Genomic DNA, 115,343 nt, shown 5'->3' with positions numbered 1-115,343 from the left:
CAGCGCAGAGCCCGCGGGGTTGCGTGCGAGGATAGAGGCATTGTCACCGATGGTGTTTTCGGCGGCGAAGGCGCGGCCTAGGCCAGATGCGCTGGTTTCCTGCAGGTAGAAACCTGCTGCCATTGCGCCTTGGGAAACGGAGCCGATTGCTGCGGCCAGAACTGCGTGTCGCAGGTATTTCTTATTCATGAGAGCCCATCTCTAAGTCTGCTGATTACTGAAAACCATATGCAGCATTTGAATAAATGCTGTTACATGGAAGGAAGGCCGTTAGACTTATATAGATACCTTCCGATTTCATAGCAAATCCCTTACTGGAAAAGTTAGGCAATAGAAAACTGCCTGAGCAAGGGAAAGGAGTCACTTTATAATGAGAAAGGAGGCAAAAATCCATCAAATGAATAGATTTTTTTGCCTCGCGGGGAACTGGTTTTTTATTGGCCTGAGCTGACGTTTTTTCCATTAATGGATAGATTTGTCATGGTGATTTGGTATTTTTTACCATTTTCCTCTCTTTGAACAAGCTTCACTAACGCATAGTTCCACTGGGGGGCAATCCAGACTGTTGTCTCTCTTGCAGAGTCGGCATCCCGAACCCTGCGCACTTTAATTGTCTCGATTTCCCCCATCGGGGTATCCAGGGTTTCAGTGCCTTCTCGGGCAAAAGTGTATTTGCGAATCTTCTTGCCATCGGCAATTTCGTACTGGAGGTCTTCTTTGCCTGCGGCGACATCCATTGTCAGTTGCAACTGGTAGCTGACCTTATCGAGAATATGTGGAGGTACATCTTTCAAATCCCTTTCGGGATTGGAAACATTGAGTACCATGCCCTTGTCTGGTTCAAAATTGAGCACAGTGCCGCGATTACGGCCCAGTCCTTTGCGGCGATATTCGTAATGGTAGGGAGTTATGTGGCCGTTCTCACTGGTAAAGCGGGAGTACTCTTTGATGCTGGCAAATAGGGTGTTGGTGCTGAAATCCAGTCGCCAATTGCCCTGCTGGCCTGTGAGCTCGCGGGTGGCGGTGACGCTGATACCATTGAAGCGCGCAGTATAGGTCGCTTTAAAGGGTTCTAATTGGTTGGCCAGGGTTTGGCTGGTGAGTAGAAAAAGAAATAGAGAGGAAACTAAAAAACGCACGGCTGAGCCCCACTAATACTGAGTCTCCTTGAATATTAGCCGGCGGGACTGGCAAAGTACATTGAAGGACTTTTACCCCGCCAGCTAATAACAGGTCTCAGCTGTTTAGTTTGGCTCCGCTACGGGGTAGGAGTTCGCCATCCAACTGGGAGCGATCACCGTGCATATGCAACCTTTTCTCTGCGAACCAGGTAACTGCCATTGGGTATATTGCATGTTCCTGCACTTGAACCCGCTTGGCCAATGACTCTGTTGTATCCCCATCTTTTATAGGGACTACAGCCTGGATGATGGCTGGGCCCCCATCCAGTTCTTCGGTAACAAAGTGCACGGTAGCGCCGTGCTCGCAATCACCGGCATCCAGGGCGCGCTGGTGGGTGTGTAAGCCCTGGTACTTTGGCAGCAGGGAAGGATGAATATTGAGTAGGCGCCCGCTGTAGTGCTGTACAAACTCCGGTGTCAGGATGCGCATGAAACCGGCCAGGACTACCAGATCTGTTTGTTGGCTGTCGATCTCGGAAATCAGAGCACGGTCAAAATCCTCTCGGCTGGAGAACTCCCGATGATCAATCACTGAGCATGAGACGCCAGCTTCGGCGGCTCGAGTCAGGCCGTAGGCCCCAGATTTATTACTGATAACTGAGCAGATAGAAAAGGGCGCGTCGGTTTTTGCCGAGGCATCCAATAGCGCTTGCAGGTTACTGCCACTGCCGGAGATCAAAACGGTAACTTTGCATACACCCTGAGTCATTATAAGCCTGCCAGTTCAACAGCTTCCGAGCCCTCAACGGCATTTTCAATGCTGCCCACTACAAAGGCTTCCTCACCCAGTTGTTTGAGGGTTTCCAGAGCTTTATCAGCTTGATTAGCAGGTACACAAATTACCATGCCGACACCGCAGTTGAATGTGCGGTACATTTCGCGTGGGTCGATATTGCCTGCGCCCTGCAGCCAGCGAAATACCGCCGGCATTTCCCAGCTGCTAACGTCAACGCGCGCAAGGCACCCTTCAGGAAGAACACGGGGCAGGTTTTCCAGCAGGCCGCCGCCGGTGATATGGCTGAGGGCATTAACCTGGACACTCTTCATCAGCTGCAGCAGGTTCTTGACATAGATACGAGTGGGCGCCATTAAGGCTTTGGCCAGGGTTTCTCCGCCAACAGCCTCTTCCAAGTCGGCACTGCTGACTTCCAGTACTTTTCGGATCAGTGAGTAGCCATTGGAGTGAGGCCCACTGGAAGAGAGACCGATCAAAATATCGCCGCTTTTGACTTTGCTGCCGTCGATGATTTCTGATTTTTCCACCACTCCCGTACAGAATCCGGCCAAGTCGTAGTCGTCGCCCTCATACATGCCTGGCATCTCGGCGGTCTCGCCACCTACCAGTGCACAGCCGGCCAGCTCACAACCTTTACCAATTCCAGAGACTACCTCAGTGGCGATATCTACATTGAGTTTGCCGGTAGCGTAGTAATCGAGGAAGAACAGGGGCTCAGCGCCTGCGACGACAAGGTCGTTGACGCACATGGCAACCAGGTCAATGCCGATGCTGTCGTGGATACCCAAGTCCATTGCCAAGCGTAGTTTGGTTCCCACACCATCGGTGCCAGAAACTAATACGGGCTCTTTATAGCCAGAGGGCAATTGGCAAAGGGCGCCAAAACCGCCCAGGCCGCCCATTACTTCTGGCCGGGAGGTGCGTTTGGCTACATGTTTGATGCGCTCTACCAGGGCGTTACCCGCGTCGATATCGACTCCGGCATCTTTATAGGAGAGGGATGATTGAGTGGATTGCGGCTTGGAATCGCTCATGATTCTTCCTGCGGTGGGTATTCGAAGGGCGCGTATTCTAGCCGGGTCTTGCCTCAGTAGCCACGCCCTGGCGGCATCTCATTAGGTGATTATGGAATTTATCTCCATGTTGGCCTGTTGAAATACACGAATAGTGAGAACTCGGGGCTGAGAGAAGTCGCCGACGCTGATACAATAGCCCCAATTTTTATCCTAACCGTGGATTTTGGCGTCTTGCGCATCAATAACAATTTCGTGCAAGCTCACGGGGTGGAATGAGGTTTGGAGAGAAATCCTATGCACAAGCTGCTCCGGCAGGGATTGGTGTTGCAGTTACTGGCACTGCTTTTCGGTGCGCTAAGCCTGCCAGTCCAGGCTCGAGTTATCTCGGATCTATACGAAGTGGTTGAAGCCGTGCCCAGTCGTGGCGCTACAGACCGTGCGGCTGCGGGTAGCCGGGGACTCGAGCGGGTATTTGTGCGGGTTACAGGGGATGCCGCTATTGGCAGTAACCCCAATCTGCAATCGCTCCTGCCAAAGGCTCAACAGTTAGTACAGGGCTATCGCTACACTAGCGAGAACAATCAGCTTTATCTTCATCTCTCTTTTGACCCCCAGGCTGTCTCCAGGCAAGTTCACCAGCTGGGTTTACCTATGTGGCCAAATAACCGCCCAGGCACTTTGGTCTGGCTGGCCGTAGATACACTGCAAGATGGCCGCAGTGTCCTGCGTGAAGAAGATGCTCCAGAATTATTCTCTGTGCTTGACGCTATGGCCATAGAGCGGGGCGTTCCACTGGATTTCCCAGTGATGGATCTCAACGATCAGCGCAATATGCCTTTAGGGTCCCTCTGGGCTCAAGACGAGGCAGCTGCCGAACGTGCGGGTTTTCGCTACCGACCCGATGCTACTCTGATGGGGCGCCTATTGCAGGCTTCCGGCCGCCGCTGGCAGGCAGATTGGCTGCTGTTACACGGTGGGCGCAGCTATGCGTTCGACAGTAATGGTGGTTCTTTGGAAGAGGTGGCCTTACGAGGGGTTAACCAGATGGCTAACTTGTTAGCCCAGCGCTATGCGGTGCGCCCAGAAGGACAGGATGCTGAATCTGGAGCTGTGATTGTTGAACTGTCTGGTGTTGGTAGTTTTGCCGACTATACCGAAGCTTTGGCTTACCTGCAGGGGTTGGCTCAGGTGAGCAGTGCTCAGCTGCTCTCAGTGGAGAGCGATCGAGCGCGCTTGGCCTTGGTCACCTCTGTGGGGATGCGCAATTTACGTGATGCCCTAGCACTAAACCATAAATTGAGGGCACAGGGCCACGGGGACCCCATCGACCTGAGTGGAAACCGTGCCCCACTGGGCAGTGCTGACAATCCGTTGCGTTATCGCTGGGACTGAGATGAGTATTCCGCAGCAGTTGCCACTGGGCGTTTCCCTCCGGGACGATGCCACTTTCGATAACTTCTATCTGTCTGAGATGGACCCCAACCGTCAGGTTGTAGCCATGCTTCAGTCGTTTGCAAGTGGGCAGAACCCCGAGTCGGCAGTGTATATCTGGGGGGAGGCCGGTAGTGGTGTCAGCCATTTGTTACAGTCGGCCTGCCAAAGTGCCGAGGCCAATGGTCGTACGTTCCAATACCTGCCTATGGCTGAGCTGATGGCGATGGACCCTCTGGTGCTTTTGGATGGCCTTGAGCAGCTGGATCTGGTTTGTATTGATGACCTGCACCTTTTGGAGGGGCAGCCACAGTGGCAGACGGCGATGTTCCACCTATACAATCGGGTTAGGGATAGTGGCAGGCAGCTGTTGCTTGGGGCGCGTAAGTCCCCCCGGGGGATGGACATTGCCCTCGCGGACTTGCAGTCACGTCTTCAGTGGGCTCTGGTATTCCAGCTACAACCCATGAACGATAAGGATAAGGTAGCTGCACTGCGCAGGCGCAGCCGCTTGCGTGGTTTTGATTTGCCTGAGGATGTGGCCCAATACATATTACACCGCGCCCCTAGGGATACCCGGGCCTTATTTCTGTGCTTGGAGCAGTTGGATAGAGCTTCCCTGATGGCACAGCGCAAAATCACCATCCCCTTTGTGAAGCAAGTGCTGGATATCTAATTGGTTAGATGATTGACCGGCGCTACACTGCGCCGGTAGTTTATCTACAAAAATATTCTACTCCCGGATCTTTTCTCAGATCCATCAGATGCCCTTATTGGTCCTTTTTCTTTGATTTTCCCTCGCCCCACAATATCAAGTGGTGACGGCCTTGGGGCTCGTGCGTAAATTGCTGTCCCTGCTTACTTCCGAGGCTCACAGCCAGAGGAGATTGATATGCCAAATGTTCATAGAATCCTCTATGTGAGTCACGCTGCGGAAGATGAAAGTAGCGGCTTATTGCAGGCATTTGCAGTTGCTCGCAATAACCATGCGGATATTAAGGTTTTGTTAGTGTGCCCTGCAGTACCTGAAGGTTTTGAGGATTTTGGTGAGTTGTGTGAAAAGGCCATGCTGGAGCGGGTAAGGGGGAGATTGCTTCAGCCCAGGAGAGGATGAACCTGCCCAAGGATCAGATAAAACTGGAAATAGAATCTGACTGCGGTCCACGCCCCGCCGAACGGGTGATTCGTCGGGTTCTTACCGGGGGCTATGACTTGGTCATTAAGAATGTAGAAGGGCGCACCCAGCGTAAGGGTTTTAAAGCTATTGATATGGAATTATTACGTAAATGCCCTTGTCCGGTTTGGTTATGTCGGCCAATAGAGCGTACTCACACTGATATTCGGGTTGCAGTGGCAATAGACCCAGAGACCGATGCGGCTAGTACTTATGATCTGGCAATTCGCCTGTTGCGCTGGGCTAGGGTATTGGCGGATAGCTGCAGTGGCACCCTACATGTAATTTCCTGCTGGGACTATGACGTGGATGAGTATCTGCGCCGCCATTTTCCGCTCAGTGCTTCTGAAGAGGAATTGGATCAGGCTACCGAGGCTGCGCGATCCCAACATCGCTCGAAGCTGGATGTGCTGATCCGTGCATCGGGCATTGGTGGAGACATACAGGTCCATCACGTGATTGCCCATCCTGATAACTATATCCCGCTGCTAATCGATGAGGAAAAGCTTGATTTGTTGGTGATGGGAACGGTGGGGCGCGCAGGAATACCTGGATTTATTATGGGTAATACCGCAGAGAATATCTTACAAAAAGTTAGCTGCTCTCTCCTAGCGTTAAAGCCCAGTGATTTTGAATCCCCTATTAAAATTTAATTTTTGGATTCTTGGTTAAGGTGCAATTGATATATTAATTTCTTTTGTTTCAAGTTATTAGATTTTTTTCAGGGTCTTTTTTTCATCTTTCTTATATGTTGGGTGGCTTGGGGTTTTAGTTTCTTTTGATTGTTTTTTCTGAGTGAAAAATTCAAGAAGGTTATTGTCTAGAGACAGTATGGCCTGGTATTTCTGAATATTGCTTTTATTTAGCTGTTTAACTCTTATTGATGTTATCAATATTTACATATTGATTGCCAAATTACTTGTTCCTTGGTGCCAGTTGGGTTTTATTTAAGTCGGGGCTTTTCAAGTGGCTACTTACCTAAATTGATTTTTAGTTGGTGTTTTGTCGCTCAATTCTACTTATTCGTCGCACTAAAAAGCCAGAGCGGTTGTGCCAGACCTCATTATAGAGTGAGAATGGAGTCACAAGTTAGGAGGAGAAGATAATGATAAAAAGGATATCCAAATGGTTAGGCGGGATACTATTACTCGGGGTAGTAGCAGTATCGGTCTTTGCTGTCAATGCGATCTATTTTAAACCCTGGTCTATCAATGTGTATTTCGAGCGTGCTTTTATTAAGCTCGGCAGCACCAGTCCAGAGATTCTCTCCCAACTGCGGGTGTTGGAGCAATTTGGTATCGATGGGCACAATGCTCACCTGGATGATGTTTCTGAAGAAGAACAGCAACGCCAGATGCAAATGATTAAAGATGAGCTGGCAGTGCTGCAGGGGTATAACCGCGAGGAGCTAAACGGGCAGAAGGCAATTTCATACGATGTGTTTGCTCACTTTCTTGGCAATATGGTGGAGGGAGAGCGGTGGAAACATCATAATTATCCGCTTAACCAGATGTTTGGGGTACAAAATAGCTTGCCCGAATTTCTTGCCGAAGTACACCAGATCAATAATGTCAAAGAGGCAGAGTATTATCTCTCCCGGCTAAGCGAGGTTGATAGAAAGTTCTCCCAGGTGCTTGACGGGTTAAGAATCCGTGAACAGAAAAAAATTCTACCACCTCGCTTTGTTATCGATAGTGTATTGGAGGAGATGCAGGATTTTATTGCTGTTCCTGCTCATGAAAATATCCTCTTTACCTCTTTGCAAGAGCGCTTAGGGAAAATTGAAGGATTACCGGAGCAGGAGCGCACACGTATTCTGGGTAGGGGTGAGGCTTTGATTGATGCGGAAGTTTATCCTGCATATAAAAGCCTGATCGCTTATTACCGTGAGTTGCAACCACAGGTCTATGAAAATAATGGGGTTTGGGCATTACCGGATGGTGATGAATTTTACGCTTACCAAGTGCGCAGTCATACATCCACTGATTTGAAACCGGAGGATTTGCATCGTATTGGTCTTGAGGAGGTTGCTCGTATTGAAGGGGAGATGAGCCGAATTTTCGCCTCGGTAGGCCAGGATAGCGGCAGTATCAGTGAGCGTTTCGCGGGGATTAATAATGACCCCCAGTTCCTTTATGAGGATTCTGATCAGGGGCGTGAGCAGATCATAGCCGATTATCAAGCGATGATTGATGAGGTAAATACGGGCTTGGGAGATTACTTTGATATAAAGCCGGCGATGGGTGTTGAAGTTCGTCGTGTGCCTGAATTTAAGGAGCAGGGGGCTCCCGGCGCCTATTATAATCCCCCGGCTATGGATGGTTCTCGCCCCGGTGTATTTTATGCAAACTTGCGAGATGTTCATGAAACCAAGAAGTTTGGCATGCGCACCTTGGCCTATCATGAAGCTGTTCCCGGCCATCATTTTCAATTGGCGATAGCCCAGGAATTACAGGGGGTTCCCACTTTCCGAAAAATGGGTTTATTTACTGCCTATGCCGAAGGCTGGGCCCTCTATGCTGAGCAGGTAGCGAAGGAGGCTGGTTTCCAGGAAAACCCCTATGATGACCTGGGTCGACTGCAGGCGGAAATGTTTCGTGCTGTACGATTGGTTGTGGATACCGGCATGCATCACAAACGCTGGAGTCGTGAGGAAGCTATCGAGTATATGGTGGAAAAAACTGGTATGACAGAAACTGAGGTTACCACTGAAATTGAACGTTATCTTGTGATGCCGGGCCAAGCCCTGGCTTATAAAGCAGGGATGTTGAAAATCCTGGAGCTGCGTGAAAGGGCCCGTGAAAAATTGGGTGGCGACTTTGATATTCGACAGTTCCACAACGTGGTCTTAACTAATGGAGCCTTGCCATTGGCAGTGCTTGAGCAGCAGGTGGACAGCTGGATCACAATGAAAAAAGGGTAATGCTTTTTCGTACCCATAAAATAAAAAGGCCGCTCAATGAGCGGCCTTTTTATTGGGGTTACTTTTGTTATATGAAGCTAGCTATTCGCTTTCACTTGTGCGACCCATTCATTCACGAGCTCTTCCAGTACATCAAGTGGCACTGCACCATTGGCTAGAATAGTGTCGTGGAAGCCGCGAACATCAAACTTGTCACCAAGCTCTGCCTTGGATTTCTCGCGCAGCTCGACAATCTTGAGCATGCCAATTTTATAAGCGGTCGCCTGGCCGGGCATGACGATATAGCGTTCGATAGCCTTAACTACATCGCCTTTTGGGTTGGGGGTATTTTCCACCAAGTAGTCGATGGCTTGTTCGCGAGTCCATTTCTTGGCGTGGAGGCCAGTATCCACAACCAGGCGGCCTGCGCGCCACAACTCCATAGCTAGGCGACCAAAGTCAGAGTAGGGGTCTTCATAGAAACCCAGTTCCTTGGGAACCAGCTCTGAGTAGAGCCCCCAGCCCTCGGTATAGGCCGTGTAGCCACCGTATTTGCGGAATTTTGGAATATCCTGAAGCTCCTGGGCGATAGAGAGCTGCATATGATGGCCGGGGATACCCTCATGGTAAGCCAGTGCTTCCATTTGATAGGTGGGCATATCTGACATGTTGTAGAGGTTGGCGTAGTAAATGCCGGGACGGGACCCATCTGGAGCAGGGCGCTGATAGAAGGCTTTGCCGGCAGATTTTTCACGGAATGGCTCAACAGCTCTTACATCAAGTTCAGCTTTGGGCTTGGTAATAAACAGCTCATCCAAACGCCCTTTCATGGTGTCGATAATAGCGGTGGCTTTCTCCAGGTATTCCGCCTTACCTTCCTCTGTAGTGGGGTAGTAGAACTGCTTGTCGGTTCGCATGAATTCGAAGAATTCCTGCAAGTTACCCTCGAACTTTACTTTGCGCATGATCTCACGCATTTCGTCGTGGATACGTGCAACTTCTTTGAGACCTGTCTGATGGATTTCATCAGCAGTCATGTCGGTAGTGGTGTATACACCCAGTCGGAATTTGTAGAAATCCTCACCATCAGCCAGTTTCCAGGCGCCGTCGTCGGTGGTGGCTTTTTTCTCAAGCTCCTGCAAATAGCCGATCAGTTTTTCATAGGCGGGGCCCGTGCTCTCTTTCAGCGCGGTACTGGCTTTGTTGATGAGTGCTTGTTTCTGCTCTTTGCCAATATCCAGTTTTTCTACTTTGCCTTTAAAGTCAGCAAACAGAGGGCTGTCTTTATCACCGTTAAAAGGTGCACCATTGATCAGGTTTTGCGAATCACTGATCACGTAGGGGAATACGAATTTTGGTACAATAGTGCCGGCTTCAGCATTGGCTTTCAGTTTCTCTTCCAACTGGGAGAAGTACTTGGGCATTGCATTCAGGCGCGCGATATAAGCCTCAGCATCACTTACATCGTCAATGCGGTGCTGGCTAATAAGTAGGGAGGCCGCACTGGTGTGTGTGGCGTACATCTGGTTGACGGGATAGCTGTGGTTGCGCCACTTATAGCCCTCGATATCCTGTTCCAGGTTACGCTTGGCCAAGCGCAAGCTCAGTCGGGTGGCTTCGTCCAGGTTACTGGGGTCAATTTTGTTTAGTTCAGCCAGCTGACGCTTGTCAATTTCCAGGGTTTCTTTGGCGAATTCCGGGGAGAGGTCGTCCCACTTATCGTAGTCCTCTTTTTTGCCCAGGAATGTTTTGAATTCTGGGCTGCGGGAAAGATGCTCCTGGAAGAAGTCCTCGAACATCTGGTTAACCTGTTTGATGGCTTCCTGGCTTACCTCGGTAGTGGTGTCTTGTGAGGCTTTGCTTTCTGCTGCAGGAGCGGTCATATTCTGCTCCGCTGTGTTCGGTTTGCCGCGGTCACAGCCGCTGATAACAAGAGCACTTATGGCAGCTGCGATCAGGGTCGGTTTCAACTTCATGAGCATATTCCCAGTGTTCGGAGGTTCGTTGCTACTTTGTGCCACTCAAGTGGCATTCTCTAGGTTTTCGTTGCTATGGAATTTGCAGTTCCAAAGCGCACAGTAGAAGGTATTGTGCGCACTTGTGGTGCTTTTGGCCAGAGGCAGTTTCCCTCCACTTCGGTGTCACAGTTGCGCCCTGACCAAAAATAAAAAAGCGGGCACAGGGCCCGCTTTTTAGGTGAACTCGCGATTAAGCGAAATTCTGGTTTACAAATTCCCAGTTCACCAGATTCCAGAAGGCTTCCATGTACTTCGGACGCAGGTTGCGGTAGTCGATGTAGTAAGCGTGTTCCCACACATCGCAGGTCATCAGGGGAGTTACACCCTCTTCGGTCAGTGGAGTAGCTGCATTGGAGGTGTTCACGATTGCAACTGAGCCATCAGCCTTTTTCACCAGCCAAGTCCAGCCGGAGCCAAAATTGTTAACGGCACTGGTGGTAAACTCTTCTTTGAATTTTTCAAAGCTGCCGAAAGCGGCAGTGATAGCTTCAGCGATTGCGCCAGTGGCTTCGCCGCCGCCGTTGGGGCTCAGGCAGTTCCAGTAGAAAGTGTGGTTCCACACCTGGGCCGCGTTATTGAATACACCACCAGAGGAGGACTTGATGACTTCTTCCAGGGATTTGTCAGCATCAGCGGTGCCTTCCAGCAGGCCGTTCAGTTTATCTACGTAAGTTTTGTGGTGTTTGCCGTAGTGGTACTCCAAAGTTTCTTCGGAGATATGTGGGGCCAGGGCATTCATCGCGTAGGGGAGTTCGGGCAATTCGAAAGCCATGGTGTCTTCCTTCCTTTGTTTTCGGGTTATTGGTGAGAGCATTCTACACGCGCCGTATGCCAGAATTAAGCCGGCGCGATTGAATAGGGGAATTTGGGACGATTTCCTCGAACTCAAGGGGGGGTATATTGATGACAGTGTGCGACTGTCGTCTATTCTTACCAGTGGCCGCTTACTTTTTCGTCAATTTTTGGTATAACTGCCGCAGAATTCGACGAATCTGTCTCGGCTTTGATTGCCACATAGTATTCGATTTACCGGTACCTGGCTGGGCTGTTTTGAACCAGCCGGTACCGAATTCAGCAGATTTAGCTACCGGGTGTATTAATACATGCAACGCAGAGAGCCCACACTGGACGGCAGCGCCGCTATTGAACCAGCACTGGACCCACGGTCACAAAGAGAGAGTGAGACGGCGACTGAACCGCAGGTTATTGTTGAAGAGCGCCGCGGAGGTTTTTCCTTCCTCGGTATGTGTGCACTTGTCCTCGCTATGGGCGGGCTTGCCGCTTCAGGTTTTCTCTACCAGCAGTGGCAAGAGAGCCGTACTCAATTGGTTAATGCCGAAAACCGTATTGCCGATGCGGAGAGCCGGATTGCCGAGCTGGAGAAGCGTTTTAATCTCTCTGACGAGGAATCCACGGCATCTGTTGAGGTGCTAAATGCTAAAGCCAAAGAGAACTCCTCTGAGATTCGTAAACTCTGGGGTGTTGCTTACGATACTAACCGCAAGAGTATCACTGCGAATAAAGCAGCTGTTGCAGCCAATAAGAAGCAGGTTGCTGCACTCAATACCAAGCTGGGCAGCCTCGATGCCAGTGTGAAGAAGATTGCCGCTGTTGAAACTGCATTGTCGGAGCTGCGCAAGAGTAACACCGACAGCAAGCGCGAGATGACGGATAAAATTTCGCGTTTGGAACGACAACTAGCTTCTGTGCGCAGTGACCTGACTATGCGTGTCGGCGCTAACGAGGAAGCTGTGGAGTCTATCGACGCTTATCGACGCTCTGTTAATAAAGATCTGGTGCAATTGCGCGATGCAATTCGCTCCCTGCAGGCCAGCGAGCCAACTGCCTCATCTATGTAGGCATTGCGAGAAATAAAAAAGGGCGAACCCTATGTTCGCCCTTTTTTATTGCCCTGATAAATCAACAAGTCCCTTGCCAAATCAATAACCGGTCTATAACCCTACATTTCGTGTAGAATCGCCGGCCTTGAGACGTTAATCGGAGTTGGGTATGACCACTATCCGCCAGGATGATCTGATCGATAGCGTGGCTGACGCGCTGCAATTTATTTCTTACTACCACCCACAGGACTTCATTCGGGCCCTGAACAAGGCTTATGAGAAAGAGGTCAACCCGGCGGCCAAGGACGCCATGGCACAGATACTGATCAACTCACGTATGTGCGCCGAAGGCCATCGTCCCATTTGCCAGGACACGGGTATTGTGACCGTGAAGCTGAAAGTGGGCATGAATGTGCGCTGGGACGCTGAAATGGGTGTCACCGATATGGTGAACGAAGGTGTGCGTCGTGCCTATAAGAATGCCAGCAATGTGCTGCGAGCTTCTATTCTTGATGACCCTGATGGCGCGCGTAAAAACACTGGTGACAATACTCCAGCGGTTATCCACTACGAGATTGTACCCGGTGATACTGTCGAAGTTTACGTAGCGGCCAAGGGGGTGGCAGTGAAGCCAAGACCAAGTTTGCCATGCTGAATCCGTCTGACTCCGTAGTGGACTGGGTTTTGAAGATGGTGCCGCAGATGGGCGCTGGTTGGTGCCCGCCGGGCATGCTGGGTATCGGCATCGGTGGTACTGCTGAGAAAGCCATGTTACTGGCTAAGGAGTCACTCCTAGATCCTATCGATATTCAGGAGCTGCAAGAGCGCGGCGCCTCCAGCCGTGCTGAAGAGCTTCGTTTGGAGTTATATGATTCCGTAAACAAACTGGGTATTGGTGCTCAGGGGCTTGGCGGACTGACCACTGTCCTGGATGTAAAGATTAAGGATTATCCTACTCACGCAGCTAACAAGGCAGTGGCGATTATTCCCAATTGTGCCGCTACTCGTCATACGCACTTCACTCTGGATGGCTCTGGCCCCGCGTGCCAGACTCCGCCGAAGCTGGAAGACTGGCCGGAAATTACTCGTGAAGCTGGCAGCAACACTCGCCGTGTCAACCTGGATACCGTCACTGCAGAGGATGTGCAGAGCTGGCAGCCCGGTGAAACCTTGCTACTGAATGGCAAGATGCTTACTGGTCGCGACGCCGCTCACAAAAAAATGGTGGATATCCTAGCGAAAGGGGAGAAGCTGCCAGTGGACCTGACTGGCCGCTTTATCTATTACGTAGGGCCGGTAGATCCTGTGCGGGATGAAGTGGTTGGCCCCGCAGGCCCAACTACCGCGACCCGTATGGATAAGTTTACGCGCACTATGCTCGAAGAGACTGGCCTGCAAGGGATGATCGGTAAGGCAGAGCGTGGCCCAGTGGCAATTGAAGCGATTCGTGACAATAAAGCGGTATACCTGATGGCTGTGGGCGGCGCAGCGTACCTGGTAGCTCAAGCGATTAAAGCCTCCAAGGTAATTGCTTTTCCGGAGCTGGGTATGGAAGCCATCTACGAGTTTGAGGTGGAGGACATGCCAGTAACCGTAGCTGTCGATAGCCAAGGTGAGTCTGTGCATACCACTGGACCGTTGATCTGGAAGGCAAAAATTGAGGAGGGCGTCGTCTAAGGGCTGCCTCAATTTATACAAGCCGGGTCCGCGAGGTTCCCGGCTTTTTTTGTCTTCAAGCTTTTAGGGATTAAGTTTGGCGGGACTAGGTTGTCATCTCAGCTAGTCACTGTAAACAGGCATAGTAAAAGCCTAACCTAATGCCTCAATTAGATTCATCCTGGTGCAGCACACTCCAAAAGCCTCTACATACCCAGCTCTGGGTAAAGCTGCAAAATGGTTTCTCTTAACCAGCGATGGGCGGGGTTATTGGTTTGTGACTTATGCCAAATCAGCTGCAGGCTGACCTTGGGGAAGTCCATAGGCAGCTCAATTGTACGAACAGGTAGTGCTCGGTAATGAGAGAACTTCATCATCCTTGCGGGTACAACGGCAATTAAATCGGTGGTGGCGACTATATGAGGAAAGGAGGATAGGTGTGGGACACGCAGACAAATATTGCGCTGCAATTTATTCGGTCTGGCCAGCCTCTCCATCGGTGAGCCTACGGGGCTTCCCCTCAGCAATGATATTTGTGGTATTGATTGAAAATCCGCTTCAGAGATGGATTTTCCTACCTTCTCATTATGCTCTCCTGCGATCACCACCAATTCCTCTTCGGCAATAATCAGGCTGCTGTAATTGGGAGATTCTAATGGTAAATAATCGATAATTAAGTCGACTTCACCATTGCTTACCATTCTGGAAGTCATCTCTGATTCGTCAGGCAATATTGTGAGCCTTATCCCAGGTGCATACTCTCGTAGCCAGGCACTGAGTCCTGGAATCATAAGGGTTTCCACCACATCGGGTAGAACAATCGAGAAATCCCTTTCTGCCTCATGATGTTCAAAGTCGAGTTGCTGAAAGCTGGATCTCACTGCTCCAAGAGCGGTGTGAATGGAAGGGTGTAGTGACAGGGCACGCTCGGTAGGGCGTAGCCCTTTTGCGGTGCGGATAAAAAGGGCATCGTTATAGGTGGATCTCAAGCGCTTTAAAGCGGCACTTACTGCAGGTTGGCTCATGTGTAGCTTTACTGCAGCCCTAGTCAGGTTACGTTCGACCATCAGGGCATCAAATACAGGCAGTAAATTCAAGTCCATTGATCTGAGATGACTCGACATTATCAATCTCACAAATAATGCTGTTAATTATTATTTATTAGAATTCAATCATCCGCCTGATTATATTTCTGGTCAATCAAATTCTTAAATTTGCTAATGCAATTGATGAGAGGCACCCTTTACATCACTTCTAGAGAGATGTGATCAAACAGCCTGATTCTGATTGTTTATATAGTTTTACGGAATACCAACTCTAATAAAAAGGAGCAGATATGTCGATCAATCACGATGCGGCTACTTTCAGAGCCGGGTACCGGGCACGAGTGAAGAGCCGTTACAGCGGGTGGTTTCATCTATCGGGTATTCTGGCTATTGGCGTCGGAGTTTGTATTTACTGCATATTTCAGTTGGATATGTTAAAACCTTGGGAGTTATTAGTGATCCCCGTAGGGGTTGTTCTATATAACTTTTCTGAATACGCAAGTCATCGTTGGGCTGGTCATAAAAAAATTAGAATTGCAGGAGTTTTTTATCGCAGACATACTGGGGATCATCACAGTTTTTTCTCTCCGCCCCTGTTTTCAATTGATACTACCAGAGACTGGAGGATAGTACTTTTCCCTACTTACTTAACGGCAACTCTTGCTTTAGTGATAGCCCCGAGTTTAGGGTATTTTTTTCTATTTTCTTGTCGATGAATGCTGCTTACCTCTTGATTGTGACTATTGTAGTAAATCATTTGGGTTATGAATTGTTGCACTTGGGATACCACCAGCCTCTGGATCATTGGTTTCATCGAGTTCCCGTTCTGCGTGAGTTGGCTCAACTACATCGTATACATCATCAACGTAACTTGATGAATCAATGTAACTTTAATTTGACTATCCCCCTGTTTGATTTTTTGCTGGGTACTTTTCATTGGGAATCTATTGGGTATTGCCAGAAGAACGAGAGTTAGAGCTCTAAAACGTATTTGGTTCAAATAGATCCCGTCTCCTCCAGCTGGGTCAACATTAGCTCTCGAATTATCGGTACAGGTGCATTACCAAAGCTGAGAAATTCTTCGTGAAATTCTTTTAAATTAAATTTTTTCCCGAGTTTCTGCTTTATTTCATCACGCAGAGAAAGTATGTCAGTGTAACCCGCGAAGTAACTGGTTAACTGTACTTGGCTCAAGGTGGCTCGCCGCCATTTGCCCTCAGCTTCAGCCTGCTGTTGGAATGCGCCTTGAATCATCAGCTTAAGTGCATCGGCTTCATTAAGGCCTTTTACTTGAACTTCATAATCCAGGATTGTATTGGTGATAGTGCGCAGGTTCCACTTGTAATACATCAGCCACAATTCTGGAGAAAAGTTACCATATCCAGCTTCTAACATCATACGCTCAGCATAGACAGCCCACCCCTCGATCATGGCTCCATTACCTAGAATACTTTTTATAAGACTGGGGGATTGGTTGGCATAAACCAACTGAGTATAGTGTCCCGGGATGGCCTCGTGGATATTGAGGATCTGCAGGGTGTAGTTATTGTATTCTCGTAGCAGGCTGTCAGCTTGATTGTCGCTGAGCTGTGCCATAGGCATTACATTGTAATAGGTAATGGCATTCTTATTGTAAGGTCCAGGAGCATTGATGGAGGCAACAGCAAAACCTTGAAGGTAAGGTGGAGTGGTGCGTACAATCAGAGGTTTGTTTTTATCCAGTGTTAGCAAGTTATTCTTAGTTACAAAAGTGGCTAATTCTGGAATTTGTTGTTCAACCTTCTCCTTAAAAGTATATTTTGTGGCATGGTGTTCGGATAGTTTATCTAGTACCTTTTGGATCTTGAGTTGCTTATCTGAAGGTGGGGCTTCTTTAGGATAATATCTGGGCCAGAGTTTTTCTGATAGCTCTAGCATTTTATCTCGAACTAATATCTTTTCTTCCATTGCAAGCTCGTAAAGTTCGGCTGCACTTATACCAATCTGGATATCAAAATTGAATTTTTCCTCGTAGAGTTTTTCGCCAATACGAAAATCGCGGAATTTTCCAGTTTTTTCCAGTTTTTTTTGTAGTTTCTTCAGGAATGTAATATAGCCTTGGATAGCCTGGCGAGTTACTTCCAGGCGCTGTTGGAAAACTGCTTTTTCATCGTCGAACAATTGGCTGTTTACTGCTTTCTTTTCTGTCTCTTCACCGAATACTTCCATGGCCCCTTCATTTTGCTGGATAGCCAGTGCCAGTTGAGGGGCGGCGGGCCTGCGGATGTTATGCATAGCAGCTTGATAATATTCCGGTACCTTGCGCATACGAGTACTAAAAGTTCGTAAGCGTTGCTCTAAAGGTGCATACTCCGTATTCAATATAAGGGCAAAAGGATGAGAAACATTGTAATTGGAGGGGTCCCATTCAAAAGATTTGAAGGTGGTATATTCCCACTGTAAACGCAGAAGGAAGTTTAAGATCAATGCCAAGTCAGTACGTGCGTTGATGCTTAGCTGATCTATGTTCAGTGCATTAAACTTTTCTTCATAAGTCTCTGCAAAATCCAGCAAGTATTTCCGGTAGGCCTTATTGGGTACCTGTATCTGGGTGGCGACATCATAGTAGCCCTCACGAACAGCCCAGGACGGAAAAAGACGCCAGAGCCCATTAACGAACTGTTCACTCAATTGCTGGAAAGTCAGCTCTGTCTCAGCCCGCATTTCTGCGATAGTTTCGGACTCCGGGGGTAATACGGTTCTTATCCAGACTCTGTGGACCGCAGGCACTAGTTGAGAGGAATGACAGTAATATCAACATACACAAAAGGGCTTTCATAAGAGTCCTTGCTTCGCTGGGCTTCTAATACCTGGGGGCTGTTCAAAAATTAACACACTTGATGGCGTTGCTGCGGCTGGTCGGCACCAAATGTCTCCAACAGTGGCTTACCCCGCTGCTTTTAGCAGGCTGTATCATATTGGCGTGTTAAAACCGTATAAAATGCCTTTTTTGAGTGTGTGCTTGTTTCGTTGGGGAGCCCCGGTTAGAGTGGAGCCCACGCTAAATAGCCGATAATAAACAAGGTGTTGAGGACTCATTTATGACCGAACTCGCCCAACAACAATGTGAAGCCTGCCGAGCAGATGCGCCCCTGGTCAGTGATAACGAACTTCCTGGATTGCTGCGTCAGATCCCAGATTGGACCCCAATGACCCGAGAGGGCATCATGCAACTGGAGCGCGTGTTTAAGTTCCGTAACTTCAAGCAGGCTCTGGCGTTTACTAACCGTGTTGGTGCTATTGCGGAAGAGGTGGGGCACCACCCCGCGTTGCTTACCGAATGGGGTAAGGTTACTGTGACTTGGTGGAGTCATGAGGCTAAGGGCCTGCACAAGAATGACTTTATTATGGCTGCACGTACTGACCAGCAATTGGATGCTGAGTGATAGCACCTCTGGGGCCGCTCTGCGGCCTCTGTCCCTAAGTGCCCGGCCCTGACCCCAGGTTGGAAATGATCATCGAAGATACCTGCCAACTGGCTGCCCTCTCTGGAAGTCCCCGAGTAAGCCCGTAGATTTCAGACAATCAGTCAAAATAGCAGAGAAAGACTCTATCTGTAAGAACAGAAATTGTGTGCCCTGGATAAAAGGAGAGAGATTTTGTCTGAGTACACTTCCACAGTAGTCTGGCAGCGCGACAACCAGATTTTTACCGATAATCAATACAGTCGCGCTCATATCTGGCAATTTGATGGTGGCCTGTCCGTCCCGGCTTCCTCCTCCCCTCATGTGGTTCCCATTCCATATTCGGTTGCAGAGAATGTTGACCCGGAAGAAGCTTTTGTCGCTGCACTTTCCAGTTGCCATATGCTGTTCTTCCTGGCCATTGCTGCCAAGCGAGGTTTTGTGGTGGATGAGTATCGTGATGAAGCAGTTGGTCTAATGGATACGAATAAGGAGGGCAAATTGGCAATGACCAAGGTTACTCTGCGCCCCCTGGTGCGTTTTTTGGAAATAAGAAGCCCAGTAGGGAGCAGCTGGAAAAAATCCATCATCTTTCACATAAACAGTGTTTTATTGCCAATTCTGTTAACTCGGAAATAGTTACAGAAATTCGCGAGGATTAGCTGACACTATTAAGTGTTGTGATTTATTAAGGGGTATTTAATATATTATGTATACAGTGGTAGAGAACGTGGTTCCCGTTGAAGGCTTTCTTCGTTTGAGGGAAGTTGCTGGACTTACCCCGAGAACCAGAGCGGCTGCGGAAAAAGGCTTGCCCAACAGCCTGTATGGCATCCACATCAAAATAGGCTCACAGACTATTGCTATGGGGCGGGTAGTAGGGGATGGAGCCCTGAATTTTGAAATTGTTGATGTTGCTGTCGATCCAAAGTACCAGGGGCAAGGTTTAGGGCGCTTGGTGATGAGGCATATGATGTCTTATTTGGATCGGGAGGCCATGCCTTCAGCTTATATTACTCTTATGGCGGATGTACCGGAGCTATACGAGAAGTTTGGATTTAAGTTAAGCAGCCCTGAAAGTGAGGGGATGTACATGTTGAAGTAGATTTACATCAAAGTATGTAAAATCTTGGCTGTAATTAAGGCCATATGGAATATCGGACCGAGTGTTTGATATTAAATGGTGTTTTCGGGTTAACTTGTACATCTTATATTTCTTTCTGTTTATTTTTTACTGGCTTAAATACTTTCGTGATATCTCCAACCAATTGGGGGTTCTTTGGGTCGGCAGCCCGCTTTCCTGTGCCTTTTGAAAAATCAATTCCATGTAAATCTACCCAAACAATATTTGGATTTTTAACCCAGTTGAAATAGTAAATTCGGCGTTTTAAATCAATCACCGAAAGCCACCAAGTGGGGTAAGTAGCTGGTTCTTCAGGCCCCTCTTTCTGATTGGGGCGACTGTAAGGTGCGCCAAAAGGAACGGCCACAGTGCGAATAGCACTTAGGAGATAAGCGACTGCCTGAATATCATTGGCAGGTTTTGGTAGATTGTGTTGATAGTAAGATAATCTAACAAAACGGTCAGCGCCATCAATCCCTCCTGGAACAGATTTAAGTCCTCCAAAGCCTTGGTAAAAAGGCAGGTTTTGAAGCTGCCATCCATAAGGTGGGTCATTTGTCATAACCGAAAATTTCTTACCGTGATGTACAACTAATTTACCATCGATTATTTCGAAGATAGCTGAATCACCGCTTGGGTCCTCTATTGCCATATGTGCACCAAGTACTTCGCCACCAACTTTCACTGGCGATATGCGTATATTTTTCATCCCGATGACAGCATCTGCGACTGTAGCATGGTTATCGAGAATAAAACGCAGCCAGCGCATATAGGATACCCCTGGCGTATTATTTGGTTTGGCGTAGCCGGTTGCTCCAAGATATAGAATATGTGCCGTTAGACCTTTTTCGTTAATTCCGTCGGTAGCACCGTCATTATTTGAGAAGCCATATTGGCGGGCATAGGGAATAATACTTTGTACAACACTTCCATATTTTGAAGTCCATTTGGCGGGGTTATGGCCATCCTCACCAATCATCTTCATGCCTCGAGGATTTATATAAAGAATATCCTCAAAAGAATGTCCCCAATCCATTGATCTGGCGGCAAAAACACCTTGCTCGGTATTCCAGGCAACCCGGGAGCATGCATAGAGTTTGAATGGCCAAAAAAGTAGAAGCAGTGAGATAATCAGTAGCACTCTTCTTATAGTTACCTTGATCATTGCACGACTCGCCTTTTTGGCGTGGATGAAAGATAAGTAGTTTAGCTTCTTTCTTATGAGCTCTAATATGCACTGACTAACCTTGGCGGATATCTACTCCTAGTCTTTGTTTAGTTAGGCGAAGTACCGGGAGCGAGTGAGATTTTTATTTAATGAGGTTGGCTGGAAAAGTCTTGGCTGAATTGTCATTTAGTATAAATTAGTCGAAGTCAATGTTTTAAATGATAAGGGTATAGGTATTAGCATTAAAGAAATTTATCTTGCTAGTTTAAGATAGTAGTCTTTATGTTTTTTGTAGCTTTATTTATATTGGCGGGGGATATGGAACCTTATTTGATGTAGCCCCGAATAAACAAATACTCGATAATTTGGCTGGAATCTATGACAACATTAAAATGTCTAATGGGCAGTTTTTGGTGTAGGGGAAAAGGTTGCAGGCTTTCCTGACTCTACTGAGAGAGTGAAGACCTGGGCAAAACAGGACACATTATTGCCTTTTATGGTTGAGTCGCAGATCAGGGAAAATAGGGCCCTAATAGTTAACAAAAGTAATATTATCGATAAGTACGATGTAGTAATGGATAAGCGAATCGATTCCACCATGTTTATACTTTCGGCAGCAATGGCTGCCATGGAATTGGTTGTCCTTTCTGGGCTAGGTGAATCCTACTATCCTGATTAGAGTGATCAGATGCTTCATGGCAATTAAGGCGTTTTTTTAGAGTGAGGGATGAATGGGTGAGGGTCAATTATTTAATTGACCTACTTGCATTTTTTAGTGTAGGCGTTCATTCTAACGAAATTACACTAAATAAGCACAAAGTAATTACCTTGGAAGTTTTGAATGAGGAGCGGGAGTGCTGGGTACCTCCACTCACTTCCTATCGGAAAGGTGAATTGAAAAATATCCAGTTCTTTAGTTTCTTGATGTAGATTGAAATAGCTTCTTTCCTATTTTGCTGGCACGGTTAAACAAATGGTCTCTGATACTACTCCAATTATTCCTGGAATGATTCTTGTTGGAATTATAAGCCAGGAATGAGTAAGAGATAGCTCACCAAACAGGCTGGAGATTAACTATGTTGGATATCGAAATGGAGCGTGAGGTATTACTGAGATTAATGAAGATTGTCCGACTTCAGGATGGCAAGTCCTAGCAGGTTGTTTATTTGCAAGGTTTTAAGCTATCTATCATTTTTATTCATTCCCCAAAACTTTTAATGTTTACTCTGCGATTGTTCCCGGTATATGGTAGGACGATCAGGTTTTACTGAAGAAATGTACCGATTTTGTATGAAGTGAGCCACTTGATAAATACAAGTTATGTATAGCTACATCTCAATGAATCAGCATGTATTTCTCAAGGGAAATCATGTCTCAGAATTTATTGGTCTGTATGTTGATTCTGTGATATATGGTTTATAAGAAAAGTATTACATGATGTCCGTTATTGGTTTCTATAGCGAATTAAGACCTGTTTAAAGGTTATATGATTGATAGTCAGGCCAGGTTTTTTTGGTGATCAATATTGAGAGATATTTGAGAATGTTTGAAAGCGCTTTGTGAAAATTTTTTCCTAATGGGGGATGTTATCAATTTTTATTGTTATAGTCGGTTATGCAATAAGTGGTTCTGGGTTGATGTTGATCGGGTAATATAGTTCCTTAAGTTGAATGCTGAATACTCAGAAACTTACAAAGTGTTGAGTAGCTTGGCTGAAGCCTATATAGTCAAAGGAGATATGAAGTAGGCTTTAGGGTACTATGGAAAGCCCCGTCATTTAATTTTGAGAATTAGCCCGCAAGAATTGGAATAGCTGAAGCAAAGGTTGAGCAATTCTTGTTCCAAAAATTTCAAATGTAGAGTTATAAAAAATTTATAGTTTTAGCGGCCTGGTAGAGAATCTATTAAACTCTTCAGGCCGCTTTATTAAGTGTTGTGAAATTTAGTTAGCGTTGATGATTTTGTAGTGAGTCAATCATCTAGAATTAAATTATTTTCCGGATTGTAATAGCAAAAAGCGTGATCCAGGCTCTTGCGAAAGCAGTAGGGGTCTTTTGCTTCTGCTTCTCCCCACAATCCTAGATTGGAGTAGTATGCAAACTCTTGCTCAATCTCGAATTTATCCCCGCAATAGTAGGCATAATTCCAAGCGGCTCCTCTTGCGACCATTTCTTGATTGATGTTGTACCCATTTACAAACAGATAGCCAGTTTCTCTGCCGTACTGATCTCTCCCTGTAGATTGGAAATCCACAGAGCCAAATGACAATAAATAATTCAGGGTTTGAGTAGCCTCTGGGCCATACGTTTGCGTACTGGGATAGGTTTCTGGTGCATCAATACATTGAAGGCGTATCTCAACATATTCACCAGAAATATATCCGTGAACTGTGTCACCATCTATTATCCTGTAGTTAGTCAGTGGAGCTGCTTGCAATGAACTGGAGAATGCACACAACAAGATTAATCGTTTCATTGGAGTTATCCGGGCCGTTGTTTTATGTGCGCAGGATAGGGAGCATTTATTACGTGTTCATTTATAAATTGTGATAGTAATAAATAGTTTTTATTAAAGGAGGGAGTGTTTTTAGAGGAATATAGAGATATTCCTTAACTCTAAATGGTAAGTATCTAAGATCTATTTGGAAATTTTAATTTTTAAACGAAATTGTCAAGGCCCTCAAAATATGATGGCCCTGGCGTAAAGTAATATTAAACTTTTTTCAGTTCTCTTCGCTCATATTTCCCTATGTACTGCCCAAAGTAAGAATTCCCGGTTGCCATCGCCACCTTTAATTGGACTGTCAATGTATTCTTTGATCTCAAGTCCCAGTTCATCACATAAATGTGTGATTCTCTGGCGCACCTGTGGGTAGAGATTTGTATTGCGCACCAAGCCCCCTTTACCAATACCTTCGGGACCAACTTCAAATTGTGGTTTTACCAGGGTCAACAATTGGCCTTTTGGTTTTAAAAGAGGGGGTAGCTGCGGCAGTATTAATGTTTGGGAAATAAAGGATACGTCCATAACGATGGTATCAAACCCGTCGTCCCCATAGGGAGCTATCTGAGAGGCTTCCAGGTGGCGAGCATTAATACCCTCAAACAGGTGCATACGTGGGTCCACCAGGAGTTTCTCTGCCAACTGGCCCTGACCAACATCTATTCCTACGACAGATTTTGCGCCTTTCTGCAACAGACAGTCACTGAATCCGCCGGTGGAACAGCCGATATCCAAGGCGTGCCACCCCTTTGGGTTTAAGCCTGTGTGATCGAGAATGGCTGCCAGCTTTAATCCGGCACGGGAGACATACTGATCTTCCGGTAACGGTGTGACATTAAGGGAACAATCGTCACTGACTAATTGCCCGGCTTTGCGTGCTAGTTCCAGGGGGCCGCCTTCAGATAGCATGACCCTGCCGGTATCAACCAGCTTTTTGGCGTGAGTGCGGGAATTGGCGAGTTTTCTCTTTACGAGCAATTGGTCCAATCGGGTCATCTTCTGCAATGCAATCCTGTCAATATGGTTAAGAATACAGTGGCCATGCTAACCTCTGGCTCCCGTAGGTAGAAGTGCGGCCCTCGTTTTTGTAGGGCTAGTCTTTAGGTAGGAGGACGTCAGTCGATGGCAAAAAGCGTTTTGGATAAGTTCAAGATTCGTAAAGGAAAGGTATTTGAAGCGCCTTTAGAAGGGGCCTTTGGGCGCCTGGTGACACCTTTCGAAGAATTTATCCATCGACAAAGCAGCAGCGGCATTTTACTGATGCTTTCTGCGCTGGCTGCACTGATTATTGCCAACTCCCCCTGGAAGACGCGTACAAACACCTGCTGCATATGCCTATCAGCCTTAGTGCAGGGGAGTGGGAGTTTTCTCTTTCCCTTCATCACTGGATTAATGATGGCCTGATGGCAATCTTCTTTTTTCTGGTAGGCCTGGAATTGAAGCGCGAATTTATGGTGGGCGAGCTTTCCGACTTGCGCCAAGCGGTATTGCCGGTAATGGCAGCCATTGGTGGCATGGTGGTTCCGGCCCTGATCTACGGCGCCTTTAATTCTGGCGGTGAGGCAGAGCGTGGCTGGGGTATCCCTATGGCTACAGATATTGCCTTTGCAGTGGGGTGTATTGCGTTACTGGGTAACAGGGTGCCCCGGGCGGTAGTAACCTTCCTGGTGGCCCTGGCCATTGTGGATGACCTGGGTGCCATCCTGGTAATAGCAATCTGGTATACCGAACAGGTAAACCTGACTGCGCTGATTGCTTCGGGTTGCTTGGTGGTGATTATGTGGCTGTTAAAGGCTGCCGGTGTGCGCCGCTCCCCAGCTTATGTTTTTGTTGGGGTCTTGTTGTGGTATGAACTCTACCTGGCCGGTGTTCACGCAACCATTGCCGGCGTTATTACCGCTATGGCATTGCCTGCCAAACCTAAATATGACCCGGTGGCGTTCAGTACTTTTGTAAAAGATATTATTCGCAGCTTTGATCGCTGCTTCCGCCCGGGAGACAAGATTATTGCCAATGATGCTTTGCGTGCTCGAGTCATGGCTCTGGGTAATGGTGTGAACCTGGCACAGTCTCCCCTGCAGCGTATGGAAACCCGGTTGCATACCCCGGTGGGCTTCCTGGTAATCCCCATCTTTGCCCTGGCCAATGCGGGTATTCCGTTCGACAGCTTTACCAGCACTACTGCGGTGATTAACCCTGTTACTTTGGGGGTTATTGCCGGCTTGGTGATCGGTAAGTTGGTGGGTATCGTGGGTGCTACGTGGATTGGCTGGAAGTTGGGGTGGGGCAAGCTGCCTAAATCGGCGAACTTCCAACATATTGTTGGGGTGGCATTACTAGGCGGTATCGGCTTTACCATGTCGATATTTATTGCCGAGCTGGCGTTTAGCACCCAGGCGGATCTGTTGATTCAGGCCAAGGCGGGCATTCTGTTAGCCTCTGTGATCGCCGGTATCGCTGGTTTTCTGGTGTTGCGTAGTGCACCTGTGTCAGAAGAATTTGAAGGTGTGCACCTGGAGGTAGAAGACGAGGAGGGCCTCGGGGAGAGTGCAGCGGACGAGCACCCTGGAAAACATAGCTAAGTTCCTGTCGTCATTTTGATTGTGGGCCCCTGCCTTGTGGGGCTGCGGTTCCCACCAGAGACAATTCATCACACAATCAATATCGGTATTAAATGAGTCGAGCGAGAAATAATAATGATGCAAGCGATTAAAGCGGTGGGTCTGTTGCCGATGCTAGCTGTACCACTGTTTTTGGGTGCATGTGAAGGAAAAAAAGCCAGTGAGATCCATACGGCGATACCACCGAAGGTTATTGAGGCAAAACAGGCTATGGAAGAAGCGAAGGGCGATTTATCTATTGACGATGTGGCAAGGGCGTATGTTTCCCTGGTACTGGAGCTGGGTAATCATGACAAGAGCTATGTGGATGCTTTTTACGGCCCAGCCGAGTGGCGTGAGCAGGCACAGCAAAGTAGCGCGAGCACGGCAGAAATTGCCCAGCGTGGGGAGGCGCTACTTGAACGGTTACCGGTCGGTAGAGAAGCAGATGGTTCTATGGGTGGCCTTCGTCTTCACTACCTGAAAACCCAATTGGGGGCTTTGGTGGCCCACGCTAAGCGCCTTTCCGGTGAAAGCGAACGCAACTTCGCCCAGGAGGCCCGCGAGCTGTATGACACCCAGCCACCTAAGCAGGACTTTGCCAGGTTTGAGCCCCTGCTTACGGAGTTGGAAGAGTTGCTACCGGGTGACCAGCCACTGAGTGAACGGGTACAGGCATTTCGCAGTAATTTTGAGATTCCCGCAGACAAGCTTGAGGCGGTATTCGATGCGTCAATTAGAGAGTGTCGTCTGCGTACCAAGCAGTACATTCCGTTGCCGGACAATGAGAACTTTGTACTGGAGTATGTCAGCGACAAGCCCTGGAGCGGTTACAACTGGTACCAAGGGGGCTCCCACAGTTTAATCCAGGTGAATGGTGGTCTGCCGATCACTATTGATCGCGCTATAGATCTGGGGTGCCATGAGGGTTATCCCGGTCATCACACCTACAATGCGCTGCTGGAGCAGTCCCTGGTGAAAGAGCGCGGCTGGGTGGAATACAGTGTTTACCCTCTGTTCAGCCCTCAGTCTCTTATTGCCGAGGGCAGTGCTAACTATGGTATTGAGCTGGCCTTTCCTGGTGAGGAAAAGACCCGCTTTGAGATGGAAGTACTCTACCCCCTGGCCGGGCTGAATCCGCAGAATGCTATAAAGTACGATCGCGTTATGGCGCTAGTGGATAAGTTGAGCTTTGCCGGTAATGAGATCGCGCGCCAATATATTGATGGGGAAATCGAAGGCGATGATGTGCCGGCGCTATTCGAGAAGTACACCCTGATGAGCCCGGCCAAAGCCAAGCAAAGAAAGGACTTTGTGGATGCCTATGGCGCTTATGTCATTAATTATAACTGGGGGAAAAAGCTGGTGGCGGATTATGTAGAGCGCGGTACTGATAATACCGATGAGCGCTGGCACCGTTTTGCCAAACTGCTGTCCTCACCGCGCCTGCCATCTTCATTGGATTGGTAGGATTTTATTATGTTGAGAGTGGCGATGAGGAATTATCTGCTATCTCGCCCTGAGGCTATTGAGGATTTTCCCTTTGGTCCAGATGTGGCGGTATACAAGATCAAGGGGCGAATGTTTGCTACCCTCAGCCGTTACCGTGGAGTGGATGCCTCCAATCTGAAGTGTGATCCGGATGAGGCTCAGGCCTTGAGGGATATCTTCCCCGGTGTGCTGCCGGGGTACCACATGAACAAGAAGCACTGGAATACGGTGTTGCTGGATGGCACAGTGCCAGATTATGAGATTGAGCGGATGGCAGATCGATCCTATGGATTGGTAGTAAAAGGCCTGCGCAAGATAGAGCGGCAGTCCCTTGAATTGGCCTATGGCGCCGATATCCTATACCGCTAACAGTACAACAAACCAATACGCAGACGTGACTCAGGAGAGTTTGTGAACGAATTTATTGTCGATGTAACGGCAGAAAACGCCCAGCAAGTATTGATTGAAGAATCCATGAAGCGCCCGGTACTGGTGGATTTCTGGGCGGACTGGTGTGAACCCTGTAAGCAGTTAATGCCAGTATTGGAAAAACTGGCTAACGAGTACGCTGGTCAGTTCCTGCTGGCCAAAGTGAACGCGGATACCGAGCAGATGATTGCCGGCCAGCTGGGAGTACGCAGCCTGCCTACGGTGATGTTATTGAAAGATGGTCAACCGGTGGATGGCTTTGCGGGCGTGCAGCCGGAAGCCCAGATCCGCGAAATACTGGACAAATATCTGCCCAAGCCCTGGGATATAAAGTTGCAGCAGGCCCAAGCACTTATTGGTGAGGGTAAGGTGGATGAGGCTTTACCTCTGTTGCGCCAAGCTTACACTGAGTCCTCAGAGCGGGCAGATATTGCCAAGCAGCTGGCAGCAGTATTACTAGACCAGAATCGCGCCCAAGAAGCGGAAACTGTGCTGGGCAAAATCCTGCTTGCAGATCAAGATGCAGAGTACCAGCAATTGATGGCCCAGCTGGAATTGAAGCTGCAGGCCGCGGATACTCCGGAAATCCAGGCATTGCAGAAGGCGCTGGAACAGAATCCCCAGGACTATGACTCCGCCTACCAGTTGGCGGTACAGTACAGCCAGGCGAACCGTCACCAGGAAGCCCTGGAGCTATTACTGGATATACTTCGCAAGGATATGAACTTTGCCGATGGCGCAGCCAAGCAGGCATTCCTGGATATTGTAAAAAGCCTCGGTACTGGAGACCCTGTTGCCATCCAATACCAGCGCAAACTGATGACAATGATGTTTTAAATCATTATGAATTGATGCTGGGCTTTGCCGTACGAAAGAGGCCTTAAGGGCCTCTTTTTTATGCCCCACTATGAGCTGCTGCTATGTATAAGTTTTGTATTTATATTCCCGAATCCCATCTCGAAGAGGTGAAGCAGGCCCTTTTTGCTGCTGGTGCGGGGCGCATTGGTGATTACGATCATTGTTGCTGGCAAGTGCTGGGTACTGGCCAGTTCCGTCCATTACCAGGTAGCCAGCCATTTATTGGTGAATCCGGGGAGGTGGAGCAGGTATCAGAGTATCGCGTGGAAATGGTATGTGCGGATGAACATGTCGATGCCACACTGCAGGCACTTTATGGTGCCCACCCCTATGAAGAGCCCGCTTTTGACCTGTGGCGCCTGGATGATCGTTGCAATATAGCTATTAAGCAAAGGCAGGAGACAAGAGAGTTTCCCACCGCTTAGATTCTAGAGGTTGTCTAAGGCTTGTTGGCGCTGCAGGCTTTTCTCTTGCAACGCTTGCACTTCTTTAAGAAGTTGGGAAATCCGGCTATCGGCTCCAGCGCTCTCCTGCGGGGGAGTCGCTTGGGCATGCGGAGGCTCCTCATTGGCAGAGACCTGAGTGCCTGGTACTGTGTTGATGGGCTTTACCCGGTGGATACGTACTGAGGTATCCAGCCCCTCAGGCACTGAGTCAGAGAAGTGCCAGTTTCCCTCTCTATCCTGCCAAGTGAAGACTTCAGTGGCGGGTGTTTCACTTTGAACTGGGGATATCAATCCACTGGACTTCACAAAGCTTTCCAGTTGCTTTGCAGATTGCTGTGAAGTGGAAGTGACTGTGTGCAGTGCACGTTGCCCTTGGTAGCGCACATTGTCTATTGTCTTCTGGTCCGGCAACCAGTCACTGGGAGACATTATTGGTTTGCCCTCTGGGTCAGGCAGAATCATTGATAAACCTACGCCTACCAGGAGCAGGACCGCAAGCATATAGGCATATTTCATCGGAACATCCTTTTACAATCTGGTGAGGCTGTGTTTCTCCGAGGTCTTGGGGTAACAGCTAGCCTTCATTCGCCATATAAGTTTGATGTGGGTTTGCCGATTACAGTTTGAGTTTTCGTGAAATTACGCCGCGGTGCAGTTGGTATTGCCCCAGTTTGCTGTCCTCAAAGTAGTGCTCGAGAGTTTTGTGCATAATGGGAAAGGCAATTTCACGCCAGGGGATGTCCACTTCGCGAAATAATTCTACTTCCAGGGATTCCGGTCCAGGCCCAAAATTGGTATCTGTCAGCTCACCGCGGTACATCAGGTAGACCTGATTGATATGGGGGATGTCATAGACCGAGTAGAGGCCATCCACACGGATGTTGGCGCGAGCTTCTTCCCATGACTCCCGTAGGGCACCTTCTTCGCTACTCTCCCCGTTTTCCATAAAGCCTGCAGGTAAGGTCCAGAGACCCAGGCGCGGCTCAATAGCGCGTTTGCACAGCATCACCCGGTCTTCCAGGTATGGCAGCACACCGACGATAACGCGCGGGTTTATGTAGTGAATGGCGCCGCAGTTGCCGCAGAGGTGGCGGGGGCGATCATCACCTTTTGGAATGGAAAACGTGACGGCACTACTGCCGCATTGGCTGCAAAATTTCATGTCGTCAGTATACCTATGCAAGATTCCAGCGTCAGCTCCCAGAATTTTGACGCCTATAGTTGTTAATAGACGTTGATGTATTTAAGGCGGTGTCTTCTCTGCCATGGCGCGTTTTTTATTTTTTTGGCTGATCCTATTTGTCTTATACGCCTGTGGTGGCAAGGGCGATGAAGAAAAAACGCCGCCACCGCCTCCAGTTGAGGTGCTCGTGGTGCGAGAGCAGCCTGTTATTCCGCGCTTTGAATTTGTCGGTAGGGTAGAAGCCACTGACGAGTACAAAGTGCGCCCCCGGGTAGAGGGGTATATTCAAAGCCGCAACTTTAAAGAAGGCGATACCGTTCAGAAAGGCCAATTGCTTTTTGAAATCGACCCACGTCCTTTTATTGCAGAGTTGGATAATCAGAGCGCTAATTTGGAGCGCACTGAGGCCTCGTTACGGGTTGCCGAGCGTAATTTCCGCCGAGGTCGCACCCTCGTAGCAACCGGTGCTATCAGCCAAGTGCAGATGGATGAACTGATGGGCACGTACGAGGAGACAAAATCCCAGGTGGATGCGGATCGCGCCAAAGTCGAAAGCGCCAGACTGGATCTATCCTACACCAAAATTTATGCGCCACTCACAGGTCGTATCGGTCGCACGGAGTTTACCGAAGGCTCCCTGGTGGGCCCTAATTCTGACCCCCTAACGACCATCGTCAAGATGGATCCAATTTATGTACTTTTCGAGGTGCCTGAAGATCAACTTTATGCTGTTCAGGTGGATGCGGAGCGACGCCGGCGAGAAGGACTGCCCCCACCAGTTTGGATGTGCGTATAGAACTGCCGGATGGCAATTTTTACCCCTACAAAGGCAACATAGTTTTTATCGACAACCAAATAGACCCAAATACCGGATCTGTGGCAGTACGCGCCCTGTTTCCCAATCCAGGGCAGTTGCTGGTACAGGGTCAATTTGCCCGAGTTTCCATTTTGGTATTTACCGGCAGTGAGGCATTGAAGCCATTAGTGCCACAGTCATCTGTGCTGGAGGATATGCAGGGTCGCTATGTGTTTGTACTGGGTCGAAACAATATCGCGGAAAAACGCTATTTAACCCTGGGTCAACGCGAGGGGGAACTTTGGGCGGTGAATGATGGGCTGGTTGCCGGTGAGTCGATAATCGTCAATGGCCTGCAGCGGGTTCAGGCCGGAAAACCGGTAACACCGCAAAATACACCACGCAATCCCTATGATGCCGCAGCGAAGCCGGCGGAACCCACAGGAGAAGGTGGCTCACCAGCGCAGATGCAGTCAAAGGGTGCGAAGAAAGGAGAGCCTGGTAAAGGAGAGGATGAAAGTACGCTCCCGGGTTATGAGGGAGAGGCAGATGACTATAAGTAGTCCCGAAAGGGCGGGGGGCATCTAGCGGCTTTATGATCAGTGCCTTTTGTATCCGGCGGCCCCGTTTCGCTTTTGTAATATCCATACTGATCTCCCTTGCGGGGATTTTATCCCTGCCCTTATTACCAGTAGCCCAGTTCCCTGAAATTACTCCTGCGACTATTAATGTCACTACCAACTATGCAGGCGCCAGCGCGGAGGTGATGCGCGATAGTGTCGCTGTGCCAATTGAGTCACAGGTCAATGGGGTGGAAGGCATGGATTATATGTCTTCTACCAGTGGCAATGATGGCTCCTATAGCCTGACGGTCACTTTTAAATCCGGTTACGACGACGATATTGCTCAGGTAAATGTTCAGAATCGGGTAGAGCAGGCAATGCCTCAACTACCAGAGGATGTAAAACGGGATGGTGTAGTGGTTTCCAAGAAGAGTACTACGCTACTGCTTGTCGTTAATTTATTTTCGCCAGACCAGAAATTCGACGAGCTATTCCTGGCCAACTATGCGGAAATTTACCTAAAAGATGAGCTGGCCCGTGTTTCGGGAGTGAGCAGTGTTGTTATTTTTGGTTCGCGTAATTATGCCATGCGGTTGTGGTTGGACCCCAATCGTATGGCAGCACTGGATGTTACTGCCCAGGATGTAATCAGTGCGGTGCAGGCCCAGAACGTTCAGGTAGCGGCAGGGCAGATTGGCTCGCCACCTATCCGCAAGGATCAGCAATTTCAGTACAATATTCTGGTGCAGGGACGTCTGGTTAGCCCTCAGGAATTTGAAGATATTACTATCCGCGCCAAGCCCGATGGCGCCATGGTTAAGGTTAAGGATATAGCCAGGGTCGAACTTGGGAGTCAATCCTACTCGTCCTATGGTCAGTTGGATAACGAGCCTTCGGCAGTGATGGGGGTCTATCAATTACCTGATGCAAATGCCTTGGATGTGGCTGAGGGCATTAAAGAGAAGGTGGCGCAGCTCTCTCAACGTTTCCCTGAAGGGCTCACTGCAGAAGTTCTTTATGACACCACTCTCTTTGTGGAGGCCTCGATTAAGGAAGTGGTGCAGACACTGTTTATTGCCTTGATTTTGGTAATACTGGTGGTGTTCCTGTTTTTACAGGACTGGCGCTCCACTCTGATTCCCGCTATCGCCATCCCGGTATCTCTGGTCGGTACCTTCGCTCTGATGCTGGCATTTGGTATGACCATCAATACCATCACCCTGTTTGCGCTGATCCTGGCCATTGGTATTGTGGTGGACGATGCAATTATTGTGGTGGAAAACACCCAACGCCTGATGGGGGAGGGGTTGCCTCCCAAAGAAGCGGCACTGGAATCTATGCGAGAAGTTACCGGGCCGGTGATCGCTACCACCTTGGTGTTGTTTGCCGTATTTGTGCCGGTAATGTTGATGCCGGGTATTACCGGAAAAATGTATCAACAATTTGCCATTACTATTTCTATGGCGGTGGCTATTTCCTCATTAAATGCGCTTACGCTGAGCCCGGCACTGTGTGCCAGTATTCTTAAACCCGGTAAAGATGGAGAAGTTGCCGGAATTAAAGAGACCGGAGCATTTGGTTTCTTTAATAAACTGCTCCATCGCTCCACCAATTTCTATGTGGGCATGGTTAAGGCCTGTGTGAAAATTCCACTGATTGGTATCCTTTCTGTTATCGGGCTTTTTCTTTTTACCGCCTGGTTATTTACCAGTATTCCCACCGGATTTATTCCCGATGAGGACCAGGGCACTTTTATGTTGCATGTGCAGCTGCCGGATGGTTCATCCCTGGAGAGGACTGGACCAGTGGTTGATCAGGTCACGGATATTCTGTTGGAAGAGCCGGCCATGGCCCATGTGGTAGGGGTGCCGGGTTACAACCTGCTCACCAACAGTGCCTCCTCCAATACGGCCATGATGTTTGCGGTGCTGAAACCCTGGGACGAACGAACAAACGAAGAAGATCATCAGTTTGCCCTGATGGATCGCCTGCAGAAAAAACTGGCAGCGATACCCAATGCGCAGATTATGCCTTTCGCAATTCCGCCGTTACCGGGTATAGGTACCGTGGGTGGATTCGAATTTGTACTTGAGGATTTACAGGGGCGCAGTATTCTGGAACTCACCCAGGTTTTATTTGACCTGCTGGGTAACGCTAACCAGCGTCCAGAAATTGCTCAGGCCTTTACCAGCTTCCAGGCCAGCACTCCCCAACTGGAATTAAAACTGGACAAAGAAAAAGCCCATGTGCTCGGAGTGCCCCTGCCGGAAGTCTATTCCACTTTGCAGACATTTCTTGGTGGCTATTACATCAATGATTTCAATCTGTACGGCAAAGTATTCCGGGTGATTGCCCAAGCTGATGCGCAATTTCGCGATGAGGAAGAAAACCTGGCGGGCTTCTACGTGCGTGCCAATAGCGGTGGCCTGGTGCCGGTGACTTCAGTTGCCACTATCACCCCGATCGTCGCTCCGCAAACAATCACCCGCTATAACTTGTACAACAGTATCACTATCAACGGTGCCCCTTCGACCGGTTACTCCAGTGGACAGGCTATGGATGCAATGGAGGAGTTGGCCGAAAACCTGCCGGAGGGGTATGGCTATGAGTGGACAGGGATCAGTTTGCAGGAAATAACTTCGGGTAATCTGGCTCCAATCCTGTTCAGTCTGGCCATTGTGTTTGTATACCTGTTCTTGGTCGCCCAGTATGAAAGCTGGAGTATTCCGATCGCAGTGCTCTTGTGCGTGCCAATCGCTATATGCGGCGCCATGCTGGTGGTTTGGTTGGCTGGCTCTATCAACAACCTCTATACCCAGATTGGTTTGGTCTTACTTATTGGCATGGCGGCTAAAAGTGCCATCCTGATTGTGGAGTTTGCCTGTGTAGAACGGGATAAAGGGAAGTCGATTGCTGATGCGGCTCTCTCTGCCACGCGCCTGCGTTTCCGAGCGGTTCTGATGACGGCTATGTCATTTATCCTCGGAGTGATACCGTTACTGGTGGCCACTGGGGCCGGCGCTGTCAGCCGGGTTTCCCTGGGGTTGGTGGTGTTTGGTGGCATGTTGGCCGCCAGCTTGTTCGCCACCCTGCTGGTTCCGGTCTATTACGCTTTGGTGCAGACAGTGCGGGAGAAGCTAAAAGGCGGTTATACCCCGCAGACTGAACGAAGTGTTGCGGCGGAAAAGTAGGGATGTAGAGGTGTTCGAGCTTTATGCGACAAATGGATTATGTGGCAGATAGCTCGGTGTTAACGCCAGAAATGAGTATGATGAAAGTTAGGGAGTACCCAGGTCTTCTGGGGCAGGACAGTGATTTATGCTATCAACGATTGAAAAAAATATATTTCATCAGATTGAGGAGCTTGAGGCTGGAGTTCCAATAGGGCCGGATCTGTCCGGTCACGCGGCGGTTCTGGTTGCCCTGACCGATGAGCCTGACCCACAGGTAATTCTTACCAAACGCTCCGCCAATTTGTCCACCCATTCCGGAGAGGTCTCCCTGCCTGGGGGCGTTGGGATGCCACCGACCCGTCGTTGCAATATACCGCTTTGCGCGAGGCAGAGGAGGAAGTTGCCCTGCCGATGAATGCGGTGCGTATGCTCGGTCCCCTGTGGCCGCGTAGAACCAGGTGGCAGGTAAATGTAACCCCATGGGTGGGAGTAATCTCCCCTGATATCGAACTTTCCCCTAATCCGGGCGAGCTGGATGCCGTGTTCCGTGTTCCCCTTTCTTTTTTATGGCTGATCCCCGTATCCGTACCGATAGAGTGACCATTGATGATCAAGCTATTTATTTGCCGGCTTATCAATACGAGAGTTATGAAATCTGGGGTTTTACTGCTGGGGTGCTTACGGAATTTCTGGTAAGAATACTGGGGGTATCAATTGGGCGTCGCGATGATGTGCCATTGCGTGCATTAAATTAGTCCTGGTTGGTGGGAATAATTTTATAATTTATTTTGGCCTGTTTTATTACTGTGTTGGGAGTTTAGCCCGGTATCAGCTCATCCTGGTTGTTCCATGCATCCAACAACAAATTTATCTGATCGCAGGGTATCCGGATCAGTAATGATAATTGGAAAAATAGGATCTTCCGGCAGGACAACTTCCCTCCCTCGCCGACATTGAAAAAGCCAGTGACCTGCTACCTTGACTAATTGATTCCGGTATTCGGCGGCTACGGCAACAGGATAACCGGATCGAGTCGCTACGATAAACATGGTAGTTGCTTTGCCCGAGGCAGATTGCCCATCTTCTGAACTTTGATGTCAGGGGGAGTATGTAATATGCCGCCCCCCACCTTGTTGCGTATCACTGTGTGGCATTTCAGTTTTTTTCTTCCCGGGGGCATAGGATTGCCGTGTTTGAAGCGACCTTCAGGCGTAAACACTGATGCTTAGCCATGTGTATCATAGCTACCTATTGTTAATGTGTGGCGAGCAAGTCGATCACTCATTGCGAACTTATCTTTGAATAATTGAAGATCATTTATTTTTATAATCGGACGCCTAAAAAATGGACACCAATGAAAATAACCTGTGTGTCTAATTTTACTGGGATTAACTTTTATAAAGGACATAGTACAAATCAAGGAATAGCGTCGGCCTCCAAGCCAAATTGATAGAGTTCGTTTCCGAAGGAATTTTTCCGTTCACCTTTTCTTCATTTTTTTTGCACCTGATGCTCTAACCAGCTAAATGACTATCAATAACAAAGCTGTTATCTACCCGCCTGAAAGCCTGAGAATTACAGGGTTTTCTGATCAGGACGCCAACAGAATTACTGGCCGGGTACTGTTAGCCATAGTCAACAGTAGAATGCTGTGCCAATGAGGGGCAAGGATTGGCCGAGTAATACCCGGGACTCGAAAAACGCGTCTTTATGAGCTCTGAGCTGGAATATGCTGTCTCAATATTCTCTATATTGGTGAGCAGTTGTTCCAAATTGGTTTATTCTTGCCTATTGCCAGCAATGAGACAGCTTAAGGATAAGCGAATCATGCGTAAGGATTTTCTAAAAGAAAAGAAAAAAACCCGTTTATACAAAAAAGTATCAATACTGGAATTTGGCCGATAGAGGAGCGTTGGTCGCGCTGGAAGCAACATCTGGAGGAAATATTACCTTACAACTGTGAGCTAATTCTCAAGCCCCATCACTGTCAGGAGTATGAGGGGGAATTCTCTGGCACCATAAACACCCTTACTGGAGACTCTTTTGCCCGCGCAATCTTCTCTGGAAACTCTTTTCATCGCAACAATCATCATCTTAGTGATGGCTACGCAGATTACACCGTGGTGTATATACTGTCTGGTCGTGGTGCCATACAGCGTGGTAATCACTTTATTCCAATGAATTCTGGTGGGATTTATCTGGTGGACTTGGGGCAGACTATTATCCATGACTTGATACAGCAAAGTCATGTACTGCTATGTCGTATCCCTAGAAAAAAAATCGAAAAATTTCGAAAGGGCCCTGGTGATAATCAGCCTCTAGAGATTGATAGCAATAGTGGCCCAGGCCTATTACTCAGAAACTATCTTTTGCTCTTGCCAAGAGCCAGACAGCAAAGTTCTTTTGTCTCTCCTGAGACACTATTTAACCCGGTAGCGGAGTTGGCTATTGCCTGTATAGAGGAGAGCCGCGGAAAGGCGGCGGCTGAAGTGGAAACACCGCAACGCTTGAATGTGGTATTTCGCCAGACTTGTCAGCTTATCCAGAAGTACTGTTGTGATGTAGATCTTTCAGCCCAGCAGCTGGCCATATCCTTGAATATTTCCCCTTCCTATCTACACCGTGCCTTGCGTTATCACAATACATCCTACAATAGCTTATTGCGTCGTGCCAGGGTGGAGTCTGCCTCAGCACAACTGGTGGGCTCTGGGCGCAATGCAAGTATGTTGCAGGTTGCCTTAAACAGCGGTTTTAATGGCACCAGCCAGTTTTCACGGGCTTTTAAAGAGGAGATGGGGATCACGGCGTCTGAGTTCGTAAAACAAACTTTCGCTGAGAAGAATGATTTACTGGTATTGGAAGAGTAGCTTTAGAATTTGGAGATTACATCCCAGCGCTATCATAATCTTATCTTAGGTCCCTTGGAGTGCTTTAAGACGGAAGCAAGGGGGCATCAGCCACCTTTAAGTATATGAAATATTCCTATGGAAGAAAACGCAGGCATGCCGGCTCAGAGGACTCAGCTGTATTGTTACCCCACTCATTGGCAAGATTAAGGCATGTTGGGTCGGCACCTGGTGAACTTAGGTCATAGTTCATATTACCCAGTGCGGTGTTTCCTCTAATGATGTTGCTCTCACTACTGGTTTCTTCTATAAGTATGCCAACAGTTTGGTTGCTATTGGCTGTATTTCCCCTAACAATATTATTGGAGCTGTCATCGGCTATTTCTATGCCTTCAGCACCATTATAATTGGCAGTGTTTTGGCTTACTGAGGCATTGTTAGTATCGATTAATATTCCATCCCCGGAATTGTGCTCAGAAGTGTTAAATGAAACTACGCCTCTGGTTCCATCCAGGTCAATACCATCATCACCACTGTATGATATGTAGTTATGTAGTACTGTTGAGTCCTCTCCATCAATTAGTATCCCTTCATCTCCGGCATATTTTATCGTATTGTGTGTAATTAAATTGTAATTTCCATTTGAGTCTATGCCATCATCACCACTATATAACGGGTTTCCAGTGATCGTATTACCTTTGATGATATTGTTGTCACTATTGATCTTTATACCGTCATCCAGGTAGTAATTTTTTATCTCCATATTCAAAATGGAGTGCGAGCCTGAACCAGAAACAAGGATACCCCCGGGGCAGTTTTCTATAATTCCTCCGCGTACCTGCCGGCCAGTTCCCTCGATTAGTAAGCCAAACTGGTCTTCCATATCTGAATTGCCGGTGCAAGTTATTCCTCCATCCCCCTGTATTTGTAAGTTGCCGGAAGGTCCGCTGACAATTATCGCGTAAGGATTTTCTGATGTTAATTCACAGTGGAGGTTTTCAGTGAGGAAGGCTGTAGTTGTGACGGTTTCATAGCACTCTACAGCGAATGCAGGGGAGATTGAAAGTGCATTGGCTACAACTATGGTAATAGATGAAGGTATGGTATTTAAGTCTATAAGTTTCATCATAATCCCCCTTTAAGTCAAAGTTAAAGTCAATCTATAAGCTGTTGTTCTGGAGTGCTTGTTAAAGCTGAGCTTTAAAACCAATTTGATTTTTGTTGCTTAAGATGTCTTAAGTGGTTTTATAAGACTATGGTCTGGCAATTTTTGTTAATAAACAAATGATATTTTTGAGTATAAGAGGTGTTTTAATTATTTTTAATTATATGGGTTGTTTTGAATCTTTGGTGGTATTTTGTGCTCGTTGCCTTTGATGACTTTTATACTATAGGTTCTCCCAATTTATCCCATGCGTCGAGTAAAATATTAATTAATTTGTTTGTATGGTGATCTGCGGTTAGCACTGAAAAATCAGGATCTTCCGGCAAGCCAAAAGCTTCAGCACGCCTGCATTGAAATAACCAGTTGTTATTGATTTTTATTAACTTGTCATCGTATTGTCCGGCCATGATGGTGCGATAGCCATGACGTGTGGCGGCAATTACGAGGGTGGTTGCTTTCCCTGTAGCGCTTTGCCCATCAGAAGAAATGGTATACAGAGGCGAGGAGGTTATATGTCGAGTTCCAAGCTGGCTGTGTATAATCAGATATTGACGCAGTTTTTCTCGCCCTCTTATCATCAGGTTTCCATTCTCAAAGCGCCCATTTTCTGTAAAGAGCGATGCCCACCCCTCAGCATCATGGTTGTCGGCTGTGAGGGTGTACTGGGCCAGCAAATCTAAGATTGCTAGTTTCTCAATATTTTTCTGTAGATTATCCATCGCAGATGCCAGTTCAAAATTTATCTGTTGGGGTCAGAAGTATATCTTGGGATTAGTTGGTTATTTTTTCGTGAGTTTAATTGATTTTTTATTTGAGTAATTGCTGCTGCGTAATTTCTCGTTAAAGTGCAATTCCGATTTTTTTGATTATCGGTTCTCGGGTTTTTGTTAAGCCTTCAAGTGGAGTATATCAGGTAGTTTCTGTTGAGCTACCAGGTATACGTTTTTAGTTTATTAAAATAAAATTGTGTTTGTTATAAATTGGATGTCTGTAATTCTGGATGTGCAACAATTCCGATGTCTTGAAGTCTAAAAGTATATGATTCTCACTGTAACGCTATTTTTGGCGTTAAAAAAGGCTTTTCTGCCTGGTTAGGTGAAATTAACTTAATTGACTTTAATTATTAATAGAGGGGATTTTGCTATGAGTCGTGCTACAGATATTGCTGATGATGCAGAAGTAGATGCAAATAATCACCAACAATATACTTGGGGTCCCACCGATAGAAATATTACTACCTGGGGAGGAGGTACGGGACCTCATGCCCTGTTAGGAAGTCCTGCCCAGCCTATCAACTGTTGGAGTTATCCAATACTGCTTGCAATAAGGCGCGGCTACCTCAATAGGCAAGGAGCTTTAAATCTAGTTCAGGATCTCAATCTAAAGTCACCATCACTTAAGCCCTATGCTTTTAATACTAGTGACCTGACAACCATGTGGACTGACTGGAAAGATTTTCCAGGTTCTTTGTGGCGCCCAAGAAGGGGGGACCTTGTATTTTTCCGGTCCTTTATGGGCGGATTACTAAATCACGTAGCTATATCAACTGGGAGAATACACCCAATGCTGGGTCATAGTGAGATTATTAGTTTTGGTGAAGGTAGAAGTACAGGGGGCTCGCGACAGTAAATCGAACATCAATTGAGCTGGTTATGCAAACCCATCATACAGAGGTAAAATTTATTGCTCCTAGCTGGGATCATTAGCCTGGCTAATGTTGTTGTCTAGTATTTATACGATTGATGATTTCGTTTGAATAAATGGCGATTGAGGAACAAAATTATAAATTTTTCTTGGCTTTGAAGCTGGTTAGACAATTAAATAGAGTACAAGCAGAGGTTGTTTGTTTTGAGCAAGCAACCTTTGCTTTTGCTATTCATTTTTATGTTTGAGATCTTTCTGTTGGGCGTATTCCCTTAGGTTGTTCTCAAATTTTTTTGAATGTCAGCCTGCAGGTAATGGCGGCGTTTACGAATGATTTATTATGGCAGGTTAAAATAAATCAGTAAGTTGATCATGAGGCAGCCTAAAGCTGATGGTTATCTTTATCTGAATATTTCAGTTGGTCTTTTACCGATTTTATAAATCTCTGGACTTTAACAGGAGGCTTCTTTGGGTAAAGGTGCATATAATGTATAGGGGTTGAGCCGACTTCAATCACCCGCTTCAATAGACCTTTTTCGATACTTTGTGATGCAGTAATATCTGGAATTCTGGCAATCCCTAACCCCATCTCCGTCATTTTTAAAATATCATGTAAAGAGTTGCAGCGAATTTTTGGTATGACTCGTATTTTTCTTTTGCTGCCTAACTCATATTTAATCGGGATACCCTGCCAATCATTAGCGATATGTCGCCAATGGATCAATGTGGAGAGGTCCTCTGGTAAACCACCCTGCTCATCCATATAAGTTTTGCTTGCATAGAGACTTTCCCGAAGTATGCCTAGCTTGGATACTTTGGCTGATTGCATATCGAGGCTGCCCACTCGGATTGCAAGGTCTACTTGAGACTCAATCAGGTCTATGGGGGCATCGTTCGCCAGTAATCGTATTCCAAGCTGTGGATGCTGTTCCGCGAATTGTGCAATTGCCGGAACAATAACTGGCTCACAGAGTGCGTGAGGTGCAGTAATCGTCAGCGTGCCTGATAACTTTTCATTGGTGCTTTTTAAGTCTGCCAAGGCTGAGTTATAGATATCCCGGATTTCGCGGCAGTGAGTGTAGAACTGGGTGCCTGCTTCCGTTAAAGAGAGTGCCCGTGTACTTCGGTAGAGCAGCCTTGTACCAAGATCTCCCTCCAGCCGGGTAACCGCTTGGCTAATTGCCGACTTGGTACGGGCAAGGTTATCTGCCGCAGCCGTAAAACTACGGGCTTCTACTACGGCCAGGAATACTTGCATATCCTCAAGATTAGGCTTCATTGTTTAATTTTACTAAACAGTTATTTGATTGAATACCTGTTTATCATAAGGTGGTAGCTGGGGCAATATGCTTGCAGAAACTCAATACTTAGTTTTTGTGAAGAGGAGTCTGATATGAGTAAGGTGCTAATCGAAAAAACTGTAGTAGCCAGCGAGCAATGGAAGTTGTTTTTCAATCAGGGTAATGCTGAAGGCTGTGCGTCTATGTATGAAAAGGATGCCCAAATGGTGGCCAAACCGTTCGGCCTGTTTCAGGGAAGGGAGCAGATACAGGCCTTTTGGGAAAATCTGGTAGCCCAGGGATTCTCAGAAGTGTCTTATCTGGATACTAAAATTGAGGTCGTAGATGATGCTTCAACTGTACTTTCTAGCAATTGGAAAATGAATAAGGCGCAAGGGGTGATCACGCGGGAACTCTGGGTTCTACAGGAGGATGGCACTATGCGCCTGCGCGAGGATCATTTTGAAGCTTTAGATCCGAGTGTGAAGTAAAGGAAAATAAGATGAACGAATACTGGAATAGTTTTACACGGGAAAAAACAGACGAACAATACAACCCAACGCTGTGGACCCATCGGTTGCCTACAGAGGAGTTACTACCAGCCCATGTGGCATTCACCGAGAGTCATAGCTCCATTTACCGTCAAGAGGTAAAGGATGGGTTGCAAACTGTTCACTTTGGAGAGGGAGAGTTATTGGGTTCTATGGATGTCTTCAGGCCTGGGAATGTTCCTGAAGATGCACCCATAGTAATTTATATTCATGGTGGTTGGTGGCAGTGGTTCTCAAAGGAACAGTTTTCCTTTCTAGCTGAATCTTTTAATAAAAAGGGGTTTGCTGTCTACATGCCTGGATACCGTATGGCCCAGGATTGGAATAATGGCCAGCCAATGGAATCCATTGTAAAACAGATGCAGTGTGCGATGGCTACGGTACTTATAGAAGCTGAACAGAGAGGCTCGTCGGCAGTTTACCTGGTAGGGCACTCGGCGGGTGGTCAGCTTGTAGCGATGCTTCACCAGACCGATTGGGAACAGTTTGGTGTTTCAAAATCCGCACAGAGCAAATTCAAGGCTGCATTTTCCTTAGCCGGGCTTTTTGATATCCGCCCCCTGGTAAAGAGCTTCGTCAATGACACAATTAAGATGTCGATGGACTCAGCGGAGAGGGTAAGTCCACAGTTAATCCCGCTTAGAGAGGGGAGAAAACTCTGCCCGCTACATCTAATAGTGCCTGAGTTTGATACTCCTGAGTTTTTTCGCCAGACAAAGGAGTATCAGGAAAAACTGCTTAAGTCAGGAATCAACTGCTCTTTTTCTCTGGCTAATGACCGAGATCATCTTAATATTCTTGAACGATTGAATAATGTTGATGACAAAGTTTTAAAATATATGTTAGAAAATATGGATTGCCATGGTTGATTACTTTCAGTTGGTTTGGGGTTGATCCAACAGGATAGTTTTAAAGCTTCGAGATCTCTGAGTTATTTTTAAGGGCTTAAATGCCTTTATTAGGTCAATTTATTTTTGGAGAGTATTGATTTCTAAGATGTGATTTGAGTACAACAACCATTCAAGGAGAGAGAAATGCCTTTTACAATGCATCAAAGCAGAAGGTTTGTCCGTGAATTTGAAGCTTGTAATGCTTATAGACAGCAAACAGGTGGGGTGAATGAGTACTTGATTTACAGATTTGACAGTGATGACAGCACCCTCAGTAACATATTCTCGATTGACTACAAAACCCCTGTTCGAAGTTCACCTTTACCTGGAGGAATTTACCCTGCTCAAAGGGGTAGGCTTAATAGCAGTAAGACAAAAGTGACCAAGCCACAAAATTATCAAGGTGGTGGGCATGCTGAAGAAATTTTCTTACGGTCACTGGATAAGTTTACTAGTTATGGGCCGGTAGGGAGAATAGAAATGTATATTTCAAAGATTCCATGTAATTATTCATCTGCAATGATGGTGAATGTAAATGGGTCAAATCATCACGTCCCATCTGGTTGTGGGAATAAGCTTCAAATGATGATCGAAGCCTTTACCAATATAAATTGGTATATTTGTTTTGATAGAGAGTACTCAGGTGCGACTCAAGGGCGTGAAACCAAGCAGAAAATGCTGGTGTTAGATGCAAAGATGAATTGTGAAGTTTACCGCTACAATAATGGCGCGCTGAATCGAGTTTCGGCGAATTAGGGGGAAGCTGTATCACGTTAACTTAAGAGAGTTATCTGTCAATCCAGATGACTTTCTTGGGTGTGCCGAGTGAGTTTATGACTTTTCCTGACCTGTAATATTATATTTTTTATGAGATTCTTACTCTAAAAATATGTATTGGTTATTGGCTTGGCGAAAGTCAAATCTGATAATTAAAATATTATCTGTTTATTGGTAATAGGCAGAGCCTCTCTTTCTCACTAGATAAACACTATTTGCTGCAGAGCAATGTCGTTATAGTCGTTGGTAGCAATATAGAGGTATCGCTAAGCGCCGCTTGCCGCTTTGTGGAGGCGGGCTAAGGGTAGCTATTCTGATGAATTGTGAGCTGGAGGACGAAAATTCGAATAAGCCTTCTTATACTTCCACCGATGCTGACCAGGTTGGGTGTTTGCCGCTGTTTCCAGTGCCTGCTGTCTCCCTGGCATCTGATAACCCCCTCTTTATGCTGCGGATATGATTAATCTGAATATTGGTTGGGTAACCAAGGTATGTGATGTCGCAGTAGGGCGTTCACCCTGCATATCTGGCTGAGCGTCTATATAAGTCTTTCAGTCTATTTATAATAGGCGCCTAATTTTCCTTCCGGAACCAATTATGCCGAGACCTAAGTCCACAGTTCCATTGGATGAGGTGCATTGGGGCGCACTTAAGACCCTGTTTCCCTACCTGCTGGAGTTTCGTAGAGCTGTTGTCCTGGCAATCCTGTGCCTGATTGGAGCCAAGGTCGCAGGGGTTACTCTTCCATTTATTCTTAAGCACATAGTCGATAATTTGGATAAAGCTGGTGGTGTAGCCGAGGCTATTGCGTTGCCGTTGGGGCTTTTGCTGGCCTATGGTGCAGTGCGTTTTTCCAGCACCTTGTTCGGTGAGTTGAGGGATACCATTTTTGGCCGTGTGACCGAGCGTGCCCAGCGCCGGGTAGGGCTGGAGGTATTTCAGCATCTGCACAAGCTGGATTTGGATTTTCACCTGGATAGGCGCACCGGCGGTTTGTCCCGGGATATTGAGCGTGGTAATAGCGGCATCGGCTTTCTGATGCGTTTTATGGTGTTCAATATCGTGCCTACCCTGGTAGAGATTGCTATGGTGGCGGGGCTTCTTTGGTGGAATTACAGCGGTGTGTTCGCCCTGGTAGTTTTGGCGGCGGTCATTATTTATATCGGCTTCTCCGTAGTGGCCACAGAATGGCGCACCCGCTTTGTACGAGCGCTTAATGAGGCGGAGTCACAGGCCAGTAGTCGTGCCGTGGACAGCCTGCTGAATTACGAGACGGTTAAGTACTTTGCCAACGAGCGGCACGAATCCAGCCATTATGATAAGGAGCTTGCAACTTGGGAGCAGGCCCGGCGTAAGAACCGCTTATCCTTGTTTAGTCTGAATACCGGTCAGGCTCTGATTATTGCCAGCGCCATGTGTGCCGCGATGGTGCTGGCAGCGGTTGGGGTAACGAACGGACAGATGACCATCGGTGATTTTGTCCTGGTTAATGCCTTTATGATGCAGATCTTTATCCCGCTTAATTTCCTCGGGTTTGTCTACCGCGAAATGAAGGGAGCCCTGGCAAATATTGAGAAAATGTTCTCCTTGCTGACGGTAAAGCCCGCGGTAGCAGATAAGCTGGAGGCGTCCAAACTACAGGTATTCGAAGGGCGTATCGACTTCGAGCAAGTACGGTTCGGCTACAAGGACAATCGCGAAATTTTGCGTGGAGTAAGCTTCTCAGTGCTGCCACGTCAGAAAGTAGCTATTGTCGGTGCTAGTGGTGCCGGTAAATCAACATTGTTTAAGTTGCTGTTCCGTTTCTATGATGCCGAGGGTGGCAGAGTCTGTATTGATGGTCAGGATATCCGCACTGTAACCCAGGAATCCCTGCGCCGAGCTATTGGCGTGGTGCCACAGGATGCGGTGCTGTTCAACCAGTCAATCAAAGAGAATGTGCGCTACGGCAAGGTAGGTGCCACTGATGAGGAGGTAATGGAGGCGATCCAACACGCGCACCTATCAGACTTTGTCGAGCAATTGCCTAATGGAATAGATACCTTGGTGGGAGAACGCGGCCTGAAACTTTCCGGAGGGGAGAAGCAGCGGGTTGCGATTGCCCGGGCGCTGCTCAAAAAACCACCAATTATGATTTTTGATGAAGCGACCTCCTCCCTGGATAGCCGATCAGAGCGTAGCATTGTCGCCTCACTACAGGAGATTGCCCGGGAGCAGACCACTCTCGTCATTGCTCACCGCCTCTCTACGGTTGTAGATGCGGACACCATCCTGGTAATGGATCAGGGCAAGGTTGTTGAGCAGGGTTCCCACAGCCAGCTGCTGGAACAAGGGGGTCATTATGCGATGCTCTGGCAGATGCAGCAGCAGGAGCGTACCGATGAGGTAGAGATTGTCACGCCCTAGGCTCCTATCTTGATAATTGTGCCCAGCCCGACTAATGTGGCGCCGACACAAAAAAACGATAGGCAGAGCGATATGACCATTCCTTTTCAGTCCTCCAAGATCGCTGCCGCACTGTTGGCGATAGTGCTGGTGGGCGGCTGTAGCAAAAACAAAGAGGCCGAAGAAGTCAAAAAAGATGAGGCCGAAGCCCAGATTGTTGAATCTGAGACTGTGAGCCCGCCTCCTGGCCAGACTGTGGAGAATGCAGATAAGCGTTTTGATATCTATGTGCCTGTAGAGCTTACTGCTAACCTCAGCAGCTTGAGCAATAACCAGCGCAAGATGATTGGTTTGCTGATCGACGCCAGCCAGATTATGGATCGCCTGTTTTGGCTGCAGTCCTACGGTCCCGCAGAAGTACTGCTGCCGGAAATCGAAGATAGCCGCGCGCGCAAGTTCGCCGATATTAACTATGGCCCCTGGGATCGTCTAAACGACAACAAACCGTTTATTGTTGGCTATGGCTCTAAACCCCTCGGTGCGAACTTCTATCCAGCGGATATGACGCGTGAGGAGTTTGAGGACTGGGATCAGCCTGGCAAAGATGGCCTCTATTCCCTGGTCCGTCGCAATGATGCCGGCAAGCTGGAGCTGATTCCTTACAACAAAGCGTATAACGCGGAATTGAAAAAAGCCGCTGATATCCTGCGCCAGGCTGCCGCACTGGCTGAGAGCAAGGAGTTTGCACACTACCTGACCATGCGCGCCGATGCGCTGTTGACGGATAATTTCCGTCCCAGTGATATGGCCTGGATGGACATGAAGGAAAATGAGATCGACGTAGTCATCGGCCCCATTGAGAACTACGAAGACCAGATGTTTGCTTACCGCACCGCTTATGAGTCTTATGTATTGCTGAAGGATAAGGAGTGGAGTGAAAAGCTGGCTAAGTTTGCCGCACTGCTGCCTGAGCTTCAGAAAGGCCTGCCAGTTGAAGAGAAGTACAAATCGGAAGAGCCGGGCACTGATTCTGACCTGAATGCTTACGATGTACTTTTCTATGCAGGGCATAGCAATGCTGGTTCCAAGACCATTGCCATCAACTTACCCAATGATGAAGAAGTGCAGCTGGCCAAGGGCACCCGTCGTTTACAGTTGAAAAATGCCATGCGCGCTAAGTTCGACAAGATTCTGGTGCCTATCAGCGATGTACTGATTGCTCCTGAGCAGCGCAAGCATATTACTTTCCCAGCTTTCTTCGCCAATACCATGTTCCATGAAGTGGCCCATGGCCTCGGGATCAAGAAAACCGTTGATGGTGGTGCGAATGTACGCACTGCATTGAAGGAAACCTCCTCCTCCCTGGAGGAAGGCAAGGCGGATATTCTGGGTCTGTATATGGTCACCCGCCTGCATGAGAAAGGTGAAATCGAAGATGGCGAGCTGATGGATAATTACGTTACCTTCCTCGCCGGGATCTTCCGCAGCGTACGCTTTGGTGCGGCAAGTGCGCATGGTAAGGCGAATATGATGCGCTTCAACTTCTTCAAGGAGCAGGGCGCTTTTACCCGTGATCCTGAGACTGGGCAATACAGTGTAGACTTCGAGAAGATGCAGCAGGCAATGACTAATTTGTCTCGCCTGATCCTTACCATCCAAGGTGACGGTAACTATGAAGAAGCTAAAGCGCTATTGGCCAAGCAGGGCGTGATTGGTCCCGAATTGCAAGGTGACCTGGATCGGTTGTCTGAAGCGAACATTCCTGTAGATGTTACTTTTATCCAGGGGAAAGAGGTACTAGGCCTTAAATAACAGAGTTTTAGGACTGGAATTAAAAGCCCGGCATCGCCGGGCTTTTTTATTCTTTCTTAAAGCAGATCATTGATTTTGAAGTAAAAGCTATTAAATAATTTTTCTACTTTGATAACAAATGTTATCTAGAGCTTTCAGTGATTCTCTTCTCCCCCAGGCTTTACTTGTAGTTCTCATTAAGCTTGCTCAATCAAGTCAAACCTGTTGCACTTTGGCTTAAATTTGTTGGTACGTTTGTGCCCTTAAACTGATAGAAAATAAATAGCTTTTTGCATTCTTTCGTTGCTAAATAAGCGCCGGTTATTATGAGGTGGAAATTACTAGTCTTCAGTTAGGTGGAGAGAAAGGATGCGCCGTATTTTATACACCGGTACAAAAAATGCCTCCTCTTGGGCATTCCGCGCTTGGCTCGCTATGAGGGAGCTTGGTATTCAATTTGAAGAGCGAGTGGTGGATATAAGAAAGCCCCAGAGGTTCGAAAATCTGCGGCGAATTGGAGAAATATCACCATCTGCATCCGTACCAGTGTTGGTTGATGGCGATAACATCATCTTTGATTCTTTGGCAATTATGGAATATGCCAATGAAATAGGTGGGGATGCCCTGCTCCCCGCTGAGCCTTTAGCCAGGGCAAGGGTCCGCTCATTTCTGAGCTGGCAACATGCCGGGTTATCGGGGCTCTGTCCCCGCCTGTCATTTGAAAGTGCTTTTTATCCCAATAAGCGTGAGATGACCTCGGATGAGCATAAGGATACGGAGAGATTATTTTCTGTGTGGGAGTCGGAACTGAAATCCAGTGGTGGCCCTTATCTATGTGGGGAGCTTTCTCTGGCCGATCTGGTACTGGTGCCTACAGTTATTCGGATTTACTCACATTCTCCCCAACTGAATACCTGGCCCCTAACTCACCAATGGATAGTGAAACTGCTGGCAAGAGAGAGTGTGGAAGAGTGGGTGTCCCAAGCCAGGTCTTTACCGCCCGTGATTTTGGACAATTATTGACTGCCAGCACATTGATTAACGAGTTTGGAGCTGGGCTGGCGTTGTTTATTTCGTCAATAACTGGTCACTATTGGAACTGATGCTGGCCTTCCTTTACTGCCCCTTCATATTTTTAGGTACTGATGAACTGGCAGTTACTACCTTTTATCTGTTTATGGCGTTTATAGCTTGTAAAAAGAGGGACGCCGCGTACATTTTGCAGGAAATTCCTCAAATGTGAACCTATAGAAACTCGGTTGTAAAAAGGCGACTAAAATATCCTTGGGGTAAAGGAAGGTTTGCCCGCTGGAATTGGGCGGCCAATATAAAAATGTTAAGGATAAACATTGGAACAATGAAAATACCAGCCTTGATTCTCGCCTTTGTATTCTGCCAAAGTGTGCAGGCCTCTTGCCAACTGGAGGAGTATGAACGTTTCCTGAATACGCAAAGCCTGGTGATGTTGGAAGCTTCCGTTAAATTGTTCGAAGAAGATAAAGATAAGTTCAAAACAATAAAACCATTCGTGAAGCTGGAAGTCAGGAATAACAAGCTGAAGGTATATATTGCCAGAAAACTGAGTGAGCTGAATCCAGAGGTACTCAATCTAACCGGGCCAATTGCCAATCTGGTTCCCAGTGTGTCGGTGCAAATTATGCCTGACGGGTCCATAAGGGATAAGGTGGATTTGGCGATGTCTGCAGATTCCCACTACCGACAAGAAAAGGCAGCAATGAAGCCTGTAGAACAGTTATATCTGTATCATGAAGGAATGACAGAGTCAGAAAAAAAGCGTTTTCTTGTCGCCAGAAGCTCATTGAGTAAACTTATGGAGACCAATGAGCAATTTGAATTTATGAAGCGTGCATTTACTACTTCGCTTGAAAGTCTTTGTCCCGTTGATTAGTAATCGCTAGTGAACTTTTGGTGATAAGGAAAGCGGTAAATCTCCGGTAATGTTTGAATTAAAAACAATAGCTTTGTTTTTTGTAACTGCACTTGCTGAAATTGCCGGCTGTTATCTTCCTTATCTCTGGATCAAGCAGGGAATGAGTGCTTGGCTTTTGCTACCTGGCGGCATTAGTCTCGCGCTATTTGTCTGGCTGTTAACACTTCACCCGACCGCAGCAGGGCGGGTTTACGCAGCTTATGGCGGTATTTATATCTTTACGTCCATTATGTGGCTATGGTTGGTGAATGGAGTCAAGCCAACTGTCTGGGATATAACCGGTGCCAGTGTGGCAGTGGTGGGGATGAGCATTATTATGTTCTCCCCGCGACAAATGCATTAATATAATGGATTTGCTGTAATAGTATCCGATTTTTTCTTCATAAGAATAAGTTTTATATATAAATCAAGTTTCGTTTGTATTCTGGTTAACATATAAATCTTTAATGAATTGACGCTTTAGCTGTTTTATGGTTTTCAGTGCTTCTGTTTTTTGCTGTAAAATGGTGCGCTTATCTTTTTATGGCTGTCGTGTTGTTTTACGTTTTATGCCCGGAATAAAAGTTTTTCTCATAGGCTTATAATTTTTTTAATCTTCCTAATTTACCTGGGGTCGGGCATTCTACTTACCTGGGCCAATTGAAAAATAGTAAATGGTTATAACAGTATCTGTTGGGGATATTGATTGTTTTGGCTGTTGATAATCCAGGTTGTTTTGCTATCTATTTAGGAAAAATTTCCTATGGCCCTTTCTCAAACCTAGGTCAAACTCTCCTTGGCTTTGGGTGTACTCTCCTTTGAAACAATCAATAAATGAAGGGAATCTAATATGAAAAATGTAAGTGTTAATCCTTTAAAAGCAGTACTGCTCACCGTTGCCGGAGCCGCCAGTATTTCGGTGTCGGGTATAGCTTCAGCTGTCAGCTGTGGTGATGTTCTTACATCCGCAACTGTTCTGTCTGGGGATATTCTTTCATGCGCGATAAATCCTGCAGTAACGTTAAAAGAAGGTGCAAGCCTGGATTTAAATGGTTATACCATTAGTTGTGATACTCCCGTTGGAATCGGAGTGAGGTTAGTTGGAGCAGGCAGGGTTCTTGAGGATACTGCAGGCGGTGGAAGCATTGAGGGTTGTGCCACTGGAGTATCTGCAGAGGGTGATGGTGGCCATTTTATTATGGGAGTAAGTACCACTCTCAATAGTTTGTCCGGAGTTACCCTTTGGAGCACTGGCAACACCTTGGAGGCTTCTTACGCGAATGGCAATACAGGCATGGGTATTCGTTTGATGGGTGACGGAAGCCAGGTGAGAACTACTGAGGCGACAGGAAATACTCTTATGGGAGTAAAAATTGTCGGTAACAATTCATTGTTGAGAGATAATGATACCAGCTCTAATGGGGCGAGTGGCATCGTAGTTGCCGAAGGAAATGGCGGTATTATTGCAGAGAACTTATCAACAGATAATGGTGTAAATGGAATCATGATGCAGCCATTTGCTCAGACAGGATGGCTTATTATCGGAAATGATGCGGCAGGTAATACAGGAAATGATCTTATGGATCAGAATGTTCCTGCCTGTACTGGCAGTGTTTGGGTACTTAACACTTTTGATAATGCAAACGACGCCTGTATTCAGTAGATGTAAAATCTAATCTTTGGATGGGCCTATGTATTGAGATCGTATTTGATATGTAGGTCCATTATATCTAAATTTGACTTTTCATTCGTTAGTGGTTTGACTTAAGATGGCCAAGCCGCGACATTTGACTGTATTTATACTTGGTAAATAGTCAGTCTATATTGCACCTCCCTTTGTTACGCTCTAAATCTCCACACCTTTATTTTGTAATCTGGCTGGGCGATTACACCATTGTGTAATATTTTTTCCTGATTTTGAAAGCTTTCTTCAAGGTCTTAATCTACCTGGGTATTTTTTCCTATATTTTCGGTACTTATCTCCTATTGCGCAAGCACGGCCTGGCTACAAAACTCATCACAGCATCAAGCTGTGGCCATATATAAGAAGTAACTCGTTGTGTGTTTCTACTGTGAGGAAATTTACAAGGATAGTTGCCAGAGTATCGGTACAACTTTTGTTGAGTATTACGCAGGAAACCCCTTTAAGCATTGGCGTTTGCTTTTGTGCTAGGGCGTGATGTTGATTAGATTCATCTTTAAAGCAGTAACAAGAAGTTTAAGTTTGCTAATTTCATTTCCTAAGGAGATAAACGTGAAAAGATGTACCCCCATAGCAGCCGCTGTTTTGTTCGCTATTGCCAGTCAAGGTGTTTTTGCTGACAATAACACTGCTATTGTTAACCAAAGTGGCAATGCGCACACTAGTGTTGTGGATCAGGTGGACCCAACAGTTACCCATAGCTTGATTTCCCAAACCCAGATTGGCACCAGTAACAGTGCCTTTGGCCAGCAGATAAATAGCACCTCATTTGCTTCTATATTTCAGCTTCAGGATGGGCAGTCAAATACAGCTAATTCTGTTCAGGATTTTGCCACTCTTGGAACGACTGCCGGTATTGCGCAAGTTGGTAACAACAATACCGCAACAACATCTCAGATTACTGCAGAAGCCACTGTAGCGACGATCAACCAGTTTCAGCAAAGTAATACAGCGACAATTATTCAAGCAAATACTTTCGGTGGTACTACTGCGGTAGCTACTCAAGTAGGCACTTCCAATGTAGCCACGATTGGGCAGTTTGTTGTTGTAAGTAGCTCTGCGGATTCAAGTCAAGTTGGTAATACCAATACAGTAAATATCAATCAGTCCAACCTTACAGGTGGATTTATTGATGCGGATCAGTTAGGAAATAATAACTTGTTGAATGCCTCACAGGTTGGCATTGGCCATATTGCCTTTGTTAGACAGGAGCAGGAGTCGAACACTCTGAATCTCTTGCAAACTGGTACTTCTAACTTTGCAAACTCCTTCCAGCTTGGAACCAGTAATACGGGACTCTTAGCCCAGTTTGGAATGATGAATGTTGCAGTTGCTTCGCAGAATGGGCAAAGTAATAATTTTAGTGTTACTCAAACCGGCACTATGGATACTGCAACAGTCGGACAAATTGGTAATAACCATAACAGTACAATAGTACAATAGTTAATCCTTGCCTCAAGAAGTCCCTGGCAATTTTTAGTTTAATTGTTAGGGATTTCTTATTGTTGTGATCTATATTTGATAGCCCATTTCTTGTTGGGCTATTTTTTTACCTGAAAGTAAAGGTTAAGGTTGATTTGGGAAGTTGAGCTCTTTGCTATTTCCTTAAATCCTGGTTGATATGGTTTCTTTAATGTTAGGGTTGAGGGTTTATTTGCTAATGCTTATTGATAGTTGGAAGAAGAGGTTTTAAGAAACAGCTTTGTAGTATATTTTTCTAATCGGGAGGGAGTTCTCTTATAAGGCCTAAAAAGGTAATTTTTTCTGATCATAAACCAGAGAATCTGTTTTTTTAATTTCAGTTAATTGTTGAAGCTATTGTTGCTTCATATACTGAAGAGGGGGTGAGGCCAGAATGGTGATCTATATTTATAGTTTCCGACACTCACCGTAGTGCTTGCTGTATACTCCTAAGAACAACCTACATTATAAATTGAAGACCGCTACTTAAAGAGATAGTTATACTATTGTGTGCTTGTTTGTAGCCCTGAGGCGGCTTCGAAGAGTTTAGTTATGAGTTTGTTGACTTTGATTTTGTTGGCGTTCTCAAGGTTGCTGTTAGCCAGTAAAACTACTCCAATTTTATCAGCTGGGTTATAGAGTAAGTAAGAAAAAGAGCCTGGATCCCTACCATTGTGGCCATTAAGTTTGTGATTTTTTCCATTGTAATTCCATAGAAAATCAAGACCCCAGAAAATGCCGAAACCATCTTCAATTGGTGTCAACATATTAGAAACAGTTTTAGCCTCTAGAATTCTACTGCCCTGTTTTCTTGATACTAATTCACCACCATTCATAATAGTGGCGAGGAATAGTGCCATATCATAGGCGCTACTCCTTAATCCTCCATCTGGCCAGGTTGCAAGGTCGTAGTGTGGTATAGGTGTTAAATTATTTTCGATTGCATAGTGTGGGCTGGCGATATTTCCTGGGATAAAGTCGGGGAGCTTCCAGCTTGTGTTAATCATACCTAAAGGGGTAAATATTTCTCTATCCGCATAGTCAGCGAGAGAAAATCCGCTGGCGAGTTCCACAGTATATCCAGCTAAGGCTGCTCCTATATTAGAATATTCATATGCTTCTCCAGGTGTCTGCGAGAGAAAGTTGTGCTCTGAATCATAAAACTCTCCCTCGCTGTCGAGGTACGCTCCTAAAAAACCGGCCAAGGTGATTGGGCTGTCTTCTGGACAGATTCCAGGCTCTTTGAGGTTCATCAGTTTTGAGTGGGTACCATCTCCATGATTGATATAGTAACTACATTGATATGTGGGGCCATCATTAATGCCAGATCTATGGGTGACAAGATGTTGGAGTGTAATAGGTTGTGAGCCTGGGTTATCAATGTTGAAATAGCCCCCAGCAAGAAGGTTTTGTACTTCCTGATCCAGGCTCAGGATTCCGTCTTCTTGCGCTTTTGCAATCGCTGTTCCCATAACAACTTTACTCACTGATGCTAGCCAAAAGGCCGTATTCCGGGTAACCAGACCACCCTCTTCCAGGCTTTTTACTCCATATCCTTTAGACCATATGATTGGCATTTCAGGCCTGGCAACCAAGGCAATAGCCATGCCGGGAATTTCGATATCCCGCATGGTGTTTTTAACGGCTTCATCAACCTTGGTGTGGTCAAAAATGCGAGGTTTATTTGTATAAGTTACTGTGGAATCAGCTTTAGTGTATTCAGTGTAGTTGCTGGTATCACTAGCATCCATTGCATTTGTAAGCACGGTTATAGATAGACTTGCACAAATAAAAAGATTAGACAGAATTGAAGTTGTCTGTTTTCCTTTCATGGTAAAACCTCCTTGATTTACTTTTCGTTTGGTTACTCCAGTTTTTTACGTCCGCTGTCTATTTTCCTATATTTTTGCTGAAAAAAATTGGAATCAAAACAGCGGTTTAATGCTTCGGAAGATTGTTTCTTTCCTGCTATAGAAGAGGTAGCTCTTCCAGGAAGGGTGTTGCCAGTATGTGAATCGCTGACTTAACCTGTGCTGAATAAGATAGGTTTGAAATTATTCTGGCGGATTTATCTATTAATTAGGCGTGACTGCAGGCTTAATAGTAATCGGCGATTAAATTAAGCTAATACCTTGAAGGGGCTGTGTAGAAAAAATGAAAGGTACTTTTTATGGTGATAGTGAAAGCAGCAGCCCTTTTTAGGGCTGCTGCTTCGATGATTAATAAGCTTATGGTTGCTGGTCAATCGGTACCGCGCAGGCTAGATAAACATCCAGCTTGTTATTAATAGAGTTCAGGCCTTTCAGGCTTAGGCGAACCTGATCAAAGTCAGCCTGGGTATTTGCAAGGAGTAGACGGTGATAGTGCGCTCCGTTCACTTTGAAGGGGGCGAGCATATAACCACTTGTAGTCTCGCCAGTGGCTATGCCATCCAGGTAAGTACCGATAACAATGCTGTTCAGTTCGATCTCATCGAGCGGTGAATTGCCATTTTCCACCAGGAAGCCAATCATGTAGCGGCCGCTCTTAATATTGTCGTGATTTATCTGGATATAGGCGCTGCCTCCAGCACCGCTAACTACCTCTATTCTGGCTGCATCGGAGAGTATTCCGTTGGTTACCTTGTCGATAGATGTTACTGAACATCCATCGCAAGGTGAGGTTATGCCGTTGACCAACTCAGCACTCACACCATCCATAACTTCAAGACCTTCGAAAGAGGTACAGGAAAGTACACTATCGAAATCACAGGCATCTCCTACGCCATCATTATCTGAGTCTTCCTGGTGAGGGTTGATGGTTTGTGGACAGTTATCGATATCATTTTCTACACCGTCATAATCCACATCCGGGTCGCAGGCATCTCCCAGACCGTCACCGTCAGTGTCAGTCTGGTTTGGGTTGGGAATAGTGGGGCAGTTATCTGCGCCGTCATCTGAGCCGTCGTTATCCTGGTCATGATCACAGGCATCACCGACACCATCGTTGTCGCTATCTTCCTGCCCACCATTTGGTACTGCTGGACAGTTGTCGACATTATCTTCAATGCCATCTCCATCAACGTCATCATCGCAGGCATCACCAGTACCGTCGTTGTCACTGTCGGTTTGGTCATTTGGAGTCAGAGGGCAGTTATCGAGATCGTTGATTACTCCGTCGCCGTCGCGATCGTTATCACAAACGTCGCCGATATTGTCTCCATCTTGGTCTGCTTGATCGGGATTTGCATCTGCCGGGCAATTGTCCTCACCATCGTCATGGCCATCGTTGTCGCTATCACTGTCCAAGTCACAAGCATCACCAATACCATCGCCGTCCTGGTCCTCCTGCAGTGTATTGCTGACAAGGGGACAGTTATCGACCTCATTTAATATGCCGTCGCCATCTAGGTCGGAATCACAGGCGTCACCAATGCTATCGCCATCGGTATCTGTTTGATCGGAGTTGGGAACAAGCTGGCAGTTATCGGTGAGGTCATCTACGCCGTCATTGTCATCGTCGGAATCGCAAATGTCTCCCTGGCCATCACTATCATTATCCGCTTGATCCTGGTTGGGAATATAGACGCAGTTATCGCTATTGTTGTCGACGGTATCTCCATCGAGATCGCTATCACAGGCGTCGCCTACGGTGTCACCATCCAGGTCTAGCTGGTCGGGGTTGGGTACATTAACGCAGTTGTCGATACTATCTGGAATTAGGTCCCCGTCGCTATCGGTATTGTCGTCACAGGCATCACCGTAGCCATCTCCGTCTGTGTCGGTCTGGTCTTCATTGGGTTCCAGCGGACAGTTATCATTGCTGTTTTCTACACCGTCATTATCGCGGTCGCTGTCACAGATATCTCCGGTGCCGTCATTGTCGGTGTCGGTCTGGTCCTCATTGGCATCTGCGGGGCAGTTGTCGGAGTCATCGTCAATACCGTCAGCATCATCGTCGCTGTCACAGGCATCCCCTTCGCCGTCAGAGTCGATATCACTTTGGTCGGGGTTGCTAATAGAAGGGCAGTTGTCGGTATCGTTTTCAGTGCCATCATTGTCGAGGTCGGAGTCGCAAGTGTCACCAATACCATCGTTATCCTGGTCATCCTGCGAAGCGTTGGGGACATTCGGGCAGTTGTCAGAGTCGTTATCAAAACCGTCGCCGTCTCTATCGCTATCGCAGGCATCGCCTATGCCGTCTCCATCGGCGTCTTTCTGGTCGGGATTTGGTGTATGTGGACAATTGTCGGCGCCATCGTCCAGGCCGTCATTGTCACTATCACTATCGGCATCACAGAGGTCGCCAATGCCATCATTATCCTGATCCGCTTGGTCGGGATTGGCTGTATCCGGACAGTTGTCCAGGCTATTGGTGTAATCGTCGCCATCACGGTCATTATCGCAGGCATCACCGACGCTATCGTTGTCTATATCGCCCTGCTCATGATTTGCGTCAGCGGGGCAGTTATCGCTGTCATTATTAATTTCATCGCCGTCAAGATCTTCATCACAGGCATTGCCAATGCCATCGCCATCACTATCTGCTTGGTCAGAATTGGCTGTTAGCGGGCAGTTGTCGTCGGAGTCTGAATGGGTATCACCGTCGTCATCGCTATCGCATGCGTCACCATTGCTGTCTTTATCGGTGTCATCCTGGCTGGAATTGCTGATGCTTGGGCAGTTATCCCTGCTGTCTTCAATCCCGTCTCCGTCAGTGTCCACAATACTGGCGCCTGGCAATAGATCTTCGGCAGCATCTCCCCGGCCACCGTCGGATCCACAGGCACTTAAAAATAATATTGAGAGAAAAAATATAATTAGCGGTATTTGGGGCATGGTTAAAGTCTCCGAAAACAAATTTTATTTTTGTTATCTGTCGGAGAAGAAGAGATGGATCTCGTCGGTTAACGTCGGAAAAGTATAAAAATTATTTTCACTAGTTTCCCGGTCTCTACTTCCCTGTAGATAGTTCCGGGGTCGTGCAGATAAATCGCTAATACTTTTGTATGTAACTACGGCACCGGACTTTGTGCCGTTTAATATGCGTTGTTTTGGTGTTGGATGTGTGAAGGTCGATGAAAAAATGGCGGGCTATTTTCTGGTTTATATCTCTTGTAATTTTAAAAAATAAAACTCCGCCATTTGGTTGGGAATGTTCGCGCAGATGTTGTGTTAAACATGTTTAGGCAAAAGTGTCAGGCAGATATAAGAAAAGGACTATGAGTCGAAGATACTTTTAAATTCATACTTGTATTGTTATTTATGCTTTAGCCTGATTTTTTCCAGTAAGCGAAAAAATTTATGCATTCTCTGCGCAAGTGTTACTGCCGTTATTGCTACTGATATATAAGCCTGCTTCCAATTGAGTGAGACCAGTTAGTCAGTTTTTTAAAAATGGCCAGTTCCGTTTTTGACTAGTTCCATGGGCGTGGAATCCATACACTGGTAGTCAGAAACGGGAGGGGTTTATGAAAATTGATGCTGCAGTTTGCTCCAGTGCGCGACTGGCTCGCGATCGTCGTTTCGATGGACGTTTTTTTACAGCGGTGAAAACCACCGGGATTTTTTGCCGTCCCATCTGCCCCGCACGCCCCCCTCGAGCAGAACGTTACTTACTTTGCCACTGCGGCAGAGGCCGCGAGTGCTGGCTTCAGGCCCTGTTTACGCTGCCGGCCAGACTCTGCCCCAGGCAGTCCGGCCTGGGAACTGGTCTCTACCACCGTACAGCGGGCACTGAAGTTGATGCGCAGCGAACGGGAGCCTCATTCAGTGGAACGGCTGGCGGAGCGCCTTGGGGTCAGCAGTCGTTACCTTCGACGTTTGTTTGCTGAGCACTTGGGTGTGAGCCCTTTGTCGGTATGGCAGACTGAGCGGGCGCTTTTTGCCTTTCGTTTATTGCGTGATACCAATTTGCCGGTAGCAGAAATTGCTTATGAATCGGGATTTAACAGCTTGCGTCGATTTAATGGTGTGTTTAAACAGATTTACCAACGCACACCATCCGAGGTGCGCAGGGAGGGCCATAATAGGCGGCTGAAATATGGTGTTTCTACAAAAGTACGGCTCTATCTCGATTACCGCCCACCATTGGATTGGCAGCAATTGCTGGCATTCCTCCGTACCAGAGCCCTGACGGGGGTAGAGCAGGTAAGGGACTGCGAGTATTTACGCAGTTTTGCGTTGGAGGGGGCGTGGAGTGATGCGGGTGACCCACGATCCAGAGAGAAACCGCTTGGTAGTGGAGGTATCCGGGCAGGAGGGTGGTACCGGCTTGTACCTGCTTAATCAGCGTCTTCGTCGATTGTTTGACCTGGATGCTGATACAGCGGAGATCCAGGCAGTGTTAAATGAAGACCCCTTGCTGAAGAGACAGCTGGCACAGCGACCGGGCCTGCGCTTACCCGGAGCCTGGGACCCATTTGAATACGCTTTGCGGGCAATACTTGGGCAGCAAATCAGTGTGGCAGCGGCTACCACGATTGCGGGGCGCCTGGTGGCTCGCTATGGGGAGTCCTTTGTGGATGACTCTGGAGTTGAGAGGTTCCTGTTTCCCACTGCAAAACAACTTGCTGAGGCGGATTTTACCGGCTTGGGGCTGACACGTACCCGGGCCAATACTTTGCGAGAGTTTGTTGACGCAACACTTGATGGCCGGGTTAATTTTGGCGAGCAGTCCTTGGAGGATTGGTGTACGCAGGTCACTGCATTGCCGGGTATCGGCGATTGGACAGCACAATACATTGCCATGCGCGGGCTATCCATGCCGGATGCCTTCCCATCTTCAGACCTGGGAATTTTGCAAGCACTGGGCAGTAAAGGTCTAAAGGCAAAACCAAAAGAAGCCCTGGCGAGGGCTGAAAAGTGGAGGCCCTGGCGGGCTTACGGGGCAATCCTGCTGTGGCAGTCCCTGAAATCTGGAGAGCAGAAATGATTTTTTATGAGAGTTACACCACAGAACTGGGTGAAGTTGCCATAGCGGCCTCTGGTCAGGTAAATGAGGGTGAAGCCAGGGGTATTGTTTCGTTGCAGTTTTACGATAGTGAGCGCCCGCTTCGCGCTGGGCCGGGTTGGAAAAGAGAAACCTCTGATCTTATCGAAAAAGCTGCTCAGCAGTTGCGAGAATATATTGCCGGGAAGCGGAAAAATTTCGATCTGCCCCTGGCCCCGCGGGGGACCGAATTCCAACGGCGAGTATGGGACGCCCTGTTGCAGATTCCCTTTGGTGAGACCCGCAGTTATAGCCAGCAGGCACAGCTCTTAGGGCAGCCTCGTGCTATTCGCGCGGTAGCGCGGGCCAATGGTGCCAACCCGGTAGCGGTGATAATTCCCTGTCACCGGGTAATTGGTGCGAATGGCAGCCTTACCGGTTATGCCGGAGGCCTGCCACTGAAGGCTCGGCTTTTGAAGCTGGAAGGAGCCAACTTTGTAAGTCAGGGTGAGTTGCTTTAGTGCTCGGAAAGTGAAAAGCACAAGTGCCACCTGCTAGCCATAGGCCCTTTGGCGCGGGATAATAAACGGTTCATAATCATATTGAGCCGGAGGCCAAATGCTGTACAGATTGGGGGATAAACAGCCGCAACTGGAAGGTGAGGGCCACTATATCGCGCCCGGTGCCCATGTGATTGGCGATGTGCGTATGCTAGCGAACAGCTCTGTGTGGTTTAATGCGGTGGTGCGTGGTGACTGTGCGCAGATCACCATCGGTGAAAATAGTAATGTGCAGGATGGCTCTGTGCTGCACGCCGATCCGGGTACGCCGCTGACAATCGGTACCGGTGTCACTGTAGGCCATAAAGTGATGCTGCACGGCTGTGATATTGGTGATTACAGCTTGATAGGTATCAACGCCGTGATCTTAAACCGGGCCAAAATCGGTAAGTGCTGTATTATCGGCGCCAATGCGCTGGTGACTGAGGGCACGGTGATTCCCGACTATTCGATGGTTGTGGGTACTCCCGGTAAGGTGATAAAAACTCTCGATCCCGCTGCCTATGCGCTGCTGAAAGCCAGCAGCGATCACTATGCGGCCAACGGTAAATATTTTGCCAGCGAGTTGGCTCTGCTCGAGGCTGAGGATGTCTGAACAATCTGTAAAAACTGCGGTGCCTGAAGAGCACCCGGTTAAGTCCCCCTGTATTTCCGTATGTGCACTCAACGACCAAGATGTTTGCGAGGGTTGCTTTCGCAGTGGTATGGAGATCAGTCGTTGGGGCTCCATGAGCAACGATGAGCGCCGTGCAGTTCTGAAGCTCTGCACCGAGCGAGCGCGGCAAATGGGCCGACTCTGGTAAATCATTGAATGCGCTTTGCGGGGGCCTAGCTCCGCAGGGCCTGGAATCAAACGCGAATATGACCCAACCTTTTGTCCATTTAAGAATCCACTCTGAATTCTCTCTGATTGATGGCCTGGTACGTATTAAGCCGGCAGTTGCACGAGCGCAGGAGCTCGAAATGCCTGCCCTGGCTCTTACCGATCAGTGCAATCTGTATGGCCAGATAAAATTCTACCGGGCCTGCCTCGGGACCGGCATTAAACCTATAACTGCTGCAGATTTCTGGCTCAGTGAGGGCGGCGAGGGTAAGCCTACGCTGATCACCCTCTATGCCATGAACGGCGATGGCTATCGCAATATCACTGAACTGATTTCCCGCGCCTGGATGGAAGGGCAGTACCACGGCAATGCCTATATCAAACGTGAATGGGTGAAAGAGTACAGCGAAGGGGTGCTCATGTTGTCCGGGGCCAAGTACGGCGATGTGGGCCGCGCCCTGGTTGCCGGACGCCGTGCTCAGGCTGAGGAACTGGCCAGTGAATGGGCGGAACTATTCCCTGGTCGCTATTACCTGGAGCTGCAGCGCACTGGTCGCGCCGGGGATGAAGATTACCTGCACGCTGCAGTGGAATTGGCCCGGGCCCTGAATTTACCTGTGGTTGCCACTAACGACGTGCGCTTTATGGAAGAGAGCGAGTTTGAGGCCCATGAAGTGCGTGTATGCATCCATGAAGGCCGTGCTCTTGATGATCCACGCCGTGAGCGCCGTTATTCCGCCGAGCAGTATTTCCGCACATCGGAAGAAATGTGGGAGCTGTTCAGCGATATTCCCGAAGCTTTGCAAAATACTGTAGAGATCGCTAAACGCTGTTCCGCACCGATTCAGCTGGGTAAGTACTTCCTGCCTGAGTACCCGATTCCCGAGGGCATGACTGAAGACCAGTTCTTTGAGAAGGTGTCCTATGAGGGAATGGAGCGGCGACTGGAGAAGATCCTGGATAAGACCGCTGCCGATTACGCCCAGCGGCGCCAAGTGTATGAGGATCGCCTGCGTTTTGAACTGGATATCATCATCCAGATGGGATTCCCCGGCTATTTCCTGATCGTGATGGACTTTATCCAGTGGGCCAAGGACCACGATATCCCGGTGGGGCCGGGGCGTGGTTCCGGTGCAGGCTCCCTGGTGGCCTACTCTCTGGATATTACCGATCTTGACCCGCTGCAATACGATCTGCTGTTTGAGCGATTCCTCAACCCGGAACGGGTTTCGATGCCCGACTTCGATATCGACTTCTGTATGGAGAAGCGCGACCGGGTTATTGGTTATGTAGCGGATAACTACGGCCGCCAGGCGGTGAGCCAGATTATTACTTTCGGCACCATGGCTGCAAAGGCAGTGGTGCGTGATGTGGCGAGGGTGCAGGGCAAGTCCTACGGCCTAGCCGACAAGCTGTCTAAGATGATCCCCCCCGATGTGGGTATGACATTGCAGAAGGCTTACGATCAGGAGGATGTACTCAGGGAGTTCCTGGAAAGTGACGATGAGGGCCAGGAAATCTGGGAGATGGCCCTGCAGCTGGAAGGGGTTTCGCGCAATGTGGGCAAGCACGCCGGTGGTGTGGTTATCGCCCCCACCAAGCTCACTGATTTTGCTCCGCTTTATTGTGATGAGACCGGCGCTGGCCTGGTAACCCAGTTCGATAAAAACGATGTGGAAGATGCCGGCCTGGTGAAGTTCGACTTCCTCGGCCTGCGGACACTGACCATTATCGACTGGGCCAAGCGCATGGTGGATGAGACGCGCGCGCGCGAGGGGTTGGAACCTCTGGATATCGCCGCGCTGCCGCTGGACGATGATGAAACCTTCAAGATGCTCAAGCGGGCAGAAACTACAGCGGTGTTCCAGTTGGAATCCCGGGGTATGAAGGATCTGATCAAGCGCCTACAGCCGGACAACCTGGAAGATATGATCGCCCTGGTGGCCCTGTTCCGCCCGGGTCCGCTGCAATCGGGGATGGTTGATGACTTTATTAACCGGAAGCACGGTCGCGCCCAGGTGGCCTACCCGGATGCCAAATACCAGCATGAAAAGTTAAAGCCGATCCTGGAGCCCACATACGGGGTAATCGTTTACCAGGAACAGGTCATGCAGATCGCCCAGGAGTTGGCGGGGTATACCCTTGGTGGCGCTGACCTGCTGCGCCGGGCAATGGGTAAAAAGAAACCGGAGGAAATGGCCAAACAGAGGGCCACTTTTGAAAATGGGGCAAAAGAGCAAGGAATTGACCCCGAACTTGCGATTAAGATCTTCGACCTGGTAGAGAAGTTCGCGGGTTACGGTTTTAACAAGTCTCACTCGGCAGCTTACGCCTTGGTGTCTTATCAGACTGCCTGGCTGAAAGCGCACTACCCAGCCCAGTTTATGGCTGCGACCATGTCTTCGGATATGGATAAGACCGATAAGGTGGTGACCTTTATCGAAGAGTGCCGGGCCATGGAGCTGGTGTTGGTGCCGCCCGATGTGAACCTGGGTAGTTTCCAGTTCTCGGTGGATATCGACAACCGAATTATCTACGGTCTTGGTGCCATTAAAGGACTTGGAGAGGGGCCTATCGAGAATATTATCGCGGCGCGGGAGGAGGGCGGGCCCTTTAGTGATCTGTTCGACTTCTGCTCGCGGGTTGATCCTCGCAAGGTAAACAAGCGTGCTCTGGAGGCGTTGGTTCGCTCTGGTGCTCTAGACAGTATTGGGCCGGATACCGGCGGCAATGATGGTCTGGATTATTCTCGTGCGGTGCTGTTTAACGCCCTGGACGAGGCAGTGAAGGCTGCTGAACAGCAAAAGGCCAATGCCAATGCAGGCATGATGGACCTTTTTGGCGAAGTGGTACCCCAGGCATCCGATGGTGATGTTTACGAAGATTTTCGTCGCACCCGTTGCTGGAGTATTCGTGAGCGCCTGGAGGGTGAAAAAAATACTCTGGGACTTTACCTGACGGGCCACCCTATTGATGAGTACGCTGATGAGCTGCAGCACTTGGTTAAGGCGCGCATTGCCGACTTGAAGCCGGGGCGCGAATCGCAAAAAGTGGCGGGGTTGGTTGTCGCTTTGCGAGTGATGAAGACCAAGCGTGGCGACTCCATGGCAATTGTCACCCTGGACGACCGCAGTGGTCGTATTGAGGCGGCTATGTTCAGCGAGGCTTTTGGTGAGCATCGGGAAAAGTTGGCCAAGGATGCGCTGCTGGTGCTGGACGGGCCTGTGGCGAATGATGATTACAGTGGCGGTCTGAAAATGACGGTCAATGGAGTGTCAACTCTGGATGAATTGCGCCAGAGCAGCGTGAGTGGTTTGCGTTTACAGGTTGTCAGTGGCACTGCGACGCCGGGTTTGGCAAAACGATTGGCCTCCTGCTTGCAGCCTTATACCGGTGGTAAATGCAGGGTCAGCCTGGAAGTCGTGCGTCACGATGCGCGAGGTCTCTACCGCCTTCCACCCGAGTGGAATGTTGAGCCGAATGACCAGATGGTTCAGTCCCTGCGAGAGTTGTTGGGAAGAGAGCAGGTGGCGCTTCAATACGCTGAAAGGCGTTAAAGTCCACCGGACTCGACTGGTCGGTTCTGTACAGTTAAGCTATGCCGCTGTGAATGCCCGGTGGCGTTGGAAAGAGTTAAAGGCGCAGATTTCATGAATTTCAACTTTCTCGAGTTTGAGCAGCCAATTGCAGAGCTGGAAAGCAAAATTAAAGAGTTGCAGCTGGTCGGTGACGACAACGAACTGAATATTGCCGAAGAGGTTACCCGGCTGAGGGAAAAAAGCAGAAACCTGACTGAGTCTATCTACTCTGAGCTCACCCCCTGGCAGGTTGTGCAGGTAGCGCGTCACCCACAGCGTCCCTATTCCAAGGACTATATAGAGCGCTTATTTACCGACTGGGATGAGCTGCATGGCGATCGCCACTTTGGCGACGATAAGGCAATTATTGCCGGTATCGCCCGCCTAAACGGCAAACCGGTGGCGGTGATTGGGGAAGAGAAAGGCCGCTCCGTCAATGAAAAAGTTGCGCGCAATTTTGGTATGCCGAAACCAGAGGGTTACCGCAAGGCTCTGCGTATCATGGAAATGGCCGAGCGCTTCAAAATGCCGGTGCTCACCCTGATTGATACCCCGGGAGCTTACCCCGGTATTGATAGTGAAGAGCGCGGTATTAGTGAAGCCATCGCCCAGAATTTAGCTGTGATGTCCCGTTTGCGCACGCCGATTATTTGTACCGTGATTGGTGAAGGCTCTTCAGGTGGTGCATTGGCTATTGGCGTGGGAGACCAGCTCAATATGCTGCAATACTCCACTTACTTTGTGATCTCCCCGGAGGGCTGCGCCAATATTATCTGGAAAACGGTGGAAAAAGCCCCGTTAGCTGCTGAGGCTATGGGGGTGACCTCCAGTGTGCTGGAAGAGCTGGGTATCGTAGATGAAACAATTCCCGAGCCCCTCGGTGGTGCACACCGCGACCCCGATGCCATGGCTTTGAGTCTGAGAGAGCGTCTCGGTGAACAGCTGGATCAGCTGAGCAGTATTCCAATTGATGAATTGTTGGAGAAACGTTATCAGCGCCTGATGAGCTACGGTAATATCGTTTCCTAACCCCTTAAGAAAAGAGTTTTGTGGCCGGCGTCTTACTGGAGAATCGAGGGCCGGCTACAGACCTTCCCCTTCTTTTTTTCCTCTGTTAATGGCCCTTAGCTAGCTTCTCAGCTTGCAACTTGGCGTTGTCTTTTGATTGTTTCCCAAGACATTAAGCCGCTGGTTTTGTCTTCCTCCAAACGATCTGCTCCTTAACTTGCTGGTTTCAATTGCTTTTGAGCGCTTTTCTTAAGCAGCTGGGTATGGCTAGCGGAATAGTTACCTGCGTGTCCACATTGCCCCTGTTTTGACCCCTCTTATCGAAAAGACCTGCGGAGTTGATGTAGCTCCATGTTAGAAAGCTGGAAGAATAATGAGTGGTTTGATTGGCAATGATCTCCAGCTATGGGTGGGCGATATTGCTGAGGTCTGTGGAACAATAATTATGGCAATTTTGCAGAGTAATACAGCAACGGATACCGAGCAGTTGCAAACTGGTGAAAAACCTGGAAATAGTTTTGCGTTGGTGGCTTTAACCTCCCTGTTTTTTTTGTGGGGGTTTATTACCTGTTTGAATGATATTCTGATTCCCTACCTCAAAGAAATATTTAGTCTGAGTTATACCCAGGCAATGTTAGTGCAGTTCTGTTTCTTTGGGGCCTATTTCCTGGTTTCCTTACCTGCTGGTTTTTTACTTTCTCGTATCGGTTACCAAAAAGGGATAGTAACTGGGTTAGCTGTTTCGGTAATTGGATGTCTAATATTTATTCCCGCTGGGCGTATGGAAACCTATGCGCTATTTCTGGGGGCGCTTTTTATTTTGGCCTCTGGTATTACCATTTTGCAGGTGTCGGCAAACCCTTATGTCGCTGTGCTAGGTAAAGAGAGTACTGCTGCCAGTCGTTTAACAATGACCCAGGCATTTAATTCTTTGGGAACAACTGTGGCTCCACAATTTGGGGCGCTGTTAATTCTTCCCGCTGCAGGTGTTGCTGCTGGTGCCGTCGGCGCCACTTCCGTAGAAATCCCCTATTTGATATTGGCCGTGGCCCTGGCATTGTTGGCAATTGTATTTGGATACCTGAAACTACCTAATATCGTCAGTGCCAACAGGCTGCCCGAATCTGAAGAGATTTCCGGGTCGGCTTGGAGCCATCGCCACTTGGTACTTGGTGCTGTAGCCATATTTCTTTACGTGGGTGCAGAGGTATCCATTGGTAGCTTTCTGGTGAATTTTATAGCGGAGGACTCTATTGCCGGGTTGGAAGAGTCCGAAGCCGCATTTTATATTTCCCTTTATTGGGGCGGTGCAATGGTGGGACGTTTTGCTGGTGCGCTGGTGATGCACTATATATCTGCCGGAAAAGTGCTGGCTATCTGTTCTATTGGCTCTTGTTTACTTCTAATGATCACGATTACCGGCAGTGGGCATCTCGCAATGTATGCTGTGTTGGCGGTTGGTTTGTGTAACTCCATTATGTTCCCGACAATATTTAGCCTGGCCCTGGCGAAACTGGGCACGGCTACCAGTCAAGGGTCTGGTATTTTATGTCAGGCGATAGTTGGCGGGGCTGTTGTGCCATTGTTGCAAGGAGTACTTGCCGATCAAGTGGGTGTGCAGCTTGCGTTTGTCCTACCGGTTTTTTGTTATCTGTATATCCTTTACTACGGTGTGATCGGACACCAGCCAAATAAGTGCGCTTAAGTTGTTTTTATACTCTCATCTGAGCTCGTTTTGCCGACATTTTATGTCGGCTTTTTTCTGTTCCTAAGAAAAATATTAGGCTTAAGGTTGATTTAGATAAGCGAGCTTAAGCTCCTTGATCAGGTAGGTTTAATGATGTCCATTCGGGTGCATTGATTGGCGGGATTTATCTTTATGTGACATTGATTTTTTATTGAACTCTTGTGCCTCCCTTGACACTAAGCTGGATTAAATTTTTGAGTGAAGCTTCTGGATAAATTTTTTGGTTCCGTGTGGCCGCTTTCTTTCGTGAGAGCTTTGTGAAAAATTTCTTTTTTTTGATATTTCGTAGGTTGAAGTTCCAATATAAGAGTAAGTCAAGAGTAATTAACCGGGAAGGAAAGATAATTATGAATATCTATGATGCTCGGAAGGCTAGAGTGCAATACCTTTCAACCAAGCTGTTTTTCAAGTACTTAAACCAATTGCGCAAGCCGGTTAAGGTGGGTGTCATTTTTTGTGCTGTGTTTTTTCTCGCTGCTAACCATGCCGTGGGTTTGCAGGCGATACAAAATGGAATTGGCGGTATTCAATTTACAGATGAGGGCTCAGCTGAATTTTTTGTTAATGTCGGTAGCTGGGCCGATGTGCATTACCAAGTAAACGGTGGTGTGCAACAAAATGTACGGATGCAACAATCCGGTAACCGCCAAACACTCTTTCTGGATGATTTACATCTGGGTGCCACGGTGAGGTACAGCTTCACCTACTTTGATCAAGAGTGTAACTGTGCTATCGATAGTGATTTACGAGATTATGTTCATGGCGATGGCGATGAAACTGATGGGCAAAATAGTGATACAGGTATACAAGCCCAAGATGTCAACAGTGCGCGGTTTTTTGTAAATGGCCAGGGCTGGGCCGATGTGCACTATACACTCAATGGCGCTGGTCAATTAAATCACCGTATGACTCAGGCGGGAGGCATAAATAAATTTGATATTACCGGCCTCTCAAATGGTGATGTTGTCCGCTATCGTTTCACCTACTGGGATGTAGATTGTAATTGTGCCAAAGTTACTGAGTGGGCAACTTATACTCACAACGGTGACGGTGACGGTGACGGTGACGGTGACGGTGACGGTGACGGTGATGGCGTAGTTGATAGTGTCGATCTCTGCCCTAATACGCCACAGGAAACATCTGTAGATATCCACGGCTGTCCGCTGGCGGTTGATGTAGCTGAAGCCAGCATAATGAATGGCTTCTTGGTTGGGGGTAGAGGCAGTGAATTTCCCGGCTATGCGCTCTATTTTTTTGATGGCGATTTAGGGTCACCAAATAGTAATTGTAGTATTGAGTGCTCTGATAGCTGGCCTCCATTGTTAGTAAATGATGCGGCAGCTTCAGGTATTTCTGGCCTAGACGTTATTGTACGTGATGATGGTCGTCAACAGGCTGCTTACAATGGCCGTCCTTTATATTTCTTTTCTGGTGATTCCCAACAGGGTGATCAAAATGGTCATGGTGTAGGTGGAACTTGGTGGCTTGCAGAGTTGTTTGATCGCAGTGACATTGTTCCCCTGTTTAACGGTGATACCCCCCTTGAACCTGATACGGTTATCGAAACGGGAGATGCGATCATTACTCGTTTTGCTGATAGAGCCCGGGATAGACATGCCAGGGAAGATCAATTCCAGGCCTATGACCATTACCTTACTTTTTATTGGGAGCACCGCACAGCGCAAGTTGAGATTATCGACCGGGTTGCAAAGGGTGGTAATGATATTACCATCAACGTGATCACAGAGTGGGAGTTGGGCCAACCCGAGTTCCGCGCTTTTTATCGGGGAATCAATACCGTTGCTGAGTACTACCACAATGTCTTTTTAGACCGCGATCCTGAGGATGTAACCCGATATAGCACAACGATCCATTTTAACAGTAAAGAAGGTCGCCCCCTTCAAGCTGGCGATCGTATGGAAATGGAGGTGAGTCAGTTTTTACTTAATCCACCCAATGGCCGGGCCAATTATTATGGATCTACCGTGCTTTATATTGTGGGACAAGGAGGGTTGGTGCCTTGGGAAGCAAAGGGCACCTTTGGTGACCCCGCCACAGAACATGAGGATTCCTACCCTATCCCTACTAAGGGGTGGTTGGGAGGGGGCACTACTCTCCCCTATCAATATTCAGGTGAAGCAGATAACCATTTTATGCAAATGGCTTCGAATCTTGCTCCGCAAAACGGCCAAATCTTTGTGCGGGGTCGTCGAATTCATCATAGCGATTTTGGTGATGGATCCCACAATGAGAGTAGTGAAAATCCTGGGCTCATTGAGGTTGCCAATAAATTAGGCCCTCAATATATAAACCGATCCTGCGTTAGCTGTCATGAAAAAAATGGCCGGGCCCCATCTGCAACTACCGGCTCTGATCTATCCCAGTATGTAGTCAAAGTGGGTTCTGTTAGCGGAGAAGCGGATCCACTTTTAGGTCATGTATTACAGCCTAAAAATATCAATGGTAGCCCGGAGGCCACAGTTACTCTCAGCGCGTGGGTGGAAAATAACGGCTTACGCCGCCCCGTCTACAAGTTTAGTGGAAATAGCCCTGCGTATTATTCCGTCCGTATTGCTCCACAATTAGTAGGCATGGGTCTATTGGAAGCAATTCCTGAAAGCGCTATCGTGGCCCAAGCGGATCCAGACGATAGTAATGGCGATGGTATTAGTGGTCGTTTGCAGGTTGTCAGTGACCCGCAGAGTGGGGAGCAGCGAATTGGTCGTTTTGGCTGGAAAGCGGCTCAAGCCAGTGTTGCTTCGCAAGTTGCCGCAGCTCTCAATACCGATATGGGAGTAATGACTTCGATATTTCCGCTACCTGATTGCGGTAGCGTCCAATCAGGCTGTGGCGCTGCTGGTAGTGAATTAAATGAACAGAATCTTAGTGACTTAGTCGACTATGTATCACTATTGGGCGTTAGTGCACGCCGAAACCTGAACAACAATACTGTGCTGAAGGGTGAAGAGTTGTTTACTAATGCTGGCTGTAGCAGTTGCCATACGCCTACCGTGGTTACCAGCGCTTATCATCCAAAGGCGGAACTTCGTAACCAAATAATTCACCCTTATACGGATTTATTGCTCCATGATATGGGTCCAGAGTTAGCAGATAATCTTCCGGAGGGGGTAGCTTCAGGTTCTGAGTGGCGAACCCCTCCACTTTGGGGGATTGGGCTGGGAGTCGATGTTAGTGGAGATGAGAGTTATCTTCATGATGGTCGTGCCCGCACCCTTGACGAGGCAATTTTGTGGCATGGGGGAGAGGGGAATAATTCGAGACAAGCTTATGAGCGAATGTCGGCGGATGAGAAGAATGCGTTAATTATGTTCTTGCAATCACTCTAATAAAAATAGCCCCTCTCAAGTAAGAGAGGGGCTATTTTTAGAATATTGCCGGCCCCTATGCTGCTGACCAAGTACTAGAGAGTGCTAGCATACTGTAGTAAGGGAAACCCATATTAATTTGATAATCCTTATATGGCAGTTAACATTGATACCTGGAATGTAAGTTTTTCGAATGATTCGTTTTATAGGTGCGTGTAATCGGAAGTGCTGGAAACTTGACTATATGTGAAAAAGAAATTATTTGTCGTAAAGATATTTCGATTTTATTAACAGATAGAAATACCAGCTAATCCCTGTCGGTATTTCTCGGACTCGAATTATCTTTTGTCAAAAGAATACTAGGAAGCTTGGGGGCGGCTAAATTTTTGTGCCGATTGGACTCCAGGAACTCTTTGATTGGCAAGCGATAGTTTCTGCTAACCTTTACTTTCGCGCCACTGGTCAAGGTGAGAAAATATTCTCCTTTGGTAAGAACCTTAATGTGCTCAATAAAGTTAAGGTTTACCAGCGTGGAGCGGTGAATACGTTTGAAGTCCTTAGGACACAATTTTTTCTGTAAGTCTTTAATAGTGCTACGCATAACATGTGTCTCTCCTTTTACATGTACGCACATATAATCCCCGGCGGCATCAATCCACTCAATATCCTGCTGGCTCACCATAGTGATACTACCGCGGTCTTTTATGGCCAACCGGTTGGAAGCGTTTTGAGGCAGAGTAGCCCCTCTGTGGGCGTTACCCTGGTTTACAGTATCGTCAATGGAGCGCATCAGCCGGTTTTTCTCTGTCTGATGGCTATGTTTAGTAGAGGTATTCACCAGTTGTAGACGTTGCCGAGCCCGTTCCAGGGCTGTGCGGAGACGCTTACCATCTAGCGGCTTGAGTATATAATCTACTGCGTGGACTTCGAAGGCTTTGAGAGCGTATTGATCAAAAGCAGTGGCGAATATAATCTGGGGCATAATGTCTCCCTGCAGGTTATAAACTACATCGAAGCCATTCATTCCCGGCATTTGCACATCCAGCACCAGCAAGTCGGGAGTGTGATCGTATACTGCTTGCAGCGCTTCTCTGCCATTTCGGCAGCAGGCAACAATTTTTATATCGGAAAACTCCTCAAGCATGCTTTTTAACAGCCGGAGGGCCAGGGGTTCATCATCCACTAGCACGACGGTGTAATTATTCATAGGGCTTCTCCCTGTGTCTGGTTTATGGGGGAGGTGGAAATTTCCAGCGGGATATCAATATGCACCATCATCCCGCAACCGGTCTTTTGGAACTGCTTTATTTGGAAGTCTTGTGGATAGAGGCTGGAGAGTCTCTCGCGCACGTTCTTTAATCCAACGCCGGTAGAGGTTGTGTGGCCGTTCTGCTGCTCTGGAGAATCATTCGAGCAGCCTGAATCATTGACTTTCAGTACTAGGCGGTTACCCGACCGGTGGGCGCGAATTGCTATAGTTCCACCTTTTTCATTGGGGGCAATAGCGTATTTAACTGAGTTTTCGACCAAAGGCTGCAGTAGCATACTGGGAACCCGGGCTTTGCGGACTTCTTCATCAATAGCGATATCTACACTGAGCCGATCGACAAACCGGGTCTTCTCAATTTCCAGGTAGAGTAGAACGGCTTCAATTTCCCTTTCTAATTCTACTTTTTGCATTGGCCCCTCTTTTAGGGATAGGCGCAGGAAGTCGCTTAGCCGGATTACCATCTCCCGGGCTTCGTCGGCTTGCTGAAAGCGAATTAAGGCATTAATGGAGTTCAGGGTGTTAAAAAGGAAGTGAGGGTTCAATTGATAACGTAGCATCGTCAGTTGGGCTTCGTTGGCAATAGCTTCCGCCCGGAGTCTACGCAGCTGCTCGCGTTCGTTGACTGCAGCTACATCAAGCATTTTCCTGTGCTCATCCTGCAGGAGCATATAGTATTTCACTCCACAGTACAGGGCGCTCCAGAATAAAAACACAAAGAGTGAGGCGTAATACCAACCCCCGAATTCGGACCAGATAGAATGCTCACCGCTCAGGCGGATATAAGCCTCCATTCGTACCAGTGTCCATATGCCTGAAATTACCGCTACAGCGAGCAGGTAGATGACGGTTCGTACCGCGAGCTCCGAGTCCCAAGCTATATCAAAAATGGGCCTGAGGAATAGCGACAATACAAAAGCAACTGCGCATTGGAACACGGTGTTTGCTGGTTCAAATTTCGGCCATTCAGAGGGGGAGTGCCATAGTGTGAGTGAGAGAAATGTAACCAGCAGGATGCCGGCCCAGCTGACCAACTGTAACTTCCAAAACCAGCGAGTCGACTGAACATCAGCGTTAAGTTCTATAGTTTGACGGGGGAGTACTGCATGATGTCCCGTTTATTTAGTATTGTGAAAATGACGGGATAGGCGCTGATAATTGCGCTTATTATTATCCAATAGATACTACCTTGGCTTGGCGGGCCCCGCCATAGCTGGTGAGCGCCAGCTTTCCGGCTTACCTTTTAATTGGTCCTACTTGTCGCTTTTTGGGGTGATTAGTCAAGTAACTTTCGGCAATCTGGGTCCATAAGGCAAATATACGTGTTGAATGATATTTTTACTGGTTAATACCCTAAGCCCGTTAACCATTTTTAATGGTGATGCGACATTTTAGATTGGAATCAAGGACAAAAGAAGAAAGTCGATGACTGGAATAGGCCATTCTGCTGCATTAATTTTCCTTGTTTATCCTTAAGCGACTAAAAAGGGTTTAGGATAAACAGTTTCATTGCCGATATATAAAGAAGAGATTTGGGGATTGGTTTCTAATGAGCCAGATGTTGCCCGGGTCGAGGCTTCCCTCGAACGATATGGCTGTAAATGGTATTGGTGCTTCGGAACAATCTGCCGTGGCTCCAGGCCCTTTCAATTTGGCCGCCTTGACTTCACTGTTTTTACTTTGGGGCTTTATCACTGGCCTGAATGATGTACTGGTGCCCCACTTCAAAAATGTTTTTGAGCTGAGTTATACCCGCGCAGTACTGGTTCAATTTTATTTTTTTGCTGCCTATTTCCTGGTATCCGTTCCAGCAGGCCTGCTATTACGGCGGGTAGGTTACCAGTTAGGATTAGTACTGGGCTTGTTAGTAGCTTGCGCGGGTTGCCTGATATTTATTCCTGCTGCGCGCCTCCAGATCTATGAAGTTTTCCTGCTGGGATTATTTGTGCTGGCTTCAGGCATTACAGTACTTCAGGTGTCGGCAAATCCCTATGTTATTGCCCTCGGACACAGTAGCACGGCACCCAGTCGATTAAACCTTACCCAGGCATTCAACTCTTTGGGTACCACGTTGGCACCTATAGTTGGCGGAGCTGTTTTTTTACCGCTTTTTCCATCACTTCTGATCCGGATACAGCGGTTACTCTGACTGACTTCCGTGCGCGGGAGGCAGCCCTGGTAGAGAAGCCATATTTTTGGCTGGCAGTTATCTTGTTGCTGCTTGTGGCTTTCTTTTCCTGGATACGCCTGCCCGTTATTCCAGGGCATCAATTAGCTCCCGGGGCTGAGGCTAATAAAAGTGATGTTTTCTCTATATGGCGCTTTCCGAGATTGACGTTGGGTGCGGTGGCGATTTTTGCCTATGTTGGAGCTGAGGTGGCTATAGGCAGTTTTCTGGTCAGTTTTTTTGGCGAGCCCTCAGTTGCGGAAATGCGCCCCTTAGAGGCTGCACACTTTGTCTCCTATTACTGGGGAGGTGCCATGTTAGGTCGTTTTGCCGGCGCTTTGTTATTGCGATATATACCCGCGAACAAAATGCTTGCAGTCTGTGGGTTAGGGTCGGTTGTTCTGATTGTAGCGGCAATGCTTTTCTCCGGGCTGGTGGCAGTTTGGGCGATTGTTGCTGTAGGTCTGTGTAACTCCATTATGTTTCCAACCATTTTCAGCCTCGCTCTTCGTGGTTTAGGTAGGCATACCAGCCAGGGCAGTGGTGTGTTGTGTATGGCCATTGTCGGAGGAGCGATGATTCCGCTTATGCAGGGTGTCCTGGCTGATAATGCTGGTATTCAACTTTCATTTTTAGTGCCGATGTTGTGCTATTGCTACATCGTTTACTACGGTGCTTTTTCTCCAACTTTACGCGGCGCGGCAGTGGAATAGGGTATGTCTATATTTCCACTTTGTCCGTATTTTGAACCAGTCCATCGGATTTCTATTGGCGCTTCAGGTCAAGTATTGCACTTTGGTTGAATTCATCCTTTTCAGGCGGTTTCTGGTTAGAGTGGGTTGTTAAAAGTTGTCAGATATTTACCTGTTTGTATTTTGGACATTCTGTAATTATCCAGAGCCGATAAATTTATAAAAGTAATAAAGTTAGCCTGTTTCCAATTTTCTAAAATTGAGCTTGAAGCCCGCAATACCAGTGGGTAGCTGGAAAATAGTAGCTGGTTAACAAGATAGGAAAAACTTGGGAGTTATCTGTGAAATTTAGTAAAAATTTTTCACTGGGTATTGTGCTCTGTGCGTCAGTATTTGCTGGTTGCCAACAGCAGAATAATGAGAGCCAGGCAAGAAAAGGTGAATCCCTGGTAAGTGATGGCGGTGGCAATCTCGAGAACTGGCCTGTACTTGCACCAGCGTTCATACGTGATGAAAAACTGGAAGCGCGTATTAATGAAATAATGTCTCGCATGTCTCTGGAGGAAAAGGTAGGCCAGTTAATTCAGGCGGAAATTCGTCATGTAACCCCAGAAGATGTGAAGAAGTATCACTTGGGCTCGGTACTCAATGGTGGCGGTGCCTTCCCGAACAATGACAAGTTTGCTACTCCCCAGGATTGGCTGGCACTCTCGGATGCTTTCTTTGAGGCGTCTATGGACACCTCCGATGGCGGAGTCGCTATTCCTCTGATTTGGGGTTCCGATGCGGTTCACGGTCACAATAATGTAATTGGCGCTACCCTGTTTCCTCACAATATTGGCTTAGGTGCTGCCCGGGATCCAGATTTGATCGAGCGTATCGGTCGTGCGACAGCTCGCGAAGTCGCTGTTACTGGAATTGACTGGACCTTTGCACCAACAGTTGCAGTTGTTCGCGATGATCGCTGGGGACGAACTTACGAAAGCTACTCTGAAGATCCTGTGCTAGTTGCCGATTATGCGAAAGCTATGGTTAATGGGCTACAAGGAATAAAAAGCAGCGTGGGTTTTTTGCGCGGTGAGAACCTGGTAGCCACTGCCAAGCACTTTGTCGGTGATGGTGGTACTACCCGAGGAATAGACCGGGGTGATAATGCGGTACCCGAGCGTGAACTGGCTGAGGTGCACGCCGCTGGTTACCTGACGGCGCTCCCCGCGGGTGTGCAGACTGTGATGGCTTCTTTTAATAGTTGGAATGGTGAGAAGTTGCATGGCCACAAGTATCTGCTGACAGATGTCCTGAAAGGGCGTTTGGGCTTTGATGGCTTTGTTGTAGGCGACTGGAATGGCCACAGCTTTGTGCCAGGTTGTACCTTGGAGAGCTGTGCCGCAGCAATTAATGCCGGTCTGGATATGTTTATGGTTCCGGCAGACTGGAAAGCGCTCTACAAGAATACGCTTACTCAAGCCAAGAGCGGTGAAATTCAGCCTGAGCGTCTAGAAGATGCGGTGCGTCGTATCTTGCGAGTGAAGCTTCGCGCAGGCCTATTTGAGCGTAACATGCCGTTGGCTGGTAAAGGTGGCATTTTAGGAAATAATGAGCATCGCGCGATTGCCCGGGAGGCGGTGCGCAAATCTCTGGTGTTGTTAAAAAACAATGAACAGCTACTGCCGTTGGCTGCCAACCAGAATGTGCTCGTGGTGGGAGACGGGGCGGACAACCTTTCCAAGCAAAGTGGTGGTTGGACTATCTCCTGGCAGGGAACTGGAAATACCCGAGCTGATTTTCCCGGTGCAACCTCGATTTATGAAGGGATTGCTTTGGCAGTAAAAACGGCTGGTGGTGAAGCTATCCTGAGTGTGGATGGATCTTTCGGGGCTGATACCTTTGCAAATGGCAAGCCACCTGGAGTAGCGATCGTCGTTTATGGTGAGGATCCCTATGCAGAGTGGCACGGAGATATCACCAATATTGAATACCAGCGCGGCGGTAAAAAAGATTTGGCACTACTGAAAAAACTTCGTGAGCAAGAAGTGTCGATAGTCAGTGTTTTCTTGTCTGGACGTCCACTATGGGTGAATAAGGAGCTAAATGCGTCAGATGCCTTTGTAGCGGCGTGGTTGCCGGGCTCAGAGGGCGCGGGTGTAGCAGATGTATTGTTCAGGGGAGAAAATGGTGAGGTGCGCTATGACTTTACTGGCAAACTACCTTTTAGCTGGCCTGTGTATATTAACCAAGCCGTTCTCAATCCTTACCAGGAACACTATGAGCCACTTTTCTCGTTGGGTTATGGTTTAACAGCTAAAGAGGAGTCTCTGGTGAGTAATGAATTGCCTGAAGTCAGTGAAAATTTTGCTGGGGGAGTCCTTGAAGATGCCTGGTTAATGGTTTCCCGTCCCAGGGCTCCCTGGGTATTGAATATCGTTGAAAGGGATTCCAAGACAGTTCCAGTCACGGGTAATTACGCAGCTAGTGACGATGATGAAAATGTCGTTGTTACCTCAATTGACATGTCCTCTCAGGAGGATGCCCGTCTGATCAAGTGGAAAGGTTTACGTCCTGGAGCCGTAGAGTTGTCTGCAGAATATATGCAGAACCTGAATATTTACCTGGAGGAAAAATCTGCTCTTAGCCTAAATATCCGGGTTGACCGGGAGGTGAAAAAGCCGGTATTTGCCGGGATGACTTGTGGTGAGGGCTGTATTGCCAAGGTACCTTTACATTCTGCCTTGAAAACCATGCCTCTGAAAGACTGGACTCGTATCTCTGTGGACCTGCAGTGTTTTGCTAATGCGGGCGCTGACTTTGGAAAAATTTTCAGTGTTTTCCGCTTGGAAAGTGAAGGCGCTATGGAAATTGCGGTGGCCAATGTGAAATTGATTCCAGAAGCGGCAAAAACTGCAACTGTTCAGTGTAAAAGTTAATAGCGAGATATTTGAGGGGGTCAAGTAGGTTCAATAAAATGGACTGGTTCAGGCCAAATCTGAACTACTACAAATAAAAGCTTGATTCCCTTTAGAGATTTTGAAAGCCCGCATTCAACTCTGAGGTGCATCACCCTCTAGGCCGCTGTAGCACTCGCATTGTCTTCCATAATCTGTCGAGGAGTTTTATAACCTCAGTGGTTCAACCATGGAAGATGCACTTTACGAAATTGAATCAACAATTAAATTTGTCAAAGTAACCTTGCGGAGCCGATCCCCAGAGTAAACAACCATCCTTGACAATTTTTCCTGCTAGCCCATTAACCTCCTAAATGCCGTCAAGGCTTTCAGGAAAGCTTTTTCATGTTCTCCAGCTACAAGGAGTATCAGTAAGTCCCTGAGTCAGGGGCGCGTCAGCGCCCCAGGAACATCGGGTTACCACCCTGTGAGAGTGATCAATTGCAGGTTGCAGGACCAATTTCCTCCCAAACTGTGGAAGCACCAGGTTCGTCACCCTGGGTCCACCACTTGGCACGGTAACGGGCATCGCCGTGATTTACTTCGTCCCCACCGTTGTAACTGGTCGTTGCATTCCATGGCATTTCGACTTCACTGACCAGTATCCAGTCAGCTGCAGTTATCCCCGGCTCCATCTGGGTCCAGTACTTGGCCTGCCAAACGAGATTCTGATGGCTTACCTGGTCACCGCCCAGGTAAGTGCCCCCCATTTGCCAGGCAGGGTAATTATCTGCGTTAGGGTCGGACTGGTTGCAGCTATCCCCTGTATCGGTCACATTCACCTGCACTGCGGCAGAGACACTGGTGAAGCCATCGCTGACGGTCACTGTCGCGGTGAAAGCAGTATTCGCTTGAACCTGGGGTGCAGTGAAGGTAGCATTGGCACTATCGCCATTGGCTACAGTAAGACCCGGTGCATTCCAGTTGTAAGTAAGCGTATCGCCATTGGGGTCACTAGCATTGGCAGTAACACTGACACTCCCTCCTTCAGCAACAGAGACACTGCCTGGGACGGAAACGACGGGGGGCGCATTATCTCCCTCTGGTAGCAGAGTCACTAAGACATTATCGGTATTCGATAACTCACCATCGCTCACAGTGAGTTCAAATTCCAACTGCGTCTCCATAGTAACCTGCGGAGCGGTAAACTCTGGAGACGCACTATCCGTACCCTGTAGGGGTACTGTGGGGGTACCGATCTGAGTCCAGGAGTAGGTCAAAACATCACCATCTGGATCACTGGAAGCACTACCATTCAAAGTCACTGAAGTACCGCTCACCACAGACTGATCAACTCCCGCATTGGCTGACGGTGCTCGATTGGCCATGCCATCATCGTGGCCTAAGCTCTCATGCATGGCATTGAGTATGTCACCGTTGTCTGCATCAATTTCCCAAGCAAACAAACCTGCGAGACCATTGCTTCGTGCGTAAGTACCTTTTTGCATGACGGAGGTGACATTGTCATAGGTAATCAGGTCACCGGTATCAGCCTTGAAGATATAGGCGCCCTGAGCAGTACTGTCGTAGTGCTCCTGCCACTCACCGCTGGCAATCTTCCCGGCAATATCACGGTAGTCCACAATGCCGGCTTCCCAGGTGCCTGGAGTCGCTCCGGTCGCTGTTCCTGTCAGGTGATCAGCACCCGTCCAACCGGTAACCCCGGTCCAACCGCGACCATACATTGCAGTACCCAACACCAGCTTTGACGGTGGTACACCTGCGCCAATCAATGTCTGGATACCGGAATGAGCATTGTAGTCATCTGTCGGATTCCAGCTCGGAGCATAAATCGCCGTCTGATGCCCAAGAGTCTCGTTACTCCAGGCTCCGTAGAAGTCATAGGCCATCAAAAACAGATAATCCATGTACTGTTCGACATTCGAGTAATCGACATCTTCGATCTTGTCAGCCCCAGCACCAATAGCAGAAGTGAGCTCGTACTCACGGCCGGTTTCCTGCTCGAGCTGGTCCAGCATTGCGCGCAGTTCTTTCATCAGTAAGCGGTAAGTCTCACCATCGGTATTGGGATCGCCAAGATTAGGGTTCGCGCCCTGGCCACCAGGGTACTCCCAATCAATGTCCACACCGTCAAAGAATTTCCAGGTACGCAGAAACTCCTCTACTGAATCCACAAAGCGGGTACGAAGTTCAGGATCATCAAAGAAGTAGAATGGATCGGATAGGGTCCATCCACCGATCGACGGTAGTACCTTGATATCTGGATAGGCCTGCTTCAACGCCATCAACTGGCCGAAGTTACCCTTGTAGGGATCGGACCAGCTGTGCCCTGCTTGTGATTTCTGCAGTGCCGCAAATGGGTCGTGAATAGCAACTTTGAAATCTTCCCGCCCAGAGCAAGAGCGCTGTAGTGCCTGGAAGCTGCCTTCAATTTCCTTGAGGCTGTCGTTGATGCCGTCGCCGCCGCAAATAGGAATAAAGCCGTACAAGATATGGGTGAGGTTATAGGCTGGGATTTTGTCAACCGGGAACTTTCGACCGTACACACCCCACTCTACAAAGTAAGCACCCACAACAGATCCGCTGGTATTAGTGTAAGGTTGGTTATTCTCTCCATCATTGAGCACGATTGGGTCCAAGTGGCTCCCGTCAGTATCAGCTACGACGATGTCAGTTACTTCTGAACTGCTGCAACCGGAGAAGTTACATAGGGCGACCTGCAGTTCGTATCGGCCTCCTTCAGTGATCTGTAATGTGGCAGTTCCGCTCTGGTTGCCGGCGCCATTTACTGGCTGCTCGAATACAACTTGTCCATCGAGCAGATACTGTGCAGTGTCGGCATCGTCGCCTGAAAATTTGGACCAGGACACAGGTATTTCAGCCTGGTCTTTGATGGTCACCAGCTGCTCGTAGGCGGTAGCTGTGTCGTCAACTTCAATAATGGCAAAGCGGGTTTCCATATTGTTAATGGCGGGTACACCGGGGACTGCGAGTGCGGTCGAACTGACTAAAGCAAATATCAATGGAGTTTGCGACCAGGTCAGGAATTTAGGCGTTTGCATAGGGTTTACCTTGAGCAAGTTATTTTTATTGTTGGCCATCGGCAGTTAGGTGATGCGATTGCCAAAATGACACCGCTGTCAAAATATCATCGCTTATGGGGAGTCGCAATGCAGAAAGGGATGAATTGCCACGGGGTAAAGAGAATTCGAATGAAAGTGCCGCCATTGGAGGTGATATGAGACCCGTATCACGAAAAAAACGGAACTTTACGAGAATATGACTGAGGCAAGACATTGCGCCTTTTCCCAGGGGGGAGGTTTGATCAACCCGGATCAAGGGGAGAAAACGAGGAGTACTGGTGGGCGACTTTTCTGCATCGAGCAGGAGCTTTACCGGTGGTGATCGTTACGGTTCACCGACCAGCTTGCCAGCCGGTAAGGGAGGTGCAGGAATAACAAAGTTAAGGAACCTCTGATTAACGAAGCATTTTTCTAGAATTAAGCTGAATCAATTATAAAACTCACTTTTTTACGCGCAAACGCTTAATTTTCGCGTACTAGCTCCCTGATTTTTCACCAGAAGTCCTCAATAGGCGAATCACGGGCGCCCCCCTAGGCAGCCAAGTATTTTTTCCCTATTAGTAAGTAAGTGAAGCCTGCGAACAAGCACAGCCGCTCAGTATTTTTTACCAGTCCTCGATAGCGGACCTTGTCATAACCCAATACCCGCTTGATGTAGCGAAAGGGGTGCTCGACCTTCGCTCTTATCTGCGCCTTGATCTTTTCCGCAAGGCGCGACTGTGGAACTAAAGTGTCCATTTCTTCAAGGAATTTTTCCCTACGGGTCTTGCGGCGCTTATTCAGAGGTTCCTTAAATCAATATCTAATATGGCATAACAACGTCAGTTCGAACTGTTTACGAATATCTTAAGCTCTGTGGAGGGGGTACGCTAAAGAAATCTGCCTAACAGGCCTGTGAGCAAAACACAATTCCTGCATGAATTAATTTAATATGTAGTGTAAATGCTCATAAAAAATAAAAGCATGATTATGTTGGAGGTTGGTAATCTTCTGTTTGTGTATGTTAATCGTTCCTACTCAAACCATTACTTTCCAAGCAGAAGATTACACCTGATTTTGTGATCGGACACCGGGTAACAGCGGGGGTGCCTATAAAAACGATCACGTAGATATAGAAATTACTAAAGATCGTGGCGACGGCTTCAATGTTGGCTGGATTGATCAGGGAGAGTGGCTTGCCTACAAAAATTTACAAATACCCAGCACAGGAAACTACAAAGTTCATATGCGTGTTTCCAGTCCCTCAGGTGCCACAGTATCTGTTGATTTAAACGGTGTGCAATGTATTGGATCGAGCCGTCACCCCCAATACCGGCCGTTGGCTGGCAGAAATGGCTGACTATCGAATTCACCGCCAAAATAGAGGCGGGTAATTATAATTTACGCGTTTATGCAGAGTTTGGAGGTTGGAGTTTCAATTGGATCGAAATAATTGCCATAGACTTTAAGAGTCTTGTGTCGGCCGACGAGCTCAATAGTACCGATAGCAGCAGCTGGAGTTTCTAAACCAATTATGGTGGTTGCGAGATACAGTATTACACTAACGGGCAGAATGTGACGATTCAATATGATCGCGCTGTGGGTTGTAAGGTACTGGCAATCGAAGCCGGATAAGAGGAGCACAACAATTAGAATTGCTGATAGGGGCCGTGACCTTCAACTCCTTTTCCAGTGGAATGGTGGGGGTGGCGACGACGGAATATCGTCGGCTTAATGAAGGTGAAGTCAGTAAAGGAATTTGCTTCTGTTGAGGTGGGTTAGTGGTTTAACGGTTATGGTGGGTCCTCACTTTCTGCCCGGGTAGGTATACTGTTGCGGATTTTACTTCCAGGCTTTCCTGTCAGTGACAATTTCAACTTACCAAAAACGGCTACCAGAGCTTATCCAAGCTTCGCTGCAGTGCTATCCCGCACAGGGGCGTCTTTGGGTGGGGTTCTCTGGTGGCCTCGACTCCACTGTGCTTCTTCACGTATTGCATAAATGTGAGATTCCGGTGCTGGCTGTGCATGTACACCATGGTCTTAGTGAAAGCGCGGACAGCTGGCAGGCCCATTGTCAGGCATTTTCCAATGGGCTAAATATCCCTTTTACAGCGCTTCGCGTGGCAGTAGATAAGAAGGGTGGTGGGCTTGAGCAGGGCGCACGCCTGGCCCGTTATCGTGCCTTTGGCGATGTCATGTCCCCAGGTGATCAAATTTTGCTCGGTCATCATGGGGATGATCAGGCGGAGACCTTCTTGCTTCGCTTACTGCGAGGTGCCGGTGTGCTCGGGCTTGCTGGTATGGCCAAATGGCGCCCATTGGGGAGTGGCGCATCCCTGCTTAGACCTCTGCTTAAGGTTGGTCGGGCTGAACTGGAGGATTGGGCCCGGGAGCATAACCTCAGTTGGATTGATGATGAAAGCAACAGTGATGAAGGCCTGGATCGCAATTTCTTACGTCATCGCATCATGGCTCCGCTTGGTGAGCGCTGGTCGGTTAGGCAGAGGGTTGCTCAGGCTGTGGATAACCTCAGGGAATCCGTCGAGCTGTTACAGGAGTTGGCACTTGCTGACCTGAATACATGTGACCTAAAGCGAGAGCGTTTAGGCGAAAGCCTGTCCCTGAAAGTATTTTCCGCCTTGAGTAGGGCGAGACGTAAGAACCTGTTGCGATACTGGGTTCAACGCCAGGGGGGATGCCACCAGAATCTGTCTCGCTGCAAGAGGCTCTGGCGCAAGTGAGTGGTGCAGCACAGGACGCCCAGTTGGTTGTGCATTTGGGGGGCAGGTAGTGAGGCGATATCAAGACCGGCTTTACCTGACCCCGAAGCTGGCTCCTCTATCTTCCTGTAAGAATACTCTTTTGGCTTGGGATGGTATTTCCAGCCTTGCGCTGCCAGGAGGGGCGGTATTGGAGCCGGTGACAGGGTGGCCGCAGGCAGATTACCTGGTGCGCTATCGCAGCGGTGGAGAACGCGCACTGCCAATAGATCGTACCCATTCCCAAACTCTCAAAAAGATTCTGCAAGAGCGGGGCTTGGAACCCTGGCTGCGCGACAGGGTGCCACTGGTATACAGGGGAGAGGAGTTGGTGGCTGTTGCCGGGCTCTTTTCCTGTAAAGTAAATAGCGATATCCCCGATCGGCCTCCAAGCTGGCGGTTTTTCGATTGAGTGGGAAGGGGTTTTCTGCTACTCTGGCGCCCCGTCTCAAAGGCACCGGGAGAAGCTGGATTATCCGCCCGGGCCAGCCCTGTAAGCTCGACATTCATCGAGCGCTCAACTGACCAAGGTTTTGCATGACGCGCTATATTTTTGTAACTGGTGGCGTGGTTTCCTCGTTGGGGAAAGGTATCGCCTCCGCCTCTCTGGCCGCCATTCTCGAGGCCCGCGGCCTCAAGGTTACCATCCTAAAACTGGACCCTTACATCAACGTAGACCCAGGTACCATGAGCCCCTTCCAGCACGGTGAGGTGTATGTCACCGAGGATGGTGCCGAGACTGACCTGGACCTGGGTCACTATGAACGCTTTATCCGTACCCGGATGTCCAAGCGTAACAACTTCACCACCGGCCGTGTGTACGAGACCGTACTGCGTAAAGAACGCCGTGGTGACTACCTGGGTGGTACCGTACAGGTGATCCCCCACATTACCGACGAGATCAAACGCCGCGTCGTGGAAGGTGGCCGCGATGTCGACGTCGCTATTGTTGAAATCGGTGGCACCGTAGGTGATATCGAATCCCAACCGTTCCTGGAATCTGTGCGTCAGCTGCGTGTGGAAATGGGCACCAACCGCGCCCTGTTGATCCACCTGAGCTATGTGCCTTTTCTTGCCACTGCTGGTGAAACCAAGACCAAGCCGACCCAGCACTCTGTTAAAGAGTTGCGTTCTATCGGCTTGCAGCCGGATATTCTGCTGTGCCGTTCCGAGCGCGAGATCGATGAGGACTCCCGCCGCAAGATTGCACTGTTCACCAATGTTGAAGAGCGCGCTGTGGTACCGCTGCCCGATGCCAAGACCATCTATGGCGTACCGCGTCTTCTGCACAGTTACGGCCTCGACGATATCGTTGTGGAAAAGCTGCAGCTGGAATGCCAGGCTCCAGACCTGTCCGAGTGGGACCAAGTGGTCGATGGCAAGCTGAACCCACAGCACGAAGTGAAAATTGCCATGGTTGGCAAATACATGGAGTTGCTGGATGCCTATAAGTCCCTGATCGAGTCCCTGACCCATGCGGGTATCAAGCATCGCTGCAAAGTGGATATCGACTTTATCAACGCTGAAGACGTTGAGGGCGAGAACGGTATTGACCTGATCAAGGATGCCGATGCAATCCTGGTTCCCGGTGGATTTGGTGAGCGCGGTTTAGAGGGCAAGCTTGAATCTGTTCGCTACGCCCGTGAAAACAATATTCCTTACCTGGGCATCTGCCTCGGTTTACAATCTGTGGTTATCGAGTTCGCGCGCAATGTGCTCGGCCTCGAAGGTGCCAACAGTACTGAATTCAATACTAAAACCCCGCACCCTGTTATCGGCCTGATCACAGAGTGGATCGATAGCGAAGGCAATATCGAGAAGCGCGATGAGCAGTCCGATCTGGGCGGCACCATGCGCCTGGGCGGCCAGGAATGTCGCCTGGCTAAAGACACCAAGGCCCGCGATATCTACGGTGCAGACGTCATCGTAGAGCGCCACCGCCACCGCTACGAAGTGAACAACAACTACGTTGATCGCCTGCAGCAAGCCGGTTTGAAAATTGGCGGCTGGTCTGCAGACGATACCCTGGTAGAAATGGTTGAATTGCCGAACCATCCCTGGTTCGTTGCTTGCCAGTTCCACCCGGAATTTACTTCAACCCCGCGCGACGGCCATCCGCTGTTCGAAAGCTTTGTTGCCGCGGCAATGAAGCAGCGTGAAAACCAGGGTTAATCAGTAATTCCATCCCCGGCGCCTGTGGCTGGGGGTGAGATGACAGGGAGCTGACAGTGAAAACCATTGAAGTCGGAAATATTCAGGTCGCCAACGATAAGCCTTTTGTGCTGTTTGGCGGTATGAATGTACTGGAATCCCGCGACCTGGCGATGCAGGTGGCTGAGCACTATGTAAAAGTCACTGAAAAACTGGGTATTCCCTATGTTTTTAAAGCGTCTTTTGACAAGGCCAATCGCTCTTCCATCAACTCTTATCGCGGACCGGGAATGGAAGAAGGCCTGAAGATTTTTCAGGAAATCAAAGACACCTTTAAGGTCCCCTTGATTACCGATGTCCACGAAGTACACCAGGCTGCTCCGGTTGCCGAAGTCGTGGATATTATCCAGCTGCCGGCCTTCCTGGCCCGTCAGACTGACCTGGTCGCCGCTATGGCAGCGACTGGTGCAGTGATCAACGTCAAAAAGCCCCAGTTTATGAGCCCGCCGCAAGTTAAAAATGTGGTGGAGAAATTTGCTGAGTGCGGCAACGAAAATATTCTTTTGTGTGAGCGCGGTGCCTGCTTTGGCTACGACAACCTGGTTGTCGATATGCTGGGCTTTAGCACCATGATCAATGCCTCCGGCGGTGCGCCGCTGATTTTTGATGTTACCCACTCACTGCAAATGCGCGATCCTTCCGGCGCAGCCTCCGGTGGTCGCCGTGCACAGGTCACTGAGCTGGGCCGCGCAGGTTTGGCTATCGGGATTGCCGGCCTGTTCCTGGAAGCACATCCGAATCCAGACAAAGCATTGTGTGATGGCCCCAGTGCATTGCCATTAGAGAAGCTGGAGCCATTCCTGGCGCAGATGAAAGCGGTAGATGACCTGATCAAAGGTTTTGAGCCGCTGGATACGAAATAAAAAAGAGAGTTTTTTGCGCGCCCTGATCGGGCGCGCGGCACTTTCCCCTCTGCTATTTAGCTTTAGTGCTGTAGCAAAAGTGCATAACGTCTGATTTACGAAAACCTATTTTCAGTAAGTACCAATACGGAGCCCATTGTAAATGAGCAAGATTGTCGCTGTTAAAGCCTTTGAAGTAATGGATTCTCGCGGTAACCCTACCGTTGAAGCCGATGTAATCCTGGAAGACGGTTCCATTGGCTCCGCCTGTGCTCCCTCCGGTGCCTCTACTGGTTCTCGTGAAGCTCTGGAATTACGCGATGGTGATAAGAGCCGTTACCTGGGCAAAGGTGTATTAAAGGCGGTTGAAAATATCAACACCACTATCGCCGATCTGCTCAAAGGTATGGACGCAACTGATCAGCGCACCCTGGATAAAGCGATGATCGATGCCGATGGTACTGAAAACAAAGCCAAGCTGGGTGCCAATGCTATCCTGGCTGTTTCCCTGGCGGCAGCCAAGGCCGCTGCAGCCTCCAAGAAAATTCCACTGTATCAGCATATTGCTGAGGTGAACGGCACCCCCGGTCAATACTCTATGCCGGTGCCGATGATGAATATTCTCAACGGTGGTGAGCACGCTGATAACAATGTGGATATCCAGGAATTTATGGTTCAGCCCGTTAAAGCTGAGTCTTTTGCCGAAGCCCTGCGTCAAGGTGCTGAGATCTTCCACTCCCTGAAAAAAGTACTGTCTAGCAACAGCCTGAATACGGCAGTTGGCGATGAAGGTGGCTTTGCTCCGAATCTGCCTTCCAACGAAGCAGCTTTGAAAGTCATTGCTGAAGCGGTAGAAAAAGCCGGTTACACCCTGGGCGATGACATCACTCTGGCTTTGGACTGCGCTTCTTCCGAGTTCTACAAAGATGGCAAGTACGACCTGTCCGGTGAAGGTAAGCAATTCGATAGCGAAGGTTTTGCCAGCTACTTGGCCGAGCTTTCCGCAAACTACCCAATCCTGTCTATTGAAGACGGTATGGACGAAAGCGATTGGGACGGCTGGAAAGTGCTCACCGACAAAATTGGTGACAAAGTACAGCTGGTAGGCGACGATCTGTTCGTAACCAACACCAAGATCCTGAAAGAAGGTATCGAGAAAGGCGTGGGTAACTCTATCCTGATCAAGTTCAACCAGATCGGCTCCCTATCTGAGACTCTGGACGCGATCAAAATGGCAAAAGATGCCGGCTACACCGCAGTGATATCCCACCGTTCCGGTGAAACCGAAGATACCACCATCGCCGACCTGGCTGTTGCTACTGCTGCTGGCCAAATCAAGACGGGCTCCCTGTGTCGCTCCGACCGCGTAGCCAAGTACAACCGTCTGCTGCGTATTGAAGCTGAGCTGAACGGTGCCGCTCCTTACCGTGGCCGTGCTGAATTTAAATAATCAATATTTGAATCGCACATTGATATTGCAGAGGACTTCCTCTGCAATATCTATAATACGAACAAGCGAAATATCGTAATCTCGTATGAAATGGCTGCTGGCAATTCTCACTATCATTCTGCTTACCACCCAATATCGACTTTGGGTTGGTGGAGGCAGTCTCGCCGAAGTTACCCGTCTTAAACGACAACTCGACCAGCAACAGGAAAAAAATGCTGCTCTCGCTCGGGAAAATCGTCAGCTATTGAGGGAAGTAAGGAGCCTCAAAGTGGGCACCGATGGTGTTGAGGCTAAAGCACGCTATGACCTGGGACTCATAAAAGAGGGGGAAACCCTTTTTATCTTCCTGGATTCGGAAGAGGGTAAAAAGTGATTACAGATTATTGGGTGATTGTACCCGCTGCGGGAATTGGCAAACGCATGGGCGCGGATCGGCCAAAGCAATATCTGCCTTTGCTTGGGCAACCCCTGTTATCCCTAACCTTACGTAATATTTTAAGCTGGCCCGGGCTCGCTGGAATTGTCGTAGCCCTTTCTGGTGATGATCAACTCTTCCAGCACTTGAGGGAGGCGGAGCATCCATTCGTGCACACTGTTACCGGTGGTGCTGAGCGTTCTGATTCTGTTCTTGCTGCATTAGAGTTTCTTTCTGAACGGGAATTGGCTGATACCCCTGTGCTGGTTCACGATGCTGCACGCCCCTGCGTGACCCTGGATGACATTAGCGCACTTCTGGATGAGAGTGTTTCCCCTATGGCTCTCCTGGCAAGACCTGCCAGTGATACGGTAAAGCGCAGTCATGAATCCAGTGGTGTGCCCTGTGTGGAGCAAACTCTTGACCGCACACAGATATGGTTGGCACAGACACCCCAGCGCGCCCCATTGGGAGTGTTGTATTCCTGTCTCAATCGCGCGCTGGAGCAAGGTGAAGCGGTGACGGATGAGGCGAGTGCACTTGAGACTTTTGGCCACTCGCCGCAACTTGTTGAGGGGCAGGGCGATAACATTAAAGTGACCCATCCTTCAGACATCATGGTAGCTGAGGCCATACTCCGCCTGCGTTATGCACCCACTGAGGATAAACGATAGTGAGTTTTCGAATTGGTCAGGGCTTTGATGTACATGCATTCTGCCCTGGCGATCATGTTGTGCTTGGTGGGGTAAAAATTCCCCATACGTTTGGCTTAAAGGCCCATTCAGATGGGGATGTGCTTTTACACGCCCTAGCAGATGCTCTACTTGGAGCTCTGGCCCTTGGAGATATTGGTTACCACTTTCCTGATACGGATAAACGCTATGCGGGTGCTGATAGTCGCACATTGCTGCGGCATGTCCTGTCCTTGGTTAATAGTAAGGGTTATCGTTTGGTGAATGTGGATACCACCCTGATAGCCCAGGCCCCCAAGATGGCACCATATATCCAGTCCATGCGAGAAAATATTGCCGGGGATTGTGATGTGGATGTTGAGAGCATCAGTGTAAAAGCCACAACCACTGAAAAGCTTGGTTTCACTGGGCGTGGAGAGGGAATTGCTGCTCAGGCTGTGGTATTGCTAGAGAATAGCCATGCCTGAGGCCTGGAACCTAAATTGGCCCCGGGCTTTGGGAGGGGCAGAAATCTCCGCAGATTTCCGTACTGAGCCGGAAGACTTTGTTGTCGATGAGTTGGCCTTTCCAGAACCCTGTGATGATGGCGAGCACGTATACCTGCACATCCGGAAGCGAGGTGCCAACACTGCCTGGGTTGCGAAACAATTGGCCAAACTCGCCGGCGTACGTCAACTGGATGTCAGCTATTTTGGTTTGAAAGATCGGCATGCAGTTACCACCCAGTGGTTTAGCGTGTGGCTTGGACAAAAACCTGAGGCCGATTGGTTGCAGATTAATGGTGATGAGGTTTCTTTACTGCAGACATTTCGCGGTGCCCGCAAGCTACGTCGCGGCGAACATGCCGGTAACCGATTCACAATTCGCCTGCGCAATATTCGGGGAGATCGCCAAGCTGCAGACAAGGTTCTGGAGCAGGTTAGGGAGGGTATACCGAATTATTTTGGTGAACAGCGCTTCGGTGTTTCTGGCGGTAACCTGGATCTGGCGCGCCAATTGGCGGAAGAAGAAGGTCGATGCCGCAAAAGTGAGAAAGCCTTTGCCATGTCGGCAGCGCGCAGTTGGTTGTTCAACCAGGTTCTGGCGGAGAGGGTTAATTCAAAAAGCTGGTTCGAGTGCCTTGATGGGGAGCCAGAGGCCACTCCCAGTGGTCCCTTGTGGGGGCGCGGACGCAACCCAACTGTAGGTATTGCAGGTGAGCTTGAGGAAAGGGTTCTTGGAGAATGGCAACCCTGGTGCAACTGGCTGGAACATTGTGGCCTAAAGCAGGAGCGTAGACCGCTGGTATTACGTCCGGAGGCTTTTCGCTACCAGTGGTGTGGCGATAACCTGGAACTTGAATTTGCTCTTCCACCAGGCGCGTTCGCAACCGCCTTGCTGAGGGAAGTCGCCAATCTGGTCAATGTGAACTCGGGCACATAAAATTCAGTAATGGAAGCGACGGCTGCGATACAGGGGATGGAATCAAACAGCTTATGGACCGCTTGAGACACGAAGGTTTGGGAATGACTTCCCAGCGTACCCGCAATCGCCTGATACAGCGATTGCGTGAAGAGGGCATCAGTAATGAAGAAGTCCTCAATGTAATGGCATCAACACCGCGACACCTGTTCCTGGATGAGGCTCTGGCCATTCGCGCCTATGAGGATACGGCCCTGCCTATTGGTTACGGGCAGACTATTTCTCAGCCTTACATTGTTGCGCGAATGACAGAGCTACTCTTGAGCCGAGCCAAGTCTTTGCACAGCGTTTTGGAAGTGGGGACGGGTTCCGGGTACCAAACAGCGATTCTCTCTCGTTTGGTGGAACAACTTTATTCTGTAGAGCGTGTCGAACCATTGCTGGAGAAGGCACGTAAGTGTTTGACAGAGCTGGGTCACCATAATGTTGAATACAAACTTAGCAATGGCGGCTTTGGTTGGCCAGAAAAAGGTCCATATGATGCAATCCTGGCTGCGGCAGCACCGGCAGTAGTTCCCGATGAGCTGAAGCAACAGTTGGCACCTGATGGTGTGTTGGTGATTCCTGTTGGTTCAGAGCATCAGTATTTGACGATGGTGACCCGTCGCCAGGATAGTGATCAATTTGATGTGGAAAAATTGGAGGCGGTTCGCTTTGTACCGCTGCTCAGTGGTGTTGTTCGATGAAGTTATATGAAACCCTCAGAGGTCGCTATCCTGGGGTGGTGTTACGAGGTATGGCGATGGGGGCTGCAGATGTGGTCCCCGGGGTTTCTGGGGGAACTATCGCCTTTATTACGGGGATTTACCAGGAGTTACTGGACTCTCTCAGCCGAATAGGCCCACACTGTATCACTCTCCTAAGGAAGGAGGGCGTTGCAGCAACCTGGAAATATATAAACGGTGGTTTCCTGTTGTCCCTGTTTTTGGGAGTGCTGATTAGTATTTTTAGTCTTGCCCGATTAATAAGTGGACTGCTGGAGAATTACCCGATTGTTGTCTGGTCTTTCTTTTTTGGTTTGGTTCTGGCATCCACTGTTTCGGTTATACGAAATATTCCGCGGTGGTCCCCTTCAGTTATAGTTTTTTTGTTCCTGGGCATAGCTTTGGCGGTTACAGTCAGTGAGCTACGTCCGGGAGAAATCCCGGCAACGCCTCTGACATTATTTTTATCTGGAGCTTTGGCTATTTGTGCAATGGCACTTCCGGGTATTTCCGGCGCCTTTATTTTGTTGATGATTGGGATTTACCCCAAGGTGCTTTCCGCCGTTCATGAGTTACAGATAACAAATTTAATTTGTTTTGCCGCAGGTGCAGCCATTGGGTTGATGTTATTTAGTCGATTACTTTCGTGGTTGATGCATAGGTTTGTCGCTCGTACACTGGCTTTTCTTGCTGGAATCTTGCTGGGAAGTTTGAAAATAATTTGGCCTTGGAAACTGCCTATGCCCGGAGAGGCAGAAACGTCCAGTAAGTTGGCACCGCTGTTAACAAATACCACTCCGGCAGATTTTGTGACTCAAACAGGGGATTCGGCACAACTTGGTGGGGCTATTACAGCTGCCCTGGCGGCCATGGTGTTGGTTCTCACAATAGACTTTTTGGGAGGGGCTCATCGGGGAACATCTAGCGCCACACCGCAATAAGATCTGGAAAATCTCGGTATGGCAGCGTTTTATGAAGCGTTCACCGGAATTTTTGGAGCTTTTCTTTAGACACTTTTTCCATAAATGCCGTGGTCTGATGTAAAAAGAGAATAATGGAATGTCATCTTTTGCTACGCTCTAAAGGCCTGTTTTGGCGGAACAATTCCCCCATTTCTGGTCATTTTTTGTTTGGGGTGTTAAAAATATTAGGCATCAGTATTCTGTTATTGCTTCTGGTTTCCTGTGGTAGCCATATGGCTCCCACCAGTTCCCTGAAGCAACCCCCCAGTATCAGGCTCAACTATCACACAGTGAGTAAGGGCGACACCCTCTATTCAATTGCCTGGCGATACGGCAAGGATTTTCGGCAGCTGGCGGCGCTTAATGGCATTAGATCTCCCTATAATATCTATCCTGGTCAGCGGCTTAAACTGACGGGAAAAGTACCTCCAAGTGCCTCCTCAAAGGCTCCCATCGCCGCAAAGAAAACTGTGAGTAAACCGGTTTCCTCAAAGAAGCCAGCCGCGACAGCAAGTAAAAAATCCTTAACGAAAGCTCCTCGACGCCAAACGGCTCAAACCAAGCGCGCAGGCTCTATTCGCTGGCGCTGGCCTGTACAAGGCCAACTGATCAGCCGCTTCCGCTCAGGGGATCCTTTGCGTAAGGGTGTTGATATCGCAGGAGAAAAGGGTGAGTCTGTATTGGCAGCAGCCGATGGCACCGTTATCTACGCGGGAAGTGCATTGAGAGGTTATGGAAAGCTGCTGATCGTTAAGCACAGTGAAGTTTACCTGAGTGCTTATGCCCACAATCACCGTTTGTTGGTGAAAGAGGGCAGCAAAGTCAAAGCTGGGCAACGGATAGCGGAACTGGGTTCGAGTGGTACCGACCGCAACAAGCTCCACTTTGAGATTCGCAAAAACGGTCAGCCAGTAGACCCTCTTGCTTACTTGCCGTAAGCCGGATGGGTGCAGTAAAGCTCTGTAAATAAAAATGGACTTTTAACTAATACCACTTGAGGTAGTCACTGTAATCGTGACGACTGAAGGGTCTGGCCGATTCAGTGGCTGTCGCCATACACTCATGGTGCCTGATTGTATTTTGATCAGCTTCTTGAGTGTTTGGGCGGCTGATATTGGCAAAGTACAAGGAGCAGGGGAAATGGAAGCACAACGGCAAGACCAGTCTTTGGCTGGCCAGGCAGAAGACTTTCCTCCTGAGTTGGCGGTAGAGAATGAAGAGCAGAAACTAAGTAGCAGCGAAGAGAGAGGTAAAGGCCGTACCCGGAGAAATGCGGCAAAAAATAACTCCGTCTCCTCCCCGGAGAGAAGAGTAGGGTCACCAGATTGGATGGCGACAGCCATTTGCAGAAGAATTTGGATGCTACTCAACTCTATCTGAATGAAATTGGTTTTTCCCCCTTATTGACCGCTGAAGAAGAGGTGTATTACGCACGTAAGGCTCTGCGTGGTGACGCTGCGGCGAGAAAGCGCATGATTGAGAGTAATTTGCGCTTGGTAGTAAAGATTGCTCGTCGTTATGTCAGCCGTGGCCTGGCGCTGCTAGACCTGATCGAAGAGGGTAATTTGGGGCTTATCCGCGCTGTTGAGAAGTTCGACCCTGAGCGGGGTTTCCGCTTTTCTACCTACGCTACCTGGTGGATACGTCAGACAATAGAACGAGCCATTATGAATCAGACTCGGACTATTCGCCTGCCAATTCACGTTGTAAAGGAATTAAATGTGTACCTCCGGGCATCCCGTGAGCTGGCGCAGAAGCTGGATCACGAGCCGTCCGCAGAAGAGATCGCTAATTTATTGGAGAAGCCGGTTGAAGACGTTGAGCGGATGTTAGGGCTCAATGAGCGGGTAACTTCAGTAGATACTCCGATAGGTCCCTCTTCGGAAAAGACACTGGTGGATACGATTCCCGACCAGCAGGAGTCTGATCCGGCTGAGTTACTTCAGGACAGTGATCTCTTTGATAGCATTAATCGCTGGCTCGGGGAGCTTCCCGACAAACAGTGTGAGGTTGTTTCCCGGCGATTTGGGTTGCGTGGCTTTGAAGCGAGCACCCTGGAAGAAGTTGGTAGGGAAATCGGCCTAACGCGTGAGAGGGTGCGCCAGATCCAGGTTGATGCACTTAAGCGCCTGCGTGAAGTCATGGAAAAACAAGGACTTGATGGACTGTCTTTGTTTGGAAACCTATAAACTTGGTCCTTAACCGAGGAAACCCCACGAAGACAATGTATCCGTGGGGTTTCCGTTAGCGATTCAATTTGAGGTTAATAGATTGGGTCTGATCTATTTCCTGACCCAGCGCCCAAGATTGTCCTGGTAATACTCCCCAGGAGAAAGGCGAGCTTCCAGTTTTTCCGCGGCACGGGCCGCTACTTGAGCAATATCGACATTATTGCGTTTGGCAATTTGCGCATAAGAAGTTTTGCGCTTTGCATTGATCTCTTTGACTAACTTCTCAAGCTCCGGGGAGCTGGCGTCTACGATAGCGATATAGCCGCTATTTGCCTCTCCAACCAACCCTTGACTCTTGGCTTCATTGAGTGAGATCGCCATTGCTGGAAGTGCGATGACGAAGCCTACGAGTAACAGGGCCTTCTTTAACATATGCATACGTTGCCTCCTCAAAAATGCCTTCTTTGTCTTCAAACAAGGTATCTAGGTCCCGATCTACTTTTACCCGGATTTCGTGTTCAATCTTTACGTTTAAGTTTACAGTGATTGGCTCACTGGGAGCCTTTACCGCCACAGTAGGGGTGCACCCTGTGGCAACCATAGCGTACAACAGCCCTATGGAAATCAGCCGGCTGGCTCTCATCTGCTACTCCTTTCCGTACCTTCAGGTACCTTCTATTTGTTGCTGTTACAGCAGTTATCTCAATATCTGGGCCAGGTTTGCCAACCATATTGGGAGTTACCATATTCCCCATATAGTATTCGCTTAACCTTAACCGGCTCTGAATTAGCCAGTCCCCAATTTCGAAGAGCCTACTTTAATCCAGACCTATTGGTCCAGCTGCTTTTCCAAGGCTTCTGTCAGATCGCGGCTGGCCTGAAGAGAGCGAAGCATGGCTGGAATATTATTCTCAAGATTGAGGTTAATAATCAGATCCCGCTCTGAATCCACGGAATCACTGCGCCCTACAAGCTTTAAGCTTAGCTGCAGGTCACCACTGGGAGGGTACTCCATACTGCCTTCCAGGGTACGGAAATCGTAATCTTCGAGCGCATTCGCAATCAGCTTAAGTTGCGGGTTCCCCGACAGTATCTGAGGGGAAAAAGCTCCGTAATATCTCAGTCGTCCTCCCGGCTCCACTGCTTCCAAATGGCCGTGCTTTACTGTGATGCCGTCGGGGCCAGTTATAATAGGAATCACCAAATCTAGATGTCCGCCAGCTTCAAAGTTTTCTGACTCAGTTTCCTGAGCCAATTGTTCCAAGGACACATTCTTGGCAGACAGGATACTGCTCCGAGTTTTATCGGCCAGATTCCAGGTGAGCGCTTCTGAACGCAGCTCCCCGTCAAGAAATTCAGCTGAGAAATCCCTCAGCGACAGATCCTGCTCCCTGTCCAGAGACAAAGAAAAAAGGACTTTATCCAAAGTGAGTCCTGCATTGATAGATCGTATTGATAGCGGCTGAGGCTTCGGCGTAAACCAATGTTCCTCATCGTTTTCCAGTAGAATTGTCCCTTCTACTCCAGTAGCAAAACTTTCCCCGTAGACTGCAGCAATATTGGTAAGTATTAACTTGAAGGAATTTTTTGGTTGTAAAGGCCAGGATACATTGCCATTGGCAGAAAATGCCCCTGAAACTATATCTAAGGGCAAACCTTGAACTGCCTTGCTGAGGGGGTTATTTGTGGTGAATTCAACCTCTGGTAAGGAAAAATGAATATTACCGGTGGCCTGCTCGATATTATGATACCAATTCGAATCAAGCCTCAAAGCCCCAGCATTGAGCTGGCTTTTTCCCTCAATCTTATCTCCGTTCAGGGAGAAAACCCCAGTGAGGGTTGGTGTCATTGAATAATTTTCAGGAGTAATAACTTTGAGGTTTTTGCTGGAGAAGTTGGCACTTAGCTCAGTGTTTCTTTTGGTAGTTTTTAGGTTAAAATCACTTAAGACCAAATCTCCAGATAACGAAATAGATTCACTGTTAAATGCATCAAGTTGATTTTTCCATTTCGGACTAATACAGCTTGTAGAGAGTGTTTTTATCTCACAGTTCATTAGGGGTTGTTGAATAACACCCTTCTTTAGCTTGAATTCTCCCCCTGTAATTTCTTCAAATGTGGTATTTATCTGCTCAAGTTTAACTTTTCGAATGTCACCGTCCGTTTGGATTTTGATTTTTGCAGAAGAATGAAGCTCCTTTACGACGGTATTTATCGTTTTGTTAATAATGGTTGGTGCCATTAAGTCCAGGTTGAAATCGCATTCAGAAGTCCTATTATAACTGCAATTAAGCTGTCTAATTTGTAAAACAGCTGAGGTGGTTGAACCAGATGCTTGTAATTTTGAATTAACCCCACCATTGCTGATAGAGGCCGCAAAAGTGTTGGTGGCAGATGGCTCCAATATAAGTTGTACCGTATCTACAATCTCTACATCTGCTTGGCTTTGGTCCAATCCGGTGGACTTTAAAAGGGAATTTTTTTCCTGGTTTGATATTGAAGTGTTGAGGTGTATCTCACTGCCAGGGAGAAAGTTGATGCCAATCCTTTCTAGCCAGCTTTGCCACGCCGAGGTTGAGTTGACAGGCTTAAAGAAAATCTCACTCTGAAACTTCAGCTTGCCCCCCAAGTTGGTTACTGTAAATGAGGGAGCAAATATCTTCCGGTGAAGCGATTGTAGTATAGGCTCTGCTGCATCGAGATAAGCAGAACCCTCCGCGTGTAGTTTGGGGCTTTGTGCTTCGTCAGTAGCGGACTCAAATTTCAAGTTGAGCAGGGGTTTATCAGCTTCGTTATCATGTTTAGATGAAACTTCAAATGCACCGGAACCCGTGATGTACTCGAGTAGTAGGGGAGAAAATGATTTAAACTCGATCTCAATAGGCGTTGTGGTTGATAGCCTGGCCGTCGTATTTATGATTGATTTGTCGTTGAAACCTGAAATTTCCAGTGCTTTGCTCTTCACCTGTAGATTGATATTCTGGTAATCCGAAAGGGAAAAGATATTATCAGGGATAAGTGCATTTGCATTTACAGTAAGTCGTCCGCTGGAGTCAATTTCACTTTCTGGAAATAGGTTTAGTAGCCGAGTAGCCCTGATAATTGGAGTAATTACTTCCAGGTTCGAAGTTGCTTCACCATTCAACTGCCAATAGTTACTGCCCTCTTTCGAGATACTCAGTGTCGTATAGGATATTAATTCAGAAGAACCTGGAGTGATACTAGCATTCACAGAAATCTTGTCTGGGGTTAGGTCTAGCTCTAAAGAGATGTGATAGTTATCAAATCCAATAGTCTTATAGGGTAATTCTGCGAGGATGTTGCTGTCTTCTCGGACAATGCTGAGTGGGCCAGCAATAAAGCTGTTATTAATTTCGATTTCCTTCACTAGCACTTTTCCGGGTATATTTTGAGTGATATCCCGGGCGATCTTTTCTAGGGAAAAAATAATTTCTTCTGCGAGCAGATGAGACGTCGGATTCTGTGTGTCCGGTTTGCTTTCCTGATGAGTTAACTTGTCAACTGATAATTCTATTCTCTGGATGTTATCCCGGCTGATAAGTACATGGAATGGGTAGAGTACTTGAACATTATCTAGAGTCAGGTTTTTGCCACTGGTGGATGTCAGTTGAATCCGCTCAATGGAAACTTCCCTGAAACTGATGTTCAGCCCGGATAGTTGCTTGATGACGACTTCACCGGAAAATAAATTGATAAGTTGAGGGGCGACGATATCCTTCTTCCACCAGCTGCCGAATAGCAGCATAGCCAGGATAGTTAAAAACGTAAAAATAAGAATACGGGGCTTTCGCACGCTAAACCTCAAGCTCCAGGAAAGGAGGTAACTTTGTTATCTCGCTTATGGACTGCAGTAGGTGGCATACAATGCAGGACAACTGCTCCCATAAAGTTGGTAAAAGGCTATTTTATCAAACTGGCCGGATAATCATTGGTGCAAACGTTGGATTATTCGTGAATAGGATGGTTCACTCATTCATGGCTGAAAAAATGTGAACAAGCAGTCATGGTGCTTCTACTATGGTCTCCTGCAGTAGCTTCAGGCGCCATAGGCCCTGTTCCTTGACCCAGAGGCTGGATGTAAACAGCCAGGCGGAAACTGGCTTATCTTCGAAGCTGCCCTCAAAAGATGTATACATGGTCATAAGTGCAGTCTTTGCGCTCAGAGGTGTTATTGAGACCTTATAAGAGGAGTGTTTCTTAATATCCAAGGTTCTGAACTTTTCAACAACCTGTCCGGGACCGAGGGCTTCCTTGTAATAGGGAGTAACTATCAATCCGTCTTTAGTCATTATTTCTTTGATGGCATTACCATCATGTTGCATAAAGGCCATTTTGAGAGCTTCCATGCGGGAGTTCAGCTCATCGTCCAGCTTTGCTGCCGAAGCTGGCGTAGCAATGAAAAGCAAAATGCCAACGATAAACAGTAAAGCGATAAGCTTGTTACCCATAATGACCACCTGAGTGAGAAGCAGCCCACCGACCGTTTGTTGCTTTAAAGATAACTGTGAAAGTAAATGGCCGCAAAATTGCTGAATGCTAGTGTCAGGGTGAGAGGCTTCCAAACCAGCCGGCATGGAGAAGGTCTTGTTATTCTGATCTACTGAGTGATAAGTGGGAATACAAGCCCATAAGAAATGCTAATAGTTAGGCTTATTATTTCAACTTGTAATACTGCTTTTTACCCCAATTTATTTATCCCCTTACCGTTCCGATAGGAACATACTTATTGAGGATGTTTCAACAATGCAAGATGCCCAGCCGAAGACTACTTACCTGAAGGACTATCGTGTGCCGGATTACCTGGTGGATAGTACCGACTTGTGCTTCGAACTGGAGCCAAAGGCCACCCTAGTGAAATCCCGTCTCAAAATTCGTAGAAATCCGGAGGCCGAAGAGGGAATACCGCCTTTACTTCTGGATGGAATCGACCTGGAACTGCTGTCTATTGCTATTGACGGCACCATGCTGTCTCCCGCTGACTATCAGGAGTTACCGCAGGGATTGTCGATTATTGTTGAGAAACCAGATTTTCTCCTGGAAATTCACAATCGGATAAACCCTGAGGATAATACATCCTTAGAGGGCCTGTATCTCTCCAACGGTATGTATTGTACGCAATGTGAGGCCGAGGGTTTCAGGAAGATTACCTTCTATCCAGACAGGCCTGATGTAATGTCAAAATTCACAACTACCATTGTGGCCCCAATAGATCATCCTGTGTTGCTTTCCAACGGTAATGAAGTGGATCGGGGCTATATTGAGGACGGACGTCAGTTTGTTACTTGGGAAGACCCTTTTGCCAAACCGGCTTATCTCTTTGCTCTGGTTGCGGGAGATTTACAGCATGTTGATGATACTTTTACCACTTCCAGTGGACGTGAAGTAAAGCTGCAGATTTTTACTGAAGCAAAAAATATCGGCAAATGTGATCATGCGATGCGATCCTTGAAAAGTGCCATGCACTGGGATGAGGAGGTGTATGGTCGGGAATATGATCTCGATATTTTCATGGTTGTTGCAGTTGATCACTTCAATATGGGGGCAATGGAAAATAAAGGGTTGAATATCTTCAATTCTGCCTGTGTTTTAGCCAGCCCGGAAACCGCTACCGACTCGGCATTCCAAAGAATTGAATCAATCGTTGGTCATGAGTATTTTCATAATTGGTCGGGTAATAGGGTTACGTGCCGCGATTGGTTCCAGCTTAGTCTTAAAGAGGGATTTACGGTTTTTCGCGATGCAGAATTTTCCGCTGACTTGAATTCGAGGGCCGTTAAACGTATTGAAGATGTGACCTTGCTGCGTACTAATCAATTTGCGGAAGATGCCGGTCCAATGGCGCACCCTATTCGCCCGGACTCCTATATGGAAATCTCTAACTTCTACACACTTACTGTGTATGAAAAGGGCGCAGAAGTTGTGCGTATGATCCATACGCTTTTAGGAGCGGATGGCTTTCGCAAGGGGAGTGACCTGTACTTTGAGCGGCATGATGGGTGTGCCGTTACCTGTGAAGATTTTATAGTTGCAATGGAAGATGCTAATCAGGTGGATCTCACCCAGTTCCGTCGCTGGTATAGCCAGGCTGGCACGCCAGTCTTGGATGTGACAGATCAATTTGATGAAAGTACGGGTGTATATAGGCTTGTCATTCGCCAGTCTTGCCCTCCTACACCTGAGCAAAAAGACAAACTCCCGTTCCACATTCCCCTTACGGTGGGATTACTGGACTCAACAGGGAGCGATATCGCGTTGGATAAAGCGGGCTCCACCCAGCTTGTTCTGGAGATCACTGAAAGTGAACAGATGTTTGAGTTTAATGGGCTGAATGAGAAGCCTCTACCTTCCCTTTTACGAAGCTTCTCTGCACCAGTGAAAGTACGCTATGACTATAGTCTTGAGCAGCTTCTATTCCTGATGAGCCATGATTCGGATACTTTTAATCGATGGGATGCTTCTCAAAGATTAGCGTTTAAGGCTATGAATCTGCTTCAGGGTGCATACCAAGAAGGTTTAACTTTAAAACTGTCTCCAGAGCTCATTTTGGCTTATCGGAATATATTGTTGGATAAAGAGCTAGACCCGGCACTGGTTGCGGAAATTATGCTTTTGCCCAGTGAGCACTCCATTGCGGAGGAATCAGTATCTATTGATGCTGAAGCTATTGTCGCTGCAAGAGCTTTTGCTCGTAAATCGCTCTCCTGCGCGCTTATTGATGAGTTAAAAGAACGGTATGCTGAGCTTGATATTGAAAGGCCCTATAGCCCTAATGCCAAGGATATCGCTGAGCGCAGGTTAAAGAATATCTGCTTGGAATACCTCTGTATCACAGAATCTGCGGATGCTCTAGATCTCGCTCAGCGACAATTTGATTCGGCTGGAAATATGACAGACAGAGCAGCGGCGTTAAGTGCATTGATTAACTATGGTAATGATCAATACGCTGAACAAGCCATTCATCAATTTTATGACCGCTGGAAGGAAGATACACAAGTTACTGAGCTTTGGCTTGCACAGCAAGCCTGTAGCGCGAAAAGAGGCACCCTGAATAATATCAAAGCGCTTATGCAGCATCCCGCCTTTGAGTTGAAAAACCCAAATAAAGTGAGGGCAGTAATTGGTGGGTTTGCCAATCGAAATTTCCAACAATTCCACAAAAATGATGGTAGTGGTTTTGAGTTTGTTGCAGACCAGGTTATTGCTTTAGATAAGTTAAACCCCCAGATAGCCTCCAGAGTGGTAATTCCTATCACGCGCTGGAAGAAATATCAGGGGGATTTGGCAGATAAAATGAAAGCTGCACTATTACGAGTGTCAAATTCCGGGGAGCTCTCCAAAGATGTTTATGAAGTGGTGAGTAAGAGTTTAATGAATTAGCAATTAGTCAGAAAAGAGCGGTGGTCGTAATACGGCCCCGCACAAACAGTCACACATAATGTACCTTATGGTTGGTGGTGTGTTTCTTCTTTAGAGATATTTTTGGGTTGCGTTCCGATATGTAGCTATGAACGGCCTTTAAAGAGTAAGCTATATGCGATTACACATTGATGAGATAGGTTTTATTCACTGGTGCTATGCTCTTCTCGTTGGCCATGTTTCCTGAATTCACGTGGGGATTTTCCCGTCCATTTTTTAAAGCTCCTCGAAAAGCTACTGGTGTCATTGAATCCAAGCTTATAGGTAATTGATGTCACGGGTAACTCTTGTTGCTTCAGGTACTGAATAGCCTGGTGTTTACGCGTTTTGTCCAGTATTGCCTGATAGCTGGAACCTTTTTCCTTAAGTTTTCTGTGTAGACTGCGGCAACTGATTCCGATGGTTTTGGCGACAATTTCTTGGGATAGGTCACCGGTAGGCATCAGATCTATTAAAACTTTATTTGTTATATTGATAATGTCATTTTTTCTTAGACGTGATAGATAATTCGTTAGTGCCTGTTCGTTGATATTAGCCAACTCACTATTTCCTGAGCAGATGTGCCGATCTACAAAATCGCGTTCTAATCGAATTTCACAGGTGCTTGCAGAAAATCCCACTGGGCATCTATACATCATTCGATGGTGTTCAGGGTTGACTGGCTTCGTGCGCGTAAGGTTAATTGCAATCAGATTTTTGTGGATATCCGGGGATATTTTCCTGCATGATTTTATTAACAAGGCGATAAAGGCATCCACTGCATGGATGCTGGGCTCATAATGCAAGTCTTCGACCTTGTGCCAGGAGACTATTACTTCGTGTCGCTCATTGCGAATACTGATTTTCATGGCAGTGCTGACTACCTCTGAGAATCGCGATGACCGCTCCAGGCTTTCTCTGATGGAACTACTGGACAAGTGAGCATAACTTAGAGCGTGGAGGTTTGTGTGGTTAACATGCTTCACAACCTCTAAACCTATGCAATCATTGCCGGATAAGGACTCTGCCAGATTCCATAATTTTTTCATGTTTTCCAAAGGGATACGTCTATTTGTATCCTCTATGCTACAGGCTGAGATACCGGCCTTTCGCAGGACTTCCCGGGGGGACAATAAGGTTTTAAAGCCTCAATAATGGGTAAAACCCAGGTTGCAATGGTTGTGTGTCCATTCTCAGCCATTTGCCAGCTTGTCCTAATTGGTCAAGAGTTTGGCCAGTTAAGTAAAGAAGTGCATAGGCCAAACTATTAGCATCAAAATCAGTATTTCTACATTCTTCCAAGATTAGCCTAACAGTCTTGGTATGTTAAGGAAACCTGCTGCTTTTAAAGTAAGTCCCGATACTCATGCGATGGGAACTATGCACAATTTAATTAAAAGAATAGTGGTACTTACTGGTTTATCAGCCTCCGCATTATATGGAAGTGTGAAGGCTGATGAGCCCACCCAGCTTTTCTGGGGAGATATGCATTTACATACCTCTTACTCATTCGATGCCTTTTTAAGTCAAAATTACTCGGCAACGCCTGATACTGCTTATCGGTGGGCCAAGGGACAACCGGTTATTCACCCTTATACTCATGCTAAGGTACGAATAGATACACCGCTGGACTTTCTTGTGGTCTCCGATCATGCAGAGGGATTGGGGGTGATGAGGGCGATAGTTAACGAAACAGACCAGCTAAATACAGAATTACCCATTTCCCAATCAATAAAGCGCTGGTTCGCCAAGCAGCATATTCGCTATAAAGTATCTGTGAATGAGGGGATGGATATATTTAATGAGTTGCTGCCGATACAGGCGCTCAACTCGGAGGATGATGCTGATCCAGTACAGGACCCTGCCAATATTGCCCCAGAGCCGGTGCTCGGGGACTTAAATCAAACCCGGGAAACTGCTTGGCATGAAATCATTGATGCAGCCGAGCGTCATTATCAACCTGGTACTTTCACGAGCTTTATAGGTTGGGAGTGGAGTTCAACCCCTACAGGGGCCAACCTGCATCGGGTGGTAGTTTCCCCCAATGGTTCCAAACAGGCTAAGCAATATCTGCCTTTTGGGTCAGACCAGAGTCAATATCCAGAGGAATTATGGCGTTGGTTGGATGAAACGTCAGAGCGAACTGGTAGCGAGTTCATTGCTATCCCCCATAACTCCAATGTGTCCAAAGGGTATATGTTTGCAGAAACCACTCTGCGTGGTGAGCCGATCGACACACAGTATGCACGAACGCGCATGCGCTGGGAGCCCCTGGTTGAGATGACGCAAATAAAAGGGGATTCCGAGACGCACTCACAGCTTTCACCTATGGATCCCTTTGCTGACTTCGAAAATTATCCTTTCTACTTACAGGCTGATCCAGAAGCTTATCGTGTAGCTAAAGGCGACTATGTGCGCTCTGGCTTAAGGGCTGGTTTGGAGATTGGAGAGAAAATAGGGATGAATCCCTATAAGTTTGGATTGATTGGGTCCACCGATTCTCATACCGGTATATCGAGTGCTGAAGAGGGAAACTTCTGGGGTAAATTTGCCCATGATTCAATTCCGGAGGGCAAGCGGAAAAATACTGTCATAGGCGGAACCAAAGCAACTGGTTGGAATATGTCAGCTTCTGGTCTTGCTGCAGTTTGGGCCGAGGAAAATACACGAGAAAGCCTGTTTGCCGCTTTTAAGCGTCGTGAGGTTTATGCAACTACAGGGCCGAGAATTCAAGTGCGTGTTTTTGCAGGTTGGAGTTTCCCAAAGCATGCAATAGATGCAGAAAATATTGCTGAATTGGGTTATTCCCATGGAGTGCCTATGGGGGGGATTTAACCAGGCCCCAAGCTACAGATAAGTCGATACAATTACTGATACGTGCTGTTAAAGATCCCAAAGGAGCAAATCTTGATAGAGTCCAAGTTGTAAAGTCATGGCTCGACGAGGGAGGGCACAGTCATGAGCAGATCTTTAACGTAGCCTGGTCTGGCCAGCGGTCCCTGGATAACAGAGGTCAATTACCTCCGGTGGGTGATACTGTTGACCGCGAGACAGGCCTTTATACCAATACCCTGGGTTCTATCGAGTTGTCCACGTTATGGCAGGATCCAGGCTTTGATATGAACCAGAGGGCTTTTTATTATGTTCGTGTTTTACAGATTCCAACGCCGCGTCACTCCCTTTACGATGCGGTGGCAGCAAAAGAAATCAACCATGGAAGAGTTCAGATACCCTCTGAAGGCCCGGCAATTATTCAGGAGCGTGCCTATACCTCACCTATTTGGTATACGCCGTAGCTAATCAATGAATAAAGTCTGATGGTACAGTGAGGCGATCATTGCTTAACCTTATTAGCTTAGTAGTTGTAGAGGTTTTTAGTGGGAGGCTTAAATGCTGAAGAATTTGGGAGGACTGGGTAGAGATCCATTGGTACATTTTTTGGCTATCGCTTTGTTTCTATTTGTTGGTATTGAGCTGGTGGATCCAAAGGCAGGAGCATCGGATCAAACGAATATTCTACATTTGAATGAAGATTTGTTAATTGAATATATTCAATATCAAAAAAACATTCAACCCGAGGTTTGCCAGGACTTACTGGCAGAGCTTGGCCCCTCTGATCGATCAGACTTGATTCATGACTATATTAGGGAGGAAGTGCTTTACCGCGAGGCTATGAATCTTGGCCTTCAGGATAATGATCAGATCATACGTCGTCGCCTTATTCAAAAGCTTGAGTATGTTACAGATGGCTTTGTTGGTGATATTAATGTTTCCCGGCAGGATTTAGAGCAGTACTTTTGGCTTCATCAGGAAGAGTACCGGATTGAAGCTTCTGTGACTTTCACTCATGTTTTTTTGATTCCAGGAATCAATTTAATAACAGTCTAGAGGAGGTAGCTTTACAGACCTTGGATCACCTTTTGGAAAAGTCAGTGGCTTTTGAAAAATCCGCAGGGTATGGAGATAGATTTATATTTCACCGAAATTATGTGGCGCGAACGCGTCAACTGGTAGCTAGTCATATGGGGGAGGATATGACCCGGAAAATATTTCAGTTGCCAATAAACACTTGGTCCGGGCCTTATCAATCCCCTTATGGATTGCATTTAGTATTGGTGGTTGAGAATAATCCCAGTCGCCTGCCAAATTTTCAAGAGGTTGCTCCTCTGGTATTAGAAGACTATCGCCGTCAAAGAATGGATGATATGAGGCGACGTAAGATACAGGAATTGATTGCTCAATATCGAGTTGAATGGGATCTTTCAATACAGGATTTGTCTGCGGATTTTACCTATGTTAAATAGATATTCCTGCAGGTTAAGATTAATTATTTTAATTTTTCTGGTGGGTGGAATCTATGGTCGTCCTGGCTTTGCCCATGAAGGGAGGCCAATTTATATTCAATTGCAGGAGGTCTCAGAAAAAGTCTATAGTTTACGATGGAAGATCCCTCCCGTGATGGAGCCGGGTACTGAGCCCGATATTTACTTAAAGGGTGCAGGCTGTCAAAAAATCTCTGGAGTTGAGGTTCCTCGTCATTCTGCTGTAAAAATGTATCAGTGCCAATCTCTAAGCTTCAATACTATTAAAAGCCCTACTACTGATTTGCAAATATATCTTGTATACCCTGTTGCAAATCCAGTGCTATCTACCTTGATTCACTTTGAAAGGATAAATGGGGATGCTGTCCACCTTTTTAATGGCCCAGGTGTATTGGAAGTAAATCTGCCTGCTGATTTGTCTGCCTGGGAATGTGTGAGGCAGTATATTAAAGCAGGATTTTTACACATTTTAGAAGGTTACGATCACCTGCTTTTTGTTTTGTGTCTGGTTTTTATTGCAAGGGGGCTTCGGGGTGTTTTGATAGCGGTAACTGGCTTTACGCTAGGTCACTCGATCACACTGGGGCTCGCAAGCTTGAATTTCTTTACCATAAGGGTGGATGTTGTAGAAGTATTAATCCCATTAAGTATTATGGTCCTAGCGGCTGAGATTATTAATGCAGGGCATTCTCGTGATAGGAATACTTTGTCTTGGCGATTCCCGGCTATTGTTGCTAGCGGTTTTGGGTTGTTACATGGATTTGGGTTTGCCAGTGCATTGACAGGGCTGGGCCTTCCTCACGACCAAAAATTAGTAGCCTTGATTAGCTTTAATGCTGGTGTCGAGCTTGGTCAATTGGTATTTGTTTTATTTGTGCTTCTTTTGACATATATGGTTAAGTTGATATTTTTAAGATGGGGTTTTTCAGTATACTCACTTCGTGGTCTGATGCCGTCTACATCAGCTGTTTACCCAGTAGGTGTGGTGAGTGGGTATTGGCTGATTGAAAGATCTTTAGAATTGGTTTCTTAGAATTTAAGAATTTTAATTTACATTAAATGTAAGATTTCTATTCGGTTATCCACTTATAGCAAAATTCAGCAATATTTATCCATTTGGATTCTAGCATTAAGTAGTGGCCATAGCCTTCCGCAACATGCAAGGTGGTTTGTGAATTGCATTTCTTGGCGATGAGCCGTGCTGTAGAGGGTGGTATTGCGAGATCTTCAGAGCCTGAGATCATTAGAATAGGGCACTTTATTTTTTCATATTCAATTTTGGTGGTTTTATTTTCATCAAAGATCCAGAAGAATAGTTCAAAAAGCACTCTGCCTGATTCCGGTCCTAAACGATTAAATACAAGGTGCTGGTCAGATAAGTTTAGTTTGTTGAGCCCGAATTTTGCCATTGTTTCAAAGTCGGGTAATAGTATATCCTCCCAGAACTTCCCCGATGCCATAAACATTTTGCCAAGACTGCATTCCTGGCTGGTTGTGGGTGGAATTCCCCAGTTAGTGCTTCCATTCAATAAGATTATTTTTTGCGCTAGGCCCATGGAGGCTATTTTTTGTGCAATAACTCCACCTAAGGAATGTCCAATTAGAATTGGTTTTCTATTCAAATGTATAACAAATTTTGCTATATCCTCTACATAGTCTGTAATGCTTGTTCCGACAAGGAGTCGATGAGCCGCTTCTGATTTTGGGGTTTCATGGTACCGATAGGCGGGACTATGGCAGTTAAATCCTTTTTGAATAAAGTAGTTATGAAAATTCTCTAAAGTCCAAGGGCCAGCATTAGTACCGTGAATTAGAACAATGGGAGTGTCTATGGCTATTCTCCTGTTTTCTGTTACCGGGAATGTTGAAAGCTTAGCAAGGGAGTATGCTTTTTATTGGATTTTGGATGAGGTAATGTGGCTGTTGGTCAATTGATGTACGTATCGATTGACGTCTATAACCACAAGGAGAGTTTTTAGCTGTTTCGTCATTGAGAACCTAAAAGTACGTAATTTTATTTGTGGGATATTTAGATGATTTCGCATATATCATTGGGCACTAATGACCTTCAGAGAGCTGAGCACTTTTATGATGCAATTTTAATTGTCATACAGGCTACAAAAACCTATTCATCTGAACGGGTTATATTTTGGGGGTTTCCGAACTCAACAGTAAAGTTATCAATTACGGTTCCTTTTGATGGTGAGCCAGCGTTTCATGGCAATGGCACTATGGTGGCTCTTAAGGTGGAAGATGCAGGACTGGTGGATGCCATATTTACTAGGGCAATAGAATTGGGTGCTATTAGTGAGGGCGAACCTGGAGAGAGAAATCAGGGGGCTTACTATGGTGCATATTTCAGAGATTTGGATGGAAACAAAGTTGCTATCTTTTCGCGTTAGTAATTTTTTGAGACACAAAGACGGCCTCTACTCCGACAAAAGTTATATATGGATTTTTTTAAGGATTATTGTTAATGAGCAAAGGGATGTTTCATAAAATGTTGGATGGCAATTTACCTATGCCTAATGCGGCACAAACTCTTGGTGCAAAAATACTGGAGATAGATTGCAAAAACGGAAAGGTAAAGGTTGAGTTTGAGGCGAAAGAGGCTTTTACCAATCCTGTGGGGAATATCCAGGGAGGATTTCTATCCGCCATGCTCGACGATACTATGGGGCCGGCGCTTGCTGTAACCCTTAAGGATAATGAGTTTGCGCCAACTTTAGAGCTGAAAATAAACTTTATTGCACCTGCTGTAATCGGTAAGCTATATGGATGGGGGAGGGTTGTTTCCAAGGGGGCTAGTGTTTGTTTCCTTGAGGGAGAACTTTTCCAGGAGGGAACCTTGATTGCCAGGTCTACTGCTACCGCTCTTATTCGGAATTTCTCTTCCTCCGCCAAAAAATAGGATCACTAGTGTGTGTATCAGGTGAGCTTGTGCCCAGAAAAAGGGGTAGGTATAGATCCGCTAATGTATTTTTCTAAACTAGCTGCAGGCTTCGATCTCTGCGATTAAAGTTGTCATTAATTCACTTGCAGGTAAGGCTCTGGCTAATGGGGCGCCCTGGCCTGCCCATTGGACTGAAAAGTCCTCGCTGCCAGCATTGGCTGCTGCGGCGGCAAGTGCTTTACCTGCACTGTAGCATATAGGGTAGTCCGGGCGGGCAGGGGCATTTATATCCAGCTCTCGATAAAAGCGATTGCTGATTCCCCGGGCAGGGCGCCCGGAAATGTTAATGGTAATTGCGGTGTTGTGTGCCCGCTCACTCTGAAGGGATTTGCGAAAGGTATCATTAGCGGCGGATTCAGGGCATAGAACAAAAGCTGTCCCCATCTGCACCGCACTGGCACCCAGGGAAAAAGCTGCCTGGATACCGGCTCCATCCATTATGCCTCCTGCGGCAATAACCGGTAGGCGGTGTTGGCAGCTCAGTAGCCTTACTAGTGCCAAAGTGCCTAGCTCCTCATCAAGCTCTGGTTCGAATACACCTCTGTGACCACCGGCTTCTATACCTTGTGCAATTACGGCGTCAATGCCGGCTTCTTCAATAAGTTGTGCCTCTATAAGATTTGTGGCGGTAGCTAGAAGAGTAATACCTGCATCTTTCAGGGTGTCGATAGTGGATTGCTCTGGTAAGCCAAAATGAAAGCTGACTACGGCTGGCCTCTCTTCCAGAATTACTGACAGCATTTCACTATTACCGATAAAGCTATAGTAGGGCTCATGGAGTTCTTTAGGTGGTGTCGCCTTCAGGGCGGCAAAGTAAGGAGCGAGGTGGGCAAGCCAATCTGCTTCGCGTTTAGCGTCTGCAATAGCTGGCTGATGGCAGAAGAGGTTTACGTTAAATGGGGCGCAGGTTAGTGCCCGGGTTTGGCGGATTTGCTCTGCTGCTTTTTGTGGTGAACTTGCTCCGAGGCCAAGAGCGCCCAGGCCGCCTGCATTAGAAACAGCAGCGGCCAGTTCTGGGCTAGAAACACCTGCCATGGGTGCCTGGAGTATTGGGTGCGGAACTCCCAGTCTTTCCAATAGTGCTTGCGCCATCCCACCGGCCTCTCTGATATTTGACTTACTACATTAAGGTAGTTTGCGCGCGGTAACTATACCGCGCTGCGGTTATTTCGAGTAGGTGGGGCAGGGCTATTTACAGGTGCAGGTTGAGTCCAATATAGGGACCTTTAATTTCGATATCGCTCTGCAGGTCGTCCAACTCTTCCAGGTCAAGGCTCATTACCCGATAGCCTGCCTCGATAGCCAAATCAATTGCCGGTACGAAATCCCAGCGTACTTTTGCGGTGAGGTCTGTGTGGGTATCACCTCGGTAGGCCGTACCATTACCTTGAGCAATAACCGACCAGCCGGTAAATGGCAGGTCGAAACGCGCCATAGCGTAGGCCATTGGCAAGTAACCGGTGAGGTCGACAGTTTCTGCCTGGGTTTCGCTTACCGCAGTAAATTCTCCGTCATACATGCGCGCAGTCAGGCCTATGTCTAAATTCACCCAGTTATCCAGCACTTCATAGTAGAAGGTGGCATCGGTGTGTGTAAGGGTGAGGTCAGTGGTGATCTCTGAGCCTACCAGGAAGGTTTCATCGTCGAAGGTTACAGAGCCCTCCAATAGTGCGGCACCATCGGTGTCAATCTTGCTGTGGGCTAACAGGATATTGGGGACCAGTGGTATCGGGTGCTCCAGGGCCGCCTGAATAAAGGTAATGTTGTCTTCACTGAGGGAGAGATTGTCCAAATCATAGTCATCATTGCCAATGCCACCGGTGTAACCTGGGAGCCAGACGCCTGCTGTGGCATCAAAACCAAGTATGGTATCTGCGCTGGCAGTAGTGCAGGCGAGGAGGGCACTGAAAGCAATTGCGGTTTTTTTCATGGACTTCTCTCCGTGATGAATTTGTCGCGGAGTGTACAGATATATTTTTTATGTGCCGCTGTAAGTTGCACATTTTTGCAAATCTTTTTGAACGGATAAGCAAAACTGGCGTGTAAAAGCGTCGTGCTGTTGGGGTTCAGCTCTCCGCCTCATTTAATGTATTGCGATTGGCTCCGTATTCGTCAGCCAAGTCTCACTAAATGAGCTTGTGATATTTTTCCTTTTGCGCTGGTTTAATTGGCTGCTTCAAATAACATTTCTTGTAGGGCACTGGCGGCATTGCTCAAGGTGCGACCGCGATGACTGATGACACCCAGGTTGCGCAGCACCTGCAGTTTCTTCACTGGTAATACAGCGAGGCTTTCATCGACCAGCGTGTGGGGCAGTACACTCCAGCCAAGGCCCACACAGGCCATCATCTTGATAGTCTCCAGGAAGTTGGTCGCTAATTTGGCGCTGAGCTTTAGCCCTTGCGCATCAAACTCGCGTTTAATCAGGCGCCCGGTATAGGTATTGAGGTCCGGCAGTATGGCGGGATAGTCGGCCAGGTCGGCCAGTTCCAGCGTGGGAATTTTTGTCAGGGGGTGTTCTGGAGCGGCTACCACCACACAGGGGTCGGGCCAGATAACCTGTGCATTGAGGTGCGGGTATTCTTTCAGGGCCAGAGTTACAACTGCCAGCTCATACTTGGCTGCCATCAGTGCCTCATAAGCCTGTTCGGAATCCAGGAAATCGATATCGAGGGCCACTTCTGGATAGCGGTTACTGAACTCTCTAAGCACCGGTGGCAAGTGGTGCAGTCCCACATGGTGACTGGTAGCAATGCGCAAGCTGCCGCTCACCGAGTTGCTGAGGGCGCGTAACTCCCGCTCTGCATCACTGATTTCGTTGAGAATATGTCGGGCGCGGGGCAGTAGCACGCGGCCGGCATCAGTCAGCTGTAGGCGCCGGCCGATGCGGTTGAATAATGTCGCGCCAAGTTGCTGTTCGAGGGCGGCGAGGCGCTTGCTTACCGCGGGCTGCGTCAGGTGAAGCTGAGTTGCCCCCTCGGAGACAGAGCCTCTCTCAGCAATTGCTAAAAATGCTTTAAGCCATTGAATTTCCAAATTTTTTAGCCTCGTTTTATGGGTTGCGGGAATATTGTTGGCGGTGTATGAAGCGACCCAGCTTACATGCTACTTCAGGATGAGCTTTGAATTCCATTATGGAATACTTGTGATAATAAATATAAATTGGTGTTATTTGTTGCTGCTGGGTAGACTCGTTCTCTAAACAATTGAGAGGACAGGCTGTGGCAGGGCAAACACTCTACGACAAACTGTGGCAAGACCATCTGGTCAAGACCAGTGATGATGGCTCGGCGCTTATTTACATCGACCGTCACTTGATTCACGAAGTGACTTCCCCACAGGCATTTGAGGGCCTTCGACTGGCAGGGCGCAGACCCTGGCGCAAGGATTCCCTAGTGGCGACACCGGATCACAATGTGCCTTCCGAGAGCACGGAGCGCGCCGCAGGCGTGAGCGGTATCCGTGACGATATTTCCCGCATTCAGGTACAAACTCTGGATGAGAACTGCCGGGATTTCGATGTGGTGCAGTTTGGCATTAACGAACCGGGTCAGGGCATTGTGCATGTTATTGGTCCTGAGACCGGGGCGACTCTGCCCGGTATGACCGTGGTATGTGGTGACTCACACACCTCTACCCATGGTGCTCTGGGCGCGCTGGCCCACGGCATAGGCACTTCTGAAGTGGAGCATGTCATGGCCACCCAGTGCCTGACCCAGAAGAAGATGAAAAATATGCTGGTGCGCGTAGACGGCGAACTCCGTCCAGGCGTTACCGCCAAAGATGTGGTGCTGGCGATTATCGGTAAGATCGGCACCGCCGGGGGCACTGGCTATGCGATTGAGTTCGGCGGTGAGGTTATCCGCAACATGTCCATGGAAGGTCGTATGACCGTTTGTAACATGGCGATTGAGGGCGGTGCCCGTGCCGGCATGGTCTCGGTTGACCAGATCACTCTCGATTATGTGAAAGGCAAACCCTACGCGCCAAAAGGTGGGCAGTGGGACAGAGCGGTTGAGGCCTGGAGTCACCTGCATTCCGATGACGACGCCGAGTTTGATGCGGTGGTGGAATTGCGCGGTGAAGATATCGAACCCCAGGTGAGTTGGGGTACTTCGCCGGAAATGGTGGCCTCGATCAGTGCCAAAGTGCCAGATCCCTCTGCCGAAAATGATAGTACCAAGCGTACTGGAATGGAGCGCGCTCTCGATTATATGGGCCTTGAGGCCGGGCAAAAGATTAGTGATATTCGCCTGGATCGGGTATTTATCGGCTCCTGTACAAATTCCCGGATCGAAGATCTGCGCGCTGCTGCTGAAGTGGTCCAAGGCCGGTACAAAGCAGATAGCGTCAAGCAGGTATTGGTTGTACCCGGTTCTCAGGCGGTGAAGGCTCAGGCGGAACAGGAAGGGTTACATGCAATCTTTGAGCAGGCAGGCTTTGAGTGGCGAGAGCCCTCCTGCTCTATGTGCCTTGCTATGAATGCAGATAAGTTGGGGGCTGGTGAACACTGTGCCTCAACCTCTAATCGCAACTTTGAAGGACGTCAGGGCTATGGTGGGCGCACCCACTTGGTGAGCCCCAGTATGGCGGCAGCCGCAGCAATTGCGGGACACTTTGTCGATGTGCGTGAAATGGCGACGGTGCGAGCGGAAGAGGAGATGGCCTGATGAAAGCGTTTACCCAACATGAAGGTCTTGTGGTGCCGATGGACCGGGCCAACGTGGACACCGACCTGATAATTCCCAAGCAATTTCTTAAGTCCATCAAGCGCACCGGGTTTGGCCCCAATTTGTTTGATGAGCTGCGCTACCTGGACGAGGGATTCCCTGGGCAGGACTGCTCAAACCGCCCTGTTAATCCAGATTTCCCACTAAATTTCCCGCGTTACCAGGGTGGTTCGGTATTACTTGCGCGCGAGAATTTCGGTTGTGGTTCCAGTCGTGAGCATGCGCCTTGGGCGCTGGATGATCACGGTTTTCGTGCAGTTATCGCCCCCAGTTTCGCCGATATCTTCTTCAATAACTGTTTTAAAAACGGCCTGTTGCCGATTGTATTACCGGAGGAGGTAGTACATCAGTTGTTTGAAGAAACTCATGGGCAGGAAGGATATTCACTGACCATTGATCTGGAGCAGCAGCATGTGCGCAAACCCTGCGGTGAAGTGATTCCCTTTGAGGTAGATGCGTTCCACAAGCACTGCTTGCTTAATGGCCTTGATCACATCGGCCTGACATTGGAGCACTCAGAAGATATTCGTGCTTATGAAGAGGTGCGACGTGAAAAAGCCCCATGGCTTTTTGATGCGGTTCAGTAATTAAAGGAAATTCCTGTGACAAAGAAAGTAATGATTTTGCCGGGCGACGGCATTGGCCCGGAAATTGTTGAGCAGGCGATGGCGGTACTGGAAGTCGCGTCTGGAAAATTTAATTTGGGGCTTAGTTTTGAACAGGGGCTGATTGGGGGTTCCTCAATTGATGCCCATGGTGAGCCCCTCACCGATGAGACGCTCAAGGCTGCTGGCGAGTGTGATGCAGTATTACTCGGTGCTGTTGGTGGTCCCCAGTGGGATACCCTGGAGAGAGAAATTCGTCCGGAGAAAGGCCTGTTGAAAATCCGCAGTGGCCTCGGTTTATACGCCAATTTGCGCCCGGCAATTCTTTACCCCCAATTAGCAGATGCTTCCTCCCTGAAACCGGAGGTGGTTTCAGGGCTGGATATTTTGATTGTACGTGAGCTGACT

At 48.0% G+C, this 115,343-nt stretch carries 100 protein-coding genes and 5 pseudogenes (2 of these 105 running past the window's edge); 72 read left to right on the top strand and 33 right to left on the bottom strand.

Annotated elements, in window-relative coordinates; translation table 11 throughout:
- The 4 genes from P3339_RS17050 to purM all read right to left on the bottom strand — a co-directional run.
- A protein-coding gene (locus tag P3339_RS17050) for an outer membrane protein transport protein (protein ID WP_282951292.1) crosses the window boundary here: on the bottom strand, positions 1-189 show its 5' end (the start). 1,206 nt of this gene lie to the left of the window's left edge; the window shows 189 of its 1,395 coding nt (coding positions 1-189); its start codon is at positions 187-189; its stop codon lies beyond the left edge, outside the window.
- Between the two features lie 245 nt (positions 190-434).
- Positions 435-1,139 carry a DUF3108 domain-containing protein gene (locus tag P3339_RS17045; protein ID WP_282951291.1) on the bottom strand — a complete coding sequence of 235 codons (705 nt, stop codon included), beginning with the start codon at positions 1,137-1,139 and terminating at the stop codon, positions 435-437.
- 97 nt (positions 1,140-1,236) lie between these two features.
- Complete coding sequence (gene purN / locus P3339_RS17040; RefSeq protein ID WP_282951290.1) at positions 1,237-1,890, bottom strand: phosphoribosylglycinamide formyltransferase; 654 nt, start codon at positions 1,888-1,890, stop codon at positions 1,237-1,239.
- Positions 1,890-2,951: a phosphoribosylformylglycinamidine cyclo-ligase gene (gene purM, locus P3339_RS17035; protein ID WP_020411666.1), complete on the bottom strand. Its 1,062-nt coding sequence runs from the start codon at positions 2,949-2,951 to the stop codon at positions 1,890-1,892. Before purM ends, purN begins: the two co-directional genes overlap by 1 nt.
- A gap of 276 nt (positions 2,952-3,227) precedes the next feature.
- On the opposite strand from purM, the gene P3339_RS17030 reads away from it, so the two are divergent.
- From P3339_RS17030 to P3339_RS17010, 5 genes are all read left to right on the top strand, one after another.
- Entirely contained in the window at positions 3,228-4,325 is a 1,098-nt protein-coding gene (locus tag P3339_RS17030) for a DUF2066 domain-containing protein (protein WP_020411667.1), read from the top strand.
- A 1-nt stretch (position 4,326) separates the two neighbouring features.
- A complete protein-coding gene (hda, locus tag P3339_RS17025) occupies positions 4,327-5,040 on the top strand; it encodes a DnaA regulatory inactivator Hda (protein WP_020411668.1) in 714 nt (237 codons plus the stop codon).
- A gap of 216 nt (positions 5,041-5,256) precedes the next feature.
- A complete protein-coding gene (locus P3339_RS17020) occupies positions 5,257-5,478 on the top strand; it encodes a hypothetical protein (protein WP_282951289.1) in 222 nt (73 codons plus the stop codon).
- The gene (locus P3339_RS17015; RefSeq protein ID WP_282951288.1) at positions 5,475-6,191 is read left to right on the top strand and encodes a universal stress protein; all 717 of its coding nucleotides are present in this window, start codon (positions 5,475-5,477) and stop codon (positions 6,189-6,191) included. Before P3339_RS17020 ends, P3339_RS17015 begins: the two co-directional genes overlap by 4 nt.
- Positions 6,192-6,643: 452 nt before the next feature.
- Positions 6,644-8,461, top strand: a complete 1,818-nt coding sequence (locus tag P3339_RS17010; protein ID WP_282951287.1) for a DUF885 domain-containing protein — start codon at positions 6,644-6,646, stop codon at positions 8,459-8,461.
- 77 nt (positions 8,462-8,538) lie between these two features.
- On the opposite strand, the gene P3339_RS17005 is transcribed toward P3339_RS17010, so the two are convergent.
- Together P3339_RS17005 and P3339_RS17000 are read right to left on the bottom strand one after the other, a co-directional pair.
- Positions 8,539-10,416 carry a DUF885 domain-containing protein gene (locus tag P3339_RS17005; protein WP_282951286.1) on the bottom strand — a complete coding sequence of 626 codons (1,878 nt, stop codon included), beginning with the start codon at positions 10,414-10,416 and terminating at the stop codon, positions 8,539-8,541.
- Positions 10,417-10,648: 232 nt separating this feature from the next.
- A complete protein-coding gene (locus tag P3339_RS17000; RefSeq protein ID WP_020411673.1) occupies positions 10,649-11,230 on the bottom strand; it encodes a superoxide dismutase in 582 nt (193 codons plus the stop codon).
- Between the two features lie 331 nt (positions 11,231-11,561).
- On the opposite strand from P3339_RS17000, the gene P3339_RS16995 reads away from it, so the two are divergent.
- A complete protein-coding gene (locus P3339_RS16995) occupies positions 11,562-12,317 on the top strand; it encodes a hypothetical protein (protein WP_282951285.1) in 756 nt (251 codons plus the stop codon).
- 151 nt (positions 12,318-12,468) lie between these two features.
- Positions 12,469-13,976, top strand: a pseudogene (locus tag P3339_RS16990) (fumarate hydratase).
- Between the two features lie 185 nt (positions 13,977-14,161).
- Here the strand turns inward: P3339_RS16990 and P3339_RS16985 are convergent.
- On the bottom strand, positions 14,162-15,079 hold the full coding sequence (locus P3339_RS16985) for a LysR substrate-binding domain-containing protein (RefSeq protein WP_026304906.1): 918 nt from the start codon (positions 15,077-15,079) through the stop codon (positions 14,162-14,164).
- Positions 15,080-15,707: 628 nt separating this feature from the next.
- Between P3339_RS16985 and P3339_RS23590 the strand changes: the two genes are divergently transcribed.
- The gene (locus P3339_RS23590) at positions 15,708-15,977 is read left to right on the top strand and encodes a sterol desaturase family protein (protein ID WP_353056845.1); all 270 of its coding nucleotides are present in this window, start codon (positions 15,708-15,710) and stop codon (positions 15,975-15,977) included.
- Positions 15,978-15,997: 20 nt separating this feature from the next.
- Here the strand turns inward: P3339_RS23590 and P3339_RS16980 are convergent, their stop codons facing one another.
- On the bottom strand, positions 15,998-17,704 hold the full coding sequence (locus tag P3339_RS16980) for a DUF885 domain-containing protein (RefSeq protein WP_282951284.1): 1,707 nt from the start codon (positions 17,702-17,704) through the stop codon (positions 15,998-16,000).
- A gap of 377 nt (positions 17,705-18,081) precedes the next feature.
- On the opposite strand from P3339_RS16980, the gene P3339_RS16975 reads away from it, so the two are divergent.
- The 3 genes from P3339_RS16975 to P3339_RS16965 all read left to right on the top strand — a co-directional run bounded on the left by P3339_RS16975 (position 18,082) and on the right by P3339_RS16965 (position 19,549).
- Positions 18,082-18,426, top strand: coding sequence for a 4a-hydroxytetrahydrobiopterin dehydratase (locus P3339_RS16975; RefSeq protein ID WP_020411679.1), 345 nt, complete (start codon positions 18,082-18,084; stop codon positions 18,424-18,426).
- Positions 18,427-18,639: 213 nt separating this feature from the next.
- Complete coding sequence (locus P3339_RS16970; RefSeq protein ID WP_282951283.1) at positions 18,640-19,083, top strand: OsmC family protein; 444 nt, start codon at positions 18,640-18,642, stop codon at positions 19,081-19,083.
- A gap of 70 nt (positions 19,084-19,153) precedes the next feature.
- Positions 19,154-19,549 (top strand): GNAT family N-acetyltransferase, encoded by a 396-nt coding sequence (locus tag P3339_RS16965; protein ID WP_282951282.1) that lies wholly within the window; start codon positions 19,154-19,156, stop codon positions 19,547-19,549.
- A 103-nt stretch (positions 19,550-19,652) separates the two neighbouring features.
- Here the strand turns inward: P3339_RS16965 and P3339_RS16960 are convergent, their stop codons facing one another.
- The 3 genes from P3339_RS16960 to P3339_RS16950 form a co-directional block, all read right to left on the bottom strand.
- Entirely contained in the window at positions 19,653-20,732 is a 1,080-nt protein-coding gene (locus P3339_RS16960) for a linear amide C-N hydrolase (RefSeq protein WP_282951281.1), read from the bottom strand.
- 1,974 nt (positions 20,733-22,706) lie between these two features.
- Positions 22,707-23,210 (bottom strand): thermonuclease family protein, encoded by a 504-nt coding sequence (locus P3339_RS16955; protein ID WP_282951280.1) that lies wholly within the window; start codon positions 23,208-23,210, stop codon positions 22,707-22,709.
- A gap of 261 nt (positions 23,211-23,471) precedes the next feature.
- Positions 23,472-24,233: a TlyA family RNA methyltransferase gene (locus P3339_RS16950; RefSeq protein WP_020411685.1), complete on the bottom strand. Its 762-nt coding sequence runs from the start codon at positions 24,231-24,233 to the stop codon at positions 23,472-23,474.
- Positions 24,234-24,359: 126 nt separating this feature from the next.
- Here P3339_RS16950 and P3339_RS16945 point away from each other — a divergent pair, with 126 nt between their 5' ends.
- The 6 genes from P3339_RS16945 to P3339_RS16920 all read left to right on the top strand — a co-directional run bounded on the left by P3339_RS16945 (position 24,360) and on the right by P3339_RS16920 (position 29,040).
- Positions 24,360-24,641, top strand: a complete 282-nt coding sequence (locus P3339_RS16945; protein ID WP_282951279.1) for a hypothetical protein — start codon at positions 24,360-24,362, stop codon at positions 24,639-24,641.
- Complete coding sequence (gene nhaA / locus P3339_RS16940; RefSeq protein ID WP_282951278.1) at positions 24,569-25,819, top strand: Na+/H+ antiporter NhaA; 1,251 nt, start codon at positions 24,569-24,571, stop codon at positions 25,817-25,819. Before P3339_RS16945 ends, nhaA begins: the two co-directional genes overlap by 73 nt.
- Positions 25,820-25,933: 114 nt before the next feature.
- Positions 25,934-27,307, top strand: a complete 1,374-nt coding sequence (locus P3339_RS16935) for a hypothetical protein (RefSeq protein WP_020411687.1) — start codon at positions 25,934-25,936, stop codon at positions 27,305-27,307.
- Between the two features lie 24 nt (positions 27,308-27,331).
- Entirely contained in the window at positions 27,332-27,697 is a 366-nt protein-coding gene (locus P3339_RS16930) for an MmcQ/YjbR family DNA-binding protein (protein WP_020411688.1), read from the top strand.
- A 42-nt stretch (positions 27,698-27,739) separates the two neighbouring features.
- The gene (trxA, locus tag P3339_RS16925) at positions 27,740-28,594 is read left to right on the top strand and encodes a thioredoxin (RefSeq protein WP_020411689.1); all 855 of its coding nucleotides are present in this window, start codon (positions 27,740-27,742) and stop codon (positions 28,592-28,594) included.
- A gap of 83 nt (positions 28,595-28,677) precedes the next feature.
- A complete protein-coding gene (locus tag P3339_RS16920; protein ID WP_282951277.1) occupies positions 28,678-29,040 on the top strand; it encodes a YqfO family protein in 363 nt (120 codons plus the stop codon).
- Positions 29,041-29,043: 3 nt separating this feature from the next.
- Here the strand turns inward: P3339_RS16920 and P3339_RS16915 are convergent, their stop codons facing one another.
- Positions 29,044-29,577, bottom strand: a complete 534-nt coding sequence (locus tag P3339_RS16915) for a DUF4124 domain-containing protein (protein WP_020411691.1) — start codon at positions 29,575-29,577, stop codon at positions 29,044-29,046.
- Between the two features lie 100 nt (positions 29,578-29,677).
- Positions 29,678-30,223: an NUDIX hydrolase gene (locus P3339_RS16910; RefSeq protein ID WP_020411692.1), complete on the bottom strand. Its 546-nt coding sequence runs from the start codon at positions 30,221-30,223 to the stop codon at positions 29,678-29,680.
- Positions 30,224-30,326: 103 nt separating this feature from the next.
- Between P3339_RS16910 and P3339_RS16905 the strand changes: the two genes are divergently transcribed.
- The 3 genes from P3339_RS16905 to P3339_RS16895 are packed head-to-tail and all read left to right on the top strand — an operon-like array spanning position 30,327 to position 34,794.
- Positions 30,327-31,040 (top strand): efflux RND transporter periplasmic adaptor subunit, encoded by a 714-nt coding sequence (locus P3339_RS16905; RefSeq protein WP_282951276.1) that lies wholly within the window; start codon positions 30,327-30,329, stop codon positions 31,038-31,040.
- Positions 31,031-31,603, top strand: a complete 573-nt coding sequence (locus P3339_RS16900) for an efflux RND transporter periplasmic adaptor subunit (protein WP_282951275.1) — start codon at positions 31,031-31,033, stop codon at positions 31,601-31,603. The genes P3339_RS16905 and P3339_RS16900 overlap by 10 nt, the downstream gene beginning before the upstream one ends.
- Before the next feature lie 32 nt (positions 31,604-31,635).
- Entirely contained in the window at positions 31,636-34,794 is a 3,159-nt protein-coding gene (locus tag P3339_RS16895) for an efflux RND transporter permease subunit (RefSeq protein ID WP_020411694.1), read from the top strand.
- 133 nt (positions 34,795-34,927) lie between these two features.
- On the opposite strand, the gene P3339_RS16890 is transcribed toward P3339_RS16895, so the two are convergent.
- Positions 34,928-35,089 (bottom strand): hypothetical protein, encoded by a 162-nt coding sequence (locus P3339_RS16890; RefSeq protein ID WP_282951274.1) that lies wholly within the window; start codon positions 35,087-35,089, stop codon positions 34,928-34,930.
- A 50-nt stretch (positions 35,090-35,139) separates the two neighbouring features.
- Between P3339_RS16890 and P3339_RS16885 the strand changes: the two genes are divergently transcribed.
- The 3 genes from P3339_RS16885 to P3339_RS16875 all read left to right on the top strand — a co-directional run bounded on the left by P3339_RS16885 (position 35,140) and on the right by P3339_RS16875 (position 37,643).
- Positions 35,140-35,376 (top strand): NUDIX hydrolase, encoded by a 237-nt coding sequence (locus P3339_RS16885; protein WP_282951273.1) that lies wholly within the window; start codon positions 35,140-35,142, stop codon positions 35,374-35,376.
- Positions 35,343-35,531: an NUDIX hydrolase gene (locus tag P3339_RS16880; RefSeq protein ID WP_282953650.1), complete on the top strand. Its 189-nt coding sequence runs from the start codon at positions 35,343-35,345 to the stop codon at positions 35,529-35,531. Before P3339_RS16885 ends, P3339_RS16880 begins: the two co-directional genes overlap by 34 nt.
- Positions 35,532-36,896: 1,365 nt before the next feature.
- Positions 36,897-37,643, top strand: a complete 747-nt coding sequence (locus P3339_RS16875) for an AraC family transcriptional regulator (protein WP_282951272.1) — start codon at positions 36,897-36,899, stop codon at positions 37,641-37,643.
- A 115-nt stretch (positions 37,644-37,758) separates the two neighbouring features.
- Here the strand turns inward: P3339_RS16875 and P3339_RS16870 are convergent, their stop codons facing one another.
- On the bottom strand, positions 37,759-38,751 hold the full coding sequence (locus P3339_RS16870) for a right-handed parallel beta-helix repeat-containing protein (RefSeq protein ID WP_282951271.1): 993 nt from the start codon (positions 38,749-38,751) through the stop codon (positions 37,759-37,761).
- A 254-nt stretch (positions 38,752-39,005) separates the two neighbouring features.
- Positions 39,006-39,506, bottom strand: a complete 501-nt coding sequence (locus P3339_RS16865; RefSeq protein WP_282951270.1) for a nuclear transport factor 2 family protein — start codon at positions 39,504-39,506, stop codon at positions 39,006-39,008.
- Positions 39,507-40,547: 1,041 nt separating this feature from the next.
- Between P3339_RS16865 and P3339_RS16860 the strand changes: the two genes are divergently transcribed.
- Complete coding sequence (locus P3339_RS16860) at positions 40,548-40,679, top strand: hypothetical protein (RefSeq protein ID WP_282951269.1); 132 nt, start codon at positions 40,548-40,550, stop codon at positions 40,677-40,679.
- A gap of 134 nt (positions 40,680-40,813) precedes the next feature.
- Here P3339_RS16860 and P3339_RS16855 read toward each other — a convergent pair whose 3' ends face one another.
- The gene (locus tag P3339_RS16855) at positions 40,814-41,710 is read right to left on the bottom strand and encodes a LysR family transcriptional regulator (RefSeq protein WP_020411700.1); all 897 of its coding nucleotides are present in this window, start codon (positions 41,708-41,710) and stop codon (positions 40,814-40,816) included.
- Positions 41,711-41,824: 114 nt separating this feature from the next.
- On the opposite strand from P3339_RS16855, the gene P3339_RS16850 reads away from it, so the two are divergent.
- The 10 genes from P3339_RS16850 (at position 41,825) to P3339_RS16805 (ending at position 53,180) form a co-directional block, all read left to right on the top strand.
- On the top strand, positions 41,825-42,202 hold the full coding sequence (locus P3339_RS16850) for a YybH family protein (protein WP_020411701.1): 378 nt from the start codon (positions 41,825-41,827) through the stop codon (positions 42,200-42,202).
- 11 nt (positions 42,203-42,213) lie between these two features.
- Positions 42,214-43,131 carry an alpha/beta hydrolase gene (locus P3339_RS16845; RefSeq protein WP_282951268.1) on the top strand — a complete coding sequence of 306 codons (918 nt, stop codon included), beginning with the start codon at positions 42,214-42,216 and terminating at the stop codon, positions 43,129-43,131.
- A gap of 165 nt (positions 43,132-43,296) precedes the next feature.
- Positions 43,297-43,908 carry a hypothetical protein gene (locus P3339_RS16840; RefSeq protein ID WP_020411703.1) on the top strand — a complete coding sequence of 204 codons (612 nt, stop codon included), beginning with the start codon at positions 43,297-43,299 and terminating at the stop codon, positions 43,906-43,908.
- A 618-nt stretch (positions 43,909-44,526) separates the two neighbouring features.
- Positions 44,527-46,335 (top strand): ABCB family ABC transporter ATP-binding protein/permease, encoded by a 1,809-nt coding sequence (locus P3339_RS16835; protein WP_282951267.1) that lies wholly within the window; start codon positions 44,527-44,529, stop codon positions 46,333-46,335.
- A 72-nt stretch (positions 46,336-46,407) separates the two neighbouring features.
- Positions 46,408-48,126: a DUF8614 domain-containing protein gene (locus P3339_RS16830; protein ID WP_282951266.1), complete on the top strand. Its 1,719-nt coding sequence runs from the start codon at positions 46,408-46,410 to the stop codon at positions 48,124-48,126.
- 348 nt (positions 48,127-48,474) lie between these two features.
- Positions 48,475-49,128, top strand: coding sequence for a glutathione S-transferase family protein (locus tag P3339_RS16825; RefSeq protein WP_282951265.1), 654 nt, complete (start codon positions 48,475-48,477; stop codon positions 49,126-49,128).
- Between the two features lie 334 nt (positions 49,129-49,462).
- Positions 49,463-50,014, top strand: a complete 552-nt coding sequence (locus P3339_RS16820) for a hypothetical protein (protein ID WP_020411709.1) — start codon at positions 49,463-49,465, stop codon at positions 50,012-50,014.
- Between the two features lie 49 nt (positions 50,015-50,063).
- Complete coding sequence (locus P3339_RS16815; RefSeq protein ID WP_020411710.1) at positions 50,064-50,399, top strand: YnfA family protein; 336 nt, start codon at positions 50,064-50,066, stop codon at positions 50,397-50,399.
- A 486-nt stretch (positions 50,400-50,885) separates the two neighbouring features.
- Positions 50,886-51,698, top strand: coding sequence for a right-handed parallel beta-helix repeat-containing protein (locus P3339_RS16810; protein WP_282951264.1), 813 nt, complete (start codon positions 50,886-50,888; stop codon positions 51,696-51,698).
- Positions 51,699-52,214: 516 nt separating this feature from the next.
- Positions 52,215-53,180 carry a hypothetical protein gene (locus tag P3339_RS16805; RefSeq protein WP_282951263.1) on the top strand — a complete coding sequence of 322 codons (966 nt, stop codon included), beginning with the start codon at positions 52,215-52,217 and terminating at the stop codon, positions 53,178-53,180.
- Positions 53,181-53,701: 521 nt separating this feature from the next.
- On the opposite strand, the gene P3339_RS16800 is transcribed toward P3339_RS16805, so the two are convergent.
- Both P3339_RS16800 and P3339_RS16795 read right to left on the bottom strand, forming a co-directional pair.
- Positions 53,702-55,030, bottom strand: a complete 1,329-nt coding sequence (locus tag P3339_RS16800; RefSeq protein WP_020411713.1) for a serine hydrolase domain-containing protein — start codon at positions 55,028-55,030, stop codon at positions 53,702-53,704.
- Positions 55,031-55,426: 396 nt separating this feature from the next.
- Positions 55,427-58,015, bottom strand: a complete 2,589-nt coding sequence (locus tag P3339_RS16795) for a thrombospondin type 3 repeat-containing protein (RefSeq protein ID WP_282951262.1) — start codon at positions 58,013-58,015, stop codon at positions 55,427-55,429.
- A 632-nt stretch (positions 58,016-58,647) separates the two neighbouring features.
- Between P3339_RS16795 and P3339_RS16790 the strand changes: the two are divergent.
- From P3339_RS16790 to P3339_RS16745, 10 genes and pseudogenes are all read left to right on the top strand, one after another.
- Positions 58,648-58,731: pseudogene (locus P3339_RS16790) on the top strand (hypothetical protein); the annotation flags it as partial.
- 88 nt (positions 58,732-58,819) lie between these two features.
- Positions 58,820-59,534, top strand: a pseudogene (locus tag P3339_RS16785) (AlkA N-terminal domain-containing protein); the annotation flags it as partial.
- Complete coding sequence (locus P3339_RS16780) at positions 59,520-60,110, top strand: DNA-3-methyladenine glycosylase family protein (RefSeq protein WP_353056935.1); 591 nt, start codon at positions 59,520-59,522, stop codon at positions 60,108-60,110. The pseudogene P3339_RS16785 and the gene P3339_RS16780, both read left to right, overlap by 15 nt.
- Complete coding sequence (locus P3339_RS16775) at positions 60,107-60,628, top strand: methylated-DNA--[protein]-cysteine S-methyltransferase (protein WP_020411716.1); 522 nt, start codon at positions 60,107-60,109, stop codon at positions 60,626-60,628. Before P3339_RS16780 ends, P3339_RS16775 begins: the two co-directional genes overlap by 4 nt.
- Before the next feature lie 97 nt (positions 60,629-60,725).
- Positions 60,726-61,262, top strand: a complete 537-nt coding sequence (locus P3339_RS16770; protein ID WP_282951260.1) for a gamma carbonic anhydrase family protein — start codon at positions 60,726-60,728, stop codon at positions 61,260-61,262.
- On the top strand, positions 61,255-61,470 hold the full coding sequence (locus tag P3339_RS16765; protein ID WP_020411718.1) for a DUF1289 domain-containing protein: 216 nt from the start codon (positions 61,255-61,257) through the stop codon (positions 61,468-61,470). The genes P3339_RS16770 and P3339_RS16765 overlap by 8 nt, the downstream gene beginning before the upstream one ends.
- 58 nt (positions 61,471-61,528) lie before the next feature.
- On the top strand, positions 61,529-65,047 hold the full coding sequence (gene dnaE, locus P3339_RS16760) for a DNA polymerase III subunit alpha (RefSeq protein ID WP_282951259.1): 3,519 nt from the start codon (positions 61,529-61,531) through the stop codon (positions 65,045-65,047).
- 93 nt (positions 65,048-65,140) lie between these two features.
- Entirely contained in the window at positions 65,141-66,097 is a 957-nt protein-coding gene (locus P3339_RS16755; RefSeq protein ID WP_020411720.1) for an acetyl-CoA carboxylase carboxyltransferase subunit alpha, read from the top strand.
- 352 nt (positions 66,098-66,449) lie between these two features.
- On the top strand, positions 66,450-67,781 hold the full coding sequence (locus P3339_RS16750) for a sugar MFS transporter (protein WP_282951258.1): 1,332 nt from the start codon (positions 66,450-66,452) through the stop codon (positions 67,779-67,781).
- 389 nt (positions 67,782-68,170) lie between these two features.
- Complete coding sequence (locus tag P3339_RS16745; protein ID WP_282951257.1) at positions 68,171-71,170, top strand: di-heme oxidoredictase family protein; 3,000 nt, start codon at positions 68,171-68,173, stop codon at positions 71,168-71,170.
- Positions 71,171-71,456: 286 nt separating this feature from the next.
- Here P3339_RS16745 and P3339_RS16740 read toward each other — a convergent pair whose 3' ends face one another.
- Both P3339_RS16740 and P3339_RS16735 read right to left on the bottom strand, forming a co-directional pair.
- The gene (locus P3339_RS16740; protein WP_282951256.1) at positions 71,457-72,356 is read right to left on the bottom strand and encodes a LytR/AlgR family response regulator transcription factor; all 900 of its coding nucleotides are present in this window, start codon (positions 72,354-72,356) and stop codon (positions 71,457-71,459) included.
- Entirely contained in the window at positions 72,353-73,450 is a 1,098-nt protein-coding gene (locus P3339_RS16735) for a sensor histidine kinase (protein ID WP_282951255.1), read from the bottom strand. The genes P3339_RS16740 and P3339_RS16735 overlap by 4 nt, the downstream gene beginning before the upstream one ends.
- Positions 73,451-73,965: 515 nt before the next feature.
- Between P3339_RS16735 and P3339_RS16730 the strand changes: the two genes are divergently transcribed.
- The 3 genes from P3339_RS16730 to P3339_RS16720 all read left to right on the top strand — a co-directional run bounded on the left by P3339_RS16730 (position 73,966) and on the right by P3339_RS16720 (position 78,199).
- Complete coding sequence (locus P3339_RS16730; protein ID WP_282951254.1) at positions 73,966-74,565, top strand: MFS transporter; 600 nt, start codon at positions 73,966-73,968, stop codon at positions 74,563-74,565.
- Positions 74,566-74,627: 62 nt separating this feature from the next.
- Positions 74,628-75,296 (top strand): glucose/galactose MFS transporter, encoded by a 669-nt coding sequence (gene gluP / locus P3339_RS16725; RefSeq protein WP_282951253.1) that lies wholly within the window; start codon positions 74,628-74,630, stop codon positions 75,294-75,296.
- 320 nt (positions 75,297-75,616) lie between these two features.
- Positions 75,617-78,199, top strand: coding sequence for a glycoside hydrolase family 3 protein (locus tag P3339_RS16720; protein WP_282951252.1), 2,583 nt, complete (start codon positions 75,617-75,619; stop codon positions 78,197-78,199).
- 455 nt (positions 78,200-78,654) lie between these two features.
- On the opposite strand, the gene P3339_RS16715 is transcribed toward P3339_RS16720, so the two are convergent.
- Complete coding sequence (locus tag P3339_RS16715) at positions 78,655-81,240, bottom strand: glycosyl hydrolase family 18 protein (RefSeq protein WP_282951251.1); 2,586 nt, start codon at positions 81,238-81,240, stop codon at positions 78,655-78,657.
- A gap of 552 nt (positions 81,241-81,792) precedes the next feature.
- Positions 81,793-81,999, bottom strand: coding sequence for a transposase (locus P3339_RS16710; RefSeq protein ID WP_020411727.1), 207 nt, complete (start codon positions 81,997-81,999; stop codon positions 81,793-81,795).
- A 370-nt stretch (positions 82,000-82,369) separates the two neighbouring features.
- Here P3339_RS16710 and P3339_RS23585 point away from each other — a divergent pair.
- From P3339_RS23585 to rpoS, 15 genes and pseudogenes are all read left to right on the top strand, one after another.
- Positions 82,370-82,600: pseudogene (locus P3339_RS23585) on the top strand (carbohydrate-binding protein); the annotation flags it as partial.
- Positions 82,601-83,104: 504 nt separating this feature from the next.
- Positions 83,105-83,983 carry a tRNA lysidine(34) synthetase TilS gene (gene tilS, locus P3339_RS16705; RefSeq protein ID WP_282951250.1) on the top strand — a complete coding sequence of 293 codons (879 nt, stop codon included), beginning with the start codon at positions 83,105-83,107 and terminating at the stop codon, positions 83,981-83,983.
- A gap of 49 nt (positions 83,984-84,032) precedes the next feature.
- The gene (gene tilS / locus P3339_RS16700) at positions 84,033-84,413 is read left to right on the top strand and encodes a tRNA lysidine(34) synthetase TilS (RefSeq protein ID WP_282951249.1); all 381 of its coding nucleotides are present in this window, start codon (positions 84,033-84,035) and stop codon (positions 84,411-84,413) included.
- A 125-nt stretch (positions 84,414-84,538) separates the two neighbouring features.
- A complete protein-coding gene (pyrG, locus tag P3339_RS16695) occupies positions 84,539-86,173 on the top strand; it encodes a CTP synthase (protein WP_282951248.1) in 1,635 nt (544 codons plus the stop codon).
- Between the two features lie 56 nt (positions 86,174-86,229).
- Positions 86,230-87,075, top strand: a complete 846-nt coding sequence (kdsA, locus tag P3339_RS16690) for a 3-deoxy-8-phosphooctulonate synthase (protein WP_020411730.1) — start codon at positions 86,230-86,232, stop codon at positions 87,073-87,075.
- Between the two features lie 142 nt (positions 87,076-87,217).
- Positions 87,218-88,504: a phosphopyruvate hydratase gene (eno, locus tag P3339_RS16685; protein ID WP_020411731.1), complete on the top strand. Its 1,287-nt coding sequence runs from the start codon at positions 87,218-87,220 to the stop codon at positions 88,502-88,504.
- 85 nt (positions 88,505-88,589) lie between these two features.
- Positions 88,590-88,877: an FtsB family cell division protein gene (locus P3339_RS16680; RefSeq protein WP_020411732.1), complete on the top strand. Its 288-nt coding sequence runs from the start codon at positions 88,590-88,592 to the stop codon at positions 88,875-88,877.
- On the top strand, positions 88,874-89,593 hold the full coding sequence (ispD, locus tag P3339_RS16675; RefSeq protein ID WP_282951247.1) for a 2-C-methyl-D-erythritol 4-phosphate cytidylyltransferase: 720 nt from the start codon (positions 88,874-88,876) through the stop codon (positions 89,591-89,593). Before P3339_RS16680 ends, ispD begins: the two co-directional genes overlap by 4 nt.
- Positions 89,593-90,078, top strand: a complete 486-nt coding sequence (ispF, locus tag P3339_RS16670) for a 2-C-methyl-D-erythritol 2,4-cyclodiphosphate synthase (protein ID WP_282951246.1) — start codon at positions 89,593-89,595, stop codon at positions 90,076-90,078. The genes ispD and ispF overlap by 1 nt, the downstream gene beginning before the upstream one ends.
- The gene (truD, locus tag P3339_RS16665; RefSeq protein ID WP_282951245.1) at positions 90,071-91,033 is read left to right on the top strand and encodes a tRNA pseudouridine(13) synthase TruD; all 963 of its coding nucleotides are present in this window, start codon (positions 90,071-90,073) and stop codon (positions 91,031-91,033) included. The genes ispF and truD overlap by 8 nt, the downstream gene beginning before the upstream one ends.
- 53 nt (positions 91,034-91,086) lie before the next feature.
- Complete coding sequence (locus tag P3339_RS16660) at positions 91,087-91,758, top strand: protein-L-isoaspartate(D-aspartate) O-methyltransferase (protein WP_020411736.1); 672 nt, start codon at positions 91,087-91,089, stop codon at positions 91,756-91,758.
- Positions 91,755-92,717 carry a DUF368 domain-containing protein gene (locus P3339_RS16655; protein ID WP_282951244.1) on the top strand — a complete coding sequence of 321 codons (963 nt, stop codon included), beginning with the start codon at positions 91,755-91,757 and terminating at the stop codon, positions 92,715-92,717. The genes P3339_RS16660 and P3339_RS16655 overlap by 4 nt, the downstream gene beginning before the upstream one ends.
- A 254-nt stretch (positions 92,718-92,971) precedes the next feature.
- Positions 92,972-93,676, top strand: coding sequence for a peptidoglycan DD-metalloendopeptidase family protein (locus tag P3339_RS16650; RefSeq protein WP_353056844.1), 705 nt, complete (start codon positions 92,972-92,974; stop codon positions 93,674-93,676).
- 202 nt (positions 93,677-93,878) lie between these two features.
- The gene (locus P3339_RS16645) at positions 93,879-94,118 is read left to right on the top strand and encodes a hypothetical protein (protein ID WP_282951243.1); all 240 of its coding nucleotides are present in this window, start codon (positions 93,879-93,881) and stop codon (positions 94,116-94,118) included.
- On the top strand, positions 94,082-94,927 hold the full coding sequence (gene rpoS, locus P3339_RS16640; protein ID WP_282951242.1) for an RNA polymerase sigma factor RpoS: 846 nt from the start codon (positions 94,082-94,084) through the stop codon (positions 94,925-94,927). Before P3339_RS16645 ends, rpoS begins: the two co-directional genes overlap by 37 nt.
- A 93-nt stretch (positions 94,928-95,020) precedes the next feature.
- Here the strand turns inward: rpoS and P3339_RS16635 are convergent, their stop codons facing one another.
- From P3339_RS16635 to P3339_RS16615, 5 genes are all read right to left on the bottom strand, one after another.
- Complete coding sequence (locus P3339_RS16635) at positions 95,021-95,347, bottom strand: YdbL family probable chaperone protein (protein ID WP_020411740.1); 327 nt, start codon at positions 95,345-95,347, stop codon at positions 95,021-95,023.
- The gene (locus P3339_RS16630; RefSeq protein WP_282953613.1) at positions 95,271-95,510 is read right to left on the bottom strand and encodes a YnbE family lipoprotein; all 240 of its coding nucleotides are present in this window, start codon (positions 95,508-95,510) and stop codon (positions 95,271-95,273) included. Before P3339_RS16630 ends, P3339_RS16635 begins: the two co-directional genes overlap by 77 nt.
- A complete protein-coding gene (locus P3339_RS16625) occupies positions 95,461-95,664 on the bottom strand; it encodes a hypothetical protein (protein WP_282953649.1) in 204 nt (67 codons plus the stop codon). Before P3339_RS16625 ends, P3339_RS16630 begins: the two co-directional genes overlap by 50 nt.
- A gap of 74 nt (positions 95,665-95,738) precedes the next feature.
- Positions 95,739-98,675, bottom strand: coding sequence for an intermembrane phospholipid transport protein YdbH family protein (locus P3339_RS16620; RefSeq protein WP_282951241.1), 2,937 nt, complete (start codon positions 98,673-98,675; stop codon positions 95,739-95,741).
- 256 nt (positions 98,676-98,931) lie between these two features.
- Positions 98,932-99,378, bottom strand: a complete 447-nt coding sequence (locus P3339_RS16615) for a nuclear transport factor 2 family protein (RefSeq protein ID WP_282951240.1) — start codon at positions 99,376-99,378, stop codon at positions 98,932-98,934.
- 295 nt (positions 99,379-99,673) lie between these two features.
- On the opposite strand from P3339_RS16615, the gene pepN reads away from it, so the two are divergent.
- The gene (gene pepN / locus P3339_RS16610) at positions 99,674-102,307 is read left to right on the top strand and encodes an aminopeptidase N (RefSeq protein ID WP_020411744.1); all 2,634 of its coding nucleotides are present in this window, start codon (positions 99,674-99,676) and stop codon (positions 102,305-102,307) included.
- A 182-nt stretch (positions 102,308-102,489) separates the two neighbouring features.
- On the opposite strand, the gene P3339_RS16605 is transcribed toward pepN, so the two are convergent.
- The gene (locus tag P3339_RS16605) at positions 102,490-103,458 is read right to left on the bottom strand and encodes an AraC family transcriptional regulator (RefSeq protein ID WP_282951239.1); all 969 of its coding nucleotides are present in this window, start codon (positions 103,456-103,458) and stop codon (positions 102,490-102,492) included.
- A gap of 190 nt (positions 103,459-103,648) precedes the next feature.
- Between P3339_RS16605 and P3339_RS16600 the strand changes: the two are divergent.
- The 4 genes and pseudogenes from P3339_RS16600 to P3339_RS16580 all read left to right on the top strand — a co-directional run bounded on the left by P3339_RS16600 (position 103,649) and on the right by P3339_RS16580 (position 107,680).
- A pseudogene (locus P3339_RS16600) lies at positions 103,649-105,621 on the top strand (DUF3604 domain-containing protein).
- 94 nt (positions 105,622-105,715) lie between these two features.
- Positions 105,716-106,213 (top strand): hypothetical protein, encoded by a 498-nt coding sequence (locus P3339_RS16590; RefSeq protein WP_282951237.1) that lies wholly within the window; start codon positions 105,716-105,718, stop codon positions 106,211-106,213.
- Between the two features lie 44 nt (positions 106,214-106,257).
- Positions 106,258-106,629 (top strand): peptidylprolyl isomerase, encoded by a 372-nt coding sequence (locus P3339_RS16585; RefSeq protein WP_282951236.1) that lies wholly within the window; start codon positions 106,258-106,260, stop codon positions 106,627-106,629.
- Positions 106,619-107,680: a HupE/UreJ family protein gene (locus P3339_RS16580; RefSeq protein WP_282951235.1), complete on the top strand. Its 1,062-nt coding sequence runs from the start codon at positions 106,619-106,621 to the stop codon at positions 107,678-107,680. The genes P3339_RS16585 and P3339_RS16580 overlap by 11 nt, the downstream gene beginning before the upstream one ends.
- 37 nt (positions 107,681-107,717) lie before the next feature.
- On the opposite strand, the gene P3339_RS16575 is transcribed toward P3339_RS16580, so the two are convergent.
- Positions 107,718-108,458: an alpha/beta hydrolase gene (locus tag P3339_RS16575; protein ID WP_282953611.1), complete on the bottom strand. Its 741-nt coding sequence runs from the start codon at positions 108,456-108,458 to the stop codon at positions 107,718-107,720.
- 222 nt (positions 108,459-108,680) lie between these two features.
- On the opposite strand from P3339_RS16575, the gene P3339_RS16570 reads away from it, so the two are divergent.
- Positions 108,681-109,049: a VOC family protein gene (locus P3339_RS16570; RefSeq protein ID WP_282951234.1), complete on the top strand. Its 369-nt coding sequence runs from the start codon at positions 108,681-108,683 to the stop codon at positions 109,047-109,049.
- Positions 109,050-109,123: 74 nt separating this feature from the next.
- A complete protein-coding gene (locus tag P3339_RS16565; protein ID WP_282951233.1) occupies positions 109,124-109,558 on the top strand; it encodes a PaaI family thioesterase in 435 nt (144 codons plus the stop codon).
- A gap of 78 nt (positions 109,559-109,636) precedes the next feature.
- Here P3339_RS16565 and P3339_RS16560 read toward each other — a convergent pair whose 3' ends face one another.
- From P3339_RS16560 to P3339_RS16550, 3 genes are all read right to left on the bottom strand, one after another.
- The gene (locus tag P3339_RS16560; RefSeq protein WP_282951232.1) at positions 109,637-110,692 is read right to left on the bottom strand and encodes an NAD(P)H-dependent flavin oxidoreductase; all 1,056 of its coding nucleotides are present in this window, start codon (positions 110,690-110,692) and stop codon (positions 109,637-109,639) included.
- Between the two features lie 100 nt (positions 110,693-110,792).
- Positions 110,793-111,530 (bottom strand): TIGR04219 family outer membrane beta-barrel protein, encoded by a 738-nt coding sequence (locus P3339_RS16555; RefSeq protein ID WP_020411754.1) that lies wholly within the window; start codon positions 111,528-111,530, stop codon positions 110,793-110,795.
- 233 nt (positions 111,531-111,763) lie between these two features.
- A complete protein-coding gene (locus P3339_RS16550) occupies positions 111,764-112,636 on the bottom strand; it encodes a LysR family transcriptional regulator (protein ID WP_282951231.1) in 873 nt (290 codons plus the stop codon).
- Positions 112,637-112,821: 185 nt separating this feature from the next.
- Here P3339_RS16550 and leuC point away from each other — a divergent pair, with 185 nt between their 5' ends.
- The 3 genes in view from leuC to leuB are tightly spaced (at most 30 nt apart) and all read left to right on the top strand, a layout consistent with a single transcriptional unit that may run on beyond the window.
- On the top strand, positions 112,822-114,270 hold the full coding sequence (leuC, locus tag P3339_RS16545) for a 3-isopropylmalate dehydratase large subunit (RefSeq protein ID WP_282951230.1): 1,449 nt from the start codon (positions 112,822-112,824) through the stop codon (positions 114,268-114,270).
- Positions 114,270-114,917, top strand: a complete 648-nt coding sequence (gene leuD / locus P3339_RS16540) for a 3-isopropylmalate dehydratase small subunit (protein ID WP_020411757.1) — start codon at positions 114,270-114,272, stop codon at positions 114,915-114,917. Before leuC ends, leuD begins: the two co-directional genes overlap by 1 nt.
- Before the next feature lie 30 nt (positions 114,918-114,947).
- On the top strand, positions 114,948-115,343 hold the start of the coding sequence (gene leuB / locus P3339_RS16535) for a 3-isopropylmalate dehydrogenase (RefSeq protein WP_502867337.1). Its footprint extends 663 nt past the window's final position; the window shows 396 of its 1,059 coding nt (coding positions 1-396); its start codon is at positions 114,948-114,950; the stop codon falls past the right edge of the window.

Origin of the sequence: Microbulbifer sp. MLAF003, assembly GCF_030012965.1 — a bacterium.
GTDB classification, from domain to species: Bacteria; Pseudomonadota; Gammaproteobacteria; order Pseudomonadales; family Cellvibrionaceae; genus Microbulbifer; species Microbulbifer variabilis.
Note: the sequence above shows the minus strand (reverse complement) of the source record. Positions and strands in the feature narration are given on the sequence as shown.

Coding starts and splice junctions, on each gene's coding strand:
- P3339_RS16955 (WP_282951280.1), bottom strand. CDS start 23,210: ATGAAACGATTAATCTTGTTGTGTGCATTCTCCAGTTCATTGCAAGCA.
- pepN (WP_020411744.1), top strand. CDS start 99,674: ATGCAAGATGCCCAGCCGAAGACTACTTACCTGAAGGACTATCGTGTG.
- P3339_RS16805 (WP_282951263.1), top strand. CDS start 52,215: ATGTTGATTAGATTCATCTTTAAAGCAGTAACAAGAAGTTTAAGTTTG.
- P3339_RS16960 (WP_282951281.1), bottom strand. CDS start 20,732: ATGATCAAGGTAACTATAAGAAGAGTGCTACTGATTATCTCACTGCTT.
- P3339_RS16590 (WP_282951237.1), top strand. CDS start 105,716: ATGCTGAAGAATTTGGGAGGACTGGGTAGAGATCCATTGGTACATTTT.
- purM (WP_020411666.1), bottom strand. CDS start 2,951: ATGAGCGATTCCAAGCCGCAATCCACTCAATCATCCCTCTCCTATAAA.
- P3339_RS16965 (WP_282951282.1), top strand. CDS start 19,154: ATGTATACAGTGGTAGAGAACGTGGTTCCCGTTGAAGGCTTTCTTCGT.
- eno (WP_020411731.1), top strand. CDS start 87,218: ATGAGCAAGATTGTCGCTGTTAAAGCCTTTGAAGTAATGGATTCTCGC.
- P3339_RS16860 (WP_282951269.1), top strand. CDS start 40,548: ATGGCGATTGAGGAACAAAATTATAAATTTTTCTTGGCTTTGAAGCTG.
- P3339_RS16890 (WP_282951274.1), bottom strand. CDS start 35,089: ATGGGTGGACAAATTGGCGGAGCGTTTGGTAAGAATTACCTGTGGGTC.
- P3339_RS16710 (WP_020411727.1), bottom strand. CDS start 81,999: ATGGACACTTTAGTTCCACAGTCGCGCCTTGCGGAAAAGATCAAGGCG.
- P3339_RS16765 (WP_020411718.1), top strand. CDS start 61,255: ATGTCTGAACAATCTGTAAAAACTGCGGTGCCTGAAGAGCACCCGGTT.
- P3339_RS16870 (WP_282951271.1), bottom strand. CDS start 38,751: ATGATGAAACTTATAGACTTAAATACCATACCTTCATCTATTACCATA.
- P3339_RS16730 (WP_282951254.1), top strand. CDS start 73,966: ATGAGCCAGATGTTGCCCGGGTCGAGGCTTCCCTCGAACGATATGGCT.
- P3339_RS16825 (WP_282951265.1), top strand. CDS start 48,475: ATGCGCCGTATTTTATACACCGGTACAAAAAATGCCTCCTCTTGGGCA.
- P3339_RS16815 (WP_020411710.1), top strand. CDS start 50,064: ATGTTTGAATTAAAAACAATAGCTTTGTTTTTTGTAACTGCACTTGCT.
- P3339_RS16935 (WP_020411687.1), top strand. CDS start 25,934: ATGATGCAAGCGATTAAAGCGGTGGGTCTGTTGCCGATGCTAGCTGTA.
- P3339_RS16655 (WP_282951244.1), top strand. CDS start 91,755: ATGAAGTTATATGAAACCCTCAGAGGTCGCTATCCTGGGGTGGTGTTA.
- P3339_RS16795 (WP_282951262.1), bottom strand. CDS start 58,015: ATGCCCCAAATACCGCTAATTATATTTTTTCTCTCAATATTATTTTTA.
- P3339_RS17000 (WP_020411673.1), bottom strand. CDS start 11,230: ATGGCTTTCGAATTGCCCGAACTCCCCTACGCGATGAATGCCCTGGCC.
- P3339_RS17030 (WP_020411667.1), top strand. CDS start 3,228: ATGCACAAGCTGCTCCGGCAGGGATTGGTGTTGCAGTTACTGGCACTG.
- P3339_RS16560 (WP_282951232.1), bottom strand. CDS start 110,692: ATGGCGCAAGCACTATTGGAAAGACTGGGAGTTCCGCACCCAATACTC.
- purN (WP_282951290.1), bottom strand. CDS start 1,890: ATGACTCAGGGTGTATGCAAAGTTACCGTTTTGATCTCCGGCAGTGGC.
- P3339_RS16635 (WP_020411740.1), bottom strand. CDS start 95,347: ATGCATATGTTAAAGAAGGCCCTGTTACTCGTAGGCTTCGTCATCGCA.
- P3339_RS16750 (WP_282951258.1), top strand. CDS start 66,450: ATGAGTGGTTTGATTGGCAATGATCTCCAGCTATGGGTGGGCGATATT.
- P3339_RS17015 (WP_282951288.1), top strand. CDS start 5,475: ATGAACCTGCCCAAGGATCAGATAAAACTGGAAATAGAATCTGACTGC.
- P3339_RS16915 (WP_020411691.1), bottom strand. CDS start 29,577: ATGAAATATGCCTATATGCTTGCGGTCCTGCTCCTGGTAGGCGTAGGT.
- P3339_RS16680 (WP_020411732.1), top strand. CDS start 88,590: ATGAAATGGCTGCTGGCAATTCTCACTATCATTCTGCTTACCACCCAA.
- P3339_RS16565 (WP_282951233.1), top strand. CDS start 109,124: ATGAGCAAAGGGATGTTTCATAAAATGTTGGATGGCAATTTACCTATG.
- P3339_RS16840 (WP_020411703.1), top strand. CDS start 43,297: ATGCCTTTTACAATGCATCAAAGCAGAAGGTTTGTCCGTGAATTTGAA.
- P3339_RS16980 (WP_282951284.1), bottom strand. CDS start 17,704: ATGCGGGCTGAGACAGAGCTGACTTTCCAGCAATTGAGTGAACAGTTC.
- P3339_RS16855 (WP_020411700.1), bottom strand. CDS start 41,710: ATGAAGCCTAATCTTGAGGATATGCAAGTATTCCTGGCCGTAGTAGAA.
- P3339_RS16645 (WP_282951243.1), top strand. CDS start 93,879: ATGGAAGCACAACGGCAAGACCAGTCTTTGGCTGGCCAGGCAGAAGAC.
- P3339_RS16845 (WP_282951268.1), top strand. CDS start 42,214: ATGAACGAATACTGGAATAGTTTTACACGGGAAAAAACAGACGAACAA.
- P3339_RS16880 (WP_282953650.1), top strand. CDS start 35,343: ATGGCTGATCCCCGTATCCGTACCGATAGAGTGACCATTGATGATCAA.
- P3339_RS16820 (WP_020411709.1), top strand. CDS start 49,463: ATGAAAATACCAGCCTTGATTCTCGCCTTTGTATTCTGCCAAAGTGTG.
- P3339_RS17005 (WP_282951286.1), bottom strand. CDS start 10,416: ATGAAGTTGAAACCGACCCTGATCGCAGCTGCCATAAGTGCTCTTGTT.
- P3339_RS16945 (WP_282951279.1), top strand. CDS start 24,360: ATGGCAAAAAGCGTTTTGGATAAGTTCAAGATTCGTAAAGGAAAGGTA.
- P3339_RS16555 (WP_020411754.1), bottom strand. CDS start 111,530: ATGAAAAAAACCGCAATTGCTTTCAGTGCCCTCCTCGCCTGCACTACT.
- P3339_RS16660 (WP_020411736.1), top strand. CDS start 91,087: ATGGACCGCTTGAGACACGAAGGTTTGGGAATGACTTCCCAGCGTACC.
- P3339_RS16740 (WP_282951256.1), bottom strand. CDS start 72,356: ATGAATAATTACACCGTCGTGCTAGTGGATGATGAACCCCTGGCCCTC.
- P3339_RS16950 (WP_020411685.1), bottom strand. CDS start 24,233: ATGACCCGATTGGACCAATTGCTCGTAAAGAGAAAACTCGCCAATTCC.
- P3339_RS16650 (WP_353056844.1), top strand. CDS start 92,972: ATGGCTCCCACCAGTTCCCTGAAGCAACCCCCCAGTATCAGGCTCAAC.
- P3339_RS16865 (WP_282951270.1), bottom strand. CDS start 39,506: ATGGATAATCTACAGAAAAATATTGAGAAACTAGCAATCTTAGATTTG.
- P3339_RS16895 (WP_020411694.1), top strand. CDS start 31,636: ATGATCAGTGCCTTTTGTATCCGGCGGCCCCGTTTCGCTTTTGTAATA.
- hda (WP_020411668.1), top strand. CDS start 4,327: ATGAGTATTCCGCAGCAGTTGCCACTGGGCGTTTCCCTCCGGGACGAT.
- P3339_RS16745 (WP_282951257.1), top strand. CDS start 68,171: ATGAATATCTATGATGCTCGGAAGGCTAGAGTGCAATACCTTTCAACC.
- P3339_RS16775 (WP_020411716.1), top strand. CDS start 60,107: ATGATTTTTTATGAGAGTTACACCACAGAACTGGGTGAAGTTGCCATA.
- P3339_RS16810 (WP_282951264.1), top strand. CDS start 50,886: ATGAAAAATGTAAGTGTTAATCCTTTAAAAGCAGTACTGCTCACCGTT.
- P3339_RS16975 (WP_020411679.1), top strand. CDS start 18,082: ATGACCGAACTCGCCCAACAACAATGTGAAGCCTGCCGAGCAGATGCG.
- P3339_RS16615 (WP_282951240.1), bottom strand. CDS start 99,378: ATGGGTAACAAGCTTATCGCTTTACTGTTTATCGTTGGCATTTTGCTT.
- P3339_RS16850 (WP_020411701.1), top strand. CDS start 41,825: ATGAGTAAGGTGCTAATCGAAAAAACTGTAGTAGCCAGCGAGCAATGG.
- P3339_RS16985 (WP_026304906.1), bottom strand. CDS start 15,079: ATGTCGAGTCATCTCAGATCAATGGACTTGAATTTACTGCCTGTATTT.
- P3339_RS16910 (WP_020411692.1), bottom strand. CDS start 30,223: ATGAAATTTTGCAGCCAATGCGGCAGTAGTGCCGTCACGTTTTCCATT.
- P3339_RS16630 (WP_282953613.1), bottom strand. CDS start 95,510: ATGGTTGCCACAGGGTGCACCCCTACTGTGGCGGTAAAGGCTCCCAGT.
- P3339_RS17020 (WP_282951289.1), top strand. CDS start 5,257: ATGCCAAATGTTCATAGAATCCTCTATGTGAGTCACGCTGCGGAAGAT.
- pyrG (WP_282951248.1), top strand. CDS start 84,539: ATGACGCGCTATATTTTTGTAACTGGTGGCGTGGTTTCCTCGTTGGGG.
- nhaA (WP_282951278.1), top strand. CDS start 24,569: ATGCCTATCAGCCTTAGTGCAGGGGAGTGGGAGTTTTCTCTTTCCCTT.
- P3339_RS16755 (WP_020411720.1), top strand. CDS start 65,141: ATGAATTTCAACTTTCTCGAGTTTGAGCAGCCAATTGCAGAGCTGGAA.
- truD (WP_282951245.1), top strand. CDS start 90,071: ATGCCTGAGGCCTGGAACCTAAATTGGCCCCGGGCTTTGGGAGGGGCA.
- P3339_RS16625 (WP_282953649.1), bottom strand. CDS start 95,664: ATGGGGAATATGGTAACTCCCAATATGGTTGGCAAACCTGGCCCAGAT.
- P3339_RS16580 (WP_282951235.1), top strand. CDS start 106,619: ATGTTAAATAGATATTCCTGCAGGTTAAGATTAATTATTTTAATTTTT.
- P3339_RS17010 (WP_282951287.1), top strand. CDS start 6,644: ATGATAAAAAGGATATCCAAATGGTTAGGCGGGATACTATTACTCGGG.
- P3339_RS16920 (WP_282951277.1), top strand. CDS start 28,678: ATGTATAAGTTTTGTATTTATATTCCCGAATCCCATCTCGAAGAGGTG.
- P3339_RS16770 (WP_282951260.1), top strand. CDS start 60,726: ATGCTGTACAGATTGGGGGATAAACAGCCGCAACTGGAAGGTGAGGGC.
- P3339_RS16930 (WP_020411688.1), top strand. CDS start 27,332: ATGAGGAATTATCTGCTATCTCGCCCTGAGGCTATTGAGGATTTTCCC.
- P3339_RS16800 (WP_020411713.1), bottom strand. CDS start 55,030: ATGAAAGGAAAACAGACAACTTCAATTCTGTCTAATCTTTTTATTTGT.
- P3339_RS16995 (WP_282951285.1), top strand. CDS start 11,562: ATGCAACGCAGAGAGCCCACACTGGACGGCAGCGCCGCTATTGAACCA.
- leuD (WP_020411757.1), top strand. CDS start 114,270: ATGAAAGCGTTTACCCAACATGAAGGTCTTGTGGTGCCGATGGACCGG.
- P3339_RS16830 (WP_282951266.1), top strand. CDS start 46,408: ATGACCATTCCTTTTCAGTCCTCCAAGATCGCTGCCGCACTGTTGGCG.
- dnaE (WP_282951259.1), top strand. CDS start 61,529: ATGACCCAACCTTTTGTCCATTTAAGAATCCACTCTGAATTCTCTCTG.
- P3339_RS16620 (WP_282951241.1), bottom strand. CDS start 98,675: ATGCTGCTATTCGGCAGCTGGTGGAAGAAGGATATCGTCGCCCCTCAA.
- P3339_RS16715 (WP_282951251.1), bottom strand. CDS start 81,240: ATGCAAACGCCTAAATTCCTGACCTGGTCGCAAACTCCATTGATATTT.
- P3339_RS16570 (WP_282951234.1), top strand. CDS start 108,681: ATGATTTCGCATATATCATTGGGCACTAATGACCTTCAGAGAGCTGAG.
- P3339_RS16905 (WP_282951276.1), top strand. CDS start 30,327: ATGGCGCGTTTTTTATTTTTTTGGCTGATCCTATTTGTCTTATACGCC.
- P3339_RS16835 (WP_282951267.1), top strand. CDS start 44,527: ATGCCGAGACCTAAGTCCACAGTTCCATTGGATGAGGTGCATTGGGGC.